Source organism: Paenibacillus sp. RC334 (genome assembly GCF_030034735.1).
GTDB classification, from domain to species: Bacteria; Bacillota; Bacilli; order Paenibacillales; family Paenibacillaceae; genus Paenibacillus; species Paenibacillus terrae_A.
Window position 1 is genome coordinate 1035896 of record NZ_CP125370.1, and the last position, 115343, is coordinate 1151238.

General features: G+C 44.3%; 94 protein-coding genes, 6 pseudogenes and 1 other annotated feature (2 of these 101 running past the window's edge). Of the genes and pseudogenes, 72 read left to right on the forward strand and 28 right to left on the reverse strand.

The window, feature by feature from the left end; translation table 11 throughout:
- The 17 genes from QMK20_RS04950 to QMK20_RS05025 form a co-directional block, all read left to right on the forward strand.
- Nucleotides 1–925 carry the 3' portion of an NAD-dependent malic enzyme gene (locus QMK20_RS04950; RefSeq protein ID WP_283654838.1) on the forward strand. Its footprint begins 479 nt before the window's first position, so only the last 925 of its 1404 coding nucleotides appear in the window; the start codon falls outside the window, past its left edge; its stop codon occupies nt 923–925.
- Between the two features lie 108 nt (nt 926–1033).
- A complete protein-coding gene (locus tag QMK20_RS04955) occupies nt 1034–1945 on the forward strand; it encodes an AraC family transcriptional regulator (RefSeq protein ID WP_283654839.1) in 912 nt (303 codons plus the stop codon).
- Between the two features lie 127 nt (nt 1946–2072).
- The gene (gene melA, locus QMK20_RS04960; RefSeq protein WP_283654840.1) at nt 2073–3572 is read left to right on the forward strand and encodes an alpha-glucosidase/alpha-galactosidase; all 1500 of its coding nucleotides are present in this window, start codon (nt 2073–2075) and stop codon (nt 3570–3572) included.
- A gap of 601 nt (nt 3573–4173) precedes the next feature.
- Entirely contained in the window at nt 4174–6330 is a 2157-nt protein-coding gene (locus QMK20_RS04965) for a glycoside hydrolase family 6 protein (protein ID WP_283654841.1), read from the forward strand.
- 174 nt (nt 6331–6504) lie between these two features.
- The gene (locus tag QMK20_RS04970; RefSeq protein ID WP_283654842.1) at nt 6505–7440 is read left to right on the forward strand and encodes a nucleoside hydrolase; all 936 of its coding nucleotides are present in this window, start codon (nt 6505–6507) and stop codon (nt 7438–7440) included.
- A gap of 94 nt (nt 7441–7534) precedes the next feature.
- On the forward strand, nt 7535–10210 hold the full coding sequence (locus QMK20_RS04975) for a PAS domain S-box protein (RefSeq protein WP_283654843.1): 2676 nt from the start codon (nt 7535–7537) through the stop codon (nt 10208–10210).
- 149 nt (nt 10211–10359) lie between these two features.
- Nucleotides 10360–10671 (forward strand): ArsR/SmtB family transcription factor, encoded by a 312-nt coding sequence (locus tag QMK20_RS04980; RefSeq protein ID WP_149096077.1) that lies wholly within the window; start codon nt 10360–10362, stop codon nt 10669–10671.
- A 105-nt stretch (nt 10672–10776) separates the two neighbouring features.
- Nucleotides 10777–10986, forward strand: a complete 210-nt coding sequence (locus QMK20_RS27325) for a hypothetical protein (RefSeq protein WP_349362264.1) — start codon at nt 10777–10779, stop codon at nt 10984–10986.
- Complete coding sequence (locus tag QMK20_RS04985) at nt 10961–11944, forward strand: MFS transporter (RefSeq protein WP_349362256.1); 984 nt, start codon at nt 10961–10963, stop codon at nt 11942–11944. The genes QMK20_RS27325 and QMK20_RS04985 overlap by 26 nt, the downstream gene beginning before the upstream one ends.
- A gap of 192 nt (nt 11945–12136) precedes the next feature.
- A complete protein-coding gene (locus QMK20_RS04990; RefSeq protein WP_283654844.1) occupies nt 12137–12526 on the forward strand; it encodes a GntR family transcriptional regulator in 390 nt (129 codons plus the stop codon).
- The gene (locus tag QMK20_RS04995; RefSeq protein ID WP_283654845.1) at nt 12519–13421 is read left to right on the forward strand and encodes an ABC transporter ATP-binding protein; all 903 of its coding nucleotides are present in this window, start codon (nt 12519–12521) and stop codon (nt 13419–13421) included. The genes QMK20_RS04990 and QMK20_RS04995 overlap by 8 nt, the downstream gene beginning before the upstream one ends.
- Nucleotides 13396–15492 carry an ABC transporter permease subunit gene (locus tag QMK20_RS05000; RefSeq protein WP_283654846.1) on the forward strand — a complete coding sequence of 699 codons (2097 nt, stop codon included), beginning with the start codon at nt 13396–13398 and terminating at the stop codon, nt 15490–15492. The genes QMK20_RS04995 and QMK20_RS05000 overlap by 26 nt, the downstream gene beginning before the upstream one ends.
- A gap of 136 nt (nt 15493–15628) precedes the next feature.
- Complete coding sequence (locus tag QMK20_RS05005; RefSeq protein ID WP_283654847.1) at nt 15629–16393, forward strand: methyltransferase domain-containing protein; 765 nt, start codon at nt 15629–15631, stop codon at nt 16391–16393.
- 244 nt (nt 16394–16637) lie between these two features.
- Nucleotides 16638–18092 carry a PstS family phosphate ABC transporter substrate-binding protein gene (locus QMK20_RS05010; protein ID WP_283654848.1) on the forward strand — a complete coding sequence of 485 codons (1455 nt, stop codon included), beginning with the start codon at nt 16638–16640 and terminating at the stop codon, nt 18090–18092.
- A 141-nt stretch (nt 18093–18233) separates the two neighbouring features.
- Entirely contained in the window at nt 18234–19472 is a 1239-nt protein-coding gene (locus QMK20_RS05015) for a beta propeller repeat protein (protein ID WP_283654849.1), read from the forward strand.
- A 57-nt stretch (nt 19473–19529) separates the two neighbouring features.
- The gene (locus QMK20_RS05020) at nt 19530–20393 is read left to right on the forward strand and encodes an aldo/keto reductase (RefSeq protein WP_283654850.1); all 864 of its coding nucleotides are present in this window, start codon (nt 19530–19532) and stop codon (nt 20391–20393) included.
- A 12-nt stretch (nt 20394–20405) separates the two neighbouring features.
- Nucleotides 20406–20954 carry a mismatch-specific DNA-glycosylase gene (locus QMK20_RS05025; RefSeq protein WP_283654851.1) on the forward strand — a complete coding sequence of 183 codons (549 nt, stop codon included), beginning with the start codon at nt 20406–20408 and terminating at the stop codon, nt 20952–20954.
- A 95-nt stretch (nt 20955–21049) separates the two neighbouring features.
- Here the strand turns inward: QMK20_RS05025 and ald are convergent, their stop codons facing one another.
- Nucleotides 21050–22180, reverse strand: a complete 1131-nt coding sequence (gene ald, locus QMK20_RS05030) for an alanine dehydrogenase (protein WP_283654852.1) — start codon at nt 22178–22180, stop codon at nt 21050–21052.
- A 339-nt stretch (nt 22181–22519) separates the two neighbouring features.
- Between ald and QMK20_RS05035 the strand changes: the two genes are divergently transcribed.
- The 8 genes from QMK20_RS05035 (at nt 22520) to QMK20_RS05070 (ending at nt 33178) form a co-directional block, all read left to right on the forward strand.
- Nucleotides 22520–24184, forward strand: a complete 1665-nt coding sequence (locus QMK20_RS05035) for a PucR family transcriptional regulator (protein ID WP_283654853.1) — start codon at nt 22520–22522, stop codon at nt 24182–24184.
- A 102-nt stretch (nt 24185–24286) separates the two neighbouring features.
- The gene (locus tag QMK20_RS05040) at nt 24287–25810 is read left to right on the forward strand and encodes a copper amine oxidase N-terminal domain-containing protein (RefSeq protein ID WP_283654854.1); all 1524 of its coding nucleotides are present in this window, start codon (nt 24287–24289) and stop codon (nt 25808–25810) included.
- A 295-nt stretch (nt 25811–26105) separates the two neighbouring features.
- Entirely contained in the window at nt 26106–27401 is a 1296-nt protein-coding gene (locus QMK20_RS05045; RefSeq protein ID WP_283654855.1) for a galactokinase, read from the forward strand.
- 165 nt (nt 27402–27566) lie between these two features.
- Nucleotides 27567–28487: a PD-(D/E)XK nuclease family protein gene (locus QMK20_RS05050; protein WP_283654856.1), complete on the forward strand. Its 921-nt coding sequence runs from the start codon at nt 27567–27569 to the stop codon at nt 28485–28487.
- A gap of 45 nt (nt 28488–28532) precedes the next feature.
- A complete protein-coding gene (locus tag QMK20_RS05055) occupies nt 28533–29336 on the forward strand; it encodes a phosphotransferase family protein (protein ID WP_283654857.1) in 804 nt (267 codons plus the stop codon).
- A 114-nt stretch (nt 29337–29450) separates the two neighbouring features.
- Complete coding sequence (locus QMK20_RS05060) at nt 29451–30164, forward strand: SGNH/GDSL hydrolase family protein (RefSeq protein WP_283654858.1); 714 nt, start codon at nt 29451–29453, stop codon at nt 30162–30164.
- A gap of 139 nt (nt 30165–30303) precedes the next feature.
- The gene (locus QMK20_RS05065) at nt 30304–31659 is read left to right on the forward strand and encodes a hemolysin family protein (protein ID WP_283656207.1); all 1356 of its coding nucleotides are present in this window, start codon (nt 30304–30306) and stop codon (nt 31657–31659) included.
- A 247-nt stretch (nt 31660–31906) separates the two neighbouring features.
- A complete protein-coding gene (locus QMK20_RS05070; protein WP_283654859.1) occupies nt 31907–33178 on the forward strand; it encodes a methyl-accepting chemotaxis protein in 1272 nt (423 codons plus the stop codon).
- A gap of 79 nt (nt 33179–33257) precedes the next feature.
- On the opposite strand, the gene QMK20_RS05075 is transcribed toward QMK20_RS05070, so the two are convergent.
- Nucleotides 33258–33470, reverse strand: a complete 213-nt coding sequence (locus tag QMK20_RS05075) for a hypothetical protein (protein WP_283654860.1) — start codon at nt 33468–33470, stop codon at nt 33258–33260.
- A gap of 91 nt (nt 33471–33561) precedes the next feature.
- On the opposite strand from QMK20_RS05075, the pseudogene QMK20_RS05080 reads away from it, so the two are divergent.
- From QMK20_RS05080 to QMK20_RS05095, 4 genes and pseudogenes are all read left to right on the forward strand, one after another.
- Nucleotides 33562–34381 (forward strand): annotated as a pseudogene (locus QMK20_RS05080) (YwaF family protein).
- A 196-nt stretch (nt 34382–34577) separates the two neighbouring features.
- Entirely contained in the window at nt 34578–36014 is a 1437-nt protein-coding gene (locus tag QMK20_RS05085) for an N-acyl-D-glucosamine 2-epimerase (RefSeq protein ID WP_283654861.1), read from the forward strand.
- Nucleotides 36015–36078: 64 nt separating this feature from the next.
- Nucleotides 36079–36249: pseudogene (locus QMK20_RS05090) on the forward strand (MgtC/SapB family protein); the annotation flags it as partial.
- A 19-nt stretch (nt 36250–36268) separates the two neighbouring features.
- The gene (locus QMK20_RS05095) at nt 36269–36814 is read left to right on the forward strand and encodes a 5'-3' exonuclease (protein ID WP_283656208.1); all 546 of its coding nucleotides are present in this window, start codon (nt 36269–36271) and stop codon (nt 36812–36814) included.
- A gap of 1885 nt (nt 36815–38699) precedes the next feature.
- Here the strand turns inward: QMK20_RS05095 and QMK20_RS05100 are convergent.
- Entirely contained in the window at nt 38700–39944 is a 1245-nt protein-coding gene (locus QMK20_RS05100) for a helix-turn-helix domain-containing protein (protein ID WP_283654862.1), read from the reverse strand.
- A gap of 497 nt (nt 39945–40441) precedes the next feature.
- Between QMK20_RS05100 and QMK20_RS05105 the strand changes: the two genes are divergently transcribed.
- From QMK20_RS05105 to QMK20_RS05155, 11 genes and pseudogenes are all read left to right on the forward strand, one after another.
- Nucleotides 40442–40579 carry a hypothetical protein gene (locus tag QMK20_RS05105; protein ID WP_283654863.1) on the forward strand — a complete coding sequence of 46 codons (138 nt, stop codon included), beginning with the start codon at nt 40442–40444 and terminating at the stop codon, nt 40577–40579.
- Between the two features lie 46 nt (nt 40580–40625).
- The gene (locus QMK20_RS05110; protein ID WP_283654864.1) at nt 40626–42908 is read left to right on the forward strand and encodes a glycoside hydrolase family 3 C-terminal domain-containing protein; all 2283 of its coding nucleotides are present in this window, start codon (nt 40626–40628) and stop codon (nt 42906–42908) included.
- A gap of 134 nt (nt 42909–43042) precedes the next feature.
- A complete protein-coding gene (locus QMK20_RS05115; RefSeq protein WP_283654865.1) occupies nt 43043–43324 on the forward strand; it encodes a hypothetical protein in 282 nt (93 codons plus the stop codon).
- A gap of 63 nt (nt 43325–43387) precedes the next feature.
- The gene (locus QMK20_RS05120; RefSeq protein WP_283654866.1) at nt 43388–45817 is read left to right on the forward strand and encodes a glycoside hydrolase family 2 protein; all 2430 of its coding nucleotides are present in this window, start codon (nt 43388–43390) and stop codon (nt 45815–45817) included.
- A gap of 608 nt (nt 45818–46425) precedes the next feature.
- Nucleotides 46426–47175 (forward strand): SDR family NAD(P)-dependent oxidoreductase, encoded by a 750-nt coding sequence (locus QMK20_RS05125; protein ID WP_283656209.1) that lies wholly within the window; start codon nt 46426–46428, stop codon nt 47173–47175.
- 519 nt (nt 47176–47694) lie between these two features.
- Entirely contained in the window at nt 47695–49056 is a 1362-nt protein-coding gene (locus tag QMK20_RS05130) for an MFS transporter (protein WP_283654867.1), read from the forward strand.
- A gap of 184 nt (nt 49057–49240) precedes the next feature.
- Nucleotides 49241–49720 (forward strand): annotated as a pseudogene (locus QMK20_RS05135) (SDR family NAD(P)-dependent oxidoreductase); the annotation flags it as partial.
- A gap of 1295 nt (nt 49721–51015) precedes the next feature.
- On the forward strand, nt 51016–51498 hold the full coding sequence (locus QMK20_RS05140; protein ID WP_283654868.1) for a MarR family transcriptional regulator: 483 nt from the start codon (nt 51016–51018) through the stop codon (nt 51496–51498).
- 20 nt (nt 51499–51518) lie between these two features.
- Nucleotides 51519–52106 carry a nitroreductase family protein gene (locus QMK20_RS05145; RefSeq protein ID WP_283654869.1) on the forward strand — a complete coding sequence of 196 codons (588 nt, stop codon included), beginning with the start codon at nt 51519–51521 and terminating at the stop codon, nt 52104–52106.
- A gap of 2 nt (nt 52107–52108) precedes the next feature.
- On the forward strand, nt 52109–52594 hold the full coding sequence (locus tag QMK20_RS05150) for a nitroreductase family protein (RefSeq protein WP_283654870.1): 486 nt from the start codon (nt 52109–52111) through the stop codon (nt 52592–52594).
- A gap of 255 nt (nt 52595–52849) precedes the next feature.
- Nucleotides 52850–53512: pseudogene (locus QMK20_RS05155) on the forward strand (tyrosine-type recombinase/integrase); the annotation flags it as partial.
- A gap of 50 nt (nt 53513–53562) precedes the next feature.
- On the opposite strand, the gene QMK20_RS05160 reads toward QMK20_RS05155, so the two are convergent.
- Both QMK20_RS05160 and QMK20_RS05165 read right to left on the reverse strand, forming a co-directional pair.
- Entirely contained in the window at nt 53563–54381 is an 819-nt protein-coding gene (locus QMK20_RS05160; RefSeq protein WP_283654871.1) for an IS630 family transposase, read from the reverse strand.
- A gap of 687 nt (nt 54382–55068) precedes the next feature.
- Nucleotides 55069–55746, reverse strand: coding sequence for a peptidylprolyl isomerase (locus tag QMK20_RS05165; RefSeq protein WP_283654872.1), 678 nt, complete (start codon nt 55744–55746; stop codon nt 55069–55071).
- A gap of 116 nt (nt 55747–55862) precedes the next feature.
- On the opposite strand from QMK20_RS05165, the gene QMK20_RS05170 reads away from it, so the two are divergent.
- On the forward strand, nt 55863–56033 hold the full coding sequence (locus QMK20_RS05170) for a hypothetical protein (protein ID WP_170970780.1): 171 nt from the start codon (nt 55863–55865) through the stop codon (nt 56031–56033).
- 44 nt (nt 56034–56077) lie between these two features.
- On the opposite strand, the gene QMK20_RS05175 is transcribed toward QMK20_RS05170, so the two are convergent.
- Complete coding sequence (locus QMK20_RS05175; RefSeq protein WP_044648056.1) at nt 56078–56335, reverse strand: YqkE family protein; 258 nt, start codon at nt 56333–56335, stop codon at nt 56078–56080.
- Between the two features lie 131 nt (nt 56336–56466).
- On the opposite strand from QMK20_RS05175, the gene QMK20_RS05180 reads away from it, so the two are divergent.
- The 4 genes from QMK20_RS05180 (at nt 56467) to QMK20_RS05195 (ending at nt 59825) form a co-directional block, all read left to right on the forward strand.
- Nucleotides 56467–57699, forward strand: coding sequence for an MFS transporter (locus QMK20_RS05180; RefSeq protein ID WP_044648055.1), 1233 nt, complete (start codon nt 56467–56469; stop codon nt 57697–57699).
- A gap of 231 nt (nt 57700–57930) precedes the next feature.
- Nucleotides 57931–59304, forward strand: coding sequence for a helix-turn-helix domain-containing protein (locus QMK20_RS05185; protein ID WP_283654873.1), 1374 nt, complete (start codon nt 57931–57933; stop codon nt 59302–59304).
- On the forward strand, nt 59294–59422 hold the full coding sequence (locus tag QMK20_RS05190; protein ID WP_283654874.1) for a hypothetical protein: 129 nt from the start codon (nt 59294–59296) through the stop codon (nt 59420–59422). The genes QMK20_RS05185 and QMK20_RS05190 overlap by 11 nt, the downstream gene beginning before the upstream one ends.
- Before the next feature lie 223 nt (nt 59423–59645).
- Nucleotides 59646–59825, forward strand: a complete 180-nt coding sequence (locus QMK20_RS05195; RefSeq protein ID WP_283654875.1) for an aspartyl-phosphate phosphatase Spo0E family protein — start codon at nt 59646–59648, stop codon at nt 59823–59825.
- 84 nt (nt 59826–59909) lie between these two features.
- Here the strand turns inward: QMK20_RS05195 and QMK20_RS05200 are convergent, their stop codons facing one another.
- Nucleotides 59910–60812 carry a DMT family transporter gene (locus tag QMK20_RS05200; protein WP_283654876.1) on the reverse strand — a complete coding sequence of 301 codons (903 nt, stop codon included), beginning with the start codon at nt 60810–60812 and terminating at the stop codon, nt 59910–59912.
- Between the two features lie 159 nt (nt 60813–60971).
- Here QMK20_RS05200 and QMK20_RS05205 point away from each other — a divergent pair, with 159 nt between their 5' ends.
- The gene (locus QMK20_RS05205; protein WP_283654877.1) at nt 60972–61817 is read left to right on the forward strand and encodes a TrmB family transcriptional regulator; all 846 of its coding nucleotides are present in this window, start codon (nt 60972–60974) and stop codon (nt 61815–61817) included.
- An 84-nt stretch (nt 61818–61901) separates the two neighbouring features.
- Here QMK20_RS05205 and QMK20_RS05210 read toward each other — a convergent pair whose 3' ends face one another.
- Together QMK20_RS05210 and QMK20_RS05215 are read right to left on the reverse strand one after the other, a co-directional pair.
- Nucleotides 61902–63527, reverse strand: a complete 1626-nt coding sequence (locus tag QMK20_RS05210; protein ID WP_283654878.1) for a DUF1593 domain-containing protein — start codon at nt 63525–63527, stop codon at nt 61902–61904.
- A 220-nt stretch (nt 63528–63747) separates the two neighbouring features.
- On the reverse strand, nt 63748–64833 hold the full coding sequence (locus tag QMK20_RS05215; RefSeq protein ID WP_044648050.1) for a bifunctional 3-deoxy-7-phosphoheptulonate synthase/chorismate mutase: 1086 nt from the start codon (nt 64831–64833) through the stop codon (nt 63748–63750).
- An 86-nt stretch (nt 64834–64919) separates the two neighbouring features.
- Nucleotides 64920–65192 (reverse strand) — a binding site (T-box leader).
- 161 nt (nt 65193–65353) lie between these two features.
- On the opposite strand from QMK20_RS05215, the gene QMK20_RS05220 reads away from it, so the two are divergent.
- Genes QMK20_RS05220 through QMK20_RS05230 form a run of 3 tightly spaced genes read left to right on the forward strand, consistent with a single transcriptional unit; the run spans nt 65354 to nt 67610 of the window.
- On the forward strand, nt 65354–66214 hold the full coding sequence (locus tag QMK20_RS05220) for a carbon-nitrogen hydrolase family protein (RefSeq protein WP_283654879.1): 861 nt from the start codon (nt 65354–65356) through the stop codon (nt 66212–66214).
- A gap of 16 nt (nt 66215–66230) precedes the next feature.
- On the forward strand, nt 66231–66902 hold the full coding sequence (locus QMK20_RS05225) for a GNAT family N-acetyltransferase (protein WP_283654880.1): 672 nt from the start codon (nt 66231–66233) through the stop codon (nt 66900–66902).
- Nucleotides 66903–66938: 36 nt separating this feature from the next.
- Complete coding sequence (locus QMK20_RS05230; RefSeq protein WP_283656210.1) at nt 66939–67610, forward strand: GNAT family N-acetyltransferase; 672 nt, start codon at nt 66939–66941, stop codon at nt 67608–67610.
- 93 nt (nt 67611–67703) lie between these two features.
- Here the strand turns inward: QMK20_RS05230 and QMK20_RS05235 are convergent, their stop codons facing one another.
- Together QMK20_RS05235 and QMK20_RS05240 are read right to left on the reverse strand one after the other, a co-directional pair.
- Nucleotides 67704–67889: a hypothetical protein gene (locus tag QMK20_RS05235; protein ID WP_044648047.1), complete on the reverse strand. Its 186-nt coding sequence runs from the start codon at nt 67887–67889 to the stop codon at nt 67704–67706.
- A gap of 8 nt (nt 67890–67897) precedes the next feature.
- Nucleotides 67898–68140: a hypothetical protein gene (locus QMK20_RS05240; protein ID WP_283654881.1), complete on the reverse strand. Its 243-nt coding sequence runs from the start codon at nt 68138–68140 to the stop codon at nt 67898–67900.
- A 351-nt stretch (nt 68141–68491) separates the two neighbouring features.
- Between QMK20_RS05240 and QMK20_RS05245 the strand changes: the two genes are divergently transcribed.
- Nucleotides 68492–70381, forward strand: coding sequence for a sensor histidine kinase (locus QMK20_RS05245; RefSeq protein WP_283654882.1), 1890 nt, complete (start codon nt 68492–68494; stop codon nt 70379–70381).
- Between the two features lie 98 nt (nt 70382–70479).
- Here the strand turns inward: QMK20_RS05245 and QMK20_RS05250 are convergent, their stop codons facing one another.
- A complete protein-coding gene (locus tag QMK20_RS05250) occupies nt 70480–70716 on the reverse strand; it encodes an NHLP leader peptide family RiPP precursor (RefSeq protein WP_014280157.1) in 237 nt (78 codons plus the stop codon).
- A 75-nt stretch (nt 70717–70791) separates the two neighbouring features.
- Complete coding sequence (locus tag QMK20_RS05255) at nt 70792–71727, reverse strand: hypothetical protein (protein WP_283654883.1); 936 nt, start codon at nt 71725–71727, stop codon at nt 70792–70794.
- 190 nt (nt 71728–71917) lie between these two features.
- Between QMK20_RS05255 and QMK20_RS05260 the strand changes: the two are divergent.
- A pseudogene (locus tag QMK20_RS05260) lies at nt 71918–72437 on the forward strand (hypothetical protein).
- Between the two features lie 76 nt (nt 72438–72513).
- Here the strand turns inward: QMK20_RS05260 and QMK20_RS05265 are convergent.
- Together QMK20_RS05265 and QMK20_RS05270 are read right to left on the reverse strand one after the other, a co-directional pair.
- On the reverse strand, nt 72514–73392 hold the full coding sequence (locus tag QMK20_RS05265; protein ID WP_283654884.1) for a (Fe-S)-binding protein: 879 nt from the start codon (nt 73390–73392) through the stop codon (nt 72514–72516).
- Nucleotides 73393–73528: 136 nt separating this feature from the next.
- Nucleotides 73529–73984 carry a MarR family winged helix-turn-helix transcriptional regulator gene (locus QMK20_RS05270; RefSeq protein WP_283654885.1) on the reverse strand — a complete coding sequence of 152 codons (456 nt, stop codon included), beginning with the start codon at nt 73982–73984 and terminating at the stop codon, nt 73529–73531.
- A 276-nt stretch (nt 73985–74260) separates the two neighbouring features.
- Here QMK20_RS05270 and QMK20_RS05275 point away from each other — a divergent pair, with 276 nt between their 5' ends.
- A complete protein-coding gene (locus tag QMK20_RS05275) occupies nt 74261–75049 on the forward strand; it encodes a hypothetical protein (RefSeq protein WP_283654886.1) in 789 nt (262 codons plus the stop codon).
- Nucleotides 75050–75088: 39 nt separating this feature from the next.
- On the opposite strand, the gene QMK20_RS05280 is transcribed toward QMK20_RS05275, so the two are convergent.
- Both QMK20_RS05280 and QMK20_RS05285 read right to left on the reverse strand, forming a co-directional pair.
- A complete protein-coding gene (locus QMK20_RS05280; protein ID WP_283654887.1) occupies nt 75089–75565 on the reverse strand; it encodes a L,D-transpeptidase in 477 nt (158 codons plus the stop codon).
- 226 nt (nt 75566–75791) lie between these two features.
- Entirely contained in the window at nt 75792–76238 is a 447-nt protein-coding gene (locus QMK20_RS05285) for an AbrB/MazE/SpoVT family DNA-binding domain-containing protein (protein WP_283654888.1), read from the reverse strand.
- Nucleotides 76239–76744: 506 nt separating this feature from the next.
- On the opposite strand from QMK20_RS05285, the gene QMK20_RS05290 reads away from it, so the two are divergent.
- From QMK20_RS05290 to QMK20_RS05300, 3 genes are all read left to right on the forward strand, one after another.
- Nucleotides 76745–78130 (forward strand): helix-turn-helix domain-containing protein, encoded by a 1386-nt coding sequence (locus QMK20_RS05290; protein WP_283654889.1) that lies wholly within the window; start codon nt 76745–76747, stop codon nt 78128–78130.
- A 235-nt stretch (nt 78131–78365) separates the two neighbouring features.
- Nucleotides 78366–78563, forward strand: a complete 198-nt coding sequence (locus QMK20_RS05295) for an aspartyl-phosphate phosphatase Spo0E family protein (protein ID WP_283654890.1) — start codon at nt 78366–78368, stop codon at nt 78561–78563.
- Between the two features lie 408 nt (nt 78564–78971).
- Nucleotides 78972–79478, forward strand: coding sequence for a hypothetical protein (locus QMK20_RS05300; RefSeq protein ID WP_283654891.1), 507 nt, complete (start codon nt 78972–78974; stop codon nt 79476–79478).
- A 125-nt stretch (nt 79479–79603) separates the two neighbouring features.
- Here the strand turns inward: QMK20_RS05300 and QMK20_RS05305 are convergent, their stop codons facing one another.
- Nucleotides 79604–80827 carry an acyltransferase gene (locus QMK20_RS05305; RefSeq protein ID WP_283654892.1) on the reverse strand — a complete coding sequence of 408 codons (1224 nt, stop codon included), beginning with the start codon at nt 80825–80827 and terminating at the stop codon, nt 79604–79606.
- 198 nt (nt 80828–81025) lie between these two features.
- Between QMK20_RS05305 and QMK20_RS05310 the strand changes: the two genes are divergently transcribed.
- From QMK20_RS05310 to QMK20_RS05330, 5 genes are all read left to right on the forward strand, one after another.
- A complete protein-coding gene (locus QMK20_RS05310; RefSeq protein ID WP_283654893.1) occupies nt 81026–82033 on the forward strand; it encodes a substrate-binding domain-containing protein in 1008 nt (335 codons plus the stop codon).
- A complete protein-coding gene (locus tag QMK20_RS05315; RefSeq protein WP_283654894.1) occupies nt 82014–84107 on the forward strand; it encodes a cache domain-containing sensor histidine kinase in 2094 nt (697 codons plus the stop codon). The genes QMK20_RS05310 and QMK20_RS05315 overlap by 20 nt, the downstream gene beginning before the upstream one ends.
- Nucleotides 84055–85302 carry a response regulator gene (locus tag QMK20_RS05320; RefSeq protein ID WP_283656211.1) on the forward strand — a complete coding sequence of 416 codons (1248 nt, stop codon included), beginning with the start codon at nt 84055–84057 and terminating at the stop codon, nt 85300–85302. The genes QMK20_RS05315 and QMK20_RS05320 overlap by 53 nt, the downstream gene beginning before the upstream one ends.
- Nucleotides 85303–85398: 96 nt before the next feature.
- Nucleotides 85399–86691: a hydroxylamine reductase gene (gene hcp, locus QMK20_RS05325; RefSeq protein WP_283654895.1), complete on the forward strand. Its 1293-nt coding sequence runs from the start codon at nt 85399–85401 to the stop codon at nt 86689–86691.
- A 239-nt stretch (nt 86692–86930) separates the two neighbouring features.
- Nucleotides 86931–87653, forward strand: a complete 723-nt coding sequence (locus QMK20_RS05330; protein ID WP_283654896.1) for a hypothetical protein — start codon at nt 86931–86933, stop codon at nt 87651–87653.
- Nucleotides 87654–88127: 474 nt separating this feature from the next.
- Here the strand turns inward: QMK20_RS05330 and QMK20_RS05335 are convergent, their stop codons facing one another.
- The gene (locus QMK20_RS05335) at nt 88128–88475 is read right to left on the reverse strand and encodes a helix-turn-helix domain-containing protein (RefSeq protein WP_283654897.1); all 348 of its coding nucleotides are present in this window, start codon (nt 88473–88475) and stop codon (nt 88128–88130) included.
- Between the two features lie 334 nt (nt 88476–88809).
- On the opposite strand from QMK20_RS05335, the gene QMK20_RS05340 reads away from it, so the two are divergent.
- Together QMK20_RS05340 and QMK20_RS05345 are read left to right on the forward strand one after the other, a co-directional pair.
- Nucleotides 88810–89316, forward strand: coding sequence for a hypothetical protein (locus QMK20_RS05340; protein WP_283654898.1), 507 nt, complete (start codon nt 88810–88812; stop codon nt 89314–89316).
- A gap of 111 nt (nt 89317–89427) precedes the next feature.
- Nucleotides 89428–89754, forward strand: a complete 327-nt coding sequence (locus QMK20_RS05345; protein WP_283654899.1) for a nucleoside triphosphate pyrophosphohydrolase — start codon at nt 89428–89430, stop codon at nt 89752–89754.
- Nucleotides 89755–90047: 293 nt separating this feature from the next.
- On the opposite strand, the pseudogene QMK20_RS27545 reads toward QMK20_RS05345, so the two are convergent.
- A pseudogene (locus tag QMK20_RS27545) lies at nt 90048–90227 on the reverse strand (transposase); the annotation flags it as partial.
- 386 nt (nt 90228–90613) lie between these two features.
- On the opposite strand from QMK20_RS27545, the gene dptF reads away from it, so the two are divergent.
- From dptF to QMK20_RS05370, 5 genes are all read left to right on the forward strand, one after another.
- Nucleotides 90614–92422 (forward strand): DNA phosphorothioation-dependent restriction protein DptF, encoded by a 1809-nt coding sequence (gene dptF, locus QMK20_RS05350; RefSeq protein WP_283654900.1) that lies wholly within the window; start codon nt 90614–90616, stop codon nt 92420–92422.
- Nucleotides 92423–92427: 5 nt separating this feature from the next.
- Complete coding sequence (gene dptG / locus QMK20_RS05355; RefSeq protein ID WP_283654901.1) at nt 92428–93813, forward strand: DNA phosphorothioation-dependent restriction protein DptG; 1386 nt, start codon at nt 92428–92430, stop codon at nt 93811–93813.
- On the forward strand, nt 93794–98995 hold the full coding sequence (gene dptH / locus QMK20_RS05360) for a DNA phosphorothioation-dependent restriction protein DptH (RefSeq protein WP_283654902.1): 5202 nt from the start codon (nt 93794–93796) through the stop codon (nt 98993–98995). Before dptG ends, dptH begins: the two co-directional genes overlap by 20 nt.
- 140 nt (nt 98996–99135) lie before the next feature.
- Complete coding sequence (locus QMK20_RS05365) at nt 99136–100386, forward strand: DNA sulfur modification protein DndB (protein WP_283654903.1); 1251 nt, start codon at nt 99136–99138, stop codon at nt 100384–100386.
- A gap of 7 nt (nt 100387–100393) precedes the next feature.
- Nucleotides 100394–101620: a hypothetical protein gene (locus QMK20_RS05370; protein ID WP_283654904.1), complete on the forward strand. Its 1227-nt coding sequence runs from the start codon at nt 100394–100396 to the stop codon at nt 101618–101620.
- Nucleotides 101621–101807: 187 nt separating this feature from the next.
- Here the strand turns inward: QMK20_RS05370 and QMK20_RS05375 are convergent, their stop codons facing one another.
- From QMK20_RS05375 to dndB, 5 genes are read right to left on the reverse strand one after another with little or no spacing between them, the layout of a single operon-like run.
- Nucleotides 101808–102941 (reverse strand): cysteine desulfurase family protein, encoded by a 1134-nt coding sequence (locus QMK20_RS05375; RefSeq protein WP_283654905.1) that lies wholly within the window; start codon nt 102939–102941, stop codon nt 101808–101810.
- An 18-nt stretch (nt 102942–102959) separates the two neighbouring features.
- On the reverse strand, nt 102960–103337 hold the full coding sequence (locus tag QMK20_RS05380; RefSeq protein WP_283654906.1) for a DndE family protein: 378 nt from the start codon (nt 103335–103337) through the stop codon (nt 102960–102962).
- A complete protein-coding gene (gene dndD, locus QMK20_RS05385; RefSeq protein ID WP_283654907.1) occupies nt 103337–105331 on the reverse strand; it encodes a DNA sulfur modification protein DndD in 1995 nt (664 codons plus the stop codon). The genes QMK20_RS05380 and dndD overlap by 1 nt, the downstream gene beginning before the upstream one ends.
- A 17-nt stretch (nt 105332–105348) precedes the next feature.
- Entirely contained in the window at nt 105349–106842 is a 1494-nt protein-coding gene (dndC, locus tag QMK20_RS05390; RefSeq protein ID WP_283654908.1) for a DNA phosphorothioation system sulfurtransferase DndC, read from the reverse strand.
- Complete coding sequence (dndB, locus tag QMK20_RS05395; RefSeq protein WP_349362249.1) at nt 106832–107926, reverse strand: DNA sulfur modification protein DndB; 1095 nt, start codon at nt 107924–107926, stop codon at nt 106832–106834. Before dndB ends, dndC begins: the two co-directional genes overlap by 11 nt.
- A 361-nt stretch (nt 107927–108287) precedes the next feature.
- On the opposite strand from dndB, the gene chvE reads away from it, so the two are divergent.
- From chvE to mmsB, 3 genes are read left to right on the forward strand one after another with little or no spacing between them, the layout of a single operon-like run.
- A complete protein-coding gene (gene chvE / locus QMK20_RS05400) occupies nt 108288–109373 on the forward strand; it encodes a multiple monosaccharide ABC transporter substrate-binding protein (RefSeq protein WP_134910875.1) in 1086 nt (361 codons plus the stop codon).
- 34 nt (nt 109374–109407) lie between these two features.
- On the forward strand, nt 109408–110958 hold the full coding sequence (mmsA, locus tag QMK20_RS05405) for a multiple monosaccharide ABC transporter ATP-binding protein (RefSeq protein WP_283654910.1): 1551 nt from the start codon (nt 109408–109410) through the stop codon (nt 110956–110958).
- Nucleotides 110942–112105, forward strand: coding sequence for a multiple monosaccharide ABC transporter permease (gene mmsB, locus QMK20_RS05410; protein ID WP_283654911.1), 1164 nt, complete (start codon nt 110942–110944; stop codon nt 112103–112105). Before mmsA ends, mmsB begins: the two co-directional genes overlap by 17 nt.
- Nucleotides 112106–112203: 98 nt before the next feature.
- Here mmsB and QMK20_RS05415 read toward each other — a convergent pair whose 3' ends face one another.
- Nucleotides 112204–112959 (reverse strand): MBL fold metallo-hydrolase, encoded by a 756-nt coding sequence (locus QMK20_RS05415; RefSeq protein ID WP_283654912.1) that lies wholly within the window; start codon nt 112957–112959, stop codon nt 112204–112206.
- A gap of 160 nt (nt 112960–113119) precedes the next feature.
- On the opposite strand from QMK20_RS05415, the gene QMK20_RS05420 reads away from it, so the two are divergent.
- Nucleotides 113120–113548, forward strand: a complete 429-nt coding sequence (locus QMK20_RS05420) for an Lrp/AsnC family transcriptional regulator (protein WP_283654913.1) — start codon at nt 113120–113122, stop codon at nt 113546–113548.
- Between the two features lie 56 nt (nt 113549–113604).
- Here the strand turns inward: QMK20_RS05420 and QMK20_RS05425 are convergent, their stop codons facing one another.
- A complete protein-coding gene (locus QMK20_RS05425; RefSeq protein ID WP_283654914.1) occupies nt 113605–114123 on the reverse strand; it encodes a GNAT family N-acetyltransferase in 519 nt (172 codons plus the stop codon).
- Between the two features lie 159 nt (nt 114124–114282).
- On the opposite strand from QMK20_RS05425, the gene QMK20_RS05430 reads away from it, so the two are divergent.
- Entirely contained in the window at nt 114283–115197 is a 915-nt protein-coding gene (locus QMK20_RS05430; RefSeq protein ID WP_283654915.1) for an EcsC family protein, read from the forward strand.
- Between the two features lie 108 nt (nt 115198–115305).
- On the opposite strand, the gene QMK20_RS05435 is transcribed toward QMK20_RS05430, so the two are convergent.
- Nucleotides 115306–115343, reverse strand: partial view of an MFS transporter gene (locus tag QMK20_RS05435; protein WP_044645276.1) — the 3' end only. Its footprint extends 1231 nt past the window's final position; the window shows 38 of its 1269 coding nt (coding positions 1232–1269); the start codon falls outside the window, past its right edge; its stop codon occupies nt 115306–115308.

Genomic DNA, 115343 nt, shown 5'->3' on the forward strand with positions numbered 1-115343 from the left:
GGAGGGCAAGGCGATGCTATTCAAACAGCTTGCCGGAGTCGATGCATTCCCCATTTGTCTGGACACGAAGGATACGGAGGAAATCATTCGTACGATTAAGGCGATCAGCCCGATTTTCGGGGGAATTAATTTAGAGGATATCAGTTCTCCACGCTGTTTCGAGATCGAAGCCCGCCTGGCAGAAGAATTGGATATTCCCGTCTTTCACGATGACCAGCACGGCACGGCGGTTGTGGTGATTGCAGGCCTGCTGAATGCATTGAAGGTCGTTGGGAAGCGGATCGAAAATGTTCGGGTCGTTGTGAACGGAATAGGGGCCGCAGGCGTGTCGATATGCAAAATGCTGCTGGCCGCAGGGGTGAGCCGACTGGTTCCGGTAGATCGGGATGGAGCCATCGTACAAGGCGGCACCTATCCCTATCCTATGTGGCAATGGCTAGCGGATCAGCCGCAAGTAGAGCCCGAGTCAGGCACCTTAAAGGAGGTCATTCGGGATGCGGATGTGTTCATTGGTGTGTCACGTGGCAATCTGCTGAATGCCTCAGATGTACAGGGGATGGCGGTGGACAGTATTGTTTTTGCCATGGCTAATCCAGAGCCGGAGATTGCGCCTGAGCAAGCTATCCCGCATGTTCGTGTATTTGCCACGGGTCGCAGCGACTATCCCAACCAGATTAACAATGTGCTTGTGTTTCCGGGCATCTTCAGGGGAGCGCTCGATTGCCGGGCGCGTCACATCAACGAGCCGATGAAATTGGCCGCCGCCCGCGCGATTGCTTCTGTCGTAAGTGAACGGGAGTTAAACGAGCAATACATTATTCCAAGCATCTTCAACGAACAGGTCGTTACCCAGGTGAGGAAGGCCGTAATTGAAGCGGCTATTCTGACGGGAACGGCTCGGCGTATTCCACCGGATTTCAGATAGTCCGCTAGAGCGAAATAGAATTACATAGCATCGTCTGTTAAACTGTGAAAATAGGCGGTTGCAGATACGTTGCCGTGTTAGCCTGATCTATTTTGCGGAGGTGCGGGGATGAACGGAAGTCTGTTTGAGCCACGGCTGTGTGACGGGGATTATATTCCCCGTTTTTTTGCTTACTATTACAAGCAGTGGCACGATTACACCATGCCGTATCACGATCATCATTCTACCGAAATTATGTACATGATCTCCGGCCTGTGCCGGGTGGATGTAAAGACAGGAGAGAAAGCGGGAGAAAGCATCACGCTGCGTAAAGGGGAGTTTATTATGCTGGACGCGGATGTGTCGCACCGACTGGTCGTAGAAGGAGAGCAGCCGTGCCGGATGCTGAATGTGGAGTTCGGTTTTACGGAAGGGGTGCGAGTAGGTCCGTCTATCCGACAAATGGCAGGGGAAGAGCACGAGGTCACAGCCTTCATGTCGCGTCCATTCCCTTATCTGGTACTGTCTGACCCGGAAGAGGTGTATTATACGCTGAAAAGCCTCGTGCTGGAGCTGGATCAACGAAAAGAACATCCAGGCGCAATGGCTGAACTGCTGTTTATGCAATTGCTCGTGCGAATTGCGCGTTTGCGTGAGGAAACGGAACGTAGTGACACGCAGCAAACGGATGTCTACATTAAACGATGTATCGAATTTCTTCATCTCAACTATGACCAGGATATTCTGGTTAAGGATATGGCAGCGGCGGTGAATCTGCACCCAGGGTATTTGCATCGCATTTTCAAAAAACATACCGGACAAACACTCACCGCTTATTTGACCATGCTGCGAATGGACAAGGCCCGAATGCTGCTCCAGCAAACGGACATTCCCATTCACGAAATTGCCGATTATGTAGGCGTGGGCAGCAGGCAATATTTCCATATGCTCTTCAAAAAGCACACAGGCAAGACACCTGTCGAATACCGCTCTGCCGTGGAACGCCATGTGTGGAACTATGCGGAGGATGAAGAGGGATGAGGTGGCAAGTTAAGTTAGGATTTTTGACACCTATACGCGAATCTGGTCATGATTTTGATAACGCTCCCCTCTGGCAAATTGCTACAATGACGGTATACTACACATCTAACGCTGGAGGTTGAATGCCGTGTCATTTAAAGTAGCTTTTATTGGAGCGGGGAGCATCGGTTTTACCCGTGGAATTTTGCGAGATCTGTTGACGGTGCCGGAATTTAACGAGATTGAAGTGGCTTTTACGGACATTAATCAGCACAATCTGGATATGGTCACTGAGCTGTGCCAGCGGGATATTCGGGAGAACGGTTTGTCTATTCAAATACAGTCCTCCACGGACCGGAAAGTGGCTTTGAAGGATGCCAAATATGTGATTTGTACGATCCGGGTTGGCGGGCTGGAAGGGTTTGCGACCGATGTAGACATTCCGCTGAAATATGGCGTGGATCAATGCGTGGGCGATACGCTGTGTGCAGGAGGTATTATGTACGGGCAGCGTGGTATTGCGGAAATGCTGGAGATCTGCAAGGATATTCGCGAGCTAAGCGCACCAGATGTGCTGCTGCTGAACTACTCGAACCCGATGGCGATGATTACCTGGGCCTGCAACAAGTACAGCGGTGTACGTACGATTGGGTTGTGTCACGGTGTACAGCATGGACATCACCAAATTGCTGAAGTATATGGCTTGGAGAAGCAGGATGTGGACATTGTGTGTGCCGGAATCAATCACCAGACGTGGTACATTCAGGCGTCACATGAAGGCAAGGATCTGACAGCTGGACTGCTGGAGGCTTTTGAAAAGCATCCCGAATATAGCCGCACCGAAAAGGTACGGATCGACATGCTTCGTCGCTTTGGCTATTACAGCACCGAATCGAACGGTCATTTAAGTGAGTATGTTCCCTGGTACCGGAAGCGTCCGGATGAAATTCTCGACTGGATTGATCTGGGAAGCTGGATTAATGGAGAAACGGGAGGCTATCTGCGTGTATGTACGGAAGGACGCAACTGGTTTGAAACAGATTTTCCAAACTGGATGAAGGAAGACCCATTGGTGTATAAGGCAGAGAATCGTGGTGAGGAGCATGGCTCCTACATTATCGAAGGACTGGAAACAGGACGTGTATACCGGGGGCATTTTAATGTCGTCAACAACGGAGTGATTTCCAATCTGCCGGATGATGCGATTATTGAGGCGCCCGGATATGTGGATCGTAACGGCATTTCCATGCCTCATGTGGGTGAACTGCCGCTCGGCCCTGCGGCTGTCTGCAATGTTAGCATTTCAGTGCAGCGTTTGGCGGTTGAAGCTGCCGTACATGGGGACGACAAGCTGTTGCGGCAGGCGTTCATGATGGACCCACTGGTGGGTGCGGTATGTAATCCGAAGGAAATCTGGCAAATGGTCGATGAAATGCTGGTAGCGCAGGAAGCGTGGCTTCCACAATACGGAGCGGCAATTGCCGAGGCGCGTCAACGTTTAGCTGCGGGCGATCTGATCCCAACTCGTGCGTATGAGGGAGCGGCAAGGCTTAAGGTCAAGACGATTGAGGAAATGCAGCTGGATCGGGAGGCGGCCAACAAAAATGCGGGCGAATCCGACAAAGGCAAGGAACGCGAAAAGGTGTAGCCTAGCAGGGCCTAGCAGCTTGGTACAATTGTATGAGCGCTCACTGCATGTACATGCATGATGAATGGCCGTGAGGCTGTACTACGATCAAAAGGGTATTTTCATGGCGATGAGAGCCTGAAAATGCCCTTTTGGTGTCGATAGATTTAACGATTTGGCATAGACCGGAGTTTGGAGTTTATCATTGTCGATTTGAGCTGACGGAAATTAAAGAAAATCCCCTTATTTTTTCTAAATCCGCTTTTTTGGTGTCGATCCCGAAGGTCGGGAGAGCTTGTCACAGCAGGCATAGTTCATCATATGAAGGACTCGGCCCTTGGAAATGGGGAGACAGCAAAAACGGGTAATGTGGCAATTCATGTGCCTAATTAATAATTTAATCCTTAATTTATTCAATTTACAGCAGTTTTCCAGCTCACTATAATCTAACATAGGAGGTGACAAAAAGGGGAGAAAGTAAGCGCGTGGAAAAATAGAAAGCGCTTACCTTAGGCAGCTATGAACGCCGCTTTTTTTGGAGAAAGATGGCGTAACTCACACATAATCATGTAACAATCAGGTGCCGCCATAGGAAGATTCAACAAAATCTACGGAAAGATAGGTGAAGCAATTGAAAACCAAGCAAGTGCTTCGTAAAGGCATGAAGTATGCTTTTGCGCTATCACTCGTCGCAAGCAGCTTTCTACCAGGTGCAGGATTTACGGATAAAATACATGCAGAATCCCATGTGGACAATCCTTATCAAGGGGCGACAAAATACGTTAGTCCTGATTATGCGGCTAGTGTCGACACATCGATTGCCAAGATTACTGATGCCAATCTGAAAGCGAAAATGCAAACCATCAAAACGTTCCCGACAGCTGTATGGCTCGATCGCATCGCTGCCATTAACGGCGGTGGAGGCAAGCTTGGCCTGGAAGCGCATTTGGATCAAGTGTTGGCGCAAAAGAAAGGCAACACACCAATTACGGCAGAGTTTATTGTATATGATCTGCCCGGACGGGATTGCCATGCCTTGGCCTCCAACGGTGAGCTGCCGCTGACCCAAGCGGGTCTGGAAACGTACAAAAAGGACTATGTCGATAAAATTGCTGCTATTTTTGCCAATCCGAAGTATCAGGATATTCGCATCGTAGCGATCATTGAACCAGACAGTTTGCCAAACCTCGTGACCAATCTGAATGACCCCAAATGCGCGGAAGCTAAATCTACAGGAATTTATGAAGCCGGCATTAAGTATACAATTAATAAGCTGAACGAGATTCCTAATGTCTACAAATATGTAGATATCGGTCACTCCGGCTGGCTGGGTTGGGATAACAATCGCACAGCAACCGTATCGTTGTTCACGAATGTTTTCAGAGACACGAGCAAAGGACTGTCCAGTGTGGATGGCTTTATCACGAATACAGCCAATACTTCACCGCTGACAGAGCCTAATCTGCCTGATCCAAACCTGAATATCGGCGGACAGCCGATCAAATCTTCCAAATACTACGAATGGAATCCTAATTTCGATGAATCTGATTTCGCAGAGGCATTGCATAGAGACTTTGTGAGTGCAGGCTGGCCGAGCTCACTCGGTATGTTAATTGATACGGGCCGTAACGGTTGGGGAGGACCTAACCGCCCGACTGCCGCTGTCGGCAGTGATATTAACTCCTATGTGAACTCAGGCCGTGTAGACAAACGCTCGCATCGTGGTAACTGGTGTAATAACAGCGGAGCAGGTATGGGAACTCCGCCGCAAACAGCTCCAGCTTCCCATGTTGATGCTTATGTATGGGCGAAACCTCCGGGTGATTCCGATGGTTCCAGCTCGCTCATTCCGAACGATGAGGGTAAAGGCTTTGACCGATACTGTGATCCTACCTATACAACCAAGGATGGCACATTAACAGATGCTTTACCGAATGCACCTATTTCAGGAGCTTGGTTCCATGATCAGTTTGTTATGCTTGTGCAAAATGCATATCCAGCGATTGTCCCTTCATCCGGTGGCGGAACAACTCCTACACCAGCCGCTCCGGCAGTACCAGCGGGCTTAAAGGCGACAGCGGGTAATGCGGAAGTGAAGCTGACCTGGAATGCGTCCACTGGGGCCGACAGCTACACGGTAAAACGTGCAACCAGCGAAGCAGGTCCTTTTACAGCCGTTGCGCCTCTCGTTACTGAGAAAGAGTACACAGATAAGGGGCTGACCAACGGAACAACTTATTTCTATGTTGTAAGTGCTACGAATACGAAAGGAACAAGCAAGGATTCCACTGCGGTAAGCGCTGAGCCAAAAGGTACACCGACAGATCCAACGGATCCTACAGAACCAGCGGGTGATCTGGTTGTAATGTACCGGGCCGGGGACACCGATCCAGCTAATAACGCAGTCAAGCCTTTCTTAAATCTGAAAAATAAAGGTACAACACCAGTGAAGCTGAGTGAGCTGAAAGTCCGGTATTATTTCACGAAAGATGGCAGCCAGGAGCTGCAATCCGCAGTAGACTATGCGCAAGTAGGCAATGATAATGTGCTGCGTACCTTTACAGACAAGTATATTGAAATTGGTTTCAATGCTGCTGCTGGCACGCTTGCTGCTGGAGCGCAAACAGGTGATATTCAGATCCGCATCAACAATAGCGACTGGTCTAACCTGGACGAATCCAATGACTACTCCTTCGATCCTACCAAAACCTCTTATACAGAATGGAATAAGGTAACATTATTCCATAACGATAAGCTGGTGTGGGGAATCGAGCCTTAGGATTGGGACAGAAGATGTGCGCTTAAGCAATGGAAGAGCCCCGAAGGAAAAGCTACGGCACAACTGCCGTAGCTTTTTTTTGATCGTGTTCAGATAAAGAGCCTCATGACCAAGAGAATAAGCATTCAAATTGTGTATAATGAAAAAGAATGCTGTTCTACTGTGGAGGTCATCATGAGTAAAAAGTTAATTTTAGATGTAGATACGGGTATCGACGACGCACTTGCCATTGCGTACGCGGTCCATTCACCGGAATTGGAACTGCTTGGCATTACAACCACCTTTGGAAATATCTCGGTAGAGGAGGCAACACGCAACTCACTGATCCTGCTGGAAAAGCTGGGTGTAGAGGCCCCGGTCGTGTCCGGCGCTCACAAGCCGTATGCCCGCGAGCTGTTCAAGCCGTATTCCCGCCATATTCATGGTGAAGACGGCATTGGCAACCAGTTGAAGGGTTCGCCTTCCCGACAGGCAGCGTCTGGTGATGCGGCCGATTTTATCATCGGACAGGCTCGTCGCTATGAAGGCAAGCTTACCCTTGTAGCGGTGGGACCGTTGACCAACCTTGCGATTGCACTGGATCGTTGCCCCGAACTGCCGCAATTGCTTGACCGTCTGATCATTATGGGCGGTGCAGTCACGGTAAAAGGCAATGTAACCCCAACGGCTGAAGCGAATATATATGCCGATCCTGAAGCCGCAGCCTATGTGTTGGGGGCGGGTTTCCCGCTCACGCTGGTTGGACTGGATGTGACCATGCAGACGCTGCTTCCTCAGCATGAAGTGGACAAATGGCATGAGCAAGGGACCGAGCTAGGCACCTTTATGGCAGATATGACGGACTTCTATATGGAAGCCTATCGTAATTTTAGACCCGGTATTGCAGGCTGTGCTTTGCATGATCCGTTGGCCGTAGGGCTGGCGATTGATTCCAGCTTTGTGGAGACGCGCCCGATGCACATTGCCGTCGAGGTGGGGGATTCCGCCGAGGTTGGTCGTACCCGTGAAGTACCGGGCGAGGATCAAGCTCATTTACAGACAAGTATTGACGTGGCACTTGAAGTGGATGCGGATCGGTTTTTGCGCCATTTTCTGAGTCGGGTGGTATAAAAAATAATTCAAAAGATTGCCGATGGCTCTGCATCGGCAATTTTGTGTATACATGTAGGCGCGTCCTCATAAACCACAAAGGAGGAGATTTATTGTGTTTTCTGCTGCTCAACGACTGCCTTTGCTGGAACACATGTACAATCATGCCCCGACAGGGATAGCCATTTTTTCGAGGGACGGAAAATGTCTGTACGTCAATCCCTCCCTTTGTCGCATGGTCGGATACAAGCAGGAGGAATTGCTGAAAACCCGGTATTATCATTTGTTGTATAAAGGAGATAAAGATCGACAAGCGTTGCGGGACGCCTATACGGGCTGGCTGAAAGCTACGGATCAAGTGTACAAGGCAGAGCTTCGTTTAAGACATCAGCGGGGAACATCCGTCTGGTTATCGCTGGAATTAACGATATTTGATGACCCGGCTACGGGTCAAACGTATCTGATTGCCTACGCGATGGACATCACAGAGAAAAAAGACATGCAGCAGGTACTCTCGGATAATGAGGACTTGTACATGCTGATTACAGAAAATACGCCAGATGTGATCTCGTTCAGCACGCCGGACGGCAACCTTCAATATGTTTCTCCTTCGGTAGAAAAGCTCCTTGGCTACACCAGGCAGGAAATGCTCGGCAAAAAACGGCTCGAATTTTATCATGCAGAAGATGCCGATTATATGCGCGTACATGGAATCTTCCAGGAAACAGGTATTATGAAGCGGCGTGTCCGTCACAAGGACGGACATTATTTGTGGCTGGAAGTGTCATACCGCATCATTCGGGATGAGGAAGGCAAAATCAAGCGAGTTCTGTCTATCGGCCGCAACATCACGGAGCGCCAGAAGAGCGAGGATAATCTTGCAAAAGCCCAGCAACTGGCGATGTTTGGTTCATGGGACTGGGATTTGGTTAACGACGTTTTGCATTTTTCCATGGAATTCCGCAGCATTTTCGGCTTTAGCGTAAAGCCGGTCGAGACAAGTATTGATTCTTTTCTGGATGCTATTCATCCAGAGGATAAAGAGCGAATGATCGAGATCATTACGAACGTCATTTTAAAAGGGATTCATAAAGAAACCTTTTATCGGATTGTACTGCCTAATGGTGAACAGAAAGTGCTGCGTTCGACCTGGGAAGCGGAAATGGACGAGCGCGGAGAACAGCCAATTCAAATTGTCGGTATGGTACAGGATGTCACGGAGCACCAAAAAATGGAGCAACGCCTTCGTGAAAGTGAAAACCGTTATAAATCGCTGTTTCAGCATAACCCGCTCGGCATATGCGCCATGAATATGGAAGGTCAAATCCTGAGCGTGAACCCCAGTCTGGAGGAACTTATTGGTTATACAAGGAAGGAACTGCTTGGGACTGGAGTTCTTGTGATGGCTTCTTCCGAGGAACAGGACAAGATTAGGCATCATATGGAGCTGGCCAAGCAGGGAGAAACGCAAACCTATGAATCAGAGTTCATACATAAGGATGGGGAGCGCTTGTTTATCAAGGTAACCAATATCCCGATTTTTGTGTATGAGCAAATTGTTGGCTGCTACGGCATCTTTGAAAATGTTACTCCGCTCAAAAGCTACATCGCCCAAATCGAAAAGCTCAGCAACGAGCATTCACTCATTCTGAACGCCGTATCCGAAGGCATTGTGGGCTTGAGCACCGAGGGGCATGTCCGTTTTATGAATCCGGCGGCGGTCGAAATGTTTGGAGTGGGGGCCGAAAATTCACTGAACGGGACATGCACGGATATGATCCGCCATGTCGATGAGATAAGCAGACATTACCCGGATGAGCAGCCATCCATTCTTCAGGCGATCCGCAGTGGTGCTTCTTATCAGGCTGAGGAAGCCGTATTTTGGAAAAAAGACGGATCCAGCTTCCTCGTCTCATACCGGATCAGTCCCCTGATGGATAATGGGGAGCGTAAAGGGGCCGTAATGGTTTTTGTAGATATAACGAATGAAAAGGAAATCATCCGGGCCAAGGAATCCGCCGAGCGGGCCGACCGGGCCAAGTCAGAATTTCTTTCTGTGATGAGTCATGAGCTTCGTACACCTATGAACGGAATTATCGGAATGGCTGGACTGCTCGCGGACACTGAATTGGATGAGGAACAGCGAAGCTATATCGATATTATTACCAATAGCAGTAGTGCTTTAATGCAAATATTGAATGAAATACTGGATTTGAGCAAAATTGAGGCTGGAAAAATGGCGTTGCTGCACGAACCTTTTGAACTTGAGGATATGATGGGCAGTGTGGCGGATCTATTTCTCAAGCAAGCTATGGAAAAAGACATTGAGCTGGAGTGGCATGTGGATCAGGAATTGCCGGGGGTCCTTGTCGGTGACCATGTGCGTATCCGGCAGGTGCTGGTGAATTTGGTGAGCAATGCAATCAAATTTACGGAGCGAGGGCGTGTAAACATCTTTGCCGAGAGCAAGGCTTACAGCAGCCGTAAAAAGAAATGCTTGATTGAGTTCAGTGTAACCGATACTGGCATCGGTATTCCCGCAGATCGCCAGCATCTATTGTTTCAGCCCTTTTCCCAGCTTCATCCGGCACTGAACCGGAAATATGGAGGAACAGGCTTGGGACTGTCCATCTGCAAAAACCTGGTCAGTCTGATGGGCGGCTCCATTGATGTGGATAGTGACGAGGCCAGAGGAGCCACGTTCCGGTTTCAGCTAGATCTTATGCTGCCAGAAGGGGAAGCGCTTGCGAATATAAGCCGTGACGAGCCTTACGAATCAACGGAATGCTAAAAGAAATAGCCAGCCGTGGTGCTTAACGCATCACGGCTATTTTTATGTTCAAGTGGAGTGTATGAAAGAATGGCACAACACACAACAGTCGATGCTATATTATTGAAATAGATATTTACATATCTAAAAAAAGAGATATAATGAGGTTTATGGATACTCTAATGATTTTTAAAGCTTTGTCGAATGATACACGCCTGCAAATTTTGGATTGGTTAAAAAATTCAGATGAAAATTTCGGACCGCAATTGTTTTTACCAACGGATGCTAACTTTAAAGGAGGGATTTGTGTAGGTAGCATTCAGGAAAAAACAGGATTAGCACAATCTGTTATTTCCAGTTACTTAACGCTCATGAAGAAGGCTGGGCTTTTGGAATCCAGGCGATTTGGACAGTGGACCTATTACCGAAGAAATGAAGAGAATATTTGCAAATTCGCTGAATATATCAAGAATGAAATGTAGGTAGCCACAAAATAATGAACAAGGTTACCTACTTTTTTGTGTATATTATATCTATAAATATAGATTTTCGAATATATGAATTATGAGGTCAAGGAGATGGAAATCGTGAACAAAAACAGTCCATTATTTTTTATTGCATTAGGTATATTTGGCATTATAAATACGGAGCTTGGAGTCGTTGGGATTTTGCCAATGGTCATGGATAAGTATAACGTTACTGCACCACAAGCTGGAATACTGGTCAGTCTTTTTTGCACTCACTATTGCCATTTTTGGGCCATGGGTAACTCTGCTATTTTCAAAATGGAATCGTAAATGGTTACTGATGAGCATCATGATTATTTTTTCCATCTCGAATGTGATATCAGCTTTTGCACCGAACTTTTATACACTTGTCGTATTCCGAATAATCCCTGCCTTTTTTCATCCGGTGTATTTCTCCATTGCCTTCGTACTAGCTGTTGCATTATCGAAGAAAGAAGAGGCTGCTAAAGCAAGTGCAAAGGTATTTCTTGGAGTTAGTGTGGGGATGGTATTGGGGGTTCCGCTTACTTCTTATATTGCTGATCAATTCTCTCTTGGCACTTCATTTCTGTTCTCTGCTGTTGTAAATATTATTGCGTGTGTTGGAATAGGGCTCATGGTTCCTTCCAGATTGGAGCAGAAGGAAGTACCTATCAGGAACCAGCTTAAAATATTGAGGAAACCCACATTGTGGTTGAATATCGGTAGTGTATGCTTCATATTTGCTGCGATGTTTTCTGTATATAGTTATTTTGCGGAGTATCTAGGAGAGAAAACGCATATGAGTGGAGAATGGATTAGCACGATGCTTGTGCTTTTCGGGATTAGTGGTGTGGCTGGTAACTGGTACTCGGGAAAGATGTTAAACCATCATATGTTGAAAACGGTGTTGCTTTATCCTGTTGCTTTAGGGGTTTGTTATTTACTGCTTCAATATGTGGGTGCAACTCTTCTTCTCACAAGTGGGATTATTATTGTCTGGGGAGCTGTTCATACGAGTGGATTGATTGTAAGTCAAATTTGGCTTACCTCGGAGGCTCCAGAAGCCCCGGAATTTGCGAATAGTCTGTATGTTTCTTTTTCAAATTTGGGTGTCACCATAGGGACAGCGATGGGAGGCTGGTTTATTTCTCAATTAGGAACAGGAGATGTTGTTTGGAGTGGCCTACTTTTTGTTGTATTGTCTCTTGTATGTATTATCGTGAAATCTATATTTTTTGGGATACATACGAAGTCAAAAAATATGTAACAAACTTTTGCCGAAATCATTACAGGTTAACGTTGATTTCAAGACCAGCTTTCTGAGTTGGTCTTTTTTTCTGCAAGAAATCCCCAAAGAAATGATTGACAAACTGTTCTAACTGTATTATTAATAATAGTACAGTTAGAACAGTAAAGAGGATGCAGATGAAACTGATCAAGTCTTGAAAGGAGGAAGTCCATGTTCGAGCTGGATATCCGCAGCCGCAAGCCGATTTACGAACAGCTAACGGACAAGGTAAAGGAAATGATTGTATACGGATCGCTTCAGCCGGATGAGCAATTGCCTTCGGTACGGGTTTTATCCGCTCAGCTTACGGTAAACCCCAACACGATTCAGAAGGCGTATCGAGAGCTGGAACGCGAAGGATACATTTATTCCATCCAAGGCAAGGGCAGCTTTGTCACCCCTGCCGAGCATCAGCCGCAGCAAATGAAGCGGGATGAGATTCGGGCGGCGCTGTTGAAGCAGATGATCGAAGCTGTCCATTTCGGTTTTACGCATCAGGAAGTGGACGCCTTATACGTGGAAGCTACGCAATTGAAGGAAAGGGGGATGTCCCTTGATTGAGTTAAGGGAAGTCACAAAGACATTTACAGAAGAAAAGGCTGTCGATCAGCTCGCCCTTACGGTGAAGAAAGGCTCTATTTTTGGACTTTTGGGCTCTAACGGAGCAGGTAAAACGACGCTGCTCAAAATCATCGCCGGGATTTACAGACCGGATACTGGGAAGGTGCTAATCGGTGGACAGCCCGTGTATGAGCAGCCAGAAGTCAAGCAGCGCATTCTGTTTATGCCGGATACCCCTTATTTTTTCCCGCAAGCGACGATTCGCCAGGTGGCCCGGTTTTACCGCTCCATTTATCCGAGCTGGAGTGAGGAACGCTACATACAGCTTACCGACATTTTCAAGCTTGACCCGAAGCGTAAACTTCACCGTTTTTCCAAGGGGATGAAGCGTCAGGCCGCTTTTTTGCTTGCCTTGAGCTGCATGCCTGAGCTGCTGATTTTGGATGAACCGATTGACGGACTGGACCCGGTAATGCGACGAATGATCAAAAATTTGCTGTTCCAAGAAACCGCCGCACGTGAGATGACCGTCGTGATTTCATCCCATAATTTGCGTGAAATAGAAGACATGTGTGATCATGTCGGCATTATGCATCAGGGACGTATGTTGTTGGAAAAAGAGGTTGACGATCTCAAGTCTGATACACATAAGGTGCAGGTTGCCTTTCGTGACAGCACGCATGAGGAAGCCGTCTGTGGACAACTTCCGATTGTACATAAGGAGCGCAGAGGCAGTGTTCTGCTGCTTATTATCCGGGGGGAACGAGAGCAGATTACAGAAACGATTCAGGCGTATGAGCCGCATGTGTTCGATTTACTGCCGTTGACGCTGGAGGAAATTTTCATTTATGAAATGGAGGACGCAGGTTATGACATCCAACCGATTCTTCTGTAGCGGCGGCGTGATTCGTCAAAGCCTGAGACAGCATGGCTGGATCGGTCTGTTGTACTTGGCGGGATTATTGTTTACAGTGCCGCTGCCGTTATTTATGAGCATCGGAGACGAACGGATGCCCACGGTTTTGGGAAGTCTGTTCGATTATACAAGCAAGTACAACGACTTACACACTCCGATACTGCTGACCGTACCGGTGCTGGCCGGTGTGATAATGCTTCGTTTTATTCAGCGGCAGGGGCCATCTGATTTGTATCACAGTCTGCCATTACGCAGGGAACATCTGCTAACGGCACATTTGATCAGTGGTCTTATCCTCTTGCTCGTACCCGTGTGGCTCACGGCGGGAGTGACGGCTTGGGTTAACGCCACGAATGATCTGCCTTATATTTTTCACATGAATGATGTTGGATCATGGGCATTGGTCGTCTCGGTCATTAGCATTTTTCTTTTCGCCTTTACTGTGTTTGTAGGTATTTGCGTAGGGCAATCGCTGCTGCAAATTGCTGTAGTGTACGTTTTGATGGTGCTTCCCTTCTTTCTGTCATCCATGATTAGTCGCTTTCTGGGGCATCATTTGTACGGTTACTATCAGGCCAGTGGAACAATAGTTCGTTATAGTGATGGCATGGAGTTACGTAGTAACAATAATATTTGGCATTCTTTATCGCCGTTTGTTCGCTTTACGGAATTGCTGAGAACTCCATTTTCATATATTGAACTGCTTGTTTATATTGGTGTTTCTCTGCTGTTTGTGATCTTGAGCTATGTGTTGTATCGCAAACGGCTGGTAGAGAAGGCAACGCAAGCAATGGCATTTACCTTCTTCCAGCCCTTATTTAAAGCAGGTGTGATGCTGTGCGCTATGCTGCTAGTAGGGGACTATTTTAATGGCGTAGGCGGACAAGGTAAAGACTGGTCTATCTTCGGCTATATACTTGGAGCTATTTTGGGCTATATCGCTGTGGAGATGGTGATTCGCAAGACGTGGCAAATTGTACGTGTACGTGCTTTGCTGGAATTGGTTGCTTACACCGCAGTGTTAGGTCTGGCAATGTACATTCCGACTTCAAGTTGGGTAGGTTACGAAGATCGAATTCCGACTGCGCATTCCGTGGAGCAAGTTTATGCCGGACCAAGTTTGTATTTGGATGGGGGCATTACACGAAAAGATCTTTATTTTTCGCAGGATAAGGCTTATATCGCTTCTGTGCTGAATTTACAGCGTGAACTCGTGCGGGCACATTCATCAGGACAGACGCCCATGACCAAAGATGAACCTCTTCAAATGATAGCCATTGCCTATCATCTTGACGATGGTTCAATTATGACCCGAAGCTATACATTTCCCGAGCAGCCTTTCCGGGCAGAACTGGCAAAGGTCATGATGTCTGAGCCGTACAAAACAGTAGCATACTCGTTGGATAAGCTATATGGTGCAGCCGAAACGATCAGCATTAAATCAGGGGATGATGAGGAACGGAGGGTGATACTGACCGATCCGAAAGAAATTCGCGAATTTGAAGCTGTGCTGAAAGAAGAAATTTTGGATATGAGCTATAGCGAAATGCAGTCTGGAAGTTATCCGCTGGGGAATATCGAGATTCTGCATAAGGCCTCCTCTATTTCCAAATATGAGCCGGAATGGGCTCGTAATATTGCATATAACTGGCGTTTATCCTTTCACAAACTGGAGGGTTGGCTGAAACAGAAGGGATATGCCGACAGGGTAATTGTCACGTCGAAGGATATACTTTCTGTGCGTGCTGTTCCAATTGTTTCTCAGGAGATGAAACCTTATCAATCTGGTCAGTATATCGAAGACGTCAATTTATTCAGAGATATACAACAGAAGCATAAAGCAATCGTCATTGAAGATATGAAGCTCTGGAAAGCTATTTTGGAAAACCGCAGATCCTATAACTATACTCCGGATATGGAGAAGGGCACTTACCTGATACAGATCAAAATCAAACCTTTATATGGTTTAAATGCTCACACAGGCTATTATTTATTAACTCCAAAAGACATGACACCTGAGCTTGCAAAGGCTCTACCCGCCACTCCTTAAAACGGCACCGAACGGCAGATAAGAAATTCCTCCTGATTTGGGCAGATGTAGAGGTATATAGAGATAGAACGCAGAACGTAAAGAGTATAATGTTCGGTAAATGATGCCAGCCCAATTCAGGAAGGAGCAGTACAATATGAGATATACAGAAGATCGTGAGTTTATACAGTTGTTGGATCACTATAAGCAATCCTTTGCCGGATGGGATTTTTCATTCATCTCGGATACAGGACGCGTAGCGAGCGAGCCCTTGGACTGGTCTTATGCCAGCAAGGCTATGACGCTCATCCATTCTTCCACGGCGATGCTGGATATGGGAACAGGCGGAGGCGAACTTTTGTCACGGCTGCGTCCTTTTCCAGAGATCGTATGCGCGACAGAAGCATATGCACCGAATATTCCTGTTGCCAAGGAACGATTGGAGCCGCTTGGCGTACGCGTGATGGCTATAGATGACGACGACTCACTTCCATTGGATGATAACGGGTTCGATCTCGTGCTGAACAAGCATGAGGCATTTTCTCCAGCGAAAGTGCGGCGTATTTTGCGTTCGGGCGGGATGTTCTTGACCCAACAGGTGGGGGGCCTGGATTGTGTGGGCATTAACGACCGTTTGGGAGCGCCTTATAGCGAGTATGCGGACTGGTCCCTTTCTCAAGCGATTACCGGTCTGAAAAGCAACGGCTTCGAAATCGTGGAGCAGCGGGAACAGTTTCCGATACAGCGGTTTTTCGATATTGGAGCGCTTGTCTACTACTTAAAGGCGATTGAATGGCAGATTGCTGATTTTCAACCAGAGAGATATATAGAACAGCTGTATGGCCTACATCTGGACATTCAACGTGATGGGTATTGGGACGTGAAACAGCACCGTTTTTTGATCCATGCTAGAGCAGTATAGAATTGTTACATTATAATACCGAATAATACCGAGAAGGCCTTCCTCTAAAGGAGGCTTCTTTTTGTCCTTTTTGGGTGTACTCCTTTATGGTAAAAACAAAATCAAAAGCCACGCGGCGGTTGGCAGTGAAATACCGTAAGGACATTTTTACCATCTCCTCGTATACTAATCTTTACCATAATTGTACAATGAAAGAGCAGTGGCTTAAAGACTCATTTTATTTAAAAGATATAGGGGGATGTACATGTCTGATCCAAAGGGAATTATAACCGAGCGGGAAACAGGCGCCTCCATGCGACTAGCATGGTTTTGGCCGTGGCTGGGCGGTACATTTATGTTTGGATTGTTTTCAGTCATGTTTAATGTATTTTGGAGTATGGCTGTGGCGTCTAATGTACAGCTTCTGCTGAGGCGCGAAGGTGTGACGGATACTGCGGTCATTGTGATGATGATATTATACGCCTGGATCATCGGTCTGATTTTTGCGGCTTACGGTGTCTGGAGTGCGCGTATTTTCAGTCTGCGAAAACTTCCGCTCATGCTGACAGGGCTGTTATCATTATTATGTGGCCTGGGTTTATGGATTGTGGGGTTACAAGGCTCTGGCGGCCAACCATCCGAAGTGTGGGGCGACTCGTGGCAACTGTTTTCAATCTATCACGCGTGGGCGGAGCCTGTACTGGAGGTATTGGAGCCGTATACACAGCATGGTGAAATCTGGTTTCTGCTGACTGCACTGCTGCCGATCGCCGGAATGGTAGTGGGTGTTGGGGTGGATCGTTATCCGGCGGTGACAGGAAAGAACGGAAAGGTAGATCGTAGATGGCAATGGGTCGTTGCCGCCATGTCTGCCGCGCTCGTTATTGTGCTGACCATTGCACTGATGCTGCCTCATCGTCCGTTGATCGCAGAACGGGATTTTCCAGTGGTCGATGGGGCTACAGCGGCGATTCCGTTCGCACAGGATATGCTGCATGAGCTGACCGGAATGAGCAAGGCGCGCGCGGCGCACGAATTGAGATTCAACACAACGCATCAGGCGTATGTAAATCTGATCAACAAGAAAGCGGATCTCATTCTGGTGGCAGGACCATCCAATGGAGAGCTGCAACTTGCGAAAAGTCAGGGAGTGAAAATAAAGCTTACTCCAATTGGGCGGGATGCGTTTATTTTTCTCGTTCACTTTGATAATCCGGTTCATAATTTGTCCTCAAAGCAGATTCGTCGCATTTATGAAGGCTCCATTCATAATTGGAGTGAAGTGGGAGGCAAGGACCAGCCGATTGTAGCCTATCAGCGGGAAGAAAATTCGGGAAGTCAGACGTATATGCAAAAGAAAGTGATGGCAGACCATGAGATGGCCGAGCCGCCCCGGGAGCGCACGATTGGCATCATGGGTGGTATGATTAATGCAGTTGCCGATTATAACAAGGATCACAATGCGCTCGGGTATTCGTTTTATTATTTTGCCAATGTGATGCATAAGCGGCAAGAAGTTAGATTTTTGTCCATTGACGGAGTAGTGCCAAACAAGGAGCATATCCGTTCGCAACAATATCCGTTCACCGCTCAATTGTTCGTGGTCACACGGGAAGGAGAGAAGTACAGCCCTTCGGTTCAACGGCTGCTCCAGTGGCTGCAAAGCGAAGATGGCAAACGGATCATTGAACAAGGCGGTTTTGTTCCTGTACATCCGTAGACGAGTTTTTCCATACCGTCGATTTTGGGTTTTCATCCGTCAAGAGTGAAACGAAGACAGCAGGGTAATACATAGGATATACCTTGCTGCGATTACATACCCAAGCAGCATTGTACTAACACAGTAAGGGGATGAACGAAAATGAAGAAAAAATTACCGGCCTGGGCGCTTTTGCTCGCCGTATCCATCATGACAGCAGGTTGTGGAGCAGGTGCAACACAAGCAGGACAAACCGGACAGCAAGAGCAGAACGGTCAAACCGTTCAGGATGGGCAAAAGGGCTCTGCTTCCGCGCAACCGGGTGCTTCGGGGGCAGGTGGACAAGCATCCACAGATGCGAATGCGGCGAAGGTTCGCATGGACGATGTTACCGCGCTGCGCCTGATCGACGGTAAATCCGGCTGGATCGGCGGGAAGGGCTGGATTGCCCGGACAGACGCAGGTACATCCGGTTCAGCCGGAGCGGCATGGGATGTGCAATATCAGGGCCAAGGGACAGTGCAGCAAATTTTTGCCTTGAATGGGCAGCAGGCATGGGCCGTCGTGGCAGACAGCGGTACGCTGCTGGCGACTCAGGATGGAGGCCAACGCTGGGAAAGTACCGGGACGGTGCCGAAGCAAGGACAAGCGGGCTTTTTGCACTTTGTATCGTCCAAGGAAGGATTCAGCGGAAATCAATATACGAAGGACGGTGGTCAAACCTGGTCCGCGTTTCCCGTACCTGATCATACCGTTGGGGAACCATACTATCATGATCAGCAAAACGGTTGGGCAGTAACGCAAAGCAAAGAGGGCTCGTTCCGTATCTTACATACAATGAATGGCGGTCAGAAGTGGACCACCGTTCTGTCTCGGACAACCGAAGCGCCTCTGAACGGTGTAATCATTCGTTCGGTAGAACGCGGAAACGCTTGGATTGAGCTGGTTGGGGATACGGGTATGAATCAGACCTCATATTCGCTTTGGCATACCGCCGATAGTGGCCAAAGCTGGCGTGCTGTGCTGGCCAATGCGACCGCTGGCGGCGGTCCGGCGCCCGGCATTAGCCAGCAAGACCATCAGGTTCCCAAGAACGAAGGGGCGGCACCGGGGATGCTCTATGCGGTAAACAGCAGTACCGCGTTGATGGGTGGCTACTGCGCACCGTGCGACAAGCCTAATACCATCGGCTGGACGAATGACGGAGGCAAGACGTGGAACAATGGCAAACAAAGCTTTGACGGCTATGGTAGCCAGCAAATCGGAATGGCCAATGCCAAGGAGGGCTGGGCTATTTTCTCGGATTCAGAGAAGGCTCCGGTTATGTATACCACCTCGGATGGTGGACAGCATTGGACCCAGAGCCATGTCTTTGACAAGCCTGCGGCATCAGGTTCCTGAGCAGATGTAGTCCTTAGCAGATAAGTCCTGAGCAGATATAGTAAGGAGGGAGAACACATGAGCCAACAGAAGAAAAGTGCAATCACATGGGCTGATGGCCGTGAGGTGCCACTGATCGGACAGGGGACATGGCATATGGGTGAAAAAGCTTCGTTTCGGCAAGAGGAAGTGCGCGCGCTTCAACTTGGCTTGGATCTGGGCATGACGTTGGTCGATACGGCTGAAATGTATGCTGAGGGCGGTGCAGAAGAGATCGTCGGGGAGGCCATTCGGGGCCGTCGGGACGAGGTGTATCTCGTCAGCAAGGCATACCCTCATCATGCAGACCGCCAAGGGCTGGCTCAAGCGTGCGAAGCGAGCCTGACCCGCATGGGAATGGAGTACATGGACATGTATTTGTTGCATTGGCGAGGGAATATCCCGCTGGAAGAGACGATACAAGGCATGGAAAAACTGCGTGAGCAGGGCAAAATCCGCAACTGGGGCGTGTCCAATCTGGACAAGTCCGACATGGAGGAGCTGTGGAGCCTGACTGGAGGCGATACCTGCGCGGTTAACCAAGTGCTATATCATGCGGCTTCGCGGGGGATTGAATATGATCTGCTTCCTTGGAGCCGTACACATGGTGTGCCTGTGATGGCGTATTGCCCGATTGCACAAGGCGGACGTCTACGGCGGGGGCTGTTGGAACATCCCGTCATGGAGGACATCGCTGCCAGTCACCGGGTAACGCCATCCCAGATTGCACTCGCATGGGTCATACGAGATGGCGATATCTGGGCAATCCCGAAGGCGGTACAGGAATCACATGTACGGGAAAATGCAGCGGCAGCGAATATCCGGCTCACTCCTGAACAACTGCAACAAATAGATGAAGCTTTTCCGCCGCCTACGCAGAAGCAGCCGCTGGATATCGTTTGAGGGAGGGGCGCCATGGAAGAGAGAGAAACAGGAACCAAGACAGAGCTGCATGAGGTAGATGATCATTTGGATTACGGATTATCTGTCGTATTCATCGGCTTCAATCCCAGCTTGAAGTCAGGAGAAGTGGGGCATCATTATGCGAACCCGCGCAACCGTTTTTGGCGCATACTGGAGGGAGCGGGTTTGACCCCTCGCCTGTACGATCCATCAGAGGATCGGGAGCTGCTCAAGCTTGGCTACGGGTTTACGAACATTGTTTCCAGGCCCACGAGGGGAGTGGAGGACATTGCACGCGAGGAATACGCCGAAGGACGTCTGAAGCTGTATGCCAAGCTAAAGGAATACCGTCCCAAGATTGCCTGCTTTGTTGGCAAAGGTGTATATACCGAATACAGTAAAAAATCCAAAGCAGATTGGGGATTCCAGCCCGAGCCGCTGATCCCCGAGATGTATGAGTTTGTAGCCCCTTCGTCCAGCGGACTGGTTCGCATGTCACTGGAAGAGATCACAGATATTTACCGCCGTCTCCAGACGTTTCTGACAGCAGAAATCGTCTGATATGCAGCGAGAATAATGGATTCAGCTAGAAGAAAAAGAACCACATGGTCATGCCCCGAGGGGAAGAACGTGTGGTTCTTTGAGCTACCGCGACTCTATTTTAAGGCTTTTGTCTGCCACGCCTGATCCACCGGAACGTAAGGATAACCCAGATCACGGGCTACCGCCTCGTAGGTGATATGACCGTTCAGGACATTCGTGCCGCTGAGCAATGGCTTGCTTCTGCGAAGGGCTTCCTGAACCCCCTGATCTGCAAGCTGGAGGGCGAAGGGAAGCGTCGCATTCGTCAAAGCAAGCGTCGAGGTTTGCGGCACTGCGCCCGGCATGTTCGCTACGGCATAGTGAATGACGCCATGCTTCACATAGGTTGGCTGATCATGTGTCGTGATGTGGTCAATCGTCTCGACAATACCTCCCTGGTCGATAGCGACATCCACAATCACAGAACCGGGCTGCATCGTCTGCACCATAGCCTCCGTTACGAGACGAGGGGCTTTGGCTCCAGTGATCAGGACAGCACCGATCAGCAAATCGCTCTGCGCTACGGCTTCGGCAATGTTGGATGGTGTGGACACCAGCGTATGAAGCTGGTTGCCGAAAATATCGTCCAGCTGGCGCAGCCGATGCAGGCTCAGATCGATCAGCGTCACGTCCGCGCCGAGGCCGATGGCGACCTTCGCAGCGTTCGTGCCGACGACCCCGCCGCCAATAATGGTCACTTTGCCGCGCTTGACTCCCGGCACGCCTGCCAGCAGAATGCCTTTGCCGCCCTTCGGTTTTTCCAGCAATTGTGCCCCGATTTGCACAGCCATTCGGCCTGCGACCTCGCTCATGGGGGTGAGCAGTGGAAGGCTTCCCCCGACATCTAATGTTTCATAGGAGATAGCAGTTACGCCATTGTCCGTCAGCGCCCGGGCCAGTGCCGGCTCAGCAGCCAGATGAAGATAGGTGAACAAAATCAGCCCTTTTCGGAAATATCCGTATTCTGAGGACAACGGCTCCTTCACCTTGATAATCAGATCCGCCTGAGACCACACATCCGCTGCGTGCTGTACAATCGTTGCACCCGCCGTGGCATAATCTCCATCTGTAAAGCCACTTTCAACCCCTGCATGACTTTCCACAAACACGTGATGTCCGTGCTGGATCATCTGAGCTGCACCAGCAGGTGTCAAGGAGACACGATTTTCATTGTTTTTAATCTCTTTCGGAATTCCAATGTTCACTTTGTTCACCTCTCCTGAAAATAATTGTTATCCAACGGCAAATAATTGTTCTTCAGGGCAGCTGCGCTGCTTTGTTGCAGTGCTGCTGTGTTTCTGTGTTGCAATGTTTCTGCACCAAACGGATTCAAAAATTGCATTATCATTTTTGTGCAGCCTGCCAATTAGTTAAATGGACTCAAGCCGACAAATGCAATTCATGTTAGATTAGGTACAGTTTACAAGTGGGAAAGCTCCTTGACATCATACATTTTGTCGGATTATCTGACTTCAAGGCTCGACTTTTTGATGAATAGGTGTCATATAAAATGACATAAAGACATATACATAAGGAGAATCCCGATGAACGGTAAAAAAACCTTTACCATTGCGGATGTGCTGGAACGTCCGGTATTCCGGCGGGCCAAGCTGGCGGCCGGGGAGCAGGGCACGAGTCACCGGGTCGGCTGGGTCCATGTGCTGGAAATCACAAACGTAACCCCCTTTGTGAGCCGTCATGACCTGATTTTGACGACTGGCCTGTGGCTGACCCGGGAAGGGGAGGAACGCGCTGAGTATATGGAGCAGCTGATCCGTTCCGAAGCCGCAGGACTGTGCGTGGAGCTGGGTACGAGCATCCATGAGATTCCGCCGGAAATCCTGGAGCTGGCGGAACGGCATCATTTTCCGGTCATCGTATTTGAACAGCCGGTACGCTTTGTTGAAATCACGCAAGATATTCATTCCCTGCTTATTAACCGCCACCATGAACTGCTGAAAGATCTGGAGCGCTTCTCGCGCCAGCTTCAGCAGGAGACGCTGCGCAGCACGGATATGAGTGCCCTTTTACGGGTACTTCATGATTATGCCGCCCGACAGGTCATCTACATGTCTTCCATTGATACCAATCGGTTCGTGCCTTCTATCCAGCCTGATGTGGCTGACCGCATTGCGAATTTTTATGCCAATGAGGTGGAATCCAGCATGACGTCTGACCGGGAAGGTCACTTGCTGTTTCATCTCAATGAATCCACCGCCGTCTTGTTTCAGCCGGTTGTCTGCTTCGGGCAGGTGTTTTCCGCAGTAGCTCTGGTGCTGCATGGCGAAACGCCGACGGAAGAACTGTCACTGCTGCTGGATTACACGGCCAAGGCAGCCGCTACGCTGGTGCTGAGAACTCAGTTCCTCGAAGACCGGTTGTTACGCAACCAGAATGAACTGATTCAGGATGTGCTGAACGGACAGCTTCCCAGCGAGGAACAGGCTCAGACCCGGATGGGGCTGCGTCTGCTGCCCAAGGGACAGTATTTATTTTGGGCTGGGGTTATTGAGGTGGAGCATCAGGATAAGGAAGCCAGTCAGGTGCGCAAGGAGTCCATTAACCAGGATATATTGGTATTGCTCCGTTCTTTGCTGAAAAAGGAGACGCTGCACAATCTGCTCATGATGAAGGGTAACCAGTGCTACATTCTTTGCGCCAAGGAGGAATTGACTCTGCGTTCCGGGGCACAAATGAAGAAAGTGCTTGCCCATACCGTGCAATATATTCAGAACTATGCTGCTGGGCAGCTTGACAAGGTGCGCATTCATGCAGGTTTCGGCAAAGTGAGGTACCAGATGACCGGAGCAGGCCGTAGCTTTGAAGAGGCTTATCAGGTTATTGAAGTGGCGCGAAGCGTTCCGGCCATGAGAGATCGATTTTTTTACGACAGTATCGGAATCTATCAGTTGTTGAAGGCCGTGCCCCGCACTCCTTTTTTACAAGAGTTTGTAGAGGATCATTTGGGCGGGCTGATTGCGCATGACCGTGAGCACCATATGCAGCTTCTGGATACGCTGGATGCTTATTTTCGATGCCATGGCTCCAAGCGCGATACTGCCGGAATCCTGTACATTCACAGGCAAACTCTCTACAATCGGCTGGACAAAATTAACGAGATCATAGGAGGAAATCTGGCAGACCCGGATAAACGTCGTTGTCTGGAGATGGCATTGCTGGCTCACCGGATGCTACAGGCCGAAAAATGATCCTAAATGACTACTTCTATTTTCCAATCTACTCATTTACAATGCGTGTCAACACTGAGATAATAGAAGAGATAACGGAAATATCTTTGAAAGGGGATTAATATGAATATAAAAAAATGGATTGCCGTCCCTCTTATTCTGCTAATGGTAGCTTTGACGGGTTGCCAGGCAGTAGGCGGATTTGATGTAAGTAAAAATCTTTTGGGCACACTTGATGTGAAATCCCAGCAGTCAACGGAGAAGATATCTCTTAAATTGACTCCAAAAGCAGGCATTACACAAGGAGATCAGGAAATTGTTGATTTAATCAATTCCATTTCCGTAACAGTGGATGAGGCCAAGGTACAATCGGAGGAACTCGCTTCCGCCAAGGGCACATTGCACATCGACAAGTATAATTTGCCGTTTGAAATTGCTTTGGACCGTCAAGGTGTGGCTATTCAACTGGAAGGTGCCAAAAAACCTTATTACATATCTTTGAACTCGCAGGAGAGTTTGAGCGGTCTGCCTGCCGGATTTGATCCTTATGTATACTCCAAGGATGTAAGAGATCTGACGAAAACAGCCGCAGCACTTGTACTCAAGCATGCTCCTAACCCTTCGACCATCTCTGCAACGTCTGTAACCGAGGAAGTATACGGTGAGAAGGATAAAGTGAAGCTGACCCGCTTGCATGCGGAGCTTCGTGGGGATGAGCTGGTAACATTGGTAAAACCGTTCCTGACCAATCTGGCCAAGGACGAGGCAGGCTTGAAAGAACTGATCGGGCAAGCGATTGATTTTACTAAAAATATCGCTTCCAGCATGAATGTTGATGGTGCTGATCAAGTCACAAGCCAACTGAACACGAACAAGGAAAAACTGGTCAATGAGGCTTATACCGAGGTTAAAAAGTATTTGGATCTGGCCGTTGCTCAATATGATGTAGGCGTAAGCACTTTATATGCACAGTCTCCTGAAATTAAAACGGTTCTGAGTTCCAATACGGTTCTGAAAACCGATATGTATTTTGATGAAAAAGGAAATGTTCGCAAATCAGTGTCAGACCTGACGGTTGCTTTGCCAGAAGTAGATAGTCTTCCAGTGAAGTCCTTCTCGATTGTTACGGAAACTCAATCCTGGAACGTAAACGGTAGTGTAACAGTCGACAAGGTAGATATCTCCAATGGTGTAATCGACCTGAATAAACAAGCTGAATTAACACCAGGAGCGACACTTCGCAATTTTGATGCGAACTCTCCGATCTACAATATTTTAAAAAATGATTTGGAAATTACAAAAGTTGAAACCACTTTCGATCCTAAAGACGATTACTATGTGCTGGTGAATCGTAAAGGTACGGCCTTCATTCCACTGCGTGAGCTGACGTACGAACTGGGTTCCGAATTAAAATGGGATGCAGCTGCCAAGCAAATTACAGTTGTGGATGATATTACAGGTAAGACCATCAAGCTGAAAAGCGGTTCCAAACAGGCTGAACTGGAAGGAAGCACATTAACGCTGCCACAAGCTCCATATACGGATGAATATGGTACGCTGTATGTTCCTTTCAAATCGGTTGCCGAAGCATTGGGTGCTACAGTAACCCGTAACAGTAATGGTGAGTATGTGTTGAAACGCGACTAAAAAGAAATTCCACATATCTGTGTCCAACTGCACCGCTGGTGCATGGAATATGCAGGTATAGACACAGGAACCGGCCCGTTCAAGGGTCGGTTCTTTTTTTGCATATCCTTACGAATCTAATCTATCGTAAAATAAGGAAGCATTCTCACAGAAACGATTTAAATAAGCGATTACAGATTAAAATAGTACCCTATTTTTGCACAGGGAAAATTGAGATAATTATATTGTTGTTGCGCCATATATATATTTGCGGCCAGGCGCCACGGTGGAAATTACCTACTAGGGGGAAATAACGATGAAAGATATGGAACTGTTGAATTCTAGTGAGGGACAAATTGTACTTGCTCGAATGTACGGTCAACAGCAGATTGCAGAGCAAACGACGCGATATCAATCACTTCTACAGGCGTACCGGGAGCACTTTGGCGTCGGGGATATTGAATGGTTTAGTGCTCCGGGAAGATGCGAAATTGGGGGGAATCATACAGACCACAATCACGGGAAGGTGCTGGCAGGCAGTATTACACTTGATACCATCGCTGTAGCTGCTAAAGTGGAGGAGTCTGTAATTACGTTCTTTTCCGAAGGCTACAAAACGAAATATGTCATTGATTTAAATGACTTGTCACCACGACCAGAGGATGACGGTACGATGCTTCTGGTCCGCGGTATTGCGGCCGGCTTGCTCAAATTCGGCTATCGCATCGGAGGATTCCGGGCTTATATATCAAGCAATGTGTTCTCTGCTTCAGGACTAAGCTCTTCTGCTTCATTTGAAATGTTGATATGTACGATAATCAGTCATTTTTATAATGAGGGAGCGTTGGATGCTGTCGCCAAATCCAAAATCGGCCAGTACGCCGAAAATGGCTACTGGAACAAGCCGTCGGGACTGCTTGACCAAATGGCTTGCGCATATGGAGGATTGGTTGCCATTGATTTTGTAAACCCCAAGGAACCGATCATAAATCCAGTTCATTGGAATTTTCAAGAAAACGGATATTCCCTGGTTATCGTCAATACAGGCGGAGATCATGCTGATTTAACGGACGATTACGCGGCGGTGCCCAACGAAATGCGTGCAGTGGCTCAGTCCTTAGGTGCTTCTGTTTGCCGTGACTTATCGCCGGAGGATCTGTATGCCAACCTCAAAATGGTCAGGGAAAAAGCAGGAGATCGTGCAGTGCTGCGTGCGTTGCATTTTTTTGAAGAAAATAGACGTGTCGATGAACAGGTGAAATCGCTGGAGGAGGGACGTTTTTCTGATTTCTTGAGGCTCGTCACCGAATCCGGTAATTCTTCATGGAAATGGCTTCAAAACGTATATAGAAGTGGGATTGACCGGGAACAGGACGTATCTGTCGCGCTTGCATTAACGGAAATGTTTTTGCAATCAATAGATGACAGCGCATGCAGGGTACATGGTGGTGGATTTGCTGGAGTCATCTTGACGATTCTTCCCAATGATTGTGTTGACGATTATAAGACGTGGATCAGCGGAATGCTGGGAACTCCGGTACTCGTTGTCAACGTCCGTGAGCAGGGTGCCGTTAATGTAAGTGATTTGATTCATGCGGCAACGAAGGATTGAAAATGAAGCCAGAGTTGGACGGATCTCAGGAGTTATTGCGAATTGACTATACTAGACCGTCGAAGGCTTTAACCTCTGGGTTAAAGTCTTCGTTCTTTTTGGACGATGCAGTCCAGGCTTGCGGTATAATAGAGCATGGAAGTTTTAACGAAGGAGGGCCTATTCATGGCTATGTACCCGTCCTGGTCCTATTCGCAATCGAGGGCCCAAACGTTCGATGAATGCCTACGCAAATACTATTACCATTATTACGGCTCGCATAACGGCTGGAACCCTGCACAGGGCAGTGAAGAGCAGGTTACGTTGTATCGGCTCAAGCAGCTGAGCAACTTATATATTTTATTTGGGAATATTACGCATCAAATGTGTGAATCGGTCATACGTGGTTGGGTGGAAAAAGGCGCTGTTCCACGTCCGGCGTATCTGGAGACAACGATGAAGAACATGCTGAATGACAGTTACAAGGAATCGCTGCAACAACGTGAGCTATGGCTGCAAGACCCCAAAAATCGCATCATGCTCGCTGAAATTTATTATGATGACGAAGTGCTGCCGGAACGAATTGCCCGGATTAAGGAGCGACAGCATGCGGTGGTACACAATCTGTACCGGACTGCGGTTTGGCGTGAATTGCAGCAGGGTGAGGCGCGAATCGTCGAGGTGGAAAAGTGGGATACGATGTTGCTTCATGAGACCAAGGTGTATGTCAAAATGGATTTGCTCTACCGCAGAGGTAATGGAGACATGGTTATCGTAGATTGGAAGACAGGCAAGGAAGGCGACTTCTCCGACCAGTTATTTTTGTATGCTTCCTATGTTCAGGAGCATTACCAGCTTCCCTTGGAGAAGATCGAGGTACGTGTGGAATATTTGATGACCGGAGAGCATGAAGTGTACCATCCTGCGCAGGAGGATATCGACAAGGTGGTTGGCAATGTCGGGCGATACATCGAGGAAATGAAGTCCTGTCTCGATGATGATTATTATAATCGGCCGAAGCCCGAGTCCTTCTTCACGCCGATGCCATCCCGCAGAGCGTGTGGAGGCTGTAATTTTCGGGAGGTGTGCAAGTACCGCGCGGTATAGGATGGGATTGTGACAGGTGCAACCAATGCGGATGGAGGGATCACATTGAACAAAGGCGCCATGATAGGAAAAGGCATGAGTGCTGAGGTTTATGAATGGGGCGATCAGCAGGTTTTAAAGCTCTATTACGATAACTATCAACCTGAATGGGTACGATTTGAAGCCGAGATTAGCGCAGCCGTAAAGGAAGCCGGGGTACCTGCGCCAAGTGTCTACGAGATGTTGGAAGAAGGGGGGCGACATGGACTGCTTTACGAACGAATTCCGGGAGTATCTATGCTTGCTATGATACAAAGCTCTCCGTATAGAATTTTGAGATATGCAAGAGAAATGGCTTGGCTTCATTGGAGCATTCATCGCTGTTCAACGACCAAGCTTCCTCGCCAAAAAGACAGATTGGAGCAAGCAATAAATGACTCCAAAGAATTATTGGGAGAGAAAACAAAGCTGATTTGTGAATTTATGGACACTTTACCAACTGGTAATTGGGTTTGTCATGGTGATTTTCACCCCGACAATATCTTAATGACGAATCATCAATCAATCGCAATTGATTGGACAAACGCAAGTATAGGAGACCCGATGTGCGATGTAGCAAGAACCTCATTAATGTTGCTTTCTCCGTTTAATCCACCAGGGACACCAAGAACGATGGAGCCTTTATTGTGTCTATTTAAAAGAATACTAAACAGAGCTTACCTGAATGAATATTGCAGAAGCTCCAATATAAAAGCTGATAGCATGAATAGCTGGATATTACCTGTAGCGGCTGCCAGGTTACGAGAGGGGATTCCTGGTGAGCAAGAGTGGCTACTGCTTCTGATTAATCATCGGCTCCAAAACATATAGGTACGCTTATACAATCTAGCCCGTATCATTACGACAAGCCAGCCTAAGAGTGTATGGCAAATCTACAATTCTCTCAAGTTTTGAAACCGCTTTCTAATTTGGGGAATACGAGGTATGATAAGGATATTATTGGAAAAGGTTAAGGAGGGAATGTGGAATATGACTAGCAGCACTAATACAGGACGCACACGTATTCTTTTTCAGGGTGATTCCATAACAGATGGAGGAAGAGGACGGAATGAGGACGCGAACCATTGGCTGGGTCAGAGCTATGTGTATCTGATCGCAGGTGCACTGGGGAGCCGTTTGACTGCTACGCAGCCAGAATTTGTGAACCGGGGGATTTCGGGGGATCGGGTTTCGGATTTGTATGCACGCTGGAATGAGGACACGTTTAGCCTGAAGCCGGACCTGCTCAGTATTCTGATCGGAGTGAACGATGCCTGGCGGATCGTGGAGCAGGAGCCGTCCGGGGTGACGGACCGATTTGAGCGAGCCTATCGCCACATTTTGGAGGAAACGCGTGAAGTACTGCCTGATACCGGGCTGGTGCTGTGTGAGCCGTTTATTTTGAAAACAGGAGCTACCGAGGCACGATGGGACATTTGGCAGGAAAAAATAACGGGCTACCAGCGTCTTGTGCGTCAGCTTGCGGACGAATTTGGGGCCGTATTTGTGCCGCTCCAAAGCGTGCTGAACGAGGCAGCTACCAAGGCGGACGCCTCCTATTGGCTGCATGACGGAGTTCATCCGACAGCGGTTGGGCACCAGTTGATAGCTGATCAATGGATAGATATCGTACAAAAGAGTCCGCTGGCGATTCGCTAACTTGGTCAACCATAGTCTACTCCTTATCATTTTTGGGTAATACACGATTATGGACATAATGACTTATAAGGATCTGTCCATCCAAAAATGAACGCCATAAGGGGGCTTCTTGCTTCGTATGGCGGGGCAAGAGAGGGCTGTGGAAACTGTGAATATTATCCTGGTCATTTTACTGATTACGTTAACTGCTTTTTTCGTTGCATCCGAGTATTCCATTATTCGCGTACGGGTATCCCGTATCAATCAGCTTGCATCCGAAGGGAATAAAAATGCCAAAGCTGTCAAAAATATTTTGTCCCGGCTGGACGAGTATTTATCTGCTTGTCAGCTAGGGACCACGTTAACCTCGATGGCGTTAGGCTGGCTCGGGGAATCTACGGTTGAAAAGCTGCTGCATCCGCTGTTTGTGCTGGCACATATTCCTGCCGGACTCACGGGAGTATTATCCTTTTTGCTGGCTTTTCTGATTTTGACGTATTTCGAGGTGGTTATCGGGGAACTGGTGCCCAAAACATTCGCTATACAGATTGCGGAGCCGATGGCTTTGTTTTTTGCCCGTCCCATTACGATCTTCTATAAAATGACGTATCCGCTGAACTGGGTACTCAGCCGTTCCTCGCGTGTTATTACGGGACTGTTCGGGCTGAAAAAGGTTTCCGAGGAAGATGCGGCTCTCAGTGAGGCAGAGCTGCGTTTGGCATTATCCGAAGGATACCGCAGTGGTGAAATTACTCCGACAGAATATCGCTACCTGAACAATGTATTTGATTTTGACGACCGCGCGGCGCAAGAGATTATGGTACCACGTATTCACATCCGCTCCATTTCTCATCTGGCAACGGTAGCAGAGTTTATGGAGCTGATTGAGGACAAGGTCTATAACTTTCTGCCTGTAGCCGAAAACGGGGATCGGGATCGTATTATCGGGATGATCCGAGTGAAGGAAGCGCTGCATGATTTGGCCCGAGGGCACAGCACAGGGAATACCACGATGGCTTCCTATATTCATCCGGTGCTTCAGGTGATTGAAACCATTCAGGCCCGGGACCTGCTGATTCAGATGCAAAAGCGGCGTATTCCCGTAGCGGTGCTGGTGGACGAATATGGCGGCACATCCGGATTGGTCACACTGGAGGATATTATGGAGGAGATTGTAGGGGACATTCCTTCCTATACCGATACCGAAACGCCTGCGGCACTAACTCCTCTCATTACAAAAACAGACGATCATCGTTACATACTCAAATCGCAAGCGCTCATTCATGAAGTCAATCGGCGTTTGGAGACGGATATTGAGGCCAGAGACGTATATACGATTGGCGGATGGATGCTTTCAGAGCATTTTGATATCCGACAGGGAGAGAGTATGACCATAGGCTCATGGGAGTTTACCGTACTGGAAAAAAACAGTCACCAAATAGACACAATTGAAGCAGTCAAAAAAACAGCTGGTGAACAGGAAAATGACAATAATTCCGAATGGTGGAATGGTTGAGTGCCTGAAATCAATGGTTTAATAGGTGACGAATGGCCTGAAAAGCAAGCAGAAGTGCGGTCCGTCCATTTTTTAATGTACGCTGATGCCTGTTACATGTTATTTTTGGCTGTTAAGGTGGAGGGCCTAAAGTCTCTCTATCTTTATGCTCATAAATAAGGTTGTCTGTGAAAAACACCACTAGAAATGTAGCAATTATATGGTAAAATGGAATCAAATTTGAGTTTTTTGGGGTGGGCTACATTACATGAAAATGTCACTAGGTACGAAAATGGTTGCTGCATTTGTCGCTATTTCTGCAATCACCTATGGAACAAGCGCTTTTTTTATTTTTGTACTCAAGGACTGGCTTGCTCAAGGTACGCAGGAATGGTTGTATATCTCAATCATTCTGTTAATGGGCGTTCTGTGGAGTGGCATTTTGGGGTGGTTGATCTCCAAACTCCTCACACGTCCGATTGTTAGACTGGCAAAGGCGGCAGAGGAAGCCTCGACAGGGAATCTGTCCGTAGTCATTCCTGAGCGTCGTTCAGATGATGAAATCAAGGTGCTCTATGATGCATTCCGGCGTATGATGCTAAACATCAAGGATATGTTTAACGAGATATCGTATAGCTCAAGAGCGACTTCACAAAATGCGGAAAACCTTAGTTCGGCTATTGTACAGGCTACGGCACAGATTGAATCCATGACTTCGGTGGTGGAGGATATATTGGAAGGCGTAGAGCAGCAAAAGGATGCGTCTGTCCAATCTATTGAAACAGCGGATCGAATGTTGGGCGATTTTAAAATGATGCGCAGCAAATCGGGCCATATGCTGGAACTGTCAGGCCACATGGAGCATTCGGTCGATTCGACGCAGACGGTTTTTTCATCCCTGATGGAGGGAATGGGGGAGCTGACTGCTTCGCATAGTCGTTCGCAGCAGGTCATTGCACGACTGGAAAAGGAAGCTTCACAAATTGAAGCGATTACAAGCACCGTCAAGGATATCGCGGAACAAACTCATTTGCTGGCGCTGAACGCCTCCATTGAAGCCGCACGTGCCGGAGAAGAAGGTAACGGGTTTGCCGTAGTCGCTCACCAGATTCGCGCGTTGGCTTCACAAAGCACGGAATCGGTGCAGCAAATCAATGCCATCGTTAGCCGTGTGCAGTCGCAAATTGTGGAAACGGTACAATTAATGCACCAGCAAACATCACTGGTCAGTGCTGAAGCGGAACGGACAAGCTCGGTGGATCAGACGTTGAGTCGTTTGAACTCGATTGTGCGTGAATTTGTTGAAGGTATTCGCTTAATGGAAGAAGCTGTGACAGAGCAAACGAATCGGGTAGATCAAACCTTCGAGCAGATCAATCGTATTCAGCAAATGTCAGGAGCCTTCTCGGAAGGTGCGCACAAGATTTATACAGCCGCTCATGAGGAAACAGCTATTATGCAGGAAATTTCGTCTTCTTCCGAGGACTTGAAAGTGCTTACGAACAAGCTCATGATGAAAACTCGTGGAATGCAGCTGTAGAACGTAACGTGTCAGAACATGCAAATGTAACCGCTATATACCGGAAAACGAAGCAAGATGGTTCTCCGGTGTGTAGCGATTATTTTTTTATTTCAAAAAACTCACATTGCTTTCTGGGATGGTAGGCCAGATCACTGACACTGGATTGCACGACTATAGTTTGATCGTCAAAACGGATAATGACTCCGCCCGAACCAATCAACTGGTCATTCTGAAAAATGCGGACACGAAGATGTCGTTCCAACGCCTCGGTGAAGTCCTGATCTGTGATCAAACGGCGATTAATGGGCATGAGAGGTCTCCTTTGAATATGATATCTTTTATCATAAAGGCTAAGGTGTCGAACAAGCAAGAAAGAGAAAAAAGATAGAAGGGGGCTTTTGATGGACAAGCCGTGGTCATGGTCCTGGTTCTGGTTCGATGCTGCTGCACCGGAAGGATTCGAGGCTTTTACTTCGTCACATTGGCTGGCTGTACTAGGGCTTATTTTATGTGCTTTACTGCTTTGGCTGACTCGGGGCCTGATTCAGTCGCATAAGCTGTTAAGTGAGGGGATTCGCTGGCTCCTGGTTACCATACTCATTCTGTCAGAGGTAACTCTGAATATATGGTATGTGACGCAGCACATTTGGGATGCTCAGACATCATTGCCGCTGGAGCTGTGCAGTGTGACGCTGCTGCTGTCGATTCTGATGCTGATTTTCCGTAGCCGCTGGCTGTATCCGATCATACTTTTTGCCGGAATTGGAGGAGCGCTTCAAGCGGTACTCACGCCTAATTTGGCATACGTTTTTCCGCACTATCGTTTTATTCATTTTTTTGTGGCTCATAGTGCCATTATATGGGCTGCCTTGTACATGACATGGATCGAAGGACTGAAACCGACGTGGAAGGGCGTTGGGGGAGCAATGCTTTTCCTCAATGGCTTGGCGGCTGATCGTTTGGCTCGTAGATAATGTACTCGGAGCAAACTATATGTTTCTTGCCGGAAAGCCGTCAACACCGTCGATATTGGATGTTTTGGGACCATATCCGCTGTATATTTTGGCAGAAGAGGTCATTGCGCTCTTATTCTTTTCTCTTACGATGTTACTGTTCGAGGTGCTGCCTGGAGGCAGGCTATATGCCCGCTTTCGCAAAGGAGCTGTGCACAGAGCTGAACGTCTTGGGGAAGACCATAGCACAGAGAAAACACTGCGCTGAGGGATCAGTAATTTCCTCCTCATCCGCTCATAAGCTAATCTGACTCTTTATTCCAATATCCTGATTGCTGACGGTGAAGCAGTATGTGCTGCATTTCCGTCTGTAAGTCTGCATTTCACAAATTTGCGAAGTATGGTAGCATAGGCGAACCAGCAGGAGCATATAGCGAAGAGACGGGTAACGGAGGTGGAACCAATTGAGCTATAACGGTAATGACGGGACACAATCAACAGGATCTATAACTTTGACCGGAAAAATAAAGCCATGGGCGCTGAGCGGCCCCAGTATTCAAATAGATCCGTTGTTTCCCTATTACGCCAACCGTTCGCTGGACAGTATAGCCGATGAAATCGCCCTTGCAGGCTACCGGACCGTTCATTATTTTGTTGTGCGTGAAAATGAAGTAGATGGAGCGCTCGTTGCGGCCTTTCAACGCAGGGAAATCGCGGTATGGGCGATGGTGCTTGGCAATGGTTCCTTCGGTGTGTCACAGCTGCCGCCAGAGTGGAAGGGATGGCGCATGGAACTGCTGCGCGAACCGAATGACGGGTTTCAGCGGCTTTCGCATTTTGCACAGGAATACGTAGAGTGGAAAAAGAAAGCCGCTGCCCGGCTGGTCACCGACATTCCGTTTGACGGGTTCGAGGTGGCAGAGCCTTATTTTCCCGAATGGAACGGGCTGCGCAGTGGAGTGTACGGGGATATTGGCCCGCATGCCCGGCGGGCCTTCCGCGAGCGCAGCGGTGAGGACATTCCGGATTTCCGCGACAAGCATACGCGGAATTACTACCGGAAGGTCCCGGAGCTGTACGCGCAGTGGGTCGATCTGCGCGTGGACGCCGTGAACGCGCTGATCGGCGAGCTGGTGAACGGCGCAGGCGGCGTGCGTGATGTCCGGCCGGACATCTGCGTAGCGACGTGGTCGCTGGCCGTGAACGGGCGCGGCGATGTGCCCGGCCAGCTACGGGAATGGCAGGGGCTGGACGCAGTAGCGATGATCCGATGCGTAGCCCCGGATATGCATGTGCTCCAGACCCATTGGCCGGACTGGATGCGTCGTCGCCTGCCGCCGCATTATATTGGCGGCTACGCCCGCATAGCGCAGGGGATACGCGCCGCTTATCCGAATCTGCCCCTCGGGGTGCAGGCGGATATCGGTTCACTCGCGAGTATGGTTCGGGACCGCGAATGGACCCGGCAGTTCGGGGCTACCGCCCTGGAGGGCGGTTATGACGCCTGGACCGCCTACGAATACCATCTGGGCGGCTATATGTACGATGAGCCGCCCATCCCGCTTTGTGCGGAAAGATCGACCGCAGATGATGAGGTGGTCGTTTCTTTCAGCAAGCGGATTGCCACGCCGTCTGTGAATGAGCTGCGTGTCTGGAGCCGGGAGAGTGCGGCTGATGCCACGGGCGATCTGATTCGCACAGGCAGGAACGATTCACTGAGGCCATTAGAGCTTGTGGACGCAGCGGCAGACGGTAACCGTCTGCTGCTACGTATACGTAATTTGCCGCCGAGGGCGTTCAGTTTGAGACTTGAAGGGGTACAGGATACACCGAAGCTATGGCTGCTCAAGGGAAGGAAGGCACACCGCAATCTGCCGGAGCATGAAGTGCCAGTTCCTTAAAATTGGGGTAATAACAAGGTACGACATCTGTTCGAGAAATAAAATGTAGTGGAGTGAAAAGAGTATGTGGGATTGGGATTATCTGATTCGGGTCATGTTCGCCGGCTTGTGCGGCGCGTTAATCGGCTATGAACGCAAAAGTCGGATGAAGGAGGCGGGCATTCGCACGCATTTCATTGTCGGTATCGGCGCGTCGCTCATGATGGTGGTATCCAAATACGGTTTTCAGGATCAAACAGCACTTTTTTGATGCAATTAAAAATTTTAACCCAACGCATGTCATTTGTTGTTGGGATATGGGTAGAAGTACTTTTCGTACCAAGAGCTACAGCCAATACAAACAAAATCGTTTGGAAGCTCCACTTGAACTTCTGCCACAATTCGACTTAGTCAAAGAAGTAGTGGCTGAAATGGGTGTACCCAATATTGGCTTAGCAGGGTACGAAGCGGATGATTGTATTGGTACTATATCAAATAAGCTTCAGGAGGATTCTGAGGTGTTTATCTTAACCGGAGACCATGACATGCTTCAGTTGATTACTGAAAAGGTGAAATTAATAATTATGAATAAGGGAAGATCAAATTACACTGTGTATGATTTAGAGACACTTTTTATTGTAAGGCAATTAACTCCTTCACAGGTGATAGATTTAAAGGCGTTTATGGGAGATTCTAGTGATAATTACTCTGGGGTTAAAGGTATAGGTGAAAAGACTGCCCTTAAGCTGTTGAATGAGTATGGATCTGTTGAAGGCTGTCTCGAATGTTTTGAGATGCTTCCAGCAAGTATCGAGAAGTAAATTGAAGAAAACTTGGAAATGTTACATCTTTCAAGAGATCTGGCTAGAATTCGACTTGATGTGCCTATTGAATGTAATTTAAATGAATGTCTATGGGATCTACGTTATGAGGCTGCCTCAAGGAAATTTGAAGAATTGGAGTTTGGCGCTCTTGTAAATATACTCGGTAAGGTAGTGAATGGTTAGGTCAATTATTTTAACCAGAACATTGACTAATGCTGGGAAGTATCAAACCGACTTCATTGTTGGGCACGGCGTTGTTGGATAAAAGAGTGAGGAAGGCGATCCTAAACATACAAAGGTAGCTTAGGTTGATTTTGAATTATACAAAGACAACTCAGTAATTCAGGTAAATCTTTGTTACATGAAAGTTTTCTCTTGGATTTTGTGTGCATTTATCCTTATAAATCGTGGTATGTAAGACAACTTTCTTTACAGGCGCGAGTGGTCAGCATGTAATTAATTTCAGATACAGACCGCACATTCCGATACCTTGCTGAGCAGGGATTATTTCAAGAAGTTTTATCGGGATTCTTTTCATGTTGGGCCGTTCGAGGAGGTTCAAACATCACCTTTATATTGGGGCAACCACCACAGTTACAATAGAGGATTTTAGAGTGCTTCACAAGCCAGCTAGACACATTAGGCACTTAAGAAAAAAGTACTGTATCTGAAATTATTTCAACACAGAACTGATAAGGAAATCGCTGTGGTCTATAAAATCAGTTGGACTAATTTTATAGTTAAATGAGACTGATTATAGCATCTAAATGAGACAGTAAAAATCCCCGCGAACCCAGTAAGGACGGGAATAAAGGTTAATTAAATCCAAAATCATCTGTTAATGATGGATCTGAATTATCCTATTTTAAGGTGAAAAAGGACAGCCTGATTTTTATAACAAGAAGTAAGACAAACATTATCTAATAGGAAAATTACGTTTACTCGATTACAATAAAGTTTTGTTATACATATTTTTACCTACAGGACAAATTAATATCTAACCTAAACAGTCCCGATGAAAAATTCTTTATTTCGGGGCTGTTTGTACTTTATGGATAGCAGGTGAAACGGTAAGAATATAGGAAAAAAATAAAAAACATTTGAAAATTTAACAAGCTTAATCAAATTGAATTTTTACAGATTATTGGTGTATCACAAGGGACATTGAGTGAATTGGAAAAAAGATAAATACAAACTATCTTTAGAAACCGTAATTGCTCTGAAACTAAATTTCGGTGTTGATTTAGATTGGATGCTACTTGAAGAGGCGGTAGTTTCTAATAGCGGGCTATTTCGTGCAAATAGTAGATCTTGAATCCAATTTAATCTCAGGATTTCGAAAGTTAAACCTAGGGGACAAACAGGAAATTGGGATCATGAATTTGAAGTTAAAGCGGTACAGAAAATTAATTGAGCATAACTGTATTCTTGTATTGGGTCATTGAAATTACAACTAATATATAGTTGTATGGATGAGAGTAGTTGATTTTATGAAATTACTATTTTGCGAAAATATCAGGATGCTTTTAATTTGTATTCTGTGAATATGGATACTGCTTGTATGGGGAATCTGGGAAACTCACACCGATGAAGTTAATCAGTTTACTTTGGTGAATTTGCCAATCCCATTAGGCGATGCAAATATTGACTTCTGATCGCCATTGAAGGCTTTGAACAGGAGCATGATTTAATCCGGGGCAAAGGCTCGTTCCAGAAGGTCATAGAACAAATTGACCGCCTGCTCAAACTTCACCAAGAGGATGATTTCAAGGTAAGATAAATTATGCCAACAGGAAAACGGAGCACTACAGCAGTACGTTCGGCTGCTTTTTAACTAATGGACAGGAAATCAAGCAGCTTTTCAGTGCTCAAGCAGTATGCTCTATCTTAGCTTATTCTCTCTGCGATATCGACCAGGCGTTGCCCCGGTATGTTTTTGGAATATTTTCACGAAATGGGTCTGATCATAGAAACTCAGTCGCAAAGCAATGCTGTGAATAGAATCAGTTGTTAATAGCAGTAATTTTTTTGACTCTTCGACCTTTTCCATTTGAATAAAATTACTTATCGTGATGCCTGTCTCTTTTTTGAATTTTTGACTTAAGTAGTTTGGCTTTAGGTGGGTTAAATCCGCCAAAATAGTAAGATTCACATTTTGATAAATATGTTTGTTAATATATTCCTGACATAAGGATATAGCTTTGGAGAGGTGCTTCCGTTTTGCTTTAGACACTCGTTCTACAAAATCAACCAATGCATTAAAAGTTGCATATTCTACCGCTTTTATATCAGACAATTGCTCAATGTGTTGAATATGATGATCGCTTATCATGTATGCAATTTCTGTATATAATCCTCCCTCTACTGCAGCACGGCAAGCTAATGTAATCGTACAAATACTCAAATTTTTCATGTTTCGGAGTTGGCTGTACTTGGCTAACAGCCCTCCTTCTTCAAAATGAGATGCAGCTGAAAAAAAAGACATACTAAGCAATTTAGTTTTATCTCCATCTCTGATAATTTGAAGAACACGTTCCTCCAGGTCACACCCATCCTTATACTCAGATAGCTCACGTTGTTTGGATATAATTAAATCCACTTTATTTCTGATCGAATTATTATCATCCATAATAAGGAAATCGCTACTTATTACATCCGAAATGTCTAACCATACACCATTCAAAAGATAGAAAGCAAGGATACAAATATGATAAAGACGCTTGTTATTTACATGAGATAATTGTTGTACGTACTGCTGAAATTTGTCATCTAAGTCAGGCTCATGGTATGAATTTTTGTTTTCTTCCGCAGAACTGGGATATGAATAAACAGGGCCAATAATGATTGTAGAAACTGTTTGTTCTTCTGCTGAGAATGGAATCGTGATGTAAGACTCATCAAAGATGGTTTTATGAATACTTGGAATCCTGGTGTGAATCGACTGCTCCATAAGTAAACGAGCAATTTCGATCTGATGACTAAAGTACATGCTGTTTTTAACATCATCACTGGATTCTACATTAATGCTATTATCAGTATTTGAAGCTGGATAAAAAACCGGAAGTTGTATGGATTCATAAATCAACCTGCTTAAAAATGCAAGCTTATGAAAAGCCACATTCATCATTTTCACCTCATTTTCAGTGATGATTTGTATGATTTATATAATAATCATACCACAATCAAAAACGCTTATTCCTTATAATAAGACTTATCTTACTTTTAAGAAAACGAAAGGGGTTAAGACTCACTGAATAATAGGACAGAGTAGAAAATTTTAATTCATTGTGGTAAGCGCTTACGAATTTTAATACTATTTCAGTGATCACATGAATTTAGCTAAACTAGAAGCCCATCATTGAGAGGGGAAGTGAGGGAAAATTGAACGTAGCAGATTAGAGAAGAACGTATGTGATTTTATTGGAATTAAAACTAAAAAAACCATAAATAAACATTAAATAATAATTTAGTGGAATAGTTTTAATTTACTACACTTGAGGCTGGTAACAACATTGTTCCACTGGCATTCGAAAATGTGAGCTTGCAACCGGTAGAAAGCAAGGAAGTAAAAGTCAGCATTACTGAAGTTTGAGATTATGACTACACCAGCGGGTGAAACAGTAATTGATATGGGACAAAACATGGTTGGCTGGGGGAGAAGCCTCAATCCGTGACCTTGCTAGTTATCCTTCCTTTGAGGCGCCGGAAGAGCTGTTGAATGAACTGGACCTTCAGCTCGCGGCGATCGTTCTGGAACAATAGTTAAAGCTTGCCTGCAGAGTTTTATAATCGAGGAGTGTTGAGAAGAATGAATCGTGATATTAAAAATATGGTAAGACAGATGACATTGAACGAAAAAGCAGAACTTTGTTCTGGAGCCAGCTTCTGGTCAACCCAAGCCGTAGACAGATTGGGTATTCCGTCCATTATATTGACTGACGGCCCGCATGGTCTGCGAAAGCAGGACGGGGAATCGGATCATCTGGGTCTCAATGAGAGTGTACCATCCACCTGTTTCCCTTCAGCTGCTGGTTTGGCCAGTTCCTGGAATCGCGATCTGGTACAGCTTGTGGGTGAGGCCATCGGCAAGGAAGCGCAGGCAGAAGATGTAGCTATCGTCCTTGGACCTGCCGCCAATATCAAGCGTTCGCCGCTGTGCGGACGAAACTTCGAATATTTCTCGGAAGACCCTTATTTGACCGGGGAATTAGCTGCAGCGCATATCGCAGGTGTGCAAAGTCAAGGTGTCGGGACTTCTCTGAAGCATTTTGCCGTTAATAACCAGGAGCATCGACGGATGACAACAGATGCCATTGTAGATGAGCGTACATTAAGAGAAATTTATCTGACCGGTTTTGAGAAGGCTGTAAAGCAATCTCAGCCATGGACCGTCATGTCAGCCTATAATAAGCTCAATGGATCTTATGTCTCTGAGAATGAATACTTGCTGACAACCATTCTGAAAGAAGAATGGGGCCACGAAGGATTCGTGGTCTCCGACTGGGCTGCGGTAAGTGAAATTGTGGCCAGTATTGCCGGCGGTATGGAGCTGGAAATGCCTTCTTCGAACGGAGAAGGGCCCAAGCAAATTGTTGAAGCCGTAAACCACGGCGAATTATCCGAAGAAAAGCTGGACCAAGCGGTAGAAAGGCTGCTGCATGTTATTTTTAAAGCAGTCGATTCCAAGCGTGAACATGCCAGCTATGATCAGACAGTCCATCATCAATTGGCCAGAGAAGTTGCGAGAGAAACGATGGTCCTGCTGAAAAATGAGAATCAAATTCTTCCTTTGAAAAAAGAAGGAAAAATCGCAATTATCGGGCAAATGGCTGAAAAGGTTAGATATCAAGGTGGAGGAAGCTCCCATATCAAGCCGACACAGCTGGACAGCATTTATGAGCAAATTACGATATCCGCAGGACCTGCCGCATCCATTACTTACAAGCAGGGCTACGATCAGGACTCGGACGAATCCGACCAGTCTATGCTTGATGAAGCGATAAAGGCTGCAGCAGCCTCAGATATAGCTGTACTCGTAGTGGGTCTGCCCGACCGCTATGAATCAGAAGGTTATGACCGTTCTCATCTGGATGTGCCGCTCAATCAACAGCAACTCATCTCTGCCGTTGCTGCCGTTCAGCCCAATGTAGTTGTGGTGCTGTGCAACGGATCACCGATTCTCATGCCGTGGCTCCAAGATGTCAAGGCTGTTCTGGAGGGATATTTGGGCGGTCAGGCTGCCGGAGGGGCTATCGCTGACTTGTTGTTTGGAGATGCCAACCCTAGCGGTAAATTAGCGGAAACGTTCCCGCAATCCTTGAAGCACAATCCATCCTATTTGTTCTTCCCTGGCGATGGCGACCGCGTCGAATACCGGGAAGGGATTTACGTAGGTTACCGTTATTATGACATGAAAGATATCGAGCCTTTGTTTCCTTTCGGTTATGGTCTAAGCTACACCCGGTTTGAATACTCCCACTTAACCGTGAGTCAGACTGAAATTAAGGATAACGAAACGCTCTCTGTAACCGTGAATGTAAAAAACACAGGTCCCGTATTTGGCAAGGAAGTGGTCCAGCTGTATGTCCATGATTGTGAATCCACGGTAAGCCGCCCTGAGAAAGAGCTGAAAGGCTTTGCCAAAGTTGCGCTCAAACCCGGAGAAGAGAAAACCATCACTTTCACTTTGGAAAAACGAAGCTTTGCACACTACAGTGTCGAGCGCAAGGACTGGCACGTGGAGAGTGGGGGATTTGATATTCTACTAGGGTCCTCTTCACGGCATATTGCTTTGCAAACGAAAGTTATGGTGGAATCTACTACGAGAGAAATCGTGCCGGTATACGATCGAAATACAGCTCTAGGCGAATTGCTTTCGAATCCGAAAACGACGGCGGTGTTGGCCCAAATGCAGGGGCTGGCTCCCCAGGGGGCCGAAAATGCACATTCAGATGCTGTATCTGCGGAGATGATTCAGGCATCCATGCGCTATATGTCGCTGCGGGCTTTAATTCCGTTTACAGGTGGAGCACTTACGGAGGAGACGCTCTCCATGCTTCTGGAGCATTTGAACGCGGCAGTTCGCCAATAAATGCACAATCCAAGATTTTAAAATATCTTTTTCAGTGTTCAGCTGAAAGCATATTTTTCTGATTTAAAACTGAAATCGACAGCCAAGAGAGTGTACGAGTATGAAAAAAGTATTTATTTTAGGAGGCATCGGATGTGCTCCCGACTCAGCGGCTGGCGCGCTTGGCTAAGCAGGCGAGAGTCAAGAAATTTGTCCTGTTTGGTTCTTACTTTGCCCATTTCACTGAAGCTTGGCACGATCTGAATCTTAAGAAGGAAAATGCATATCCACGAACCAGACTTCTTCAGGAAGAGGTTTCCCTTATGGAAGGTGAAGGGGAAATGGATATACCAAATTATTTCCAGGGTCCTACAACGTCGAAGATGTCTTCGCGTAACCAATATAAACTTGAGATACAGTCTAGTGTGGCCCTGTAAATCCAAGAAAGAACAATAAAGAAAACTCCAAGCTCTGATATAAAAGAAGGGGATGACTTAGAAATGATTAAAACATCTTTTAATGCTGATTGGCTGGTTGGCCCAAAACCTAGCTACTTTGGTGAGATCGATACGGATAAAAAGCCGCATAAGCTTGTTACATTGCCGCATGATGCGATGTGGGAGAAGGAGAGACTGAAAGACGGCAGCCCGAGTATCGCTTGTTATCCGGAAGGAGAATATGAGTACAAAAAGTCATTTTTTGTACCCGAGGAGTACCGGAACAAGCGGGTCACCATCGAGTTTGAAGGCGTATACAATCAAGCGATGGTATACATTAACGGAGATTTTGCATGTCAGCATCCCTTTGGATACAGCAATTTCTATGTAAAGGCTGACCGCTTCCTCAAATATGGCCAAGAAAATGAGATCCGTGTTATCGCTAATAATTACAAAGACTCCCGCTGGTACACAGGAGCTGGCATCTACCGGAATACCAAGCTGATCGTAGGGAATCTCACGCATATTGCCTTGGATGGTGTGAAGATTACCACGCCTGAGATATCTGATGGCCGAGCAGTCGTAAAAGTAGCGACAGTGATTGAAAATGAAGGCTTAAGCACTTTGACGGCGCAGGTGTTGACTGAGATTATCGATGCGGATGGAACGGTTGTTGCCTCTGATCTTGCTCCGGTCACGACCTTTGCGGGCGAGCCGGCAACGCTTCGTCAGTCTATTCTGGTAAAGTCCCCCAAACTTTGGAATGTAGACGAGCCAAATCTATATACGTGCAGAACGACGATTAAGGCCGACGAGGAAGAAGTGGACCAAGAGTCAACGACCTTCGGCATTCGTTCGCTAACATTGGATGCGGATCAAGGGTTATGTATAAACGGGAAGGTCGTCAAGCTGCGCGGTGCGTGTATCCATCACGATAATGGCGTGATTGGTGCTGCTACCATTGATCGAGCCGATGAGCGGCGAGTCGAGATTCTGAAACATGCAGGATTCAATGCGCTGCGCAGCGCGCATCATCCGATGAGCAAAGCGCTGCTCGACGCATGCGACCGTCTTGGCATGCTGGTTATGGACGAGAGCTTTGATATGTGGAGTTCTACCAAAACCGAATATGATTATGCGCTGAGCTTCCCCGTTTGGTGGGAAAAGGATGTACAAGCGATGGTGGATAAAGATTTTAACCACCCAAGCGTAATTATGTATTCCATCGGTAACGAAATTCCGGAAACGGGCAGCTCCATCGGTTCAATGTGGGGACGCAAGATCGCGGAGAAGATTCACTCCCTTGATCCTACCCGCTTCACCACGAACTCGGTTAATTTCTTGCTGGCCGTTATGAAGGAATTGCCTAAAATGGCTGACGCTGGCCATTTTAACATCAGTGAAGACTCCGGCATCAATACAACGATGAACAATTTAGGTGACATCCTCTCGGCGATCGTTAATAGCGAATTATGCACGACGCAAACGGCAGAATCGTTCGCATGTGTGGATATTGCGGGCTACAATTATGCAGAATCACGATACCTTAAGGATATAGAACAGTTTCCTAACCGGATTATCGTCGGGAGCGAGACTTTTCCGAAAAAAATCGATGTTAACTGGAAATTCGTGAAAGAGCTTAGCCAGATCATTGGAGATTTTACCTGGACGGGATGGGACTATCTGGGGGAAGCGGGGATAGGAAGAGTCCAATATGATGTGGATAGCTCATCACCCTCAAATCAAGGCATGTATCCGTGGATTACAGGCTGGTGCGGCGACATTGATATTCTTGGCAACCGGAGACCCGTATCCTATTACCGTGAGATTGTATTCGGTCTTCGCACGGCTCCGTATATCGCTGTACAGCGGCCTGAACATTATTCTAAAAAAGCCTCTCTGTCGAATTGGAGCTGGAGCGATTCTGTCTCTAGCTGGTCATGGAGCGGATATGAGAGTAAGCCAATTAAAGTGGAAGTATATGCCGATGCAGAAGAAGTCGAGTTGCTGGTAAACGGGCGTTCGGTCGGAAAAGCTGAAGCAGGCGAAGGACAACGCTTTATAGCGGAATTCGACACCATCTATGAAGCGGGCGAAATTACGGCGGTGGCTTACGTTAGCGGACAAGAAACCGGCAGGATGACACTCCATTCGGCAAGCGGTGCCGTCATGCTCACAGTAGAAGCGGACCGAACAGAGATTGCCGCATCCGACAGTGACCTGGCTTTCGTAATGATTAGCCTGAAAGACGAGCAAGGTAATCTGTTTAACACCATGGACCGGAAGGTTTCTGTGATGATTGAGGGGCCTGGCTTGATTCAGGGCTTTGGCAGTGCCAACCCCGCAACCGAAGAGAATTACTTCGAGAAGGAGCATACCACCTTCGACGGCAAAGCATTGGCGGTTGTACGTCCAACCGACGCAGGCGTCATCACCTTGACAGTCACTGCTGAAGGCTGTACTCCGCAATCCATTACAATTAACGCACAATAGTGGAATTCGGACTTTCCATCAGGAATGTGAGTTAACCCTTTGGGTACGAGATTTTTCAAGATGCAGCAGACGTTCAAGTGGGACTGGATGGAATATATTGTATTTATTATGCTTTTGATTTACAAGGAGTAATTGCCGTTGCTGTAAGTGATACTCCTGCTGGCAAGTATGAATTTTACGGACATGTCCATTATGTCGATGGCACATTGCTGGCGATAAAGAGGGAGATACCTTTCAATTTGATCCATGCGTGTTGGGCTGCGTTCGATGACAGACGCAGACGCTGAAAAAACCAAAGAGTGGAGGAATCACAAATGGCCTTTAACGAAAACTCGAAATTAAGCGAATTGCTCGCGAACAAAGCTGCGATCACGGTGTTGGAGAAGCATTTGCCTGGAATCTCGACCAATCCGATGGCGAGCATGGGGAAGGGCATGTCGCTTAAGCAACTGGCCGCCATTCCGCAAGCCAATATGCCCCAAGAGTTAATCACGGCTATAGTTTCCGATCTGACTGGCATCGGAGAAGAAGACGTTCAAACGAAGCCTCATGAGAGAAGCCCGGCAGACGAGACTAAAACTGGTGAGTTTCTGGATAGAACCGTACCGATTGGTTCCGTCGCCATCATCACTGGGGGAGGCAGTGGCATTGGTCGTGCTGCCTCGCTTCAGCTCTCCAAGGCTGGATTCAACGTTGTTGTCGTCGACTTCAATGCGGAGACGGGTGAAGAAACGTTACACCTTGTTCGTGAACAAGGCGGTGAGGGTCTTTTCGTGCAAGCCGACGTCTCAAAAAACGAAGATGTCGAATGGTACGTGAAGGCAACCATCGACGAATACGGACGAATCGACGCTTTCTTTAATAACGCAGGAGTTCTGCAACAATTCAATTTGCTGGAGAACATCGAACTGTCTGAGTTCGAGCGAGTCATCAACGTCAACGTCCGTGGCGTCTTCCTTGGCTTGAAGCATGTGCTGAAGGTTATGGGCAAGCAGGGTTATGGCTCGGTCATCAATACTGCTTCGACCGCGGGTATTCGCTCCGAACATAGTATGGCCGTCTATTCCGCAAGCAAGCATGCTGTGATTGGCTTGACGAAATCTGCAGCGATAGAATACGTAAGAAAAGGCGTTCGGGTCAACGCTATTTGCCCTGGCGGTGTCGATACGGCGCTGACGCAGACAGTCCCAGCCATGATGCAAGACAGTGGCTATATGCCGGAGGAGTTCCCTTCCATGAGGATGGGACGATTCTCCGACCCGGCCGAAGTTGCCGAGATGGTCGTGTTTCTAGCCTCAGGCAAGTCCAGTTATATGACCGGCTCGGTCGTCGTGGTTGACGGTGGACTGACGTTGTAATCGCAGTTAATCCATATCACCCAGAATGAGTCAAGCTTACTTCTGAGGCCCGTTCGATAGCTAGTTGAATTGTATGCGGATACCAAATGATGTTTACAAGTTGCATGAGTAGGTTCAGGGATGAAATATGTTGATTGCATGTAAGAACGCTGATTTGAACTTGTTTTAAAGAATGGAAGATTTATTGGCAAGCATGATATTGAAAGAGAAGGTAGCTTAACTGTGCCCGTCTTGTGAATAACCCGGTGAATACCATCAGAACCAGGGTGTTGAATCTATACTGGATGAATTTCAATTAGAATGTTGCGGATAAATATTCCGTTCCGCTTGGATACTGTGAGATGTCGAAGAGAATCACTCGGTGAGGTAAGTGATTCATCGACTTCTCCTCAGGTATCCGCGCGAGCTCCAAATTCAATATGACAGCATGAGACAAGACGACCGTGGTGCGTGAGAAGAGTTTCTTCTCCGAATCTTTTGTCGTATATTTGGATGTTAACCGAAGGAGTTGAATTTTGGATGGAACGGGAACTTACTACTAAAGAATTAATCGGTGATTCGGCAGGTTCAATTGCATTGAGTATCATGACAGCCCTATTAGGTCTGATGACATTCTACTACACCGACATTGTTGGAGTTTCGGCTGGTGTTGTAGGTACAGCCTTGTTATTTACCAAGCTTCTAGACGCTGGCGCAGATATTGGAATGGGGGTACTTCTAGACCGAACTCGTTCTAAGCACGGTCAAGCCCGCCCTTGGCTGCTAAGAATGATCATCCCGATATTTGTATCCATTTTGCTGCTGTTCAGCGTTCCCGATCTAAGCCCAGGGGCAAAAATAACTTACGCTGTTATAACTAACATCATATTTTATATTTTTGTGTTTACTCCTACATCGATTCCTTATCAGAGCCTAATGGCTTTAACGACAAGAAGCCAGCAGGATCGAACCTTAATGGGGATATTACGAGCCTCTTCTAATTATTTCACAGGAGCAATCATCGTCATGGCTTTCATTCCGGCTGTCAATGCTCTTGGAGGAGGCAAGAAAGAATGGACGCTTTTAACAGCAATCCTGGGGTTGATCGCTTCTCTTGGAATCTATTTGACCTTCCGTTATTCCAAAGAAAGATATAATACCCAACAATTGAAAGATGTCGGTGAGATAAAGAAAAACTATACAATGAGAAAAGGTCTTAAACTGCTTTTTACGAACAAATATTGGCTTATTATATTTTTTATCGCACTAATCTCGAATATTAATTTTGCTGTATCCGCTTCAGCCGGGATGTATTACGCCAAGTATATCTGGGGCAATCTTAATTTGGTAGGAATCATGGGAGCGCTCTCTTTTATCCCGATGGTACTCGTTTTTCTTGTCTCTGGACCTGTCATCAAGCGATGGGGCCAGCGAAATACTGCCATCTTCGGATTGGCAGTTGGGATCCTGGGCTCTCTAATTCGATTCATTGATCTTAACAGCATCCCGATTGGCCTGGCTGGATCCGTACTGCAAGGGTTCGGTGTGATTCCTCTGATGATTGTGCTAGGACCGCTTATGACGAGTACGATTGAATACGGCGAATGGAAGCATGGGCAACGGATTATTGGGTTGACGAATAGTGTGAACTCCTTCGGTGGTAAAATCGGTACGGCGCTTGGAACGGCACTCATTGGCTGGTTGCTTGCTTTCGGGCATTATCAGGAGGGTGCATTAATACAGACAGATACTGCAAAATCGATGATCATCGTTATGAATATTTATTTGCCATTATTCACTTATATTTGCATGGCTATTTTGTTATTTTTCTACTCACTAGAGAAGCAGTACGTTGGCATTCTGGATGACCTAAAGAAAAGACGGGAAGAAGTTCCCGAATAATCGTTGTGTCAAAATAGAACTAGTATTTCCCTGGAGACCCGATATCTGTGCCTGGTTGCGTTCGACTTCTCAAGCCGTTGCCCCACGCTGCAATTCTTCCATCGAGGCGATTCGTCGGCTCAGACACTGGATCGTTAGTGCGCTCTGCTCAATTTCAGCGATGTTGAGCCAGCTTCCATGCTTGGGGGTGTCCAACGCAACGTCTTTTATTGACCTGACTGTCGAAGGCTGGGAAAAGACAATGTCTATCAATGTGACGAGCATTTTCCTCGGCCATAAGTATATCATTCCTCACATGATCGAGGCGGGAGGAGGCTCGATTATCAATATCTCTTCCATCGCAGGCTTGACCGGCGGAAGTGGATCCGGCCCATACACCGCAAGCAAAGGGGCCGTACGTATGCTGACCAAGGCGACGGCGGTCGATTTCGTCAAGTACAATATCCGCGCGAACTCCATCCATCCCGGATACATTGAGACGCCAATGACAGTCGATTTGTTTAAGGATGAGAATATGAATCAATGGTTCCTATCACAGACGCCGCTTCCACGTTTGGGCAAGCCGGAGGATATCGCCAACGGCGTCCTGTTCCTGGCGTCGGACGAGTCTTCCTACATTACGGGCGTGGAACTTCCAATTGATGGCGGTTATTACGCGAAATAATAGCATTCATCTCGGACCTTCGCGGACCCCCTTCTCTGTATCAGCGAGGGACTAGTGAAGTGACGGACGATATCGGCTGCTACCTTAAGATCAAGCACCTCCCGATTACGGATAACTCGAAAAGGATTTGTATGACAGATTGGAACTCCTATGATACCGCGAATGTTGTGGAAGTTGTAGCAGCGGGTAACTGCTGGACGACACCAGGTTCCTTAGATAACACCTACGTTACCCCAATTGTTGAAGGTGTTCAGAACGGCAGAATTGACAGGGCTCGTCTGGAGAAAAATATAAAATATCTATTGAATGTGACCATAAAGAGAACAAGAATTGGATATAGCCGTAATCATAAATAGCTCTCTCATACAGCTCCTCATGCTATTGCCTTCTGTTATATGAGTAATTGAAGGGCGGGTGGCAGAAGCCGAGAATAGCCCCCAAAAATCAGAACACGCAATCCAGATCCCAGGATTGCGTGTTCTGATTTTTTGTCTTTTATAGGTTATCGGCTTCAGTATTCGTGGGGGGCTTGATGTATATTTGGATTTTACTATACTGAATACAAACGTATGAAATCAGATTGGGATATTTGAAAGAATACCAAAAATTCTTTACTGAAGCTGAAATATGGTTGATTCATTCTGACAAACCGATTTTAGTTGGGTCTGGTAGTTATCACTTTGAGTTTGTTACGGGACAATCTCTTTGAATTTTTAGATACTTTGATTGCAAAGAAGGGGCTGCTTTAAAAGCAGCCCCTTTCGGATATCTTTTGTCTGGAATTTAAGTTCATTTGGTAGATCGCGCAAGAAGCTTACTTCTTCTCTGATGTTTTGCTTTGGCGCCTTTTTCGGTGTAGTTAAACATGGACATGCTCCCCCTTCCGCTGAAATCAGGAGCCCAACACTGGACGCCTGCTAAGCCATGTGTTTTGCCTCATTTAATAACATCATGGTAGATAGCAGTTTGTCCTTCTTCGTTATGAGGATACCCCTTGACCGTTTTTGACCATCCGGCGAATGGACCTTCCACCTTTCCTGAAGGATAGGAAAACTCGGCAATAAATACGAGGAGGCCGACCTGCTCATTGATGGCGGTAACCATTTTCTTATACATGACCATAGAAAAATGTACTGAATTCTAAGTTTTCTATTGCTAGAGAATATATAGTTGATAATCATTATCACCTGTGATATATTGTTAACAAGTAAATAATATAAATTTTTATTTCTTATTTTCTTTTTATTATTTAAGCATTTTTTATTGTTTACCAGTAAATAAGGAGCGATTGAAGGATGGACACAGAAGATCGAACCAAACAACTGCTATATGAGCAGTATATTCGGTTTTTACATGCGTATGAGAGTTATAAGGATACGGAAATCGAACATTTTCTCAGTATCGCCCAAAGGGAAGCCATTGAGAAAATTCCCCGGCATTTGACTGCGGTTCATGTGATTGATTGCATCGGCCGGCATGAGCCTATTAACAGCACGGGGATTGCCGAAGCGATGAATTTGTCCAAGGCGAGTATTACCAAGATCGGCAACAAACTGCTGGAGGAAGGATTCGTCAAGCGCACACAAATGAATGACAACAAGAAAGAGAGTTATTTTCGATTGTCGCCACAAGGAAAAAAAATCTTCGAATTGCATGAACGTCTGCATGTGCTTGAAGCTGAACGTTTCTATCGTTTTTTGGACAAATATTCGGATGGGGAATTGAAGGTAATCCATAAATTTCTTCAGGATAGCAATATGGACATCGAATCCAGATAAACCGAAGGAGAGTGAAGCACTTGAGTCTGGCTGAATTGATCAGGGAACGCAGAAGTATCCGTAAACGTAATTCCACGCCGGTGGAACAAGAGCTGGTGGTTGAATTGTTAAGCAGTGCATCCCGGCTGCAACCGTCCGTAGACGCTGCATCCTGGCGCGTTGTATATGCCGGGACTCCTAAAGCACGCAAACGGCTGGTCGATTGTATGCTTGAACAGATGTCGCAGAGTAAGCTGGGCAAGTTGATTCCGAGAAAACTACTGGATGTTTTAAAAAAGAGTTTCACCGATATCCCCGCCCATGTCATTGTTATTTCCACTGCGGGCCCGGACCGTCTGACGAACGACCGCAATTATGCGGCTGTCTGCGGGATGATGCAGAGCTTCCAACTGCTGGGCTGGGAACGGGGATTAGGCATGCTGTGGTATACAGAGTCCATGATTCAGCATGAGAGATTTTTCAAAGGAATTGGCCTGCGTGAGGATGAAAGATTCGTAGGCATTTTCCATCTGGGGTACTACGACAAAGCACCAAGGAGCCGTAAAAGAACGCCAGCCGAGCAGAAGTGGACCGTATTTCAGGGACAGGCCACACAGGGGAGGGTGTAAAAATGAAATTATCCGATTTGGTCGGAGAAATGAGCAGTCCGATACATTTTATGGATCGTCCGGTACCGCAGCAGCTGATACTGGAGCTGCTTAATCATGCTGTATGGGCACCGAACGATGGGCTCCGCGAGCCGTGGCGGTTTATTTTTGCCGATAACTGCAAAGGGGGGCTCATGCAGGGGTTACAGGAACCGGCTCCGGCGTATCTGCTGGTAGCGATGAAGGAAGAGACGGACCGCCATAAGCAGGAGGATGACCTTGCCGCCGTCTACTGCCTGATCCAAAACTTTCGTCTGCTGGCCCATGAGCAAGGCCTGGGTGTGCGCTGTACGCTGCATGACTGGATGTATGACCGGAGCCGTGCAGCTACTTTTGGGATACAGGTCAACGAGCGTATCGCTGCGGTACTGGAATTGGGGTACGCCGCGGCTCACCCGCAAGGGAAACCTGAGGTTCCTGAGCCCCAGCTGCGGTTCGAGCTGCTGTAGGGGCGACTTATTTGCATGAGGGACGGCCCTGCCTGTGCACAGGCAGGGCCGTTTCCTTTTTTGAGTCCTCGGGGGGGCGGCAATTTTATCGACCTTTTAAATAATAGAGAGTAATGCAGGCAAACAATACAAGAAAGATTTTAGTGCAGGACATACATAATTACGAAAAATATGATTTTAACGAATAATTATTAAAAGATTATAATAATTAAGGAGGTCGTTGTACATATGAATAAACAAATAAAAGTTCATTAAATGAGTCGAATTGATGATCTTCCGTGGTTTGTTACGGAATTTATTGATAGCAGAAAACGAAAACTTTCTCCCACAACGCTTCTGAACTATTGCCACGAATATATTACATTTTTTGATTGGTTAGTTGCAGAAAACTTTACCGCAGATAGCCGTAGAAACATTAATTTAGCCACTTTAGAGAAACTAACCATTCGTGAAGTGGAGAATTTTTTATCTTTTTTGGAGTATCAACTAGGGAATACCAAGCTAACCATTAACCGTAAATTGTCATCACTAAAATCCTTATTTGATTACTTACAGAACAAAGCTGAAACAAGTGACCTAAAGCCATATATCCAGCGCAATGTCATGGCCAAAATGGATTTAAATGTAATTAAAGAAAGCCAAGAAACCATCGCCAATCGCATTGAAGGGAAAATTCTCAGAGAAGATGATTTTGAGTCGTTTAGGCTATTTGTAGCCTATGATTACGGAGAAATCAATAAAGAGAATAAACGCATTTTCAATTTCCATCAATTGAATCGTGAACGCGATACAGCCATTGTTTCCCTCATTTTAGGATCAGGTCTTAGACTCTCTGAGGTGGCAGGTATTAACCTTGAAGATCTGGATATGAATAAAGCATTAGTGCGTGTTATACGTAAAGGTAATAAAGAACAATATGCAGTGAATAATATGGATAAATGATTAACTAATTAAACCGCAATTAAGAATTAACACCTAATCAACAGGCGATCAATTGTTTCCATCGGTTGCTTATTGATTCGCTTCATAAACTGGCTGACGTGAAGCTTAATCTTATAAAACTTCTCAAAAAAGACGTAGTTGACCACATCGGATTTGAGCCACAACCATAATCCTTCGACCGGATTCAGGTTTGGACTGTAAGGTGGCAGAAAGACGAGTTGCAAACGCGGATGCTCCTTTAAAAAAGGCTGCAACCCCGTGGCATGATGAATCCGGCTGTTGTCCAGAATCATAGCCATCTTCCCGATAGGGTACGCCGACAGAAGATCTTGGAGGAAGCGAATAAAGGCCTCCACATCAGCCTTTTCTTCTTCACGGTGATGCACCTGTCCGGTTTCGTAGTGGATCGCTCCAAACAACTTGGCGCCTTCATGTTTGCCGTACGTTGGCACTTGGCGTTGCTTTCCACGCACACTCATAGTGACGCCAAACTCTCGCTTGATCCACTTCGCTACGAACGGCAGTGTCCAGATATAGAGAGCTTCAAAGCCCACATCCGCTGGCTGTTGCTGCTCCAGCATAGCAGCTAATTGATGACGCTGCTCTTCCGTAAGTTTAGGCGGCTGTCCGGGGGAGTGACTCATTTCCAGCCCGGCAAGACCCTGCTCTTGGTAGCTCCTCCAGTAGATACTGATGGTTTGACGAATGCGACCAAGCAAATCGCCGATCTCCAAAAACGAGTGTCCTTCCAGACGAAGACGTACGGCCAAGTACCTTTCGTAAAGCCGTTTATCGGATGTTTCTTTCATGGCTCTATTCAATTGCTCGATTTCTTCACTCTTCATTTTTATCGCCACCTTGGGTTGATCTTACTATTTATTACCCGATTTGGCGTTTGAAGTGGTTCTGTTGGTTTGTTAATTGCGTTCTATATAGTTTAGTGTTGACAATCCAGACCGCAGTTACTTCCATATGAAGTTAAATGATATAATTCATTCTAAGTGGTGTTAATTCTCTAGAATTATATACAGATGCAAGCATTGAGAATTAAAAGTTCTCTAACTTCATTCTGTGGAGTGCTGCTTCGCACAGAGGCTAGACCCTCCGCCTTATTCAACACCATGCACTTTCTTATTCAATACTTACCTTATTATATTCTCCCAAGACAGAAGATAGTGGGATAAATAAATGTTATATTTCGCTTGATACATATGGTTATTTTCGATAAAGTATCGTAGTAAGATGAATTTTCCCTATGAAGGGGTATATAACGTTCGGTAGAAACCAAATCTAATTAGACGGCTTATACTGCTCATACAGTATCTCTTTCAGTGCTTCTTTTGTCGAACGCTGACAGGCCCTTATCGGTGAAAAAAGCTTTAAAAATAATGATTGAAAACGCTTCCTTTTGTGTATATACTCTTACTACATCACAGAGGCAGCAGCCAAGTAAACATTACTGTGGAACACGATAATCATCTTTGTAGAACATGTAAAACGACCCCATGCATACGCACAGGGCCGATATAATCTTACTTCACTTTGACTGGAGCCGGATATTTCTTACCCAGCGTGTCCACGGTTACTTTTTTCATCGTAGCTGGTTTGATGGGTTTATCATTGCCGTCACGCTTGGAGTTCACGATGGCATCTACCACGTCTAATCCAGACGTTACTTTGCCGAAAGCAGCGTATTGACCGTCAAGGTAATCTGCATCGGCAACCATGATGAAAAATTGCGATCCGGCTGAATCCAGATCTGCTGAGCGGGCCATGGATAGTACGCCGCGCGTGTGCTTGAGCGTATTGTTGACACCGTTGCTCTTGAACTCGCCTTTGATGCTGTAGCCGGGGCCGCCTGTACCGTTACCCTGCGGGTCACCGCCCTGAATCATGAAGCCGGGGATGACACGATGGAAGATCGTACCGTTGTAAGCGCCCTTTTGCACCAGGGAAATGAAATTGTTAACTGTGTTCGGTGCTACTTCCGGGTACAGCTCAAGTTTAATCTTTTTACCGTCGTTCATGACAATCGTGACGACAGGATGGGAAACAGGTTTGCTTTTGTCTTTAGTCGCGGCAGGGGTTGTGTTGCTTGTCCGGCTTGCGGCTTCAACATCTGTCGCTTTTGTGCCGCATCCAGCAACCAGCACGAGCATGGTAGCCAGCAGGCACAGCACATACCAGGGACGTATCGTTTTTCGGATCATTTGTATTCCTCCTGAAAGGTTAGATGTGTAAAATCCTAAATTATAGTTTGGGACAGCGCAGAGCACTTTTCCGTTTTCTATCATACCTTTTTTTGTGGGGATAAGGAAATACGGGTTTGAATTCCGTATTCTTGGCCCATACTGCTGCTATTCCCAAGGAAAGGGGCAGAATCATGGTGGAGGTAGACAAAAAGCTGGCTAAAGGTCTCATATGGGGTATGGCGTTCAGTCTGCCGGTTTGGGTAGGGGTGCTATATTCGGTACAACACATCCGTGACTGGCTATAATATAATCAAGCGTGGAGATAGGCCAAAACCGGGATGGTTTTGGCTTATTTATATTTGTGCCAGTCCAGATTGCTGTTATTCAGCAGATGCTCGAAGTTGTTGTCCAGCTTCTTCTGTTCTGCTTTTTTTGCTTCGAGGGCACGCTGCCGTTCGTCTTCCTTACGTTTATCCTGCTCTGCCTGGGCTTCATTGGCCTGGGCCTTGAGCTTATTCAGCACGTCCTGGCTCAACAGATCCTTTAACGTTGCAGGTTTGTCCTGAGCCGCAGGAGCGGTGGAAGACGAATTTCTTTTTTTAGCCATGTCATCAACTCCATTCCATTCGATTATATCAGCTTCTGCATGGTTGTTCCACGGCTGAAGGGTGAGGTTTGCTGTGGACTTTTCTAATTTAGAGGTTAATAATGGAATGAGGAGAAGGGACGTGTAACATCATGCATCTTTATTGGAAGCGAAACCTGGTCGTTTTGTGGATCGGTGTATTTTTTTGCAGCATGGCCTATTCCGTTTCCATTCCGTTTTTACCTATTTTTCTGAATACGGAAATGGGTGTGACCGATCATTTGGAGCTGTGGGCGGGGATCGCCTTTGGGGTTACCTTTTTAGCCAGTGCTCTGATTGCTCCGTTTTGGGGTTCGCTCGCAGATAAGTACGGACGGAAGCCGATGCTGATTCGTTCAGGCTTTAGTCTGGCGGTATTGTATTTGATATGTGCCTTTGTGACTGATCCGTATGTGTTCGTAGGGGTACGGCTGTTTCAGGGCCTGCTCTCCGGGTTTATTCCTGCTGCCATCGCATTGGTCGGAACGGGTTCGCCTGAGGATAAAACGGGTTATGCACTCGGCATTATGGCAACCTCCGGGGCGACGGGCAGTATCATAGGTCCGTTGATTGGCGGAGTGGTAAGTCATTATTACGGCAACCGGAATGCCTTTCTGTTCTCTGCGGGGCTTGTGCTGGTCTCTGCGCTAATTGCGACCTTTGCCGCTAGAGAGGATAACTTCAAGGGAACCAGTACCCGTTCGCATGTCCGTGACGATATCAAGGAGGCCATTGCTAATCGGCCGTTGTACTTCTTGCTCATACTGGCAGGATTAAGTACCTTTTCCGTCATGATCTTGGAGCCGCTGATTACGGTGTATGTTCTGGAAATGGGAATTGACCGTAGTCGAGCGTCTTTAAGCTCCGGAATTGTATTCTCAGCTGTAGGTATTGCGGCTGTGCTGATGGCCCCCCGCTGGGGACGGATGGGTGGCAGGATTGGATTTGCACAAGTGCTGCTGATCGGGCTGATTGGTTCAGGTATAGGGAATATCCTGCAATTTTTTGTATCGAATTTTATCGGCTTTGGTGCGCTTCGGTTCGGTTATGGATTGTTTTATGCGTCTGTCATTCCGGCTATCAATGCGATGACTGTGGAGGTTACCAAACCGGAGTTTCGTGGACGAGCCTTTAGCTTGAATCAGTCAGCGACACAACTGGCGATGATGGCGGGGCCGCTCATTGGCGGCTTGCTTGGTAGCTGGATGCCGATCCGCTGGATCTTTGTGTTGAACGGTGGAATGTTGCTGGTGGCGGCATTGCTGTTATGGGCGAAGGGAAGAGAGATTTTCCATGCCTCTGCCAAAAATAACGCAACGGATCGGGATGTTCATCCTGCCGGATAGGTGGAGTATAGTTAACTGTTCGATGTGCATTAACAAAGGGCCCGTGGAGCTTGACCTCCATGAGCCTTTTTCAATAGTTTAGGTTGCAAAGTAATCCTATTGAAGGTATATGAAAACATTCCAGAAGATGGTATGATTATTTGCGGAAAACTATATTATTATTTGTTTGTCATAGTTTTCATTTATATTGGTCGATATCCTAAAAAGTTAACTTTAAAGGGGTGGTTTATTTTGTCCAATACAACCACGATACTCGCAGAGATGATGAAGTACATGAATGAAAATGGTTTGAACATTAGCGATTTAGCCAGAGAATCCAAGATGAATCCCGGCACAGTGAGTAGTATCGTCAATGGAAACCGTAAGTTTTCAGTCTACCAGTTGGATCGAATAACAGAAGTGATGGGACACCCCATCGGCTATTATTACGAACGGTACATAGACGAATATTTGGCAGATTCCAACCCGAACTGGCGTAGAATGAGTCCTTTTTTGTATAATTGCGCAAAATTGAACAAGCTGGACTGTATTCAGCAAGTTGTGGATATGTTGTTGGATAAGTTGGGATATTCCGATCCCTTATTTGAACTTGCCGAGGAATTTTTCAAGGACGGTATGAATGAAGCGGCAGCTATACTTTATGAGAATGTGGCCCTAACTGAGAAAAAGCAGTATTCCGAACGTTTGGCTATTTGTCAGTACCGTTTATTTGTAACGAGGCAAGGGGATGACTCAGAGAAGAATTATGAGGCTGCTGTCCAGTTTGAGACTTACGTCGATCGTCTTGATGAAATTGACCAGCTAGATGCATTAAGAGATTTATTGAATACATATCGCTCATTGCGTAAGTGGGATAAAGTAAACAAATTCGCTAAAATTTTGGGGAATTTAGCTGAAATCCAATATAAGCTGGAACTCCAGCAGCAAAAAACACAGAAAGAAAATACAAAAAAGCCGTTTTACCCTCTATTTGTATACTGGGGAGTTTCATATTTACTTCGTGCAGAAGTTTGTGACGCAAGGAAAGACTATGAGCAGGCACTCCTACATATTAACACTTACGCTGATGTAAGTTGGGTAAAGGAAACGGATGAAACGACCCTGAAGTGGAAGAATCGGTTTAAGGAGTGGTCGGAGGTCAATACGTATGTAAACAGGCTTATGTCAGGCGATGTAAGCGTACTCTCTGATTATGTAGCTTATTTTTCTACAAAAGAAGACGAAGTTCTCCCCGCATTAGATAACATCATTGAGGCGGCTAATCGTTATAATATGAATGTAGATGATCTGCTCAAGCGATTTGAAGTGCAGATTCTATCTCTTCTAGAGCAACAAAATGGGGTGGGCGTGTACAATCAACAATTTATTTCAGAACGCTTTACTCATTTTTCATGTGAATTGTCCATCTACTATTTGCGTAAAGGTATGTTTTTGAATGGTTTTACATTTTTGTTAAGTTGTTTGGAAAAATCTACTGTGATTAATAATAAAGCATATATAATCAAATGTATGAGACTGTTTGAGTCTTTTAGAGAAAATGCATCCTCTGAGGTAAAGGCAGTTTATCGTAATTTGATTAACGAGGTGGACGAAGATGAAGAATAAAATGGTTTTAACCTTATTGGTGACTAGCTTTGCGTTATTGATGGTAGTAATTATTCCTTACCCATATCAAGAGAAAGGATATACTTTCGAACCCACAGGACATCATGGTGGTTTCTGATCATTCTTGATATTAAAATATGCTCTAAGCCTAATCCAATTCATAATAGAGCATATTTAATCCAGAAATTTTTTGACCCTTATAGTAATTAGCTTTAGCCTTGTAGACCCGCTTTCGTAGCAGGTCTTTTTTGTTGGATTATAGATAATTATCCCAAACCTTTACTTTTAGTAAACTTATTCATAACCCTCTAAACTAAGGATACAACAAGGAGGGTTATATCATGGTAAGGGACGACATTTTGCGTCAACGGTTGGAGAAAGCTCGACAAAAGCTTTATGCTTTGCAAGCAAAACATGGTTTCAGTCACGCCAGCGTGCTCAGACAATCTATGATTCTGGACAAGCTCATTAATCAATATAACCGCCTTTTTTATGTAAAAGAAAAAAAGCCGACTGCATAAATGCAACCGACTGGGCGAGAAACTTTTGGTGAGGTCACTCGCCCCTTTATTGTAGCACATGATACATAATAATACTTCTCCGTTCTATTTGCTGCTTGGTTGATGTGCACTGAGTAGGACACCTAGGATAACGACCAAACCGCCAATAATTTGTCCCCACGAAATGGTTTCCTGCAACAATAGAACCGAAAATAATACCCCGAATATCGGTACCAAATTCATTAAAGAAACGGAACTGCTCGGTGACAGCTTGATTAATCCGTAATTGTAAAGCAAAAATGCGATAACGGAACAGAATACGCCCAGATATACTAACAACATAAACGATCCCGTTGTCGGAGCTTGCCAGCTATCTTTTTCAATGAGTGCCAGAGGTATAAAGAAGATACTGCCTGCTACGGTTTGATAAAAAGATAAAGTCACGGGCGGGTATTTGTCCACAACCTTGCGCGTCATGAAAGTATAAAATGCCCACGCAAAACCAGTTCCAATCAATATTAAATTTCCGATCAGTTCATTCTTTCCATTCGAGCTTCCGCCTACCGAGGTTAAAAAATATACCCCAATCATAGCGAGTGCAATGCCGATGATTTTATATTTGGACAGTTTCACTTTATATATCATGAGTTCAAGCAACGATGTGATCGCGGGATAGGAGGCGACAATCAATGCTGCATTGGAAGCTGTAGTCAGGCTTACTCCTATATTCTCCATCGAAAAATAAATAGTGATTCCCAAAACACCGCTAAATGCAATAATAGCTAAGTCCTTTGGCTTAATTTTGACAAATTCCTTTCTTATAAGCAAAACAATCCCCAACACAACAGAGGCTATCATAAATCTGGATAATCCCAACGTAAGAGGGGGGAACGTGATGTATGCTGCTTTTGTGGCGATAAACGATGTGCTCCAAATCAGCAGGGCCAAAATCGTAGCACTATAATAGATACGGTTGCTGTTGCTGTTGATAGCTATGACTTTGTTCAAGTGAAATCCTCCCTGGCATGATCTCATATCAAATGAAATATTAGTAGTTACTTGAGTAGCTACTTTAGTAACTACTCATAAAAAGATAGTGCGTATATCAGTTTTTGTCAAGGGGAAGTGATATAGTAAGGTTGAACATGAATTTGAGGAGAATGCGTCATGAAACCAAATGTGTTAGAAATTCTGCGGGATTTGAATTTTACGGAATATGAAGCTAAAGCTTATGTAACCTTGTTGGAAAGCTCTCCACTTTCGGGATACGCCGTGTCATTGAATTCCGGAGTGCCAAGATCCAAAATTTATGAGGTATTATCAGGGATGGTTAACCGTGGGGACATTATGGTCAGTCAGGATAATACACCGCTATATGTGCCACTCCCGCCCCATGAATTGATTGCCCAGAGAAAACGCAAAGCAGAGCAGATTTTTAATGTAGCGCAAGAGACATTGGAGCAGTATACAGCATCGTCCCAAAACAGAGAGAATATTTGGAATATATCGGGTTATGAAGCCATTATAAGTCGCATAAGTGAAGGAATTAAGGGAGCCAAGCACCGTATCTTGATGGAAATTTGGCAAGAGGATGCCGAGGTGTTCAGAGCTGCTTTAGAGCAAGTTTCGCGGGAAGGAGTTGAGATTTTCATTGTAGCGTACGGAGATCTTAACTTTGAATTCGCCACCATTTACCACCATGATATGAGTGAAGAGATTACGTCCGAAATTGGTGGGCGGTGGATTGTACTCAGCGTAGATGACCGGGAGGTTGTGGCCGGTATACTTTCACTCGGGGATGATAGCCGTGCTGCATGGACGATGCATCCGGGGCTTGTGATGCCGATTACGGAAGTGATTATTCATGATGTTTATATTATGGAAATCATGTATGAGTTTCGTGAAGAGTTGGAAGCCAAATTCGGCCCTAATCTTATCCATCTTCGCAATAAATTCGCGATGGGTCCGAATGGCAAAGGATATTATGTCCCTTTACCTGAAAAGAAGGCTTAAACGAGTATGTGCTGGTCCAAAATGCATAAATAAAGGCCCATGGAGTGTTAATTCCATGAGCCTTTTTCGTGGACGTTCCGTTCGTTATTTTACAGTTACAATCACACGTTGGTAATGTTTTAGCTGATGCTTTCCATTGTCTTGTACTTCTGCGATGATATGAATCGTATTTCCAGACTTGGCATCTGCGGGAACTGTAAAGCTTACCGTATTTGTATCGCTGCCTTGCAAGTCAATCGTATTTAATTTCTCGCCTTTAGCTACTTCTCGATGGAGACCAAGTTGCAATCCACTACCCATTTCAGGTTTAACTGGTGCCGGTTTTACTTTAGAATCTTCATACGTATCGGCTTCAAAATATCTCCACCATTTATAGGTTAATTGATCGCCGTCCGGATCTGATCCTTCTGCATGCAGTGTTATTTTCTCTCCGGGACTAGCTGTCACATCTAATCCTTCTTTAATGCTTAAAATTGGATTATGATTGGCATCTTTATAGTCGGATGCAATCGCCCAGTCAGCACGAGCTGCAAAGTCATTTTGAATATCATCAAACCATCTCATCAGAGAATATTCCGCTTCAAATTTTTTCGTATACACATCATAGTCTAACACGGTATTTCTAAATAATTTATCGTTAACCACACCGAAACGACCTCCCCAGCCACCATAGGTTGGGTTTTCCATACTCCGCAGACCGTTATCAATCAGATAGAAGAATGATGGAGAGTCTCCTTCAGAGATAAAATCATATTTATCATATTGTGGATTTTTCTTTAAATAAGTGTCACTGCCTCTTTGTTCTTCAGCCAATTCACCTGGAATCATTTTTCCATCACCCATCAAAGCGTACATATCGAGCAATTTGCCGTGACCATTTTGGATATTCTTGAAGTTCCAATCCCCGTGTAACTTGCTGTTGACTTCTTCTGTGTGCATTTTCCAAGCGTATGCAAAATGCCAGAAGTTAGATTGATCATTGATAATTCTGATGTCCGGCCAATTTTTTGCGATGTACTTATTGTAGCTGTCATCCTGATCCAAAATGATATAAAGAACGAGCTTATCGCTCACCTTTTTTTGGATGTCAGCCCATTGAGCTGTATTTTTATATTCGTCCTCAATGGATTTTAAAGCTCTGGCTGTAGTATTTGTGCCACCCCAGGTTTGTACATATAAATCTCTTTTGTCATCATCCAGGAAGAGATTTTTAAGGAAATTAGATCCTTCTGTTTCTTTGTCCATCTCACCTTTGTATGAAATATTGCCTATCTTGGTAACGCTTTTAATATATTCAGGCTTTGGATATCCTTCGGCTTGTTTAGTTAGATTAGGGTAAATTTCTCCATAAGCATCGATCATATCTGTTACCCATTGAGTTCCAGTCCATCTGAATGGCTTTATGCCTGTTTTTTCATCACCTGCATAATGGTACACGGAACTGGTCAGTACGATACCGGACAAGTCCATTTCATTAGAATAGAGGAGGAAGCGAATAACCGAATTCATATCATCGACTTCTCCATCGGTCGTAATAACGGTTCTAGCCTTCGTCGCTTTAGCTTCTACTTTATTGTCCACTTGTTCTTTTGCTGGAGTAGCTTTTTCATCCTTTGCAACAGCAGGAGCTTTTCCGCCGCTGCAACCACTGATAATCAAAATACATATCATACCTAATAGAAAAACGTTTAACCATTTTCTTTCTCTCATTTTCTTTTCCCCTTCCTGAACGTACACATGGTGTTTTTTTAGGATTAAGACTGTATATACATTGATGGTTTTATATCTAGTTTTAGGTATAAAAAAAACCTAAATACATTATGCGTCAAAAAGAAATTGAGCATACATGTATCTAGGTTTTGCCTGCATAATCAGTCACAATCCTGATTTGATATTACATCATAATCCGAGAAAATGAAAGCGATTTATTTTATTTCACTTTGAACAAACCCGATTCTTTTACTTCGGACAGGAAGTTGTGGAATTCAGGAATATTCAGCTGTTGCTGGGCATCAGACAAAGCGACTGCCGGGTTCGGATGGACTTCCACCATGATACCGTCAGCTCCAGCAGCAAGTGCGGCCTTGGCACAAGGAGCGAGGATGTCCTTACGTCCTGTGGAGTGGGTCACGTCGACCAGAACAGGCAGATGGCTTTCCTTTTTCAAAATCGGCACGGCGGAAATGTCCAGCGTGTTGCGAGTCCATTTCTCATACGTACGAATACCGCGTTCGATCAGCATGACTTGCGTATTGCCACGGGAAACGATGTATTCCGCTGCGTGAAGGAATTCTTCCATTGTAGCAGCAAGTCCGCGTTTGAGCAGGATCGGAGTTCTTGTTTCGCCGGCAGCTTTGAGCAGCTCGAAGTTATGCATGTTACGCGCACCAATTTGAATGATGTCGATGTATTGGATCGCTTCCTCCAAATGTCTTGGGTCGACGATTTCACTGATTGTAGCCAGTCCCAGCTCATCGCCTACGCGTTTGAGAATTTGCAGACCCTCGATGCCCAGTCCCTGGAAATCATACGGAGACGTACGCGGCTTGAACGCGCCACCACGAAGAATCGGAACGCCTGCCTCTTTCAGAGCTTCACCGACTTCACGAGTTTGCTGGTAGCTTTCCACCGAGCAGGGACCTGCAACCATAACGGAGGCTTTGCCACCAACGAGCGTGTCCTTAACCTTGATGACTGTGCTATCCGGCTGATTTTTGCGGCTGACGATCAGATGCTTTTTGTGTTCTTCTTTTTGATAGTTCAGGGAAGCCTTGAAAATATTTTTGAACAACTGGCGGATCGTAGCGTCGTCGAACGGTCCGCGGTTAGCCGCGATCAGTTTGTCCAGCATTTGTTGCTCGCGCACCGGATCAAAGTCAGGCACCCCTTGAGCTTCTTTTAATTTACCAAGTTGTCCGGCCAGTTCAGCACGCTGCGACAGCAGCTCCAGCAATTGCAGGTTGGTAGCATCGAGCTGTTCCCGCAGCAGCTCCAAAGAATTTTCATTTGTCGACATACATAACATCCTTTCACGAATAAAAATTGTTTTTTCTGTCAATCCATAGATCTTTTTTCAGAAAATAACACAAAAAGGCCCTCGCCGCAAGGGACGAATGCCGTGGTACCACCCTAATTACAGAAGTATACATACAAGTCGTCAACGTCATTCCAGCCGACAGTAGCTACTTCTGAGCTTGATGCCCGTAACGGGGGCTTCCGGAAACCTCTAGTGCAGATAAGAAATGAATCCTTATGCTGGTTCAAGGCTCGACTCGGGAGTGAATTTCAACGCGGGATTTCGGTACGCTCTCAGCAATTCGTACCTTTCTGTGGAAATCCGGGTAGACGTTTACTTGTCTCCGTCCATGTCTTTGTTCATGTGATTCAAAAGAGTTGACCTTATTTTAAACAAAGTAGGTGCAGAAGGCAAGACCTGTTTGTCAGGTTCGGTTCTCGCCCGGTTTTGAATCGGTTATAATGTGAACAGCAACGGGAATCCCTTGCCATCTAAAAGACGTTATGTACAAGGAGGAATTATGAGCAAAATCAGAGTATCGGCGGTTCAATACCATCTGCATACGATTGATTCGTTTGAGGAATTTGCCCTTCAATCGGAGCATTATATCAAAACAGCCGAGGAATTTGGTGCGGAATTTGTTCTGTTTCCCGAGTTTTTTACGACCCAGCTCATGTCGATTGGTGACAGTCAAGGCAAGGCCCTGACCATTAACGACCTGCCGGATTTTACAGATCGCTATCTTGAATTATTCACTTCATTCGCCCGCCGGACCGGGATGCATATCATCGGCGGTACCCATGTGGTGCAACGAAACGAACGTTTATATAATACGGCGCACTTGTTTTACCCGGACGGACGCGTAGTCACACAGGACAAAATTCACATCACACCGACTGAGGTGCATGAATGGAATATGGCTCCCGGTGAGGGACTCAATGTGTTTGAGACGTCCAAGGGGAAAATAGCGATGCTGACCTGCTATGATATTGAATTTCCCGAAATCGTACGCATGGCGAAGGCGAAGGGAGCAGATATCATTTTCTGTCCATCCTGTACGGATGATCGCCACGGCTTTTACCGGGTACGGTATACAAGCCACGCCCGAGCGGTTGAAAATCAGGTGTATGTGGTTTTGACAGGCACGGTAGGCGCTTTGCCTACGGTTGATTTTATGCGGGCCAACTATGGACAGGCGGCAGTCATTACACCGAATGATATTCCATTTCCGCCACGCGGCATTATGGTGGAAGGTGAACTAAACAACGATATGATCGTCACCGCCGATCTGGATTTGCAGCTATTGTATGATGTACGCGAGCGCGGCTCAGTGACCACATGGCGTGACCGCCGTACGGATTTGTACACAGACTGGAGCTAACGAAAGGAAGGTCGTCATGTATCGCAAAGAATGGTTTGTCTTTGACGGAGATCGCCCGCTGCGGGCGGTCATCCGTAATTATTCCATAGCCGATTATGAGGGGCTGCTGCGTATTCAGCAGGAGAGCTTTCCGCCGCCCTATCCGCAGGAGCTATTGTGGAGCCGGGAGCAGATTGCCAGTCAGGTTGAGCATTTTGCAGACGGAGCGCTGTGCGTGGAAATTGAGGGGGAACTGGCGGGTTCGGTGACCAGCCTGCTGATGCATTATGATCCCGAGCATCCCCAGCATACATGGGAGGAAGTCGCGGACGACGGTTATATTCGTACCCATCGTGAGGACGGTAACGCGCTGTATGTGATCGACTTGGCCGTTCGTCCCGCTTATCGTAGACTGGGGCTGGGCAAGTGGTTGATTTTCTCCTTATATCATCTTGTCATTGAACGTGGAGTGGATCGTTTGCTGGGTGCGGGACGTATGCCCGGTTATCAGCATCATGCCGACCAGTTAAGCGCAGAAGCGTATGTAGATGCAGTAGTATCCGGCGAGCTCAAGGACCCGGTGTTAACGTTCCTGCTTCGTTGCGGGCGGGTGCCTGTTGGTATCATGCCTGATTATCTGGATGATGAACAATCGCGTAATTATGCGGCCTTGATGGAATGGCGAAATCCGTTTCATACCGATTACTGAATCACTACATCACTAAATTAAAAGGAGTATGCCCATATTGAATATCATCGCATTACCCATATAGAAGATCCGCTATTTTCGAGCATGCATCAGTTAATGCAGGAGGTATTCCCACCGGAGGAAGTGCTGGAGTATAGTCTGTGGAAAGAACCGTTGGAAGACCCGGGCATCCGTGTCTTTGTCGCCGTACAGGACCAAAAGGTGGTCGGTGCAACCGAATATCGCTACTACGAGGATTTTAATGTAGCCATGACGGACTTTACGATCATTGGACAGCCGGGACTCGGTATTGGTCGTTTCCTTTGGAAGCGTCGTCAGGCTGATTTGCATTCGCTTGCTCAGGCCAGCGGACAGCGGTTGCAGGGGATGTTTGCGGAAATTTATGATCCTTATCGTGGCAATGATCATACCTTTGGCGGCGTCAAGCCGATGGACCCGTATGTACGGCGTGAGGTACTGTCTCATCTGGGCTACAAACGACTGGATCTGGACTATGTACATCCATCCTGGAATAACGATGGTGTCGCTGTAGAAGGGCTGAATTTGGGTTTTATGCCCGAGGATGACAGCGCAAACGAGGTGAGCGCAGCGTTAGTGGCCGCCTTTCTGCGCCGCTACTACACGGTGTTGCCGAACAAGCCTGCGGCATGGAATGAAATGGTCGAGGGATTGGAAGCCCAATCAACGATCGCGCTGCTGCCTTTGTAAAAATACGAATAGAAAAAGGGTGCCCCAAGCCAGCCATTCATCATCTGTGTGGCTTGCGGAGACACCCTTTTTACTTCCATATGTGTTCCCTGATCATGCCTGGTCGTTGGGCACGGGCTTTGCCGATGCGACACCTCGCGGAATGTCTTCGACAAGATATTGCTCGGTATCATCTGTATTGGACTTGTCCGCAGATCTGCGGTCGTCCTCTTCCACAGGATTCAAGGCTTTGTAGCGTTTATATGCCATATCCGCCTGAGACATGGGATCTTTATACATAACGGACCTCAACTCCTTTCGTCATTTTCATTCCCATCGGCACCATTCAGTAAATCCGTACCATGTAGAAATTCCGCTGGTGCGGAAGGGTCAATAGGGCTGTCCGGGGATAAATCATCGGCATCAGGAACGTTTTCCAGTGGAGTATCCGGTCCTTCGGTCAGGTTTTCCCAATTCGTTTCTGCATTTTGCAGGGAAGGCTCAAAATCGTTGTCATGAAGCTCATCATTTATATGATCCCGGTTTGCCATCGTACTCCAGCTCCTTTGTTAGTTTATTGCTTATTCCGACCTTACCCAAACGGCAGAACGATTAAACCTTGGGTTAGTGTGTCTGTACGAGGTTAAAATCATGCGAAATCGGGATGTTGCCATTCCCAATGAACGTTTTTTTCGGTAACTGCTGTGATATGATAAAGAGGACAGGAAATCATCATCAATCAATATGAAGATTTGACAAAAAATGATTAAAAAGAACATGATACCCTTCTTATGAAGAAGGTATGAACATCATCGTATAGAATAATATTATTCCAGACGTTGAAAAATGATAAAACGTATACAATTTTGTAAATCCTACTATGTAACTTTGAGGTGCTTAACATGAGGCTTGTGCCCAAAGCTGTCGCCGCCCTGCTGGCGGTCATTGTAATACTGTTGTCGATAGGCCTACCCGCCTATGCGGCCAAAACGACCCCTGAAATGGAATACCGGATATCCTCCTGGGATATGAGATGGGGAGTGGAAGGGGAGGATGGATCACTTGATGAGGTGCGGGACCCAAGCAAAGTTTGGATGCATATTAATGATGATTCAGAGTTGTTCAAGCAGCCCGCGAATACCGGCTCTGCCTGGATTCGTCTTCAGCTTCCAACGCTGAATGATGAAACGCCAGCGGTGCTTTTTGAAAATATTTATGGCAGACATATTACGCTGTATAAGGACGGCATCAATTTTTATGAGTCCTATCGCGGATACAACTATGAAAATAATCGTATTCTGATCCCGCTTAAACCGGAAGACAGCGGTAAAACATTATACATATGGACGGAAAGCAGCAAGAACAGACTGGGCATTATCGGAAATGTGATGACTGGTGATTATCGTGATTTGCTGGGAACCTTGGTCAGAATGGATGTTCTGGATATCGTACTGGGCAGTACCTTTATATTTATAGCTCTGGTGTTGCTGATCTGCTCATTTTTTCTGTTCCGTCCAAGCATAGCAATGTGGCTGTCCTTAAGCGCAATCGTGCTGTCTATTGGTCTGATGATCGTGACGTATTCACCCTTCCTGTATACGTTCTATCGTAGCTACGGCAAGCTCTATTTACAGCTTTTTGATGTAGGGTTGTTTATTCTGCTCCCCTCATTAGCTTACTTTTTTGAACAAAATATCAACTCGATCATACTAATCCGCAAGTTTCGAAAATTACTAACCGCCTACTCCTTGTTCTGCTTTACAATGATGATTGTGAATTTAGGGGTACAGGAGCGGTTAAACGATATATATTATTTTTTCAGTGTAATCATCCTGTGTGTTTTACTCGTGGCATTACTTGTGTTGCTGGTATTTGCTTCGGTTCGCATGGCGCTTAAGGGAGACCACGAAGCGATCATTTTATCGATAGGATTTGCTTTTTTCGCAGTCATTTCCATCGGTGAGCTGACCTGGTTCTTTATTAGGGACGGACACTACAATATGTTTCTGTGGAAATGGGGCGTGTTCGGTTTTGTGCTGGCGCTGATTGCGATTTTGGGCAGAAGGCTGGCAGAAAAGCATAAGCAGGTGGTTCGATATTCCAGAGAGCTAGAGATGTTCAATAATGAGCTTCAGCGTTCGGAGAAAATGGAGATTATTAGCGATCTGGCTGCATCTGTAGCTCATGAGGTACGTAATCCGCTTCAGGTTACCCGTGGATTTCTCCAGTTGATGAGCAAGCAGGAGGATGGAAAAAACAAAGACTATCTGCATATCGCGCTGGAAGAGCTGGATCGTGCTTCCGGGATTATCACCGATTTTCTGACATTTGCCAAGCCTGAATTTGAGCAGACCAAAACGTTGTCCATCCTGGATGAATTTAAGCATATTGAAGGAATCATCAGTCCGATGGCTAATTTGCAAGGCGGCAAAATTTCTTTGGATATTCCCCAGGAAATCAAAGTGCGCGGGAATTCCTCCAAGTTCAAGCAGGCGTTCATCAATATTATTAAAAACAGCATTGAAGCGTTGCGAGATCAGGGTCATATTCATATATGGGCTTATGTGGAGAACGGGGAAGCTGTTATTCATATTCGGGATAATGGCGAAGGAATGGACGCGCAGACCTTATCCAGACTGGGTGAGCCTTACTTTTCCAATAAGACCAAAGGCACAGGTTTGGGCATGATGGTGACCTTTCGGATTATTGAAACGATGAACGGCAAAATATCTTTTACAAGTGCAAAAGGAGTGGGAACAGAAGCGACCATCCGCTTCCCCGTAGCCGGATAATATCCGGCTTTTTGTGCTAGGGAAAACGGAAGGAAGCTTGCTGAACCCACCCGCATGGTGTTTAAGGATTATAAAACCAGTAAGCTACAAAAACAAATTTACCACATGGAGCGTGGTTTTTGAGATGAAGCAAGCACACCTGAAGGGTCTGGAGGGATGACCAGATAAAATTGATCTGGTGTTTCCTCTAGTGTTTTGATTTGGATATGATCGGGGATAACGACTCCTAACACATCACGGATTGCAGACTTGGGATCTGTCATCAGTTTTTCTCTAAAACTGGCATCCTCCCACGCTTTTTGAATGACTTGTGTTTGAAGAACTTCAGTAGCCATCAAAAATCACCCTCTCATTCAATTGGTTATATTTACCTAGTGAGTATACCACGAAAGTCTCGTAAAAATCTAGCATTATTTCATATTTTTGGAGAGCCAAAAATCCAGTCCGCCTCTTCGCAAATGTGAACGTCCGGTTTCAATTTCTGCCGCCTCTTCACCCAGTTCTTCTGCGATCGAACGTGTGAACATACGCAGTCCAGGGATGTCAGGCTCCAGATTTTCCAACTGCTGGACCGCTTGATCAGCAATGCTCACGTAACTGGCAAGCGCCCCGCGTACATAAATCGCCTCCCGAATTTGCTCTGGTCCCAGTCCTTCGCGATAAGCTGTCTTCTGCTCGGCGCTGATGTGGGACAATAGGCAGTTGTAGCTATTTTCCTCCAAGTCCTCCGACCAGTCGGCCCAGTCATCCGACATTTGAAGTACAACCAGCGCTGTATCTGTCATGTCTGTAATGGCCTGGATCAGATCGGCCCGCCCAGAGAGCAGCAAAGCACCCGTGCCAGCCATTTTTAACGGACTGGCTTTCAGCGCCACCTGATGTCGTTCCCCCTGAAAAAAGTCCTTTGTTCCCTCAGATGTCACACTAACCGCCCATTCACCGATATACGTTCGGGCATACGTCCAAAAAGGAGAGGACGCCGGAAAAAGGTCCCGGTATAGGTCCAAACATTCGGTATAGAACAATTGGCTTAAAGCGAGTTGCATTTTGCGGTTGTCTGCTGCTGTATCCATCACATCGTCCTGAATCAAATAATGAGCCATGACGAACACGTTGCCGAGTGACAGCTTACGACAAATTTCGGGAGCCAGCCCGGTGAGTTCCTGCAGCCAGAACGGAAGCAAATAGCATATGTAGTTTCGCGTGCTGTCTTCCCTTAACGGATTAAAACGGGCCAGATAGTCCAAGCCCTGACTCTGAAATGGAGCAGGAAACGCGGCTGTCCGTTCTTCCGCTTGACGGAAAACAATTTCCAATTCATCTTTGTATGCAAAATACCACTCCATCGCTATCACCTGCATCTCTTATAGATAATTTTATAGCGATATCTAGTTGTTACCCGCCATTATAAAACAGATTGCAATTTTCAACATTTTGTTATTTTTACATTAAGGATTTTACGAAAATCTGTAGAGTGAATAAAAAAAGCAGAAAGAGAAAATATAGTATGAAAAGGACGAAAGAAGGGTCTGCATCATGAAAAATCAATGGAAATTGACCGCTGCTATTCTATATGGAGGGGGTGATGATGTATGGGACTGCGGGGGCTGCCGGAGCTTCCGGTACCGAACCGGGCAACCCATTGCAAGCTCCTGCTCCCAACGCATCAACGCAAGGGGAAGCTCATCAGTGGAAGGTTGCACCACAGGATCATCACGGGCAAGGACATGTTCATAGACATGGACACGGACATGGTAAAGGGCCAGGCGGCTGGAATTACCATTTGAACGAGAAGATCGCCAAGCTTCTGGGTATCACTCCTGCCCGGTTAGAGAATGAGCTGGGACAAGGCAAATCGTTGGTCGATATCGCCAAAAGTAAAGGTATCAAAGAGGAACAGCTCATTGATAAGCTGAAAAATGAAATGACCGTGGATCTGAAACGGCTCGTGAACCGTAAAGGCCCGATTACATTCGACCGTAAGTCCGGGACTCCACATGAAGCCCAATTGAAGCAAGAGCCAGGGACCCCCTCAACCTCGGTTAATGAAAACTAAGTTAAAAAGTTAAAACTAGCATGATCCTTTTGTACTAAAAAAACCTTGAGAATGGCGGTTCTCAAGGTTTTCATATTCACCGGGCGGTCCGCATCGGATTCCTGCTCTCACAGGGCACCTTGGTCTGGCACAGTCCGCAGCCGGAACCCGCTTTGGCCTCGCCGCCGTTGAGCACCGCAAAGTCCCGCGATGCCTGACCGTACACAAATTCCATGCAGGCAATTTTGTCATGTCCGCCGTCCTTGCTGATGGCCTGCACAGGGCAGCGGGTTATGCACACACCGCAGATGCCCTTGCTGCACAGCAGGCAGTTTCCGGTATGGCCTGTTGCTAAAGATGTTCTGGCATCAGGCGACACTTTGAGATTGGTCACCACGGACAGCAGGCGGATGGCAATTCCTTTTTCGGTGATGAAGCCGTCATTGATACTGAAGGTGCCAAGACCCGCAGCATATGCAATGTGGCGCTCCGACCAGTTGGAGACCGGCCCCCCTGCGGCGCCATGGATGCTGTACCAATCCGCATCCAGCGGCGCAACCGCACGGTAACCAAGGCCTGTTAAATATCCCGTCAAATGCCGCCTTGCAGACTGTACAAAATATTCATCGCCGAAGGTTCGCAGCAGCGCCCATTCCCTGGAGGCTCTATCTTTTTGGGCACGATTAGCCTTGCGGATCGTCTCGCTGATCGGCAGCACAACGCTGATAACGGTGCCTCCATCAAAACTCCCCATTCCAAAGGAACGTTCAAATGCTTCCTGCGGCGTGGCGTGGTCGGGTCCCACCACTCTTTTGTACTCCTCAAACAAAGGATCATTGGCCTCGGCAAATTGAATAATCGGCTCCTCGTAATAAGGACTCTGCAGTTCTTCACAAACATTGCCTTTGTCTTCGCTCACATAGGTCTTCATCTCGGCTGCGATGATTTCTCTCATATCCGGTACGGATTCAACCATCCTATCCACATCCCTCTCCGTGGTTATTGTTCACAGCAAAGCATTCTTTCCTTAATACCGCGATAAACATTTCAATCTTTTTCGTGTATATACACGAATTGATCATCACCCCATGCCCATGTAAGAAGGTGACTAATCACAAACCCAAATCTTCAATTTTGGATAAGAGTGCGGTCAGTATCTGCAGCTCCCCGTTTCCCAATGACTCCTGCAAAAAACGCTGCGCCTCCTCCCAAAGCTCTGCTGCGTCGTTGTATGTCGTTCTTCCACTCTCCGTCAGAGTAAGGCAGCGGTTGCGACTGCCCTCAGCAGATGTATCCTCCACATATCCGCTATGCTCCAGCGCCTTCAAATTGCGCACAATCGTGGTTCGGTCGAGCCGCATCTCCAGCGCCAATTCACTTACACTTGCCGGTCCCAGCACAGTTAAGTGCTTGAGCAGTGAGAATTGGCTAATATTGAGTCCGCTTGGGGCCAGATACCGATCATACAGTCCCGTAACAGCCATTGAGGAACGGCGCAGATTGATGCAGGTACAGACTGAGGCTGATCGCTCCAGCGAAGATTGCTTGTTTTTCCTTGTCGTTGCCATAGGTTCTCCATTCTTTGCGCTGTTTCGTGTATCTACACTATTTCAAAAATAACAGGTTTTGTCAGAGAAATTTGTCACAGCAGTCGGCTCTGTCGGTCTTTCTGGTAGGACGCTTCTTTATGCTCATCTAAAATTTATCTGTAAAATTCTTGAGAAAAGCAACAAAATTTCGATTTGATCGTCTATGTATATAGATATCATTTTAGGAAAGGCTTGGAACAAAATTGTGGTACTAAATATCTGTAGGTCAATACATTTTATAAAGGAGCTATTCAAATGAAGAATTTAAGAGCAAAATATGCTACTGCTTTCCTGTCGAGTATAGTGCTTGTGGGCAGCTTGAGTGGCCTTTCTATGGCTAATGCAGGAACCCAAAATCCATCAGTATATCAGTCGATAACAAAATTTAAAAAGAGCGAGAGCCAAGGCCAAGCGATTTGGAAAGAAAAGAATATTACGGTAACGGCGAAAAAAACGGAGCTGAAAAATGTACCAGGCTCTGAAAAAAGCGTTATTACATCCATAACGATCCAAAAAGGAGAAAAGAACTACACAATTAAAACAGATGGTTTTGATGATAAGCTGCGTGATATATCGAGTATTTCAGTATCACCTTCAAATGATTGGCTCGCTATACAAACACGACGTAGCGCAGGGGAGACGGTGCTGCTTATGGATATGAAAAATGGAAAGCATCAAATATTAAATGACCAGTTAAGCGCTGCTGGCAAGAAAAATATTGAAACAATAAATTCCTATAATTGGTCACCAAAAGCAGACCAACTTGCTTTCTCATACGGAGATCCTGCCAAAAGCTCCATAGCTATTTATGATTCCCAAAAAGGTGCGTTTACTTTTTTACCTAGAGAAACAGATTACATTAGTACAAGTTTGATTTTATGGAATAAAAATGGGAATCAATTCAACTATATAAGTGAATATCCATCGGATCAAAAAAGACTGTATACGTACTCTATGATCACTAAAAAAGTGAAGACTGTTAAAAAATTAAGTGAAAAAGAATTTCAACAATGGTTAAAGCTTGATAAATACGAAGCAAATTGACGAGCAAGAAGGGCGGGAGTTGCTCCCGCCCTGGTTTTTTTAAACCTCGGAAATTGTAATTTTTCCTGAACTTCCGTTTGCCTCCAAGATTTGAATCAGTGCTTGCTGATCACTATTCGAGAGTCGGATACAGCCATAGGTTGGGCGTAATGGATACCAAGTAGCGGAAGAGCTTGGAGCAGGATCTCCACCATGGACCATAATTTCATCTCGACCGTTCTGTGCAGCAATTAGGAAATTCCCGCTTACTGCTTCATTTAGCCATACACGTTTGTAGGGGCCGTAAGAATACTCCGAAGAACCCTTAGCATAAACTTTACATTTAGCTACACCAGTAGGGATATCTGCATTTTTACGTTTCCAGTTGGTATGGTCGCCACCGTTCGCTTCATCATTTGACCCGCGCCCCAAAGCTTCGACAGGGCCAAATACCAGTTTACCGTTGTCGTTGTATACTTTCAGAATACCTTTGTAATCCCGATTAGCCGGAAAATTAGCAAGAATGTGAAAACCCATTGTTAGACGCCTCCAATTGTTTTATTGAGAGTGAATTTGATGGAGTCGCAAACACCAGAACGGCTCCACATTCTTTTTTGGTGTTTGTATCAATTTCGCTCTTCACTTAGATAGGCAATTTGGAGTCGATAAATACAACGAGTCATTAGTATTTTTTCAAGTTTTCTAAAAAATTACTCGCACGGTTCATATCATCCTTAAAAATGTGGATAATGGTGAGCGATGCCTATAACAGCTTTTTAAGCTGGGAAATACGACCTTGTGACACGCCAAGCCATTTAGCATAGTCGCCTTGCTTGGCTGTAGGATGCTCACTCATGAGTCTTCTTAGTTGTTCAGCCAGTTTTTTTGAAGACGACCGATTTGCTCTTTTTTCTTTGTACGGTTTCTTAACAGCAGGAGCAGGAATTTGACTCACACCTATGTTTCCTTTCAGGTCGAGTATGCATTTTTTACATAAAAATGAATCCCTGAAATAGGTTAAAGACTCAACCGAATTGCACAAGTTGCAGGCGACTCCAATATACTTCCGCATACTCAAAAATCCTGTTTCAACATCTACATAAAATTCTAAAGGATCGCCAACATCAATACCCATAGAGGTTCGCATTTCCTTAGGAACAACAATCCGGCCTAACGTATCCAAGGAACGTGTCATACCTGTATTCTTCAAGTGATCTTCTCCTTTTATTTTCTTAACCGTCACCTGCCTGATCAAGCATTTTTGGTATGAGCTGACTTACACGGGCTTTGGATGACTCTTGAGCATATATCTACAGCTTGTACATATAAGAGAACTCTTAAAGTAACTTAATCCCTCGGTAGATTGACAAAACTTACAAGACTGACCAATGTATTTTTTTAGGGATAGGATACCTTTTTCTTCATCTGTGAAAAATTCTATAGCATCATTTGCACAAATATCACAGGTTATGAGTATTTCTTTGGGAATTACGAGTCTACCAAAAGTTTCTAAATTCCTTGTCATTTTTACGCCCATCAACCAATACTCTCCTATTAAAAAGATAAAAAGCAATAAAATAAAAGCATTTATTGTTGTTCCAGAAGATGGTATTATCATGAATAGAAAAAATATTAACTATACTATAAGTTTTCCAATCCATTTTTTTGTTGAAATTTGTACTAATTTAAAGTTCACGCTGAAAGGGTGGTTTATCCATGGAAATCACACCTACGATACAGGCAGAAATTCAAACCTATCTAAAACGAAAAGGCTTAACCATGACCGAATTTGGTCGCATTATTGATTTGAATGTAGGTACAGTTAGTGGCATTGTGACGGGCAATCGTTCTATTTCTGTTCACCAATTGGATTGCATTACTGCGGGAATGAATTTACCCCTGGATTATTTTTACGAACGTTACATTGAAGAGTGCATTGAAGAATCTCCACTAAACTGGAAAAAAATCAGCCCATTCCTATACCGATGCATTGAGCTAGGGCGACTGGACTGCTTGCAGCGAGTTGTAATTCTGTTGTTGGATAACCTTACTTATCCGCCGTCGCTCTTTGAAGTTGCAGAAAATGTGTATAAAGACGGCTACAATGAAGCAGCAGCATACCTGTACAAGAAGGTGGCTGAAAGTGAGAAGCACCAGCATTCAGAGCGATTGGCGATCTGCCAGTATCGCCTGTTCCAAATCAACATCGGACATGATCGGGCTGTCAATCTTCAAGCTGCCACCGAATTTGCCCCTTTTGTTGATCGCTTGGACGAGATAGAGCAATTAGATGCTTTAAAAGATTTAGCAAACGTGTACAGATCATTAAGTTTGTGGGACAAGGTTTATGAATTTTCATCTCAAATGGGTCAATTAGGACAGCTCCAATATAATTTGGTTCACAACTCCAAGCGAAAAGAGACAGAGCCACGAAAAAAGCTAAGTAGGCCGCTGTTTGTATACATAACTTACGCCGAACTTCTGTGTGCTAGTGCTTGCGATGCAAAAGGAGATCATGAACAGGCATTAAAACACATTCGTCGTTATACCGATCTAAGTTGGGTGAAGGAGAAGGACCCTGATGCGCTTTATTGGAAGCAGCAATATCAGCAATGGGCGAAAATTAATACTTACGTAAACAGACTTATGTCTGGAGATGTTAGTGTCCTGTCGGATTACGTGGAGTACATAGCTGGTGAAAAAGAGATTCTTGCCGAGCTACTAAACGTCATTGAAGTAGCCAACCGATACAATGTGGATGTGGACCATATTCTACAGCGTTTTGAGTCCCAAATTGCAGCTTATCAGGAACCGTCATCTTCTGACATGTATACACAACAAGTTTTACCGGAAGAATACGTACGGTTTTGGTACAAGATGGCTAAGTACAGTCTAAATAAAGGTAGATATCCATATGGTTTCAAATGTCTGCTAAATGCATGGGAAAAGGCTGAATTCATTAATAAAGGACTACTTTCGCATAATTGTGCAATGTTATTTGAACGATTCAAAGCGTATGCCGTTTCTGAAACCCGAGATCAGTTGCAAAGTCTATGGGAAAAAATTGATCAAAAAGATGGTTTTCTTCTTGACGGTAACTAGCTTATTGCGGGTATTCGCAGTACCAGTGCAAGCTGGGAATCCAAGTTATGGTATAATCCAAACTAATGGACACGTTAGTGGATCTTGATCCAAGTAATCATCTTCATATTCATTACAATGGACCAGCTTATTGCTGGTCTTTTTTTGGATTATTTTGTAATTTCTTGGCTCAAAAAAGGACATGAAGTATTTGTTCATTACCTCCTAAAATGAGATTCACTAGGAGGTATGCAGGATGAACAGGGATGAAACGTTAACGTTAATTCAGCAGATGGAATACGCCAGACAACACTTGCATGAGCTTTACGAAGAGTATGGCTTCGGACACGCTTGTGTACTTGAGCAGTCTATGCTTTTGGATGAACTGATTAATCAGTACAACCGTATGTTTCACCAGAAATCTGCCTCACTATGTTTAGAGCCAAATCATTGACAAGACGATGCTATATTCAGTCCATCCCCCCATTCTTTTTATTGAAAACTGTGACTTCTCCCTCATAACGTTTATCATTATTCTATATAATGACTTATTTTAAAATAAAATACATGTTCATGGAATAATATGTTAATAAGTTAGGGAGATGCATACTTTGCATTCGCAATAGTAGCCAGGCTGACATATAAAATGTAGAAAGTATAGCTGCTAAATGATATTGCTGTACTTTTGGAAATTCTTTATTAGTCATATAGCAAAATTGGAACTTATACATACTGGGGTTGATTAATAAAGACCATTCCTGTCTTGGAAAGAGGTGGTCACTTATTATTCATTCCATTCAATTAGAGTGAGTTAAGATCAGTTTAGGTACAACAAAATTTCATGAGAGAGAAGGCTATGAATATGAAAAGTATTAAAAAAGCTTCATTATTATCTGTTTTGTCTTTAGCCGTTGCCATTCCATTAACTGCTTCTGCTGCAGCTACGACCGATCTTGCACCAGCTACAACAGACTCAGTACAAGTGACTCAGTCTGCAAATGAATCGACAGATGTGAATACGCCAAAAACGGGAGATCATGTTATTACTCCTCAGGAAACTAAATCGGTGGTCAATAGAACTCTTCGTAATACAGAGCTTACAGAGGATTTTGAAATTCCCTCAAGATATGGATATGTTAAAGTATGGATACGTAATGACGGCGACCAACCAATTAAGTTTTCCGTAAATCAAGGTTCACCATCAGGTACGCAGAAGCTTTCTGGAACTGTAAAACCTGGCCAGATTTATAGTGAAGTTAGCTCGAATGCTTGGTCTACCGGTAAGTTTTATGTGAGCCTTACCTCAGGTAATGCTTACATGTCTGGTGAACTCGCAGTTCGTATAGGTACTTCACGGGGAGAATTGTAATTATCTCATAGTTGTTTTGAAGATGGATCAGGTCGGCCAATGTGCCGGCCTTTTTCATTAGAACAGGACATTCCCGAAATGAATCGGGAGTGTCCTTTTTTAGTGATATAGCCTCTCTTTTTCTATTAGCCAAGCTCCTGCGTGCTTTTGGAAGCGCGTTTGGAGGAAAGCGGCTGAAACCGAAACGGCCAGGTCAAGCGCTGTTTGCCTTTGGAGCCGACAATCCAGTTGCCTCCCGGCAGATGGGCAAACAGCCAGCTGATGCCGAGAGACACGCTTGCCACGACGACAAACGTAAGCAGTGTCGCCGTAAAATGATGATCGCCCAGTGAAAGCGGGCGGGTGAAGTAGGATATGAAGGCCAGTACGAGCGCATGGGCCAGATATCCCCCGAAGGAATAACGTCCGATCCAGTTCAGCATGCGGCGGAACGGCTCGGAGCGCTGGTCTTTTTGCAAATGGAGCAGCAGTCCATATAACAAAAGCAACTGTGAGACAATCAGCACAAAGGTACTTGGCTTGAGATAGGTGGAAATGTTCAGATTAATCGTATTGCCCGACTGGATCAGCATCGTGTGACCCATGAGCATGAACAGACCAATAAAGACAAATACATTCCACGGCAACGTCTGTTTGGCCAGCCCCCGCCAGGTGTCCGTCATATAAGCGCACACTGCGCCCAGCATAAAATAGAAAAAGTACATAATAAAGTTATAGGTGCGATAATCTAACAAGTCCTGCCAAAAGGACGGCAAACGGGTGCTCCATGCAGACATGTCATAGTAGGACCATTGCAAGAGCAGAGCATAGGCCGCCGCTGCTGTCAGCATTACAATCAGAACGAGCTGTTTGCGTTTTTTGGTGCTGTAGCGACGGAGGAACGCTTGTACATGCCCGGCTGCTTTTGCAAATAAGGGAAACAAAATATAAAACTGAAAAATCATCACCACAAACCATAGATGATATCCGCTGACAGGTATAATCATTTCCTCGAACATGCCCTTGTAAAAATAAATATTTCCCCACTGCGCCGTCGACCAGTTCTGGTTACATACCCAATACACAACCGTCCAGCAGAGAAAAGGAAGATAAATATCCCGAAACCGCCTGCCAATGTAACGGGGATAGCCAATCGGTTTGTTACCATTATAAAAAAGCAGCGCCGCAGACAGGAAAACGAACGTCGGTGTGCCAAAGCGTGTCAAATGGTACAGCATTGCGAGCATAACGGAATCCGGCTGCTGGATATCGCTGCGGTAAATATATTCACCAATGCAATGCTGAAGCACGACAGCGAGGTAGGCAAGACCCCGCAGTTCTGTCCACTCCGCGATACGCGGCTTGCTCATCCCTATCACTCCTTTTCCAAAAGAAATCGTATACCTTCTCCATAACACAATTTAGGTATTGTAACGCAGGAACATTAGTGCAGGATTAACGCTACCTGAAAGTAAGAGGAGTGGAAGTAGTTCCAATTTGATATGATTGCGTTTACAATCTAAGTAAATTCACAACTTTGGGATAGGTACAGAAAGGGGGGAGGAAGGATGAAAAAAACACTGGTGGTATATATTCTGCTGATTGCGGCCTTTGCGTTGTATGTGTTCAGATATGAACAATCCGGGCCGTTGAACGGAACCTGGGAAGAAAAAGGGCTACGCGGCAGCATTGGAGAAACGTATATCATGATTACGTTCCAGTCCGGTTTGGAGTATTGGAAAAGCGGCCTTAAGGGCTTTGAGGATGCCGGGGATGCGATGGGTGTGACCGTCGAGTATCGGGGGGCTACCCGTTATGATGCGCAGGAGCAGACGACCGTGATTGAGCAGGCGATTGCCCGGAAGCCCGCAGGGATTGCGATTTCCGCGATTGATCCACACTCGCTGATCCCGGCGATTAATAAGGCACTGGACGCGGGCATTCCTGTGGTGCTGTTTGATGCCGGGGCACCGGGCAGCCGGGCGTATTCTTTTCTGGGAACGGACAATTACAAGGCGGGTGTGACTGCTGCGGACAAAATGGCAGAGCTGCTGGGACGGGAAGGCGAGGTAGCTGTTCTGACGTTACCCGGTCAGCAAAATCATGAGGAGCGTTCCCGTGGTTTTCGTGACACCATTCAGCGGCAGTATCCTGCCATGAAGGTGGTGGAAGTGGCGGATGGACGCGGTGACGCAATGGTATCCCGGGATGAGTCGCTGCGGCTGATGAAGGCGTATCCGAAGCTGGCGGGGATTTTTGTGACCGAGGCGACGGGAGGAACAGGTGTCGGTGAGGCGGTATTGAGCCAAAAGAGCCGTCGTCCGCTGAAAATCATTTCTTTTGATACGAATAAAGCGACCCTGGATATGATCCGTGGAGGGACGATCTCGGCAACCATTGCTCAGGGAACGTGGAATATGGGCTATTGGTCGCTTCAATACCTGTTCCATCTGCACCATCATTTGACGATTCCCGCTCCTTCCTCCTCCGGTGACAACGCCCCTCTACCTGTTCGAGTGGACACAGGGATATCCGTCGTCACACGGGCGAATGTAGATGATTATTATGCGAAATGATGATCAACGGAGATGGAAGCGTATACGCGCATGGTCGGATCAAAGGATGCAGCGTTTGCGCTTGCGCAATATGCCTTTACGGTATCAGCTCATGTTGTTATTCCTGTTCTTTGGCATCGTACCGTCACTGGGATTGGGTCTGCTGGTCAACTGGACGGTGGAACGGATTATTGAGCGGCAGGTGGAAGACCATACGATGCAGCTCATTGGCAAGGTAAATGAGGCATTGGATACCAAAATGGAAAATTTGCAGAACATGACGTATTTGATTGGCTTTAACCCGGATATAGGAGAGTTCTGGCAAGGACAGACGCTGGCTGACGGTCACACGGGTACAGTAGCGCAGTCGGTTGCGCAGGAGAAACAACAGGAGGAAAGGGCACAGGATACGCTGTATCGGATGAAGCAATTTTTGCAGGGCTTTACCACGTTATATCCCGAGATTGCGGGTATTCTGATCGTGAACGAACACGGCGACTATATTAGTAACGAAATGTATGCTCGAAGCACGCGCAGTCTGACCGAAGAGGACTGGTATAAACAGGCGTCGCAGCATGCAGGTATTTTTACCGTACTGGGACAGCCGAGCCATCGTAATGTGACGACTCATGTTCAGTACAAGGATAGCGAAATTGTGTCTGTCGTCCGGTCGGTGACGGATTCGGAGACTGGACGTGTGCTAGGCGTGATTATGATTGATCTCAAGCTACGGGCCGTGTCGCAGGCTGCCAGAGATGTAACCCTGGGCAAAACCGGGTATTTAATGGTGACAGATGCAGAGGGACGTAGCGTGTACATGCCGGATATGCCGCTGATCGAGCGTATTCCCCCGGAATGGTTCGGGGCAGGTGACAGCGGGATGTTTACTCGTGAAGCTGGAGGGAGAGAATTGCTGTTCATGTTCCGGGCTTCCGAGTTTACGGGCTGGAGAACGGTGGGTGTATTCCCGGCGCGGGAATCAACACTGGAGGTACGACAAATTCAATTCTACGTCGTCTCCTTTGTCTTCATTGTGTGTCTGTTCGGACTGACGGCATCCTTAAGGTTGTCGCGTTCGATTGCGCAGCCGATTTTCCGCCTGATGTCCTATATGCGGACAGCAGAAACGGGGGATCTTACGGTTCGCCAATGGAGTGACCGCGGGGATGAAATCGGGATGCTCGGCAGGAGCTTCAACCGGATGCTGGAGCAAATTCGCCGTTTGATGTCGCTTGGCGAGCTAAGGGAGCGGCAGAAGCGGGATGCCGAGCTACGTAGCCTTCAGGAGCATATTAAGCCTCACTTTTTATACAATACTTTGGATACGATTCATTGGATGGCTCGTAAAAACGGGGCAGAAGACGTGTCCGATATGGTGGGGGCGCTATCGAGATTGTTTCGCCTCGGGTTGAGTAAGGGGGATGACTTTATTCCGCTACGCAGCGAAATTGAGCATATATCAAGCTATATGCAAATTCAGCAAACCCGGTATCGGGACAGACTTCGCTGGGAATTAAACGTATCCGAGGAATTAGGGGAGCTGTTCGTGTTGAAGCTCATGCTTCAGCCTGTGGTGGAAAATGCCATTTACCACGGCATCAAGGCCAGACGTGGTCCGGGCACGATTGGGGTCGAGGCGCGGATTGAGGGAGATAAGCTGCTGCTGACAGTACGTGATAATGGTGCAGGGATGACGGTGGAACGGTTGCGGGAGCTGCGGCATTTGCTGGAAGCACCGCTGGACTCGATGGAAGGACAACAGAAGCCAAATGGAGCCAGTGTGAATGCGAACGGTAGGAGCTATGGCATGCTGAATGTACAGGCGCGTATCCGGCTATCTTTTGGTGAGGAATATGGAATTGTATTGGACAGTGAAGAAGGGGCAGGTACCTGCGTTACGATCATTCATCCGTTGCTGCGGGATATGGCACAATTGAAGAAGCCTCATGAAAAAGGAGCGGATCAGGATGACGAAATCACACACCATCGGCACCTCGACAACGACGAGTCTGACGGACAAGACCATAACGGAAGTGACGACGATGACGGCAAAACGTTACACAAAAAAACGCTATCAGGTACTGATCGCAGATGATGAGCCGATCATTCGTGAGGGCATACGAGATTGCGTAGACTGGACGGCTCTCAACATGGAGGTTGCGGGTGAGGCGGAGGATGGCGAAGAAGCGCTGGAGCTGGCGGTACGGCTTGGCATCGACATTTTGCTGGTCGATATGAATATGCCGTTCATGGACGGAATTGAGCTGATCCGACGGCTGCGGGAAGAACGCCCGGAATGTCGGTGTCTGATCATTTCTGGTCATGATGAATTTGCGTATGCGCAGGAGGCTGTCCGACTTGGCGTGGAGGATTATATATTGAAGCCGGTCGATGCGGAGCAGCTTCACGCTGCGCTGTCGCAGCTCTGTCAGCGGCTGGACGAAGAGCGCAAGCGTGCCGCCTATGTAGAACAGGCCGCCGGGCAGATTGAGCGGAATATTCCGCTGCTGCGCCAGCGCTTTTGTCTGGAATGGCTGGAAGGGCAGAACACGGGAAAAGACGTGATGGAACAACTGGCGTTTTTACGTCTTCCAACCCGGCCACCCGTTCAGATCGGCGTGGTACGGTGGCCTGCGGCAGAGGCGCGGCAGACGATTATGCGTGAGAATGACCGCCAACTGTTTCTTTTTGCTGCTGAAAATATCATTGGCGAGCTGTTGGAGGGCCTGCCGCATGTGTTGTTCCGCGATGCAAACGGGCTGATCGGCATATGCCTGTGGCAGGAGGCACCCGAAGCCATCGGCGCAACGATGGAGCAGGCTATTGGTCGCTACCTGAACATAGCGGTTCATACACATGTGGAGCGAAATGCCCGGGGGCTGGAAGGTGCGGTTGATGCGTTCCAAGTGTGCCGTGATCGTGTGTACGGCGAATCGCAGTTGTCTCCACTCGTACGCCGGGCACGGCAGCTTATTCAGGAAGGCTTTGCGGACCGGGAGCTGACACTGGAATCCCTCGCCTCGCGTTTACAGGTATCCACCGTGTATCTCAGCCGTGTGCTCAAAAAAGAGCTAAACGATAGCTTCGTGACCCTCGTCACGCGCGCCCGTATTCGCAAAGCGGTGCAACTGCTGGACTCCACCACGCTGTCAATCCACGATATCGCAGAGCGCACAGGATACGACAGCCAGCACTATTTTAGTACGGCTTTTAAAAAGACCATGGGTGTTTCCCCTGTTCAGTACCGCAAAGGCGGTGGGATCGGCGTAATCGCGTCGGATCAGGAGTGAGCTGAAAAATGTGTGTGTAATCACACCTGGGCGTTGGGGGGTCTGTTACGCTGTGGATAACGAACAAATATCTATCAATATTTGGAGGAAAACGATATGTTTTGTTATCAGTGTGAACAGACGCCGAGTGGCGGGTGTACCGTAGTTGGAGTGTGCGGCAAGAATGAAACGATAGCGAGCTTGCAGGATACGATGATTTTTGCGTTAAAAGGCATTGCGGCCTATGCGACACATGCTCGACAGTTGGGCTATAGCGATCCAGAGGTGGATCGTATCACGCATGAAGCGTTATATATGACCTTAACCAATTCTAACTTTAATGTACAAGAGCATTTGGACATGGCGATGAAGGTCGGAAATGCAGCCGTACGGATTATGGATGTGCTGGATCGCGCGCATACGGATCGTTTTGGCATTCCGCAGCCGATTACCGTCAGTCAGAATAAAATTGAAGGCCAATGTATCGTCGTGACCGGACATAATCTGTATGCGCTGGAGGAATTGCTACGGCAGACCGAAGGTAAGGGCATTAATATCTATACCCACTCGGAAATGCTGCCTGCCCACGGTTATCCGGCGTTGAAGAAATACGCACATCTGAAAGGCAATATCGGTAAAGCATGGTATGATCAGCGCAGACTGTTCGAGGAATTTCCGGGTGCGATTCTCGCCACGACGAACTGCGTGATGCCGATTAAAGGCACATATGCAGATCGATTCTTCTCTTATGAAGTAGCCGGGCTGGAGGGCGTCGCCAAGATTACGGACGACGACTTTGCACCATTGATCGAGCGCGCGCTGGCACTGCCACCCGCAGATGTAGAATCTGAGCAGGTGCTTACGACGGGATATCATCACGAGACGGTCATTGGACTTGCTCCCGAGATTATTCAGGCGGTTAAAGACGGACATATTCGCCGCTTTTTCGTTATTGCAGGCTGTGACGCACCAGGTAAAGGCGGCAACTATTACCGAGAGTTGGCCACTTCCTTGCCGAACGATACAGTTATTTTAACCACGTCCTGCGGCAAATTCCGCTTTAATGACGTGGACTATGGCACCGTGGGGGACACGGGGATTCCACGTTATATTGATCTGGGGCAATGCAACAATTCCGGTTCTACGGTGAAAATCGCTCTGGCGTTAGCAGATGCTTTCGGTTGTACAGTGAATGAGCTGCCAGTCAGCATCGTGTTGTCCTGGTTTGAGCAAAAAGCTGTTGCCATCCTGCTAGGCTTGTTCAGCCTCGGCATGCAGGATATCCGCATCGGGCCGAAGCCGCCCGAGTTTATTTCTTCTGGCGTGCTGGATGTGTTGGTAGAGCTGTTTGGCTTAAAGCTGATTACTACAGCGGAGGAAGATATGAAAGCAATGCTGGCGTTGTCGTAGGGGCGACAAATGGTTACAACTCCATGAGAAGTCGTGTTATTGCACGGCTTCTTTTATTTGCTTATCTTTGTGGTAAGTCATGAAATGACATGATTATAGAATGTTCAACAATTTATTACATTAATTTTATGGAACATATTGGTACTAATGCACTATTTCATCATGTGGATAATAATGGTTAAATGAGTATGTGTTGAATACAATGTGTTCACACAGAAAAATTAAAGGAGATTGAAAAAATGAAAAAGAGATTTATTGCAGGTATGCTGGCAAGTAGTATGTTGGTACCCACAATGGCTTTTGCAGATGAGGCTATAAATATAAATGATAGTTCTTCTAACAACTTATCAAGTGGATTAATGGACAGCGTTTATAACAAAGATGAGATTGCTAAAAGGCTCAACAACGCGATTATAGAGCTGAATGAAGCAAAGAAGTCAAATGAAGGAGCTCTTAGTTTTGATAAAGAATTATTGACTGATGAGTATACAGCTAAAATCAAGAATTATAGTGATGAAGAATTGAAACAATACCTTTCTCAATTTTTTGTAGATAAATCTGCAATTGAAACCAAGTTGGTCAATATTAAAACGATACCTGAGGATGACAACATCATAAAACCAACTTACAAGACATACAATAAGAGGGAAGCTGAAGTATGGACTGGTGTCCCATCGTTAGGTTGGTGTTATGTGCATATTCAGTACAACATTTTAATTGGGGACTCAAGTGACGGAAGAATGTACGATGGCTTATTTATGAGAGGGAAAGTGCTTACCAGTTGGCAAACGGGCATAGCTGTCGCAAACAATTGGAAACATCTTGATGGAGATGTTAGGGCTCTCGGGAATAGCGCTGATATCACAGCCAGAGGCTTATTAACATGGGGGATTAAAGGTACACCACTCAGCTATTCTCAGGACATTACAGTATTATTTGAGGACAGCATACACAATTATTAATAAACTTTTACGGCAGGTGATTCATGAATTTTCTCAAAACCAAAAAGTACTGGATTTTAGCATTTCTAATTATGATGGCCTCATTAATATACCCTTCGACATATGAACCTCAAGGATCGAGTAGCCCCGAATCAGGAAGCCCTTTCAACGAGTATAGTTATGGGTTGCTGTTTCCCTTTCTGACTTTACGTACAGCTCAGGTTGTAACAGGTAGTCAAAATGTATTTAGAATTGGTATAGAGGCCGAAAACTACTTCTTTGGTATGGGTGACTTTCTGGGTTCTTTTGTATTCTGCTTTGTACTTTCATACCTAATTATAAAGCTGTATAACAAAATCTTTAAATGAGCATTATTCTCGATCATTTTATGTAAACTTTTTCAAAGAATCCCCCCTCCTTGGGGGGATTTCGTGTACCTAGAGTAAGTAATCACCGATCTGACACCCAGTGAATGCGAACGTAGCTACTTATGGATTAATGTTCATCAATTCTTGCAAATATGTCCGTAAGAATCTTCAATGCCAGCTCAGTATCTTTGGATTCACGAGTTCTTAGCAGAGTCAAAATACTTTTTACACTCAAATCTTCTTCGGTAAGCTCATCATTTTCCTTTACATATGTAAGCAACTGATAAACGCCCACGTTCAATGCCTTCGCTATTTTCTCCAGATTTTTCAAAGATATATTTCTCTCTGCGCGTTCAATAAAACCGATATAACTCGAATTGAATCCTGCTTTTTCAGCTAAAGCTTCTTGGGAAAGCCCTTTGGACTTCCGAATATCCCGAATGCGTGTACCGACTAAATCTAAAAGTTCAGACATGTTTACACCTCTCTATAGTAAGGATTTCACAAAATTCGATTCCAATCGCTCCAAAGTGCAATATATAGATGAACTAGACCCTTTCAATCTATATATTATTTATTGGAAGTCGCTTATTGGATTTTTGCAAAATCTTCTAGTTAGAAGTGTAGAGAAAGAGTTACTTCTAATTAATAACTGTTAATAAGTAAATTGAATTAAAAACTACTATATAGTAATATTTATTATAAAGCTTGTCCGATAGCTAGAAATTTGTACATTTTGATTGTTCTTTATTGGTCCTACAATGCCCTCACTGTTCATTAAATTAAAATTCAGGAGTTGACCCCCCCCCGTGAAAAATTACTCCTTAAGCAACCACCTACATAGTGATCCAGATTCCATACAGCCTAATCATAGCGACCCCAACATATTGAATTGCATGATGGATTTTCAAAAGCTGGCCCAATATCAGATCAAGCTTGCACAGATCATGCGCAATCATCATCAATTTCACAATTGCCTCATTCTTTGTGACCGGGCGATGTTTTCTATGGCTAAGGCCGTTTATGTTCACCGAAATCAAATCATTCTGTCCTCCATTAACCTATCTATTACCGATCTGCCAACTTTAATCCACACGGATGCTGAGCCGAGTTTGGATATGGTACTGTTTATGGGTACAGTGCATTACCTTATTTCCGCAGAGGATAGTGCACATAACAAGCCGATGAAGCTAGAGGAGGTCGATAGGCTGCTTTTTAGAACGGACCATACTTTAATACGTCTATCTCGTCGAATTGTAGCTGATCCTGCTGAGCGGTATCAATCTATTTTTAAAGAAAATCAGTCCATGAAGTAGTTAAATCATATGTTAATAACACCCAACCTCTTCTCACGAATGATATAATGGAAAAAAGGGAGATGTTGGCTGCGGCCTAAAGGCTCCAAAACAGAAAGGGTGTTATTTCAGATGCCTACATACAACAAGCTGGTACGGGACCGGATTCCGCACATCATTACGTCTCAGGGCAAGGAATGCCGCACGCGCATTTTAGACCCGGAGGAATATAAGCAAGAGCTGAGAACGAAGCTTCGTGAAGAGGCAACGGAGTATTTTGAAGCGGCAAAAGATAAGGACGCGCTGGAAGAGCTGGCGGATGTACTGGAAGTCATCCGGGCGCTGGCAGAAGTACATGGGGCGAATGCAGCAGAGCTGGACAAGCTGCGGGCAGACAAAGGCGAGGCACGGGGTGGCTTTCAGGAGCGGGTATTTTTAATTGATGTGGATGGGGCTTGATGTTCAACTTAGTATGGATAATGTGATGGTAATGAGCTGATCGCCGGGATACAACATGCCTCTGGGGCTGGCTGTCAACTTTAGGCGAAACGGATTGCCTAAAGCATCCACAACGGCGTGAATTTTAGTGGTCAGTCTGCCTTGGGAACATCTCATGGTCTGAAAATATTGCCCTCTTTTGCTCCAGCTCGATGCTGATGGACACAAACAATCGTCGCATCAATCATTACACTTTCGAAGTCAGGTTCAATCGAAATATGTTCTAAAACCCGATCCCAGATACCGGCAATTTGCTAGCGACGAAACCGGGTGTACACCGAGGACCAGGAAGGATAATAGTCTGGCATATCTCGCCATGGTGCCCCGGTACGGGCGACCCACAACATCGCGTTGAGCATCACCCGGTTGTCTGTTCCAGGTCGACCTCCTTGGTTTTTTCGTTCCGGTGGCAGCACGTCTTTGATCTTTTTCCACTGATCATCTTGAGGTTTCGTATCGTCTCTTCATACTTCTTAATTCACCACGATTTAACTTTGTTTTATAGTTTGAATATACGCCCTAAATACAACTAAATGATTCGTGTACTATTCCTAAATGAGGGATAAGATTCCTATTGAAAGACGATATCATATTTAGAAATCAAAACAAAGTTTTTACATATTGGTATGATTTATCCCATTAAACCACTCACAAAAAGCAAGTTCATAAAGAAATTAAAATTGAAAGATAAATTATGGAAGGAATATGCTATAAAATGTCGAAATGTAGTTCTTTAGATTTAGTTTATCCTTGATTTGGTAGGCGATATGGATTATTTTAGGTAGAATGATTACAGTGCATACTGTGGAGGAATTAATTTATGGATGCTAATATAAGCGAGTACTTTATTGATGTTCTAAAAAGATGCAAACAATCTTCAAAAGAAGCTGTAGAAAATCTGGATGAATTCAGTGAGTTTAAAAGATACATGCACGTTCAAAGGCCTGTAGAAGTAGAATTAGAAGCAATTATTAATGAAGCCTATTCTACCGAAAAGGCTCATTTAATTTTGGTTTGCGGTGGAGTAGGAGACGGGAAGTCACATATTCTTTCATACTTAAAAAATAAATATGATTTCTTAAATGATAAAAGTAGCTTTTATTTGCATAATGATGCTACAGAAAGTTTCTCACCTCGTAAGACGTCCATTGAAACGCTAGCGAACGTACTTAAACCGTTTTCTGATCAAGGCCTTCAAGAAGAAGGTTCTCAAAATATTATTTTAGCGATTAACTTAGGGGCTTTAAATAACTTCATTGATTCCGAAGAAGGAAAATCTTTCTCTCGTCTACGAGATTATGTACATCAAAAACGGATCCTAGAGACTGTGATCGAAGATACTCCTGCAGGTGATGATGATACATTTAAATTTGTGAATTTTAGCGATTATCACATTTATGAACTCACTGAAGCAAGGCCAAAATCAAGCTATATTAAGAATATTTTTCAAAAGATTACTCAGAAATCTTTTGATAATCCATTCTACCAAGCTTATTTAAGGGATTACGAGGATAACAAAGAACTTTCCTTGAAAAATCCAATTATACAAAATTACGAGTTGTTTCAGCATGAGGATATACAGGAAAAGATTATTGATCTATTAATACAAGCTATGGTAAAGGAAAAACTAATTATATCGACTCGGGCTTTACTTGATTTTGTATTTAATATTTTGGTCCCATCTTCTATGGAAAACATGAACTATTCGCAATTAAAGGAATATGTGCAAAATCAAAATTTTAAGTCATATATAGCTTGTTTGCTAGCATTCCAATTATTCGAAAAAGTTGATGCTTCATCTATACATCGCGCTATACATCAAATTAATCCAACACGAATAAGGACTGAAAAATTAGACCAATATCTTATTGAATTTAAGTCTAGAAAAGATGGAGCCTACCTTTTTGCACAATATATAGACATCAATAGAATGTCGTACTTTGCAAGATCTTTTATATCAAATTCACCATGGAGAAATACGGAAAGTAAAGATTATCAACAATATAAACAAATGATTATAAAGTTGTTCGTTTATTTGTATTATCTGATCCCTAAAGAGGAACATCATTCTTTTCAAGATAATATCTATAATCAGTTTATGAAAAATTTATATCACTGGAATAAACGGGAGTGGAGTAAGCTCTCTAAGTTATATCGAGAAGACGTTAGAGAGGCCATATATAAATGGAATGGTGAAAGCAATGGGGATCTTATTTATATTCAAGTAGGACAACCTCAAACGCAATATTATGCTTTGCAAAAATTAGAGGTAGAACCACACGTTAATCGATCGACTATTTTAATGGAAGAAGAGTTATCTAAATTTCTAACCGTAATGACACTACAGTTTAAAGCCAGAAATTCTGTTTACTCTGAAGAAGATTCGATTGTTTCAATTGATATAGATTTTTCTTTGTATTCCTTGTTAATTCGAATTAAAAACGGATATCGTCCAAATAAGAAAGATAAATTTCAATTTATTAAGTTTGTTGAGTTCATTGGTAGACTAAGTAGCGTGGGAAATCAGAAAGAGGAAATTGTGTTTGAGAGTAAGCAATTTGGAAAAATAACTCGGTATCGTTTGAAATTCGACTCAACGTTTGATCAATATTCGTTTATGGAGACGTGAATATAATGAATTATTATTTAAATTCAGAGTTGATTAGGGAAAAATTTAAGTTTACATCTTCTATTAGACACAACCCTAAAACGGAATTGGAATTTCTCCCTTATAATACAAAATTTAAAGAGGCACAATATAATTTCAGAGAAGTAGTTGGAGAATTCATCAGATTAGTTGGACAGAAAAAACTTCCTGAGGATGTGAACTCGGATGATTTGGTTGACAGGGTACTTAATACGATTGATTTTGAAAATATGAATCAGCGCAGTGTATTTAAGCAAACGATAAAGACATTATTTTTAGATGAAAACAATCAATTATATTTATTTCATCCTAAGACTTTGTACTATATAAATACTGTTGAAAATGAAAATAAAAAACTCGCAATATTTCTATACAATGTTTTATGGAACCAAGAAGAGCCATTGGCAGTGGAAAATATCCAAGAAAGTTCTTATGACCTCATGAGTGAACTGCTTTTTAAATCACTTCCTGAGCTAAGTGAAATAACGGAAAAACCTGAAAATTATGCAGTCATGTTACCTGAAATCTCCAAACTTTTTATTCAAGATTTCAAGTGGTTAGTTACAAAGAGTGATCTATTTACTTTACAGGTCGAAAAAATTATTTCTTATTATTATTTCTTCTATGTTAGTCAATTGTCACTAAGAAACGAGGCAATGTTTACTCCTTTTGAAAAAGAAATTAGGCCCATTTATTTTACTTTTGAAGGAGAAGAAAAACTATCCAAAACACGTGTCAGTTACGAATATGGTTGGAGAAATTTGGAGAAATCGATAAATCGTATTTTTTCACATATTAATTTTCTAAAAGTACTTAATCTCTCTAATGGAAAATCTGTTTATTCTTATCAAGATATCGCCTATAGAATTCGTAATATGTCTCAGGAAGAGCTTGAAATATTGGATCAACAGGTTTCTCAACTGATGGAAGAATACAAAAATAAGCTTTCAGGGGATACAAAATGGGAGCTTATGGGTACAGTAATGCGCCCATATGACATTCCGGTATTAAATAATATGTATTTGTTCTTTAGTATGATTGATCATCAATTTAATCAAACTAGTCGTTCTAAGCCTTATAATGAATATAAACAGTGGTTTGTACATTTCTGTCAAAAATCGTTTCTAAAATCAAGAGGAAGATCTGGAAAGATGCTTATTTTAGATACAGATTATCTTTTATTCTTTACTAAAATGATTATCCAAGATATGCCTAAAATAAGATTGAAAAAGTTATTTGAAGAATTCGAAACAAGAGGGATTATTTTTGATCGTGATACTCAAACAGCTATTATAGATTATTTTGAAAAGCTTAATTTGCTTGAGAAAAAAAGTGATAGTGGGGATGCAATATATGTCAAATCATTTTTATAATTATTTAGCTCAACAGATCCAAAAATTCTTTTCAAATATTAATGTTCAGCCAGGTGAAAAGTATCATATTCAATTTGAACGAACAGAACAAGTAGAGAATCTTGTAGAGCAAGTTGGTTTATTAAATCATGTAGAACCGTTTTTTATGCAAACAGAGGAAGAGTTATTTCAAACGATATGTTTAATGAATGATACAGTGAAAATTCTTATAGCTTCAAATATACATGAGATTACACCGGATTTTTTGACAACTCTTCGTAATAAAGTAGGCACACAAGAAGAACAATTTACTGATAAAGCAATGTTGCTTATTCATAATTCTAATTTAGATAGTTTGGTGCAAGGGATGACTTCATTTTCAAAAGAAGGAATGCCGTTTCACATTAGCTCTATTGAAAAAAATCTACAGGAATTGATGAAAGGTTCGAATCTATCCAAGGAAGAAAAATTAATATTACAATTCATAATGGAGTCAAATAAAGCTCAACAAGGCTTGCATGAACAAATTACTTTGTTTGATTATGAGAATATAATGAATGTCCTGAATAATGGAAAATTAGAATCGAATGATTATAAAGAATTTAGTTTGTTTTATGACTCGGAATTGTTTCATACACCAAGGTCGGATAAACAGATTAAAGAACGCTTGAAAGATAATCAAGCTTTGTTTAGCGATGTCGAAATGATTCACCAGTATGGGCCGATTGATGTTGGTCTAGAAAGACATTTTGATGAACAAGGTGTAAAAGCTCTTTCAGTTTCTGAATGGCAGGATACTGATTTTGGAACGGTTAGACGTTCTAATCAAAAGAAACTTGAGGGTAAAGGACTTGAGTATATTGAACCTAATAAGAAGTTATCTCTCGAAGGACTGACTTATTGGGAGAAAGCAGATGGTGAAAGTAAAAGTAAGCAAAGAAAACGAAATATTATTGTATTTAACCCTGATCTCAATAAAACAGTTACACTAGAATTCCCTTTTAATGATTTTATAAAAAACCAGTATATTAATAAAAATGAAATGAAGCACAAGTTTGACTCGGAAGCATCTGGGAAAAAGATTAAAGTTTGTTTACATCATGAACCCGGACAGACAAGCTTCTACGGATTAAGGTATAAAACAGAAGTATCTCAAACATATGATTTCAGAATTGCGATCGTTGAATCTACAGAAAAATTAATTCATTCTATTCAAACCACTTTTACAATTAATTTATCTAAATCTAAAGGTTCATGTATCCTAATAAACTCTGATGATGATCAGTGGATCCTAAATAAAGGTGCGTCGGAGGTATTAAAAGCAGAGCTTAGCAGTGAGATAGGAAATAATCAGTTTGATATGACAGAGTCTGATGAGCTAGTTATCCTTAAAAATGCAGATATGGCTAATGAAGAAGAATTACTTCAGTTTGAAATACGATTACCCTATACTAAAATTCCTTTTGCAGTAAGGGATGTAGTAGAACGTCCTGCTCCGATAAGTGGTTTCAGTGTGTGGAAATTAAAAAGGGAAAAACAAGCACATTTTGTGTACCACTTTGAGAATGAAAAGATGAAGATTATTCAAGGTACACGTGAGACGTATGCTCAGGGCGACTTTAAAAAGAATTTAGAACGGGAACTTAAACTGATTGAGTCTAACCACATGTATTTTTATGAAGAAGCTGGAGAGATTATACCTGAAGTTATTTCAGTGTCAGAGTATTTAAGAGACTCCTATTTTGATTTACTAAGATTTTTTAGAGCAAATGATTTGCTTCCTAGCTTGGCCTTTTTTAACAATGAATATACAGAATTATCCAGAAATTATGTTAACGCATTTTTAAAAGAGTTAAATGAATTGGAGAACGGGCAATCTTTGGATCATTCGAAAAGAGATCTGGCGCTGATTGGAACCATTAGAAAGGGTCTTAAGGATCCGGAGTGGCTTTTTACCCCTTTACATCCTTTAAATATTGCCTATCAATTACAATTAAACGATCTTATATGTTCAGAGGTAATAAATGATGAATTACTTCGTTCTTTAAGACCAACTAACTTATTACCTTACGTCTCATTTAATAATTCGAGATTATTCAAAGCTGTCGAGAACAGTGATTCTTTTGAATGGTTAACTTACATTGATCAGAGTTTGCCTAGATTTGAATCTTCAAAATTTTTTGTAAGTAAACTAGTGCAGGAGAAAATTGTAGAGTTTACAGAGCATTTTTCTTACCTATTTGAATTAGATTATAGGGCCCCTCTAAAAATTAACACGATCAATATGGGGGATTGTCAAGAGATTTTGCAGGGATTATTTGAATATTATAAACGACAGCTTAAAAATAAGATTGAGAAAATAGATTTATTACCTATTGAACTCCACATTTACGCCGAAAAAGGAATCAATAATGCATTTGAAGAAATGTCACAGTATTCAGATGCTGAGGAAATAGCGAAGATTTTTAATCTGAAGCTAGATTTGGAAGGTTACCATTCAGAAGAACTTCTTAATATTTTCCGAGACCAGGTTAAGTTTTATTCAAAAGACGTTCAATCCAATAAATACGAATATAGTCATGTGACTTTTTATCAAATGAGCAAAATTGAGCAGGTCGCGACGAGTAATGCGTCAGAAATGATTACAGGGGTTTCACTTTTTGGATTGGTTTCGGGTATTCCATCTGTATTTATAAATGATGATTACAAAACAGGATTTGGTACGAAGTATTACCGAAAATCAAAGACTCCGCTACTTTCAATTGCTCCAAAACTAAATTCATTGCTACGTGTTGCTCGTACGCTGGACAACTACCAAGAAGATATGAATATCGTCACCGCGATTTCGGCTGACCATAAACAGAAGCTGGATTTAGTGTATGATTCAGCACACTGGGTAACTTTTATTGAGCCAAAAGTGGATTTAAGTTTCTTTAAAAATGATGATGCTCAAAAAGACCTGTTAGTTATCCACTATAGTGATCAATATACTTCATCAAGTGGATTTGACGCGATAACAGTAACAAACCGTTCTAAACAATACGAGCGTCTTATTGAAGAGTTTTTAAAATCTCAAAACATTGAATGTACTAAAGAAGATTTACCTCCAATCATTAACTTTTTCAATGCTATAAACGGAAACTGGCTGCTACGATTACTAGCACAAAAAAATCAATTTCCAAGAGAGAAAATTAGTATTTTATCTGCAGTGAAGTTGGCCCTTGCCTCATTAGCACATCGAGATATTATTTGGATTCCGATTTCAATGGAAGAAGTACTTCGAATCTCGGGAGGTACGGGATTAAAGCAAGCTGAAGGATTGTTTTCGACTAAAAATTTAGGAAAATTCGGTTCTTATAGCGATGATCTTTTATTAGTTGGTATAGAAGATCAAAAAGGTAAACTTTTTGTGCATTTGTATCCGGTCGAAGTGAAAATAGGGAATAACTCCTCTGCTGTATATGATAAAGCAATTAATCAAGTAAAAGAAACAAAAGGACTATTAGTAGAATTTTTAAACGATGAAAAATCTTTTAAAGCGAAATTGTATCGTAATTTCTTTATCCAATTGGCAATTTCAAGTGCTGAAAAAATGAAACTTTATAGTATTTGGCCTGAACAGTATTGGCAAAATATAACCAGTAGCTATCTGAGAGAGAAACTTTCAAATGATGATTATCAAATCTGTAATACACTGCAAGAGTATATCGGGCATGGTGCAGTAATTTCATTTAAGAAAGATGTTGTTTTTACTGATATAAAGAAGACCGAAGATGTATTAATATTTAATTATCCCGAACAAAGTGGGTATGACTTCCTTGTGAAAAGTATCGAGGAAATTAAAGATCATATACAAAGTGATTACGGTGATATTCCCAAGGATCAATTACTTTCTAATCTATATGATTCTAAAAGTGACTACGTAAAAACCAATGACACCGAGGATAATTCGATTCGATTAATAGCTGAAGACAATGATGAATATCGAGTATCTAGCTATCATGAAGTGGCATCAACTGCCTTAGAGTCAAAAGATGTAGACGTTAATAAACCATTTTCTACAAAACCATTGGAGGTTTTGTTTGGTCATAATGCACAGAGTGGACAAGAAATAAAATGGTATCCGACTACTACAGATAAAGTCATGCATACGAATACAGGAATTATTGGCACAATGGGGACAGGAAAGACTCAATTTACAAAGTCATTAGTTACTCAACTTTACCGGAATAGTAAAGATAATATTTATAGTACACCGATTGGCATTTTAATATTTGACTATAAAGGTGACTATATTAAACCAGAGTTTGTTGAGGTAACGCAAGCAAAGGTTTATGATTTATATCATTTGCCATATAATCCATTATCATTATATATTACAGAACCAGCTAGGCCCTTGTTACCTATGCATACAAGCAATTCTCTGACGGATACCATCAGTAGAGCTTTCAACTTAGGACCTGTGCAATCTATTACTCTAAAGGATTTAATTATGGATGCATATGCTCAAAAAGGGATTCTTAAAGGGGATTGTACAACCTGGAATAACTCAGCTCCAACCTTTAAAGATATCTACGATTTATACTCCCAAAGAGAAGGAGTAAAGATCGATAGCCTCTATGCTGCATTAAAGGAATTATATGATACCGAAGTATTTGAGCCTGCTGCTGATCAAACAATTCCTTTATTTGATATGGTTGAAGGGATTACTGTAATTAACTTGTCTGGCTTTAACGAAAGTATTCAAAATTTAGTAGTGTCTATAACTTTAGATGTGTTCTATAACCAAATGCAAATGCAAGGTCATAGTGCGATTAAGGGGAGCTATCGTGAAATTACAAAAATGATTTTGGTTGATGAAGCAGATAACTTCTTGAGTAAAAACTTCACTTCAATTAAAAAAATCCTTAAAGAAGGCCGAGAATATGGTGTAGGTACTATTCTATCTACGCAATTCCTTAGTCACTTTTCGACTTCTGATAACGATTATGCAAATTATATCTTGACTTGGATAGTTCATAGCGTTTCTGAAATGTCTTCTAAAGAGATCAGGATGGTATTTAGTACGCAAAATAAAGCAGAGGAAGAAAATATCATGAATAGAATCAAATCATTGCAGAAGCATTATAGTATTGTAAAAATAGGTTCAGATCAACCCATATGGATGAGGGATCGGGCATTTTGGGAGTTGGAAAAAGAATAAGATTCAAATGAATTTTACAATACTTTTCTTAAAGCCTTTTTCAAACGATACAGATGACAAATAAAATATTGGAGAAAGCGGCACTTCTAAATTAAAGAATTGTCGCTTTAATACAGACTATTAACAAGGGGGAAGAACGCATGAACTCAAAGATAAATGTTATTCCTTATAAATGGAATGAACAATCTTGCTATATAGGAATTATAAATTATAAAGATCTACCTAATTTAGTGGATATACGTTCCGATATATCTATGAATAGAAAAATTGATGATAAGAGAGTCGAGGGGATAAAACAATATATTCTTAATGATATTTCGGGTACATTTTTTCCTCCAGCTATTCTCAATAGCAGAGCTACTCTATCATTTGAAAAAACAGGATTTTTGAGTGTTAGAAACGGGAATTTCACAGTTATCGATGGTCAACATCGAATAAAAGCGATAATAACTTTGTTAGATGAAATAAAGGGCCCTTTAAGTGATGAACTGAAATTAATGGAGCTACCCATAGTCATAATTGAAAACCTTGAAAATTACCAACATAGAGATTTATTTTATATGATTAATGAAACACCAAAAAATGTGGAAAGTAATGTCTCTGAGCGATTTGCGCCTAAATTAGAGAATTTGTTAGGGCTAGATTTTTTCTCTAAGCATAAGCATTTAATAGATAGCATCGAATGGCATGAAAAACAGTCTAAAGAAAAGATAGTATATCTACATATGACTGATTGCATTCGTGAATTAACTCGGATACTATATCCAAATTTAAGAGACTGGTATGATTGCGAAAGAGATTTACTTTATAAAGAATCTACCTATACAGACATCATTACCCATTACTGGAATAAATATTTCGAGATACTTAGTCAGTTGAAATCAAAGGCATTTTTTAGAAAAAAAATAACAATCAGAGCTATAATTGAGGATGTTTATAATAAAATAGATTATATATTCAATGTACAGGCATTTAACCCGAGAACTTTAGAAGAAAGTATTCGTAAAATTAAGCAGCTTATAGATGAATCAATGGAAACTTTGCTTTGTGACCCATTAATTGAATACCATGGTTCAGAAAGTGTAAGAAAAGATGTTTTTTCATCAATTAGACACTTTTTAACGATTAATAACAAATTAATTAAATACAAGGACTATATAAATAAAAATTCTAAGATTAAATCTATAATTGTTAAGGTATTAGAACCTTATTATGTAGATAACATACTTTTATTAGATAGTTCTGATTATCTTCTATTAGATAGTACTTTGCAGGACATTTTTAATAATACTGAACATATAAATGAAATAGAGGCTGAGGCAATTAAGTCATTAATGATAAATAAACAAACAACCGTGAATGAGATTTTTGAATCTTCTGTTAAGGGGTGAGAAAAAGATGAATAAAATATTTCCAAAAGAATATCCTAAGTATCAAACAAGTCTATTCGTAGTATGTAAATCAAATCATAGTGAAATGACATTGAAAGATATATGTAATTCAGAAAGATACTCGAATAACATTAAAGTTTATATAAATACTCGTTTTGAAAATATCATATTTGTGACCTTTTTTCCACATCAAGACAAAATAAAATTTTTTGAGAAGGTGAAAAAAGAATTTATAGAAAGTTTAAGTAACGTTTGTTCCTATATATCTATAGCTTATGACAATCAAACTATTATATATATGAAAGAAATATCTGAGAGTGTTTATATTCTGGAAAGAGAATTTCGTACACTTATAGAAATTATATTTTTGAAAGAAATGGGTATTAATTGGTATTCCCATTACTTTCAAAATTCAGAAAATGAGAAAGATCGGGTGAGAAAAAGAGACAAAATTCTTCATTACCTCAATAATCCGTTAGATAGTCTAGACTTTGTTCATCTAAAGAATTTTGTTGAAGAACGTATTAAATTTTCTAAAAATGTAATGTCGGATAAGTTAGATACTATTAAGGATGAGCTTGCTTCTTTCGCTTCATCTAATGACAATACTCAACAATTGTACGAAAAAATATTAGATAATTTAGAAGAAGTGAAGAAATTATCCGGTCTCAAAAAAACACTTGAAGTTTCAAATCTTTATCAGCACATAACCTCCGAACTAGCTGATGAGTGGAAAAATCTTTATGATTATAGAAACCCTTGGGCACATAATCACTGCTTATTGACGAGGAGTGAATTAGAAAAATATAGAGAGCTTGCATCCTCAGTTTTGAAAAAAATTAGGACTGAAATAACTTTACTTAGTCTATTAGAGGATGGGGCTGAATTTAAAATACAAAGCGATATCATAACTTTGAATTTAACGAATTTTTCTAGATTAGGAACCCCTTTTTGTAGACTGAAACTACAAATTAAGAGCAGCGCAAGTCAGCAACATATTCTAGAAATAATTGAGGCTACTTATGTTGAGGTAGTTACAGTATTAGATGTTTTGAAGAAATATGCAGACTATAATGACTCCGAGATTAGTTTGGAAAATCTTAAGTTGAATCCATTCTTCATTGATAATCTTAAGTCTTTTGGTGAAAATCTTTTTAAGTCTGGTGAGTTACAGGAAAAAAATCACATTGAATTTAGATTCCTTGGAACAATTCTTTTTGAAAGAGAATTCTGAATATCAGCTTAAAAAGATAGAAGGTACAAAATCCTTTATGAAAGAAGATGTAGATATTTTGTTAAACGAAATATTTCCTCGCACAGAGAGAAATTAAGTTTAATAAAACTTTGAATTTTTTAATTGGGCTAATTTCCTAAAAAACACATAGTATGTTTTTTTACACTATGTGTTTTTTTATTGATTTCTATCTAATCTGTTTAAAAAGGTTCAGGTCTTTTTCACTAACATCAGAACTCAAAGTTACTCGGATAGTCTGACGGACTTCCTCAAGCGACTTACCAGCAGCGCTCAATACATGACTTGGTTTACTAGAACTGCAAGCGGAGCCAGAGGAAAGGGCTACAAAAGAGGAGAGCTTTTTTAAAAGTAATTCATTATTAATGCCAATAAATTGCAAACTAATCAAGCCGGGAATTTTATTTTTTTCGTCGCTATTAAATTTAACTTTGTCTCTTAAATTCGTTTTAAAGATGTCTATTAAGTACTTTTCTAAATCGTTTAACCTTTTTACATTTTTATTGAGGTTTTTATGAGCTAGCTCAGCAGCTTTTCCTAACCCTACAATATTATGCACAGCTAGCGTGCCACTCCGATAATTGTTTTCTTGTCCTCCCCCGTGGAGGAGAGGAGTGAGACGCGTATAGATCTCTTTGGATTGCTTTCGTATTATTGCTGCTCCGACGCCCTTTGGCCCTCCGATCTTATGGCCAGATAGAGATAAGAATCGAACACCTTCAAGTTTGTTTAAAGCAATTGGGACTTTACCTACGACTTGGGTAGCGTCTGTGTGAAAAAAGAGACCGTTTTCTTCGAATACTAACGATAAATCCTCAATTGGATTTAATGAACCTATTTCATTATTACCCCACATAATTGAAGTAAGCATAGGACTGTCATGTACAACTGCCTCTTTTACTTTTTGAATATCCACTCTAGCAAATTGATCTACGTCCAAATAATTAATCTGGAAATCATGCTCCTCTAAAAAATTCAATGTCTCAATAACTGATGGATGTTCTGCTTTTGAAGTAAGCATATTTTTGTTAGCATTGTTTTGTCTCCCGTAATAGTCGGCAATCCCCTTGATGATCATATTGTTACTTTCGGTAGCACCACTGGTGAAAACAACTTCATCAGCATCACATCCAAGAAGTTCGGCAACTTGTTCACGTGCTTTGGAGACTGCTTTTTTTGCATTTTCGGCTAATAAGTAGAATTTGCTAGAGGGATTACCGTATTCTTCTTGTAAATAAGGTAGCATAGTATCCAGAACTTCAGGATGGATTTTTGTCGTTGCACTATTGTCTAAATAAAGCATAATATCACAACTTTCAATTTATAGTAGCAAAGCACGAATAAACTTTTCGTAATTTCCAGTACTTTTATACTCGGCAGCAAGTGCTCTAATTCCGCGTTCTAGGTGAGCATTAAAGTAACCTGGAAAGAACTCTTCGTCTGAGAGTTCTTTCCCCGATGCTTGGGTAATCATTGCACGGAAAATATAATCGTATTCCCCAGTTACTGTACTGCGGTTAAGAGAAAGCCCATCAGTAAAGTCTTTTGTGAGAGGTGTAAGCTCAGCAGAAGAATCTCCAATCTTTAAAGAGAGAGCTACCGCGTAACGAATTAATATATTTGGCGTAATGCTTGTAGAAGCTTGGAGTTGTAAAAGTACGTCTTTTGCATATTTGGATGTTTTTAAAGTGAAATTCATTAGAGGGCGTTCTCCCTTGTGATATTAAAGTATCGGCCTTGAACGATTTCTGCTGCTTCTAAAGCTTCATTAAATTCTAATGTGTAACAGATTGAAGTAATATCTTTAATTAGTTCAAATTGCTCGGAGGCAATTTCAGAATCTGTGGTAAACATCAATACTTGCTTGCCGCATTTAGGTACAAAATGTTGAATTAATGCTCTTTTGTGGTCTTGATCAAGACGACCAAAAAGAGTATCAAATACAAAAGGAAGTTTCCAACCTGAAACTTTAAACATTGCCCAAATTACGCTAAGCATAAGCATTTCCTTTTCCCCAGCAGATAAGCGTTCCTTGTTAATTTCTTGTTTCTCCTTATTGTAAAGATGCAATTCGAATGAAGAGTGATCTATATGCATCCGTTCAATATAAGATTTTTTTCTAAAGAGAATGTTAATCATTTTTGTAGCTTCTTTTGCTACATCATCTAGTTTTTTACGCCATTGCCTTTCTCTAAATCGTTGGCTCACATTTAATAGTTTTTCAGTCATAACAAAGGAGTTCTCAGCTTTATGAAAGTCTCTAATTTTTTCTGTTATCTTGTTAGAAGCGGTTATTTTTATTCGAATGTTTTCTTTTAAAGTGTCTACTTCACTGGAAGCTAGCTCAATTGTAAGCTTTAGTTGCTCAATTCTTTTAGTCTTATTTTCTATACTTTCAAGTAGATCTTTAAATTCACTAGCCTGATCATTTCTTCCAACAGCTTTTCTAAAATTCTGTGCTTCTTCTAGTAGCTTTGTATTTGTATCAAATAATTGGATAAAACTAGAAGCATCTAAAGTTTGAATCTGTCTATACAAGCTATGAATCTCGCTTTGCTGTTCAAAGGAGGCCCGGTGGAGTAATTGAATATTTTCAGGCCGAATTAAATTAAGAATACCCTCATATAGCTGATCCATATCTAACATTGCAGATGACGTATTTGTCTGTAGATTGGTTAGCAATTCATTAAGTTTATTTTTTTCTAAGGTTGATGCAACAAACTCATAAGACTCATGCTCTTTCTCTAGGGAAAGTTGTCGATCAACTTCTTTTAATTGTGTACGAGCAATATAAAAAGGCAGTAATGTATTTGCAAAGGTACGAATTTTATCGGTGTTGGCTTTTCTAGTATTTTCAATATAATTGATTTTTGTGACCAGTTCTTGCCGTCTTTCTTGAACTAAACCACCATGAATTTCAAACTCTTTTTTATCTTTTTTAATCAGATCAATTAAATTTATAATTTCTCCTTCACTAGATGAAACCAATTCCTCAGTTTTTCCTAGCTTTTGTTCTAGTTCACTGATTTCAGATCCCAATTTATTCTGCTCATCAATTTCTTTTGTTGCTTCCAGATTTTTTTGAGCATATTGTAATCGGTAAGTTTGTAAATCTTTCTCTAGGTTCATAAAGAGATCCAAGTTAAAAAGGATCTTTCCTGACTCGCTTAAATATTCAGGAATCTTTTCCTCAGAAACAATTCTGGAGATTTCTTCACCGTCAAAAAGGCACAATTCAAATAATCGAGGCGGCATTTCTTCGCGCAGTCGGTTTTGGAAATCTGAAATTTCTTGTGCATTTAAGTGTTTTCCGTTTTTTTGGATTGAAAAGTATTCTTTAATTTTTTTATTTTTAAATCTCCAACTACGAATTAAGGAGTAATGATTGACCTCGAGATCTTCCGTAGAAATATAGTCAAGTAAAATCTGAAAATCATTCTCACCTATTTGTAGAGCCTTGCGATTCAATAATGAGCGTATTTTGCGAAAATAAGGTTCATTATCGGTTATAAATCCGTAAGCCATCGAACCAAATAGTACAATTCGTAGAGACTCCAAAATAGTAGTCTTGCCAGCGCCATTCTTACCGCCTAGCAGGATAACATTATTGGTAGAGGTTGTTCTAAAATCAAACTTATTTAGGTTTCCATAATAAGCGCCTATATTACGAAGCACCAATTTATTAATTTGCATTGAATATTATCCACCTTCTATAGATGTAAGAAATCCTGTTTAAGGGTTTTATCGAATGATTGAAATAGACCTCTTCTTACTTTAACGCCTGAATAATCTTTTTCAACAGAGATTAATTGCTTGAGCAGGCTGAGGTTAACTCCTTCTTCTTGGCATAATGTCTCAAGGTCAGTCAACTGGTCTTCCTTGAAAACTGGGCGATCATCATGTTGCCAATCAAAATCTTCACCAGTTTCATCCTTTACGATTTGAGGTAATCGATCTTCCCATTGCAAGTCATCATGCCAATACTTACGAATAGCTTTAAGTTCTTCAATGGTGATCAGCTCAATATTGGGGTCATGAAGCTTGCGTACGGTCTTCTGTGTGCGAAGCAGCCTTCTTAAGATTTCCTCTCGAGCGTTAAGAGTGAAGGGGCCAACACCAAATCGTTTATAGCTTTCATCATCATCTATTACAATAACATCGAGATCTTCAACTGTAGCTAAATTAATATTGTTATTTTCAATATATTGTTTTATTTCAGATTTATAGATCTTAGGGTGACTTTCAATATCAGAAATTCCGTCTAAATTTGAAGTTAAGTATACTTCACCATTCATCCGATGCTTTTGTCTCTGTGTACGATCTTCTCTAATTTCTACCAAAAAATTTCTGAATTCGTAAAGTGGACGAAGCCAATCGACGCCACTATTAATAAACCCACTTAAAGCCTTATCTTCATTAACAACAGTACAAGTCCAGCAGCCAAATCGGCTATTCCCGCAAGAACCAGCGCTTTCTTTGACTTGTTTATCTACTACAAGAGGACATTCACTGCTCGAATCTTGATACAATTGAAGCAACTCATTATTATCATCTCCCCAAGGGGACTCATACTGCAACAAAAATTCCCATACATCATCGAGACTGAAAGCGCGGATCGGCGCAAATACAAAAGCATTACGTAAAGTAGAATGTCGCATTAATTTCTTACCTTCAATGGTATGTGATTGCATAACAGCTGCGCGAGTTGAACTTTCAGAATCCCTTACACCGAGAAGCATGATGACTTCACCAAATTGATCTACTTTATCTAGAATAAACCGATTTGCTGGATCAATCTTTAGACGATCTGTACACCATCTGAACTTTTGGCGCGGAGTTGGATATCCTTTTCCAATAATAGAGGACCAGAAAGTTTGTTCTACTTTAGGACGAACCTTTTGGGTTTCAATAGGCAATCCTAATTCCAAAGCTTTGCTTTGGATTCGTCCTAACGTTCTAGTAATTTTATTGATAATAAGTGGGGTTTCCACTTGGGTGTCTGAAGAGATTACGTACACTTTTTTACTCAAAGAGGAAGTATCAAGCTCACTCAATGCTTGAAATACTAGTTGTACAACAGCAGTAGAATCTTTACCTCCACTAAATCCAACTACCCAAGGCCGTTCATCAGCTAAATAAACTTCTTTAACGAGTTCCTTAGCTTCTATAAATTTACTTCCTGTATTGAATATATTAAGTTCCAAGAGGAGAAACCTCCTTTATTTTATTTTCAATTTTTTGTTCTTGTTCTGTTAATGGGAGTCCAATCTTCAATTTAATAAGATTCGCTGTTAATTGAATGGTTTCATTTGTTTTGTTGATGCGTCCGGTTTGTCCATAAGCGCGACCTAGCCAATCCTTTTTATTGTCACGATTCCAGTCAACATGTTTAAGCTTTTTAATAAATCCTTGCCATTCGTCTGTATGATGGAAGTAAAGATAATGTCCGACAATACCCACTGCTTCTAAAAAAACACCGTGAGCAATAACTGAGTTGGATCTCAGATCTCTAGGGGTTACCTTCTTATTTAATACATCTTCCCATTCTGTAATAGACTCGCAGAGAACAAGCCAGAAATGATTCACAAATTCTTTTTCTTGTTCTGAGATCATCTGGCCCTTACCTTTGCCTAAGAGGCGGCAGTTTGTATTAAAGATATGATTTAAGGCGAATAATTTAGGCGAATTTTTAGACAAAGATACTCTTTCACGGTCAGTATAACGTTCAAGTAAAGGGATGTCAGCAATGAGACTTTTAGTAATAAGTGATAGCTGATCACGATGATCATATAAAATTCCGATGGATGAAGTTGTGTTGACTGCATGCCGATTTAAATCCGAAAACATTTGCTGAGAGCGAATGAGACCTAAATCTTGGAAGAAAACAACGGAAATTGTCTCGTCACCCAGCTCAGGTGCGATTTTCAACGCATCCTCAATTGCTGCCCGTCGATGTTGTCCGTCATTAATTAAGAACTTAGAATCGAGTGATATAGTAAGATATCCAATATCTTTAAATTCGTTGGAATTTTCCTGGAAAATCATCTCGCCATCAACGGAGGCAGTTAAGGAAGAGAATATGTAGTCTGTAGGATTTTCAAGAATATAATTAGTTATATCTGGAATTCTTGATTTATTCATAAGACGTTGAGCGCGATGCTCGGCTGGGATTTCTTCCTCATCAAATAAAAAAATCTTAGGAATTAATCGTAAAGGACACATTACTGTGTAAAATTCTCTCCCAGCTTGAAAACCTCTAAGGGCAGGGAAACTATAACTAAAGTTCATTAGCATTCTCCTTGGTTACGTACGTAATATTTGACGATGTAAATTTAATTTTACTTTAATACGAACGAATGTTCAATATCTTCTGACTAAGAATTTTGTGTTTTTATAATAAAGCCCATTTGGCTTGACATTCTGTCAAATACAGAAGTTTAATAATAATCCCCCCCCCCCCGCACAAAGGTTAAAATTTTATAAAAAAAGTTCAAAACCAGCAAAGACCTTTCCCGGCTTGGAATGATACCATGTGGTTGCACATAAAAAAAGGAGAGGCGTTCATCGCCACTCTATTGTAAGCGCTATCTAATTTCTACTCTAATCAGTGCTAAATGACCCGCATCACATGAGGAAAGGGGAGCTTCATATGAAAAAAGGAGCTGTTGTCGTCTGGCTTCTGGTTTTGGCCTTGATGCTTTCAGCCTGTAATTTGGCGGAGAGTGGAACAGGCAGCAAGGAAAAAGGCTATGTGGGCATTTCCATGCCGACCAAATCGTCCGAGCGTTGGGTAGGAGACGGGGAGAATATGGTCCGGCTGTTTCAGGAGCAAGGCTATAAAACGGATTTACAGTATGCCGAGGACGTGGTGGAAAACCAGATTGCCCAAATTGAAAATATGATTACCAAGGGCGTGAATGTCATGGTGGTTGCTTCCGTGGATGGGAACACACTGACGGATGTGATCCAGAAGGCACATGACCGGGGGATTCAGGTCATTTCCTATGACCGACTGATTCGGAACACGCCGTATCTGACGTATTATGCGACCTTCGACAATTTTCAGGTGGGCGTGCTACAGGCGTCCTATATTGAGAAGAAGCTGGGACTCAAGGAAGGCAAAGGCCCCTTCAATGTAGAGCTGTTCGGCGGTTCGCCGGATGACAACAACGCGTATTTCTTCTTTAACGGCGCGATGTCCGTCCTCAAGCCATACATCGATTCCGGAAAACTCGTTGTGCGCAGCAAGCAAATGACGATGGCGCAGATCGCTACGCTGCGGTGGGATGGAGCTTTGGCCCAGTCGCGAATGGATAATCTGCTGAGCGCCTACTATTCGGGGGAGAATCTGGACGCGGTGTTATCCCCGTATGATGGGATTAGCATCGGTATTATTTCATCCCTTAAAGGGGTTGGCTACGGATCAGCGAACAAGCCGTTGCCGATCATTACGGGGCAGGATGCGGAGTTGGCTTCGATCAAGTCGATTGTGGCCGGGGAGCAGACGCAAACCGTGTTCAAGGATACCCGCAAGCTGGCTGAGCAAACGGTAGTGATGGCCAACAGCATTTTACAGGGCAAGCAAGCGGAAGTGAATGATGCCAAATCATATAACAACGGAATAAAGGTAGTTCCTGCTTATTTGCTTGATCCGATCTCGGTAGATCGGACGAATGTCGAGAAGGATATTGTTGGCAGCCATTATTACACCAAGGAGCAAATCGGACTGAAATAAGAGCAGGCTATTCAAACCGAAAGGAGTGTATCCCATGACTGGAATCATTTTGGAAATGAAGGGAATTACCAAGACCTTTCCCGGCGTGAAGGCGTTGGAAAATGTAAACCTCAAGGTCAAGGAAGGCGAGATCCATTCCCTGTGTGGTGAGAACGGTGCGGGCAAATCGACGCTGATGAAGGTACTGAGTGGTGTATATCCGCATGGAACCTACGAAGGGGATATTGTTTTCCAGGGTAAAACTTGCGAGTTCAAGGACATCAAGCAGAGCGAGGAATTAGGGATCGTCATTATCCATCAGGAGCTGGCGCTGATCCCGTATCTCTCGATTGCGGAAAATATTTATCTGGGCAACGAACGCGCCAGCGGCGGCGTGATTGATTGGAAAGAGACTTTTGTCGGCACCCGCGAGCTGCTGTCCAAGGTGGGTCTGAGCGAAAATCCCAATACCTTAGTTACGAACATCGGGGTCGGGAAGCAGCAACTGGTTGAAATTGCGAAAGCGCTCTCTAAAAAGGTAAAGCTGCTCATTCTCGATGAGCCGACAGCGGCGTTGAATGAGGACGACAGCGAAAACCTGCTTAATCTGATGCTGGAATTTAAAAGACAGGGCATTTCCTGCATTCTGATCTCCCACAAGCTGAATGAGGTCGCCAAGGTATCCGATTCAATCACGATTTTGCGGGACGGGAAGACGATTGAGACGCTGGATATGAAAAAAGATCAGGTCACAGAGGACCGGATTATTAGCGGGATGGTTGGACGTGATCTGACCAGCCGTTACCCGGAGCGCCATGCGGAGATTGGCAAAGTTATTTTGGAAGTGAAGGATTGGACGGTGTATCACGAGCATCATGCGGAGCGCAAGGTGCTGGATCAGGTGAATCTCAACATTCGGCGTGGTGAAATTGTCGGTATTGCCGGACTGATGGGAGCGGGACGGACGGAGCTGGCGATGAGTATTTTCGGCAAATCGTATGGACGCAATATTTCCGGTCAACTGATCAAGGAAGGCAAGCCGATCCAGAACAACACGGTAACAGACGCGATCAACAACGGTTTTGCCTATGTGACCGAGGATCGCAAGGAGTATGGCCTTATTCTAATGGACGATATCAAGCGCAATATTTCGCTGACCGGCCTGAACAAGCTGACGAAGGGCGTTGTCGTCAATGAGCAGGAGGAAGTGATCATTGCCGAGGATATGAAGAAGAGCATGAACATCAAAGCGCCGAGCATTTTACAGAAAATGGGCAATCTGAGCGGCGGTAATCAGCAGAAGGTGGTACTGAGCAAATGGATTTTTGCCGGGCCGGATATTCTGATTCTGGATGAGCCGACGCGCGGCATTGATGTGGGTGCCAAATATGAAATTTATACGATTATTCATCGACTTGCCGCCGAAGGCAAGGGTGTGCTGGTTATTTCGTCCGAGCTGCCAGAGGTACTGGGCTTGTGTGACCGAATTTACGTCATGAACGCTGGGCGGATTACGGGAGAGGTTAGCCGTGAGGACGCGTCGCAGGAAACATTGATGAGATATATGACCAAGTCGGGAGGCGTGAAGCATGGAAACCATAACTAAATTATTTAAAAATAACATCCGCCAATATGGCATGATGATTGCGCTGGTCGTCATAATGATCTTGTTCGAGGTGCTGACGGGTGGCCTGCTGTTGAAGCCGATTAATATTACAAATCTGATTCTGCAAAACAGCTACATTCTCGTGCTCGCCATCGGGATGGTGCTGGTCATCATCACGGGGCATATTGATTTGTCTGTCGGCTCGATCGCCGCTTTTGTCGGAGCAGTGGCCGCCATCATGATGGTGGATTGGCAGCTTCCGGCGTGGATCGCCGTCATTGCATCTTTGGTAGTCGGGGCGCTGATCGGCGCGTGGCAAGGGTTCTGGGTCGCCTATGTGCGGATTCCGGCGTTTATCGTGACGTTGGCGGGGATGCTGCTCTTTCGCGGCTTGACCATGATCGTACTGGAAGGCCAATCCATCTCTCCTTTTCCGGGTGGCTTTCAGAAAATCAGTTCAGGCTTCCTGCCTGATTTTGCTTCCTCGGGTTATAACCTGGTATCCGTCATTGTCGGCATCGCGCTCACGGTATGGTTTATCGTCAACGAGCTTCGCGAACGCCGTTCCCAGCTTAAATACGGCTTTGAGGTTCCGTCACAGACTCTGTTTGTACTCAAGCTGATTGTGGTCGCTGCTGTCATCAACCTGTTCACCTTTATGCTCGCAAGCTATGCGGGGATTCCGAACATTCTCGTATTGCTGTTCATTCTGATCGTTGTATACTCCTTCGTCATGAACCGCACGATTATGGGCCGACATGTGTATGCGCTGGGTGGAAATGAAAAGGCGGCGGGTCTGTCCGGTGTCAAAACGAAAAAAGTAACGTTCTGGGTATTCGTCAACATGGGCGTGCTGGCCGCCATTTCCGGTCTGATCTTCGCTGCACGTCTGAACGCGGCTACACCAAGAGCAGGTACGAACTTTGAGCTGGATGCTATCGCTGCTTGCTTTATCGGTGGGGCTTCGGCATCCGGCGGGATCGGGACGGTTTTCGGAGCGATTATCGGTGGTTTGGTCATGGGCGTACTGAATAACGGCATGTCCCTGATCGGTCTGGGCATTGACTGGCAGCAAGGCATCAAGGGCTTGGTGCTGCTGCTGGCGGTAGCCTTCGATATTTACAACAAAAACAAAAGATCAGCCTAAGCTTCATATTCCAGGATTGTACAGAAAGAACCTCCAGTCCCACTTGAAATGTGGATGCTGGAGGTTCCTTGTTGGTTCGTTTTTGACGCTAGCGGAGCTTATTTATCAGATAAGCTTTCTCCATCTACCGGAATATGCACACGCTCACTCAGTCCTTCGTTGCATATATGTTCGGATAGCTCAGTTCGGGTGAGCAGACAATGATTGATCGCCTCCATATGGACAGCCACTACTTGTGTATAAGGGGCGTGTTGCGCAACCGTCGTCACATCCTGCGCTGTCATCGTAATTGGATCACCCACTGTGAACCGCGCTCCTCCGGCATTCACAATCGTCCACTCCGGATGGTACTTGTCGAGAGCTTCTGCCACTTCACTGCACCAGATTGTGTCCCCTGCCAAATAGACAGCAGGCTCGCCCGGAGCCTGGAATACAAAGCCCGATACGGGGCCCATCTGTTCGCCGATTTCCCCAGTACCATGATGCCCGGTTGTGCGGATGATCTCAATTTCTCCCACAGAACCAACCACCCAAACTGGAGTTACCTGCGTAAAACCGTCAGCGGCGATCTGATCTTCATTTCCGGGCTGGCAGAGGACAGGGAGCTGTTTGTCCAGCCATTGCGCTGCTGCCGGGTCCCAGTGATCCGGGTGCAAATGCGTAACGATAACAACGTCAGGCTGTCCAAGCGTTTCCCATTGCGGCGGCAAGGGAACCAGCGGATTACGGTGGTCATTTTCCGTATTCGGGATAGGCGGATTTACGCCAGGCTCGCTCAGCATCGGGTCAATCAGAAATTTTACTCCGGCGTACTCCAGCCATAGGGTTGCATTGCGGATCAGTGTGATTTTCATATTTGGAAGCTCCTTTTAGTTGGACAGATTAATTTTTAGCCGAATATGTTCGGCAGTTGTTTGTTTCTGTTACAATCATATCTGATGCAAGAAGCTACAGGCTATGGCCTGCTGAAAGGAAAACAAGAATTCTCGTTTCATCATGAAAGGAAAAATGGCTATGGAACTATTCGTACCCGATGACACTGATCTGCGCATTCTTCATCATCTGATTGAGGACAGCTCTTTATCGCACAAGGAGATTGGTCTGCTTGTTCATCTTACGGGCCAAGCGGTAGGAGCGCGTGTTCGAAAAATGCAGGATGCGGGCATCATCGAAGGCTATACGCTACGCTGGAACCCTGAAAAAATGGGGCAGACCATTCATGCCTTTATTACGGTGTTTTTGAATTCGGGAACCGTTCATAGTGCTTTCCAGGCATTCGCACGGAAGCATCCCTCTATTGTTGAGATTCATCGGGTTAGTGGGGAGGGCTGTTACTGGATGCGCTTGCGCATGTCGTCACAGGAAGAGCTAAATACCATGCTTGATGAACTGACGCAGTACGGCAATTACAAGCTAAGCTTTTCGTTAGGAGAAATAAAATGATAAAAGCTCCCGGTGCTAGTACCGGGAGCTTTTTTGTTAGAAAGGAGGCATAGGAGTTAGCTATGCAGGCTCATTTTTAAAATATGCTGCAAGCCGTGCGATCCCATCTTGGTGTCGCCCTCGTCTTTAAAGCCGCATTTGAGATACAGACTTTGAGCAGGCAGATTACGGGCGTTGACACCCAGCACGACTTCACGAATATGTGGGAAATACTCGGAGATATATGGGGGCAGTAGAAGCAGCCCTTTTTTGGCGTATCCTTGTCCCTGATCTGAGTAATGAATAGAGAAGGCACGCAGCAACAGAGCTTCGGAAGTATTCGTATAGTCCGCTAACTCATCTCCATCGTACAAAATGAAAAAGCCTACCGGTCTTCCGGCAGCTGTAATAACGACAGGATGGCGGTGCGGGTCTTGCTTGGCCAGTGCCAGCATTTCATCCGGCATTCCTGTAAACTGCTGCTGATCCTCAGGCAGATAAAACGTATGTAAAATGGCATCATGCTCACAATGGTAAGGTACAAGTTCTACGTCAGTGGTAGAGGAGGGCTGTGAGGTGCATGTAGGTTTATTCATGGTTATACTCCGATCCGTACGTATTTTTAACATACTATAACATCTCATTGACTTTATCAGTTGAACTAAAAAATGTACAAAAAGAGAAACCCGAACTCTCCTCACTTACGTATTACCCATTACATAAACAAGCATGGTTAAAAGGAGACGTGTACTTCTATGAAGCAGGCTGCACAATATCGTGAAAGTCAGGATCTATTGCGTCATGAGCTGAAAGCCATTGAGGCGTGGGAGAAGGCGCAAAAGGATATTTTTTTCTGGGAAAAGCTCGGCAGATGGCCCTTTATGCTACTGGATCGACTGACACCCAAAATGATTAAGGACAAGCTGGAGCAACTGCTTAATGAGCTGGGAAGCTTTATTCAAAACGGTGGTAAATATCTGGTGAAAGAAGAAACGGTTCTGAATAAGCTGAAAAGGACGGCCCGTGAACACGTGATTCGGCAAAAGGGCGCGGATTCCACTTCTGATACGCAGGATCGGCTTCATGATGGGGAGAACGTTGATTCGGACAGTAGTTCTGAACCGACGTGGGGATTGAAGCAGGCGGCTGATTTGCCCCTGACGATCATGGATCAGACCGCTGACGATATGATATCAGGCCGCATCACCTTTGCTACCGCTCAGGGAGCAACAACGGGGATCGGCGGTGTGTTTACCATTGCGGCGGATATTCCTATTTTGCTCGGCTTGTCGCTCAAGGTACTTCAGGAAATGGCGTTGTGCTACGGCTTCAATCCTGATGAGAAGGAGGAACGTATATTTATCATTAAATGTATGCAATTCGCTTCATCCGATATTGTGGGCAAAAAGGCTGTGCTGGAGGAACTGGCCTTGTTTGATGATCCTTCACGCCAGGCGCAGGTCTTTTCCCAGATGCAGGGATGGAGAGAAGTCGTTAATACGTACCGCGATCAGTTTGGATGGAAAAAGCTACTCCAGATGGTCCCGATTGCGGGCATTTTGTTTGGCTCCATTGCAAATCGAAATGCTATTCGTGACGTAGCTGAGGCGGGTAAAATGCTATACAGGAAGCGCCGTATTTTGATGCGTTTGGTGGAAGAAGAGAGCTGACTGGATGATTCGGGATATAAGGGGGATGTTTCTTGGCTTGCTAGGGGAATCAGGTTAGGCAATTACAAAGGTGTGAAGCGGCCGGGATGGCCGCCACACGCTTGCCTGTTACACTTCGGCTCCGTTTTCTTCGGCCCAGCGGTTCA

Bases quoted from the DNA above. Each gene is read 5' to 3' on its own strand.
- QMK20_RS04955 (WP_283654839.1), top strand. From the start codon at position 1,034: ATGAACGGAAGTCTGTTTGAGCCACGGCTGTGTGACGGGGATTATATT.
- QMK20_RS04970 (WP_283654842.1), top strand. From the start codon at position 6,505: ATGAGTAAAAAGTTAATTTTAGATGTAGATACGGGTATCGACGACGCA.
- QMK20_RS04980 (WP_149096077.1), top strand. From the start codon at position 10,360: ATGGATACTCTAATGATTTTTAAAGCTTTGTCGAATGATACACGCCTG.
- QMK20_RS04990 (WP_283654844.1), top strand. From the start codon at position 12,137: ATGTTCGAGCTGGATATCCGCAGCCGCAAGCCGATTTACGAACAGCTA.
- QMK20_RS05000 (WP_283654846.1), top strand. From the start codon at position 13,396: ATGACATCCAACCGATTCTTCTGTAGCGGCGGCGTGATTCGTCAAAGC.
- QMK20_RS05005 (WP_283654847.1), top strand. From the start codon at position 15,629: ATGAGATATACAGAAGATCGTGAGTTTATACAGTTGTTGGATCACTAT.
- QMK20_RS05010 (WP_283654848.1), top strand. From the start codon at position 16,638: ATGTCTGATCCAAAGGGAATTATAACCGAGCGGGAAACAGGCGCCTCC.
- QMK20_RS05015 (WP_283654849.1), top strand. From the start codon at position 18,234: ATGAAGAAAAAATTACCGGCCTGGGCGCTTTTGCTCGCCGTATCCATC.
- QMK20_RS05020 (WP_283654850.1), top strand. From the start codon at position 19,530: ATGAGCCAACAGAAGAAAAGTGCAATCACATGGGCTGATGGCCGTGAG.
- QMK20_RS05025 (WP_283654851.1), top strand. From the start codon at position 20,406: ATGGAAGAGAGAGAAACAGGAACCAAGACAGAGCTGCATGAGGTAGAT.
- QMK20_RS05035 (WP_283654853.1), top strand. From the start codon at position 22,520: ATGAACGGTAAAAAAACCTTTACCATTGCGGATGTGCTGGAACGTCCG.
- QMK20_RS05040 (WP_283654854.1), top strand. From the start codon at position 24,287: ATGAATATAAAAAAATGGATTGCCGTCCCTCTTATTCTGCTAATGGTA.
- QMK20_RS05045 (WP_283654855.1), top strand. From the start codon at position 26,106: ATGAAAGATATGGAACTGTTGAATTCTAGTGAGGGACAAATTGTACTT.
- QMK20_RS05050 (WP_283654856.1), top strand. From the start codon at position 27,567: ATGGCTATGTACCCGTCCTGGTCCTATTCGCAATCGAGGGCCCAAACG.
- QMK20_RS05060 (WP_283654858.1), top strand. From the start codon at position 29,451: ATGATAAGGATATTATTGGAAAAGGTTAAGGAGGGAATGTGGAATATG.
- QMK20_RS05070 (WP_283654859.1), top strand. From the start codon at position 31,907: ATGAAAATGTCACTAGGTACGAAAATGGTTGCTGCATTTGTCGCTATT.
- QMK20_RS05075 (WP_283654860.1), bottom strand. From the start codon at position 33,470: ATGCCCATTAATCGCCGTTTGATCACAGATCAGGACTTCACCGAGGCG.
- QMK20_RS05100 (WP_283654862.1), bottom strand. From the start codon at position 39,944: ATGATGAATGTGGCTTTTCATAAGCTTGCATTTTTAAGCAGGTTGATT.
- QMK20_RS05110 (WP_283654864.1), top strand. From the start codon at position 40,626: ATGAATCGTGATATTAAAAATATGGTAAGACAGATGACATTGAACGAA.
- QMK20_RS05120 (WP_283654866.1), top strand. From the start codon at position 43,388: ATGATTAAAACATCTTTTAATGCTGATTGGCTGGTTGGCCCAAAACCT.
- QMK20_RS05130 (WP_283654867.1), top strand. From the start codon at position 47,695: ATGGAACGGGAACTTACTACTAAAGAATTAATCGGTGATTCGGCAGGT.
- QMK20_RS05140 (WP_283654868.1), top strand. From the start codon at position 51,016: ATGGACACAGAAGATCGAACCAAACAACTGCTATATGAGCAGTATATT.
- QMK20_RS05150 (WP_283654870.1), top strand. From the start codon at position 52,109: ATGAAATTATCCGATTTGGTCGGAGAAATGAGCAGTCCGATACATTTT.
- QMK20_RS05160 (WP_283654871.1), bottom strand. From the start codon at position 54,381: ATGAAGAGTGAAGAAATCGAGCAATTGAATAGAGCCATGAAAGAAACA.
- QMK20_RS05165 (WP_283654872.1), bottom strand. From the start codon at position 55,746: ATGATCCGAAAAACGATACGTCCCTGGTATGTGCTGTGCCTGCTGGCT.
- QMK20_RS05175 (WP_044648056.1), bottom strand. From the start codon at position 56,335: ATGGCTAAAAAAAGAAATTCGTCTTCCACCGCTCCTGCGGCTCAGGAC.
- QMK20_RS05180 (WP_044648055.1), top strand. From the start codon at position 56,467: ATGCATCTTTATTGGAAGCGAAACCTGGTCGTTTTGTGGATCGGTGTA.
- QMK20_RS05190 (WP_283654874.1), top strand. From the start codon at position 59,294: ATGAAGAATAAAATGGTTTTAACCTTATTGGTGACTAGCTTTGCGTTA.
- QMK20_RS05195 (WP_283654875.1), top strand. From the start codon at position 59,646: ATGGTAAGGGACGACATTTTGCGTCAACGGTTGGAGAAAGCTCGACAA.
- QMK20_RS05205 (WP_283654877.1), top strand. From the start codon at position 60,972: ATGAAACCAAATGTGTTAGAAATTCTGCGGGATTTGAATTTTACGGAA.
- QMK20_RS05210 (WP_283654878.1), bottom strand. From the start codon at position 63,527: ATGAGAGAAAGAAAATGGTTAAACGTTTTTCTATTAGGTATGATATGT.
- QMK20_RS05215 (WP_044648050.1), bottom strand. From the start codon at position 64,833: ATGTCGACAAATGAAAATTCTTTGGAGCTGCTGCGGGAACAGCTCGAT.
- QMK20_RS05220 (WP_283654879.1), top strand. From the start codon at position 65,354: ATGAGCAAAATCAGAGTATCGGCGGTTCAATACCATCTGCATACGATT.
- QMK20_RS05225 (WP_283654880.1), top strand. From the start codon at position 66,231: ATGTATCGCAAAGAATGGTTTGTCTTTGACGGAGATCGCCCGCTGCGG.
- QMK20_RS05235 (WP_044648047.1), bottom strand. From the start codon at position 67,889: ATGTATAAAGATCCCATGTCTCAGGCGGATATGGCATATAAACGCTAC.
- QMK20_RS05240 (WP_283654881.1), bottom strand. From the start codon at position 68,140: ATGGCAAACCGGGATCATATAAATGATGAGCTTCATGACAACGATTTT.
- QMK20_RS05245 (WP_283654882.1), top strand. From the start codon at position 68,492: ATGAGGCTTGTGCCCAAAGCTGTCGCCGCCCTGCTGGCGGTCATTGTA.
- QMK20_RS05250 (WP_014280157.1), bottom strand. From the start codon at position 70,716: ATGGCTACTGAAGTTCTTCAAACACAAGTCATTCAAAAAGCGTGGGAG.
- QMK20_RS05255 (WP_283654883.1), bottom strand. From the start codon at position 71,727: ATGGAGTGGTATTTTGCATACAAAGATGAATTGGAAATTGTTTTCCGT.
- QMK20_RS05265 (WP_283654884.1), bottom strand. From the start codon at position 73,392: ATGGTTGAATCCGTACCGGATATGAGAGAAATCATCGCAGCCGAGATG.
- QMK20_RS05270 (WP_283654885.1), bottom strand. From the start codon at position 73,984: ATGGCAACGACAAGGAAAAACAAGCAATCTTCGCTGGAGCGATCAGCC.
- QMK20_RS05275 (WP_283654886.1), top strand. From the start codon at position 74,261: ATGAAGAATTTAAGAGCAAAATATGCTACTGCTTTCCTGTCGAGTATA.
- QMK20_RS05280 (WP_283654887.1), bottom strand. From the start codon at position 75,565: ATGGGTTTTCACATTCTTGCTAATTTTCCGGCTAATCGGGATTACAAA.
- QMK20_RS05290 (WP_283654889.1), top strand. From the start codon at position 76,745: ATGGAAATCACACCTACGATACAGGCAGAAATTCAAACCTATCTAAAA.
- QMK20_RS05295 (WP_283654890.1), top strand. From the start codon at position 78,366: ATGAACAGGGATGAAACGTTAACGTTAATTCAGCAGATGGAATACGCC.
- QMK20_RS05300 (WP_283654891.1), top strand. From the start codon at position 78,972: ATGAAAAGTATTAAAAAAGCTTCATTATTATCTGTTTTGTCTTTAGCC.
- QMK20_RS05305 (WP_283654892.1), bottom strand. From the start codon at position 80,827: ATGAGCAAGCCGCGTATCGCGGAGTGGACAGAACTGCGGGGTCTTGCC.
- QMK20_RS05310 (WP_283654893.1), top strand. From the start codon at position 81,026: ATGAAAAAAACACTGGTGGTATATATTCTGCTGATTGCGGCCTTTGCG.
- QMK20_RS05315 (WP_283654894.1), top strand. From the start codon at position 82,014: ATGATTATTATGCGAAATGATGATCAACGGAGATGGAAGCGTATACGC.
- QMK20_RS05320 (WP_283656211.1), top strand. From the start codon at position 84,055: ATGACGGCAAAACGTTACACAAAAAAACGCTATCAGGTACTGATCGCA.
- hcp (WP_283654895.1), top strand. From the start codon at position 85,399: ATGTTTTGTTATCAGTGTGAACAGACGCCGAGTGGCGGGTGTACCGTA.
- QMK20_RS05330 (WP_283654896.1), top strand. From the start codon at position 86,931: ATGAAAAAGAGATTTATTGCAGGTATGCTGGCAAGTAGTATGTTGGTA.
- QMK20_RS05335 (WP_283654897.1), bottom strand. From the start codon at position 88,475: ATGTCTGAACTTTTAGATTTAGTCGGTACACGCATTCGGGATATTCGG.
- QMK20_RS05345 (WP_283654899.1), top strand. From the start codon at position 89,428: ATGCCTACATACAACAAGCTGGTACGGGACCGGATTCCGCACATCATT.
- dptF (WP_283654900.1), top strand. From the start codon at position 90,614: ATGGATGCTAATATAAGCGAGTACTTTATTGATGTTCTAAAAAGATGC.
- dptG (WP_283654901.1), top strand. From the start codon at position 92,428: ATGAATTATTATTTAAATTCAGAGTTGATTAGGGAAAAATTTAAGTTT.
- dptH (WP_283654902.1), top strand. From the start codon at position 93,794: ATGTCAAATCATTTTTATAATTATTTAGCTCAACAGATCCAAAAATTC.
- QMK20_RS05365 (WP_283654903.1), top strand. From the start codon at position 99,136: ATGAACTCAAAGATAAATGTTATTCCTTATAAATGGAATGAACAATCT.
- QMK20_RS05370 (WP_283654904.1), top strand. From the start codon at position 100,394: ATGAATAAAATATTTCCAAAAGAATATCCTAAGTATCAAACAAGTCTA.
- QMK20_RS05375 (WP_283654905.1), bottom strand. From the start codon at position 102,941: ATGCTTTATTTAGACAATAGTGCAACGACAAAAATCCATCCTGAAGTT.
- QMK20_RS05380 (WP_283654906.1), bottom strand. From the start codon at position 103,337: ATGAATTTCACTTTAAAAACATCCAAATATGCAAAAGACGTACTTTTA.
- dndD (WP_283654907.1), bottom strand. From the start codon at position 105,331: ATGCAAATTAATAAATTGGTGCTTCGTAATATAGGCGCTTATTATGGA.
- dndB (WP_349362249.1), bottom strand. From the start codon at position 107,926: ATGAACTTTAGTTATAGTTTCCCTGCCCTTAGAGGTTTTCAAGCTGGG.
- chvE (WP_134910875.1), top strand. From the start codon at position 108,288: ATGAAAAAAGGAGCTGTTGTCGTCTGGCTTCTGGTTTTGGCCTTGATG.
- mmsA (WP_283654910.1), top strand. From the start codon at position 109,408: ATGACTGGAATCATTTTGGAAATGAAGGGAATTACCAAGACCTTTCCC.
- mmsB (WP_283654911.1), top strand. From the start codon at position 110,942: ATGGAAACCATAACTAAATTATTTAAAAATAACATCCGCCAATATGGC.
- QMK20_RS05415 (WP_283654912.1), bottom strand. From the start codon at position 112,959: ATGAAAATCACACTGATCCGCAATGCAACCCTATGGCTGGAGTACGCC.
- QMK20_RS05420 (WP_283654913.1), top strand. From the start codon at position 113,120: ATGGAACTATTCGTACCCGATGACACTGATCTGCGCATTCTTCATCAT.
- QMK20_RS05425 (WP_283654914.1), bottom strand. From the start codon at position 114,123: ATGAATAAACCTACATGCACCTCACAGCCCTCCTCTACCACTGACGTA.
- QMK20_RS05430 (WP_283654915.1), top strand. From the start codon at position 114,283: ATGAAGCAGGCTGCACAATATCGTGAAAGTCAGGATCTATTGCGTCAT.